The sequence below is a fragment of the Joostella sp. CR20 genome, assembly GCF_038433465.1.
Classification (GTDB): Bacteria; Bacteroidota; Bacteroidia; order Flavobacteriales; family Flavobacteriaceae; genus Galbibacter.
In genome coordinates this window covers 691,592-806,934 of record NZ_JAESVF010000001.1, presented here as the reverse complement: position 1 = coordinate 806,934, position 115,343 = coordinate 691,592, and the positions used below count along the sequence as shown (strand labels likewise).

General features: G+C 35.6%; 100 protein-coding genes and 2 tRNA genes (2 of these 102 running past the window's edge). 44 read left to right on the top strand and 58 right to left on the bottom strand.

Features of this window, described 5'->3' with window-relative positions; genetic code table 11:
* A protein-coding gene (locus JMA43_RS03555; protein ID WP_342154991.1) for a S41 family peptidase crosses the window boundary here: on the top strand, positions 1-1,379 show its 3' portion. Its footprint begins 238 nt before the window's first position; only the last 1,379 of its 1,617 coding nucleotides appear in the window; its start codon lies off the left edge, out of view; it ends in the stop codon at positions 1,377-1,379.
* Position 1,380: 1 nt separating this feature from the next.
* Here the strand turns inward: JMA43_RS03555 and JMA43_RS03550 are convergent, their stop codons facing one another.
* Positions 1,381-2,085, bottom strand: a complete 705-nt coding sequence (locus JMA43_RS03550; protein WP_342155099.1) for a hypothetical protein — start codon at positions 2,083-2,085, stop codon at positions 1,381-1,383.
* A 299-nt stretch (positions 2,086-2,384) separates the two neighbouring features.
* Here JMA43_RS03550 and JMA43_RS03545 point away from each other — a divergent pair, with 299 nt between their 5' ends.
* Entirely contained in the window at positions 2,385-2,762 is a 378-nt protein-coding gene (locus JMA43_RS03545; protein ID WP_342154990.1) for a hypothetical protein, read from the top strand.
* Here JMA43_RS03545 and JMA43_RS03540 read toward each other — a convergent pair.
* Positions 2,746-3,195 carry a GNAT family N-acetyltransferase gene (locus JMA43_RS03540; protein WP_342154989.1) on the bottom strand — a complete coding sequence of 150 codons (450 nt, stop codon included), beginning with the start codon at positions 3,193-3,195 and terminating at the stop codon, positions 2,746-2,748. The genes JMA43_RS03545 and JMA43_RS03540 overlap by 17 nt on opposite strands.
* Positions 3,196-3,379: 184 nt before the next feature.
* Here JMA43_RS03540 and JMA43_RS03535 point away from each other — a divergent pair, with 184 nt between their 5' ends.
* From JMA43_RS03535 to JMA43_RS03515, 5 genes are all read left to right on the top strand, one after another.
* A complete protein-coding gene (locus JMA43_RS03535; RefSeq protein WP_342154988.1) occupies positions 3,380-6,823 on the top strand; it encodes a leucine--tRNA ligase in 3,444 nt (1,147 codons plus the stop codon).
* Positions 6,824-6,944: 121 nt separating this feature from the next.
* Entirely contained in the window at positions 6,945-7,631 is a 687-nt protein-coding gene (locus tag JMA43_RS03530) for a zinc metallopeptidase (protein ID WP_342154987.1), read from the top strand.
* 360 nt (positions 7,632-7,991) lie between these two features.
* On the top strand, positions 7,992-8,240 hold the full coding sequence (locus JMA43_RS03525; protein ID WP_342154986.1) for a type II toxin-antitoxin system ParD family antitoxin: 249 nt from the start codon (positions 7,992-7,994) through the stop codon (positions 8,238-8,240).
* Positions 8,240-8,539, top strand: coding sequence for a type II toxin-antitoxin system RelE/ParE family toxin (locus tag JMA43_RS03520; protein WP_342154985.1), 300 nt, complete (start codon positions 8,240-8,242; stop codon positions 8,537-8,539). Before JMA43_RS03525 ends, JMA43_RS03520 begins: the two co-directional genes overlap by 1 nt.
* Before the next feature lie 55 nt (positions 8,540-8,594).
* Positions 8,595-9,566 (top strand): ABC transporter ATP-binding protein, encoded by a 972-nt coding sequence (locus JMA43_RS03515; protein ID WP_342154984.1) that lies wholly within the window; start codon positions 8,595-8,597, stop codon positions 9,564-9,566.
* A 367-nt stretch (positions 9,567-9,933) separates the two neighbouring features.
* On the opposite strand, the gene JMA43_RS03510 is transcribed toward JMA43_RS03515, so the two are convergent.
* From JMA43_RS03510 to pdxA, 9 genes are all read right to left on the bottom strand, one after another.
* Positions 9,934-10,464 (bottom strand): DUF5004 domain-containing protein, encoded by a 531-nt coding sequence (locus tag JMA43_RS03510; RefSeq protein ID WP_342154983.1) that lies wholly within the window; start codon positions 10,462-10,464, stop codon positions 9,934-9,936.
* A 109-nt stretch (positions 10,465-10,573) separates the two neighbouring features.
* On the bottom strand, positions 10,574-11,044 hold the full coding sequence (locus JMA43_RS03505; RefSeq protein WP_342154982.1) for a 3-oxoacyl-ACP synthase: 471 nt from the start codon (positions 11,042-11,044) through the stop codon (positions 10,574-10,576).
* A gap of 12 nt (positions 11,045-11,056) precedes the next feature.
* Positions 11,057-11,740 carry a monofunctional biosynthetic peptidoglycan transglycosylase gene (gene mtgA / locus JMA43_RS03500; protein ID WP_342154981.1) on the bottom strand — a complete coding sequence of 228 codons (684 nt, stop codon included), beginning with the start codon at positions 11,738-11,740 and terminating at the stop codon, positions 11,057-11,059.
* A gap of 75 nt (positions 11,741-11,815) precedes the next feature.
* Positions 11,816-13,168, bottom strand: coding sequence for an acetyl-CoA carboxylase biotin carboxylase subunit (accC, locus tag JMA43_RS03495; RefSeq protein ID WP_342154980.1), 1,353 nt, complete (start codon positions 13,166-13,168; stop codon positions 11,816-11,818).
* Between the two features lie 91 nt (positions 13,169-13,259).
* Positions 13,260-13,757, bottom strand: a complete 498-nt coding sequence (gene accB, locus JMA43_RS03490) for an acetyl-CoA carboxylase biotin carboxyl carrier protein (protein WP_342154979.1) — start codon at positions 13,755-13,757, stop codon at positions 13,260-13,262.
* A gap of 26 nt (positions 13,758-13,783) precedes the next feature.
* Positions 13,784-14,785: a beta-ketoacyl-ACP synthase III gene (locus JMA43_RS03485; RefSeq protein WP_342154978.1), complete on the bottom strand. Its 1,002-nt coding sequence runs from the start codon at positions 14,783-14,785 to the stop codon at positions 13,784-13,786.
* A 172-nt stretch (positions 14,786-14,957) separates the two neighbouring features.
* Positions 14,958-15,155 (bottom strand): 50S ribosomal protein L32, encoded by a 198-nt coding sequence (gene rpmF, locus JMA43_RS03480; protein WP_277900021.1) that lies wholly within the window; start codon positions 15,153-15,155, stop codon positions 14,958-14,960.
* Between the two features lie 9 nt (positions 15,156-15,164).
* Positions 15,165-15,701 (bottom strand): YceD family protein, encoded by a 537-nt coding sequence (locus JMA43_RS03475; RefSeq protein WP_342154977.1) that lies wholly within the window; start codon positions 15,699-15,701, stop codon positions 15,165-15,167.
* Between the two features lie 276 nt (positions 15,702-15,977).
* Positions 15,978-17,036, bottom strand: a complete 1,059-nt coding sequence (gene pdxA, locus JMA43_RS03470; protein ID WP_342154976.1) for a 4-hydroxythreonine-4-phosphate dehydrogenase PdxA — start codon at positions 17,034-17,036, stop codon at positions 15,978-15,980.
* Positions 17,037-17,194: 158 nt separating this feature from the next.
* On the opposite strand from pdxA, the gene JMA43_RS03465 reads away from it, so the two are divergent.
* Complete coding sequence (locus tag JMA43_RS03465; protein WP_342154975.1) at positions 17,195-17,782, top strand: riboflavin synthase; 588 nt, start codon at positions 17,195-17,197, stop codon at positions 17,780-17,782.
* 62 nt (positions 17,783-17,844) lie between these two features.
* Positions 17,845-19,011 (top strand): hypothetical protein, encoded by a 1,167-nt coding sequence (locus JMA43_RS03460; RefSeq protein WP_342154974.1) that lies wholly within the window; start codon positions 17,845-17,847, stop codon positions 19,009-19,011.
* Between the two features lie 186 nt (positions 19,012-19,197).
* Here JMA43_RS03460 and hemB read toward each other — a convergent pair whose 3' ends face one another.
* From hemB to JMA43_RS03440, 4 genes are all read right to left on the bottom strand, one after another.
* Complete coding sequence (gene hemB / locus JMA43_RS03455; protein ID WP_342155098.1) at positions 19,198-20,190, bottom strand: porphobilinogen synthase; 993 nt, start codon at positions 20,188-20,190, stop codon at positions 19,198-19,200.
* A gap of 76 nt (positions 20,191-20,266) precedes the next feature.
* Positions 20,267-20,938: a 16S rRNA (cytidine(1402)-2'-O)-methyltransferase gene (gene rsmI / locus JMA43_RS03450; protein WP_342154972.1), complete on the bottom strand. Its 672-nt coding sequence runs from the start codon at positions 20,936-20,938 to the stop codon at positions 20,267-20,269.
* Positions 20,939-20,985: 47 nt separating this feature from the next.
* Positions 20,986-21,357, bottom strand: coding sequence for a DoxX family protein (locus JMA43_RS03445; protein ID WP_342154970.1), 372 nt, complete (start codon positions 21,355-21,357; stop codon positions 20,986-20,988).
* A 24-nt stretch (positions 21,358-21,381) separates the two neighbouring features.
* Complete coding sequence (locus JMA43_RS03440; RefSeq protein ID WP_342154968.1) at positions 21,382-22,080, bottom strand: hypothetical protein; 699 nt, start codon at positions 22,078-22,080, stop codon at positions 21,382-21,384.
* A 577-nt stretch (positions 22,081-22,657) separates the two neighbouring features.
* On the opposite strand from JMA43_RS03440, the gene JMA43_RS03435 reads away from it, so the two are divergent.
* From JMA43_RS03435 to JMA43_RS03415, 5 genes are all read left to right on the top strand, one after another.
* Positions 22,658-23,341: a thymidine kinase gene (locus tag JMA43_RS03435; protein ID WP_342154967.1), complete on the top strand. Its 684-nt coding sequence runs from the start codon at positions 22,658-22,660 to the stop codon at positions 23,339-23,341.
* A complete protein-coding gene (gene alr / locus JMA43_RS03430; RefSeq protein WP_342154965.1) occupies positions 23,307-24,410 on the top strand; it encodes an alanine racemase in 1,104 nt (367 codons plus the stop codon). Before JMA43_RS03435 ends, alr begins: the two co-directional genes overlap by 35 nt.
* Before the next feature lie 169 nt (positions 24,411-24,579).
* Positions 24,580-25,002: a large-conductance mechanosensitive channel protein MscL gene (mscL, locus tag JMA43_RS03425; protein ID WP_342154963.1), complete on the top strand. Its 423-nt coding sequence runs from the start codon at positions 24,580-24,582 to the stop codon at positions 25,000-25,002.
* Between the two features lie 339 nt (positions 25,003-25,341).
* Positions 25,342-26,331 (top strand): aspartate-semialdehyde dehydrogenase, encoded by a 990-nt coding sequence (locus tag JMA43_RS03420; protein WP_342154961.1) that lies wholly within the window; start codon positions 25,342-25,344, stop codon positions 26,329-26,331.
* Between the two features lie 147 nt (positions 26,332-26,478).
* Positions 26,479-28,638 carry a prolyl oligopeptidase family serine peptidase gene (locus JMA43_RS03415; protein WP_342154960.1) on the top strand — a complete coding sequence of 720 codons (2,160 nt, stop codon included), beginning with the start codon at positions 26,479-26,481 and terminating at the stop codon, positions 28,636-28,638.
* A gap of 92 nt (positions 28,639-28,730) precedes the next feature.
* Here the strand turns inward: JMA43_RS03415 and JMA43_RS03410 are convergent, their stop codons facing one another.
* Complete coding sequence (locus JMA43_RS03410) at positions 28,731-29,405, bottom strand: SCO family protein (protein WP_342154959.1); 675 nt, start codon at positions 29,403-29,405, stop codon at positions 28,731-28,733.
* Between the two features lie 157 nt (positions 29,406-29,562).
* Between JMA43_RS03410 and rseP the strand changes: the two genes are divergently transcribed.
* The 5 genes from rseP to JMA43_RS03385 all read left to right on the top strand — a co-directional run bounded on the left by rseP (position 29,563) and on the right by JMA43_RS03385 (position 34,357).
* A complete protein-coding gene (gene rseP / locus JMA43_RS03405) occupies positions 29,563-30,888 on the top strand; it encodes an RIP metalloprotease RseP (protein ID WP_342154957.1) in 1,326 nt (441 codons plus the stop codon).
* Between the two features lie 124 nt (positions 30,889-31,012).
* Positions 31,013-31,086: transfer RNA gene (locus tag JMA43_RS03400), tRNA-Asn, on the top strand.
* A gap of 330 nt (positions 31,087-31,416) precedes the next feature.
* Positions 31,417-32,250 carry a 5-dehydro-4-deoxy-D-glucuronate isomerase gene (gene kduI / locus JMA43_RS03395; protein WP_342154955.1) on the top strand — a complete coding sequence of 278 codons (834 nt, stop codon included), beginning with the start codon at positions 31,417-31,419 and terminating at the stop codon, positions 32,248-32,250.
* Position 32,251: 1 nt separating this feature from the next.
* Entirely contained in the window at positions 32,252-33,046 is a 795-nt protein-coding gene (locus tag JMA43_RS03390; RefSeq protein ID WP_342154953.1) for a gluconate 5-dehydrogenase, read from the top strand.
* A gap of 150 nt (positions 33,047-33,196) precedes the next feature.
* Positions 33,197-34,357 carry a DUF4861 domain-containing protein gene (locus tag JMA43_RS03385; RefSeq protein WP_342154951.1) on the top strand — a complete coding sequence of 387 codons (1,161 nt, stop codon included), beginning with the start codon at positions 33,197-33,199 and terminating at the stop codon, positions 34,355-34,357.
* A 728-nt stretch (positions 34,358-35,085) separates the two neighbouring features.
* Here the strand turns inward: JMA43_RS03385 and JMA43_RS03380 are convergent.
* Together JMA43_RS03380 and JMA43_RS03375 are read right to left on the bottom strand one after the other, a co-directional pair.
* A complete protein-coding gene (locus tag JMA43_RS03380; protein WP_342154949.1) occupies positions 35,086-35,316 on the bottom strand; it encodes a ferredoxin in 231 nt (76 codons plus the stop codon).
* Positions 35,316-36,557 (bottom strand): peptidase U32 family protein, encoded by a 1,242-nt coding sequence (locus JMA43_RS03375; RefSeq protein WP_342154947.1) that lies wholly within the window; start codon positions 36,555-36,557, stop codon positions 35,316-35,318. Before JMA43_RS03375 ends, JMA43_RS03380 begins: the two co-directional genes overlap by 1 nt.
* Positions 36,558-37,346: 789 nt before the next feature.
* Between JMA43_RS03375 and recA the strand changes: the two genes are divergently transcribed.
* From recA to JMA43_RS03355, 4 genes are all read left to right on the top strand, one after another.
* Positions 37,347-38,354, top strand: coding sequence for a recombinase RecA (gene recA, locus JMA43_RS03370; protein WP_342154945.1), 1,008 nt, complete (start codon positions 37,347-37,349; stop codon positions 38,352-38,354).
* Positions 38,355-38,487: 133 nt separating this feature from the next.
* Positions 38,488-38,925, top strand: a complete 438-nt coding sequence (locus tag JMA43_RS03365; RefSeq protein WP_342154943.1) for a hypothetical protein — start codon at positions 38,488-38,490, stop codon at positions 38,923-38,925.
* Positions 38,926-38,948: 23 nt separating this feature from the next.
* Positions 38,949-39,494, top strand: coding sequence for an RNA polymerase sigma factor (locus JMA43_RS03360; protein WP_342154941.1), 546 nt, complete (start codon positions 38,949-38,951; stop codon positions 39,492-39,494).
* 38 nt (positions 39,495-39,532) lie between these two features.
* Positions 39,533-40,918, top strand: a complete 1,386-nt coding sequence (locus tag JMA43_RS03355; RefSeq protein ID WP_342154939.1) for an outer membrane beta-barrel protein — start codon at positions 39,533-39,535, stop codon at positions 40,916-40,918.
* A 16-nt stretch (positions 40,919-40,934) separates the two neighbouring features.
* Here the strand turns inward: JMA43_RS03355 and JMA43_RS03350 are convergent, their stop codons facing one another.
* Positions 40,935-41,870 carry a LysR substrate-binding domain-containing protein gene (locus JMA43_RS03350; RefSeq protein ID WP_342154937.1) on the bottom strand — a complete coding sequence of 312 codons (936 nt, stop codon included), beginning with the start codon at positions 41,868-41,870 and terminating at the stop codon, positions 40,935-40,937.
* Between the two features lie 107 nt (positions 41,871-41,977).
* On the opposite strand from JMA43_RS03350, the gene katG reads away from it, so the two are divergent.
* Complete coding sequence (gene katG, locus JMA43_RS03345; protein WP_342154935.1) at positions 41,978-44,257, top strand: catalase/peroxidase HPI; 2,280 nt, start codon at positions 41,978-41,980, stop codon at positions 44,255-44,257.
* Positions 44,258-44,336: 79 nt separating this feature from the next.
* Here the strand turns inward: katG and JMA43_RS03340 are convergent, their stop codons facing one another.
* On the bottom strand, positions 44,337-45,071 hold the full coding sequence (locus tag JMA43_RS03340) for a lysophospholipid acyltransferase family protein (protein ID WP_342154933.1): 735 nt from the start codon (positions 45,069-45,071) through the stop codon (positions 44,337-44,339).
* Positions 45,072-45,156: 85 nt separating this feature from the next.
* Between JMA43_RS03340 and trpS the strand changes: the two genes are divergently transcribed.
* Complete coding sequence (trpS, locus tag JMA43_RS03335) at positions 45,157-46,125, top strand: tryptophan--tRNA ligase (RefSeq protein WP_342154931.1); 969 nt, start codon at positions 45,157-45,159, stop codon at positions 46,123-46,125.
* A 3-nt stretch (positions 46,126-46,128) separates the two neighbouring features.
* On the opposite strand, the gene dprA is transcribed toward trpS, so the two are convergent.
* Entirely contained in the window at positions 46,129-47,244 is a 1,116-nt protein-coding gene (gene dprA / locus JMA43_RS03330; protein ID WP_342154929.1) for a DNA-processing protein DprA, read from the bottom strand.
* Positions 47,245-47,349: 105 nt separating this feature from the next.
* Here dprA and JMA43_RS03325 point away from each other — a divergent pair, with 105 nt between their 5' ends.
* The 3 genes from JMA43_RS03325 (at position 47,350) to JMA43_RS03315 (ending at position 50,048) form a co-directional block, all read left to right on the top strand.
* Positions 47,350-48,288, top strand: a complete 939-nt coding sequence (locus tag JMA43_RS03325; protein ID WP_342154927.1) for an HU domain-containing protein — start codon at positions 47,350-47,352, stop codon at positions 48,286-48,288.
* 109 nt (positions 48,289-48,397) lie between these two features.
* Positions 48,398-49,435: an alpha/beta hydrolase gene (locus JMA43_RS03320; protein ID WP_342154925.1), complete on the top strand. Its 1,038-nt coding sequence runs from the start codon at positions 48,398-48,400 to the stop codon at positions 49,433-49,435.
* 100 nt (positions 49,436-49,535) lie between these two features.
* Complete coding sequence (locus JMA43_RS03315) at positions 49,536-50,048, top strand: acyl-CoA thioesterase (RefSeq protein ID WP_342154923.1); 513 nt, start codon at positions 49,536-49,538, stop codon at positions 50,046-50,048.
* Between the two features lie 372 nt (positions 50,049-50,420).
* On the opposite strand, the gene JMA43_RS03310 is transcribed toward JMA43_RS03315, so the two are convergent.
* From JMA43_RS03310 to JMA43_RS03170, 29 genes are all read right to left on the bottom strand, one after another.
* Positions 50,421-51,668, bottom strand: a complete 1,248-nt coding sequence (locus JMA43_RS03310) for a murein hydrolase activator EnvC family protein (RefSeq protein ID WP_342154921.1) — start codon at positions 51,666-51,668, stop codon at positions 50,421-50,423.
* A gap of 1 nt (position 51,669) precedes the next feature.
* On the bottom strand, positions 51,670-52,449 hold the full coding sequence (locus JMA43_RS03305) for a DUF4292 domain-containing protein (RefSeq protein WP_342154919.1): 780 nt from the start codon (positions 52,447-52,449) through the stop codon (positions 51,670-51,672).
* An 11-nt stretch (positions 52,450-52,460) separates the two neighbouring features.
* Positions 52,461-53,402 (bottom strand): tetratricopeptide repeat protein, encoded by a 942-nt coding sequence (locus JMA43_RS03300; RefSeq protein ID WP_342154917.1) that lies wholly within the window; start codon positions 53,400-53,402, stop codon positions 52,461-52,463.
* A 6-nt stretch (positions 53,403-53,408) separates the two neighbouring features.
* Positions 53,409-54,419, bottom strand: a complete 1,011-nt coding sequence (locus JMA43_RS03295) for a sugar phosphate nucleotidyltransferase (RefSeq protein ID WP_342154915.1) — start codon at positions 54,417-54,419, stop codon at positions 53,409-53,411.
* Between the two features lie 117 nt (positions 54,420-54,536).
* Positions 54,537-54,971 carry a dUTP diphosphatase gene (gene dut / locus JMA43_RS03290; protein WP_342154913.1) on the bottom strand — a complete coding sequence of 145 codons (435 nt, stop codon included), beginning with the start codon at positions 54,969-54,971 and terminating at the stop codon, positions 54,537-54,539.
* Positions 54,971-56,446, bottom strand: coding sequence for an oligosaccharide flippase family protein (locus JMA43_RS03285; protein ID WP_342154912.1), 1,476 nt, complete (start codon positions 56,444-56,446; stop codon positions 54,971-54,973). The genes dut and JMA43_RS03285 overlap by 1 nt, the downstream gene beginning before the upstream one ends.
* A 57-nt stretch (positions 56,447-56,503) precedes the next feature.
* Positions 56,504-57,022 (bottom strand): hypothetical protein, encoded by a 519-nt coding sequence (locus JMA43_RS03280; RefSeq protein ID WP_342154909.1) that lies wholly within the window; start codon positions 57,020-57,022, stop codon positions 56,504-56,506.
* Positions 57,023-57,419: 397 nt separating this feature from the next.
* Positions 57,420-58,283: an ATP synthase F1 subunit gamma gene (atpG, locus tag JMA43_RS03275; protein WP_342154907.1), complete on the bottom strand. Its 864-nt coding sequence runs from the start codon at positions 58,281-58,283 to the stop codon at positions 57,420-57,422.
* A gap of 105 nt (positions 58,284-58,388) precedes the next feature.
* A complete protein-coding gene (gene atpA, locus JMA43_RS03270; RefSeq protein ID WP_342154905.1) occupies positions 58,389-59,966 on the bottom strand; it encodes a F0F1 ATP synthase subunit alpha in 1,578 nt (525 codons plus the stop codon).
* 62 nt (positions 59,967-60,028) lie between these two features.
* Positions 60,029-60,577, bottom strand: coding sequence for an ATP synthase F1 subunit delta (atpH, locus tag JMA43_RS03265; protein ID WP_342154903.1), 549 nt, complete (start codon positions 60,575-60,577; stop codon positions 60,029-60,031).
* Between the two features lie 20 nt (positions 60,578-60,597).
* Entirely contained in the window at positions 60,598-61,089 is a 492-nt protein-coding gene (locus JMA43_RS03260) for a F0F1 ATP synthase subunit B (RefSeq protein WP_342154901.1), read from the bottom strand.
* 131 nt (positions 61,090-61,220) lie between these two features.
* On the bottom strand, positions 61,221-61,421 hold the full coding sequence (atpE, locus tag JMA43_RS03255; RefSeq protein ID WP_342154899.1) for an ATP synthase F0 subunit C: 201 nt from the start codon (positions 61,419-61,421) through the stop codon (positions 61,221-61,223).
* 41 nt (positions 61,422-61,462) lie between these two features.
* The gene (gene atpB / locus JMA43_RS03250; RefSeq protein WP_342154897.1) at positions 61,463-62,554 is read right to left on the bottom strand and encodes a F0F1 ATP synthase subunit A; all 1,092 of its coding nucleotides are present in this window, start codon (positions 62,552-62,554) and stop codon (positions 61,463-61,465) included.
* 130 nt (positions 62,555-62,684) lie between these two features.
* Positions 62,685-63,065 (bottom strand): hypothetical protein, encoded by a 381-nt coding sequence (locus JMA43_RS03245; protein ID WP_342154895.1) that lies wholly within the window; start codon positions 63,063-63,065, stop codon positions 62,685-62,687.
* Positions 63,066-63,107: 42 nt separating this feature from the next.
* Complete coding sequence (locus JMA43_RS03240; protein WP_342154893.1) at positions 63,108-63,356, bottom strand: AtpZ/AtpI family protein; 249 nt, start codon at positions 63,354-63,356, stop codon at positions 63,108-63,110.
* On the bottom strand, positions 63,316-63,735 hold the full coding sequence (locus JMA43_RS03235; protein WP_342154891.1) for a bactofilin family protein: 420 nt from the start codon (positions 63,733-63,735) through the stop codon (positions 63,316-63,318). The genes JMA43_RS03240 and JMA43_RS03235 overlap by 41 nt, the downstream gene beginning before the upstream one ends.
* Before the next feature lie 8 nt (positions 63,736-63,743).
* Positions 63,744-66,293, bottom strand: a complete 2,550-nt coding sequence (gene porW / locus JMA43_RS03230) for a type IX secretion system periplasmic lipoprotein PorW/SprE (protein ID WP_446719396.1) — start codon at positions 66,291-66,293, stop codon at positions 63,744-63,746.
* 218 nt (positions 66,294-66,511) lie between these two features.
* Positions 66,512-67,372 (bottom strand): carboxypeptidase-like regulatory domain-containing protein, encoded by an 861-nt coding sequence (locus JMA43_RS03225; RefSeq protein WP_342154887.1) that lies wholly within the window; start codon positions 67,370-67,372, stop codon positions 66,512-66,514.
* A 22-nt stretch (positions 67,373-67,394) separates the two neighbouring features.
* Positions 67,395-67,958 (bottom strand): TMEM175 family protein, encoded by a 564-nt coding sequence (locus tag JMA43_RS03220; protein WP_342154885.1) that lies wholly within the window; start codon positions 67,956-67,958, stop codon positions 67,395-67,397.
* A 67-nt stretch (positions 67,959-68,025) separates the two neighbouring features.
* The gene (locus JMA43_RS03215) at positions 68,026-68,967 is read right to left on the bottom strand and encodes an alpha/beta hydrolase (protein ID WP_342154883.1); all 942 of its coding nucleotides are present in this window, start codon (positions 68,965-68,967) and stop codon (positions 68,026-68,028) included.
* Positions 68,968-69,077: 110 nt separating this feature from the next.
* Positions 69,078-69,953, bottom strand: coding sequence for a helix-turn-helix domain-containing protein (locus tag JMA43_RS03210; protein WP_342154881.1), 876 nt, complete (start codon positions 69,951-69,953; stop codon positions 69,078-69,080).
* A 135-nt stretch (positions 69,954-70,088) separates the two neighbouring features.
* Positions 70,089-70,676, bottom strand: coding sequence for a hypothetical protein (locus tag JMA43_RS03205; protein WP_342154879.1), 588 nt, complete (start codon positions 70,674-70,676; stop codon positions 70,089-70,091).
* A gap of 16 nt (positions 70,677-70,692) precedes the next feature.
* The gene (locus tag JMA43_RS03200; protein ID WP_342154877.1) at positions 70,693-71,385 is read right to left on the bottom strand and encodes a hypothetical protein; all 693 of its coding nucleotides are present in this window, start codon (positions 71,383-71,385) and stop codon (positions 70,693-70,695) included.
* Positions 71,386-71,420: 35 nt separating this feature from the next.
* Positions 71,421-72,149 (bottom strand): ABC transporter ATP-binding protein, encoded by a 729-nt coding sequence (locus JMA43_RS03195; RefSeq protein ID WP_342154875.1) that lies wholly within the window; start codon positions 72,147-72,149, stop codon positions 71,421-71,423.
* Positions 72,150-72,153: 4 nt separating this feature from the next.
* Positions 72,154-73,626 carry a DUF5687 family protein gene (locus JMA43_RS03190; protein WP_342154873.1) on the bottom strand — a complete coding sequence of 491 codons (1,473 nt, stop codon included), beginning with the start codon at positions 73,624-73,626 and terminating at the stop codon, positions 72,154-72,156.
* Between the two features lie 89 nt (positions 73,627-73,715).
* Complete coding sequence (locus JMA43_RS03185) at positions 73,716-74,414, bottom strand: hypothetical protein (RefSeq protein ID WP_342154871.1); 699 nt, start codon at positions 74,412-74,414, stop codon at positions 73,716-73,718.
* A gap of 3 nt (positions 74,415-74,417) precedes the next feature.
* Positions 74,418-75,062, bottom strand: a complete 645-nt coding sequence (locus JMA43_RS03180; RefSeq protein WP_342154869.1) for a hypothetical protein — start codon at positions 75,060-75,062, stop codon at positions 74,418-74,420.
* Positions 75,059-75,727, bottom strand: a complete 669-nt coding sequence (locus tag JMA43_RS03175; RefSeq protein ID WP_342154868.1) for a hypothetical protein — start codon at positions 75,725-75,727, stop codon at positions 75,059-75,061. The genes JMA43_RS03180 and JMA43_RS03175 overlap by 4 nt, the downstream gene beginning before the upstream one ends.
* A gap of 13 nt (positions 75,728-75,740) precedes the next feature.
* On the bottom strand, positions 75,741-76,079 hold the full coding sequence (locus tag JMA43_RS03170; protein WP_342154866.1) for a PadR family transcriptional regulator: 339 nt from the start codon (positions 76,077-76,079) through the stop codon (positions 75,741-75,743).
* A gap of 124 nt (positions 76,080-76,203) precedes the next feature.
* Here JMA43_RS03170 and JMA43_RS03165 point away from each other — a divergent pair, with 124 nt between their 5' ends.
* From JMA43_RS03165 to JMA43_RS03145, 5 genes are all read left to right on the top strand, one after another.
* Positions 76,204-77,253, top strand: a complete 1,050-nt coding sequence (locus JMA43_RS03165) for a ferredoxin--NADP reductase (protein ID WP_342154864.1) — start codon at positions 76,204-76,206, stop codon at positions 77,251-77,253.
* Between the two features lie 79 nt (positions 77,254-77,332).
* Positions 77,333-77,689 carry a dihydroneopterin aldolase gene (folB, locus tag JMA43_RS03160; RefSeq protein ID WP_342154862.1) on the top strand — a complete coding sequence of 119 codons (357 nt, stop codon included), beginning with the start codon at positions 77,333-77,335 and terminating at the stop codon, positions 77,687-77,689.
* Between the two features lie 72 nt (positions 77,690-77,761).
* Positions 77,762-77,832 (top strand) — tRNA-Cys (locus JMA43_RS03155).
* A 216-nt stretch (positions 77,833-78,048) separates the two neighbouring features.
* Entirely contained in the window at positions 78,049-78,603 is a 555-nt protein-coding gene (locus JMA43_RS03150; RefSeq protein ID WP_342154860.1) for a gluconate 2-dehydrogenase subunit 3 family protein, read from the top strand.
* Positions 78,596-80,314 carry a GMC family oxidoreductase gene (locus JMA43_RS03145; RefSeq protein ID WP_342154858.1) on the top strand — a complete coding sequence of 573 codons (1,719 nt, stop codon included), beginning with the start codon at positions 78,596-78,598 and terminating at the stop codon, positions 80,312-80,314. The genes JMA43_RS03150 and JMA43_RS03145 overlap by 8 nt, the downstream gene beginning before the upstream one ends.
* Here JMA43_RS03145 and JMA43_RS03140 read toward each other — a convergent pair whose 3' ends face one another.
* Positions 80,315-81,463: a DNA polymerase III subunit gene (locus tag JMA43_RS03140; RefSeq protein ID WP_342154856.1), complete on the bottom strand. Its 1,149-nt coding sequence runs from the start codon at positions 81,461-81,463 to the stop codon at positions 80,315-80,317. It abuts the gene before it with no gap.
* A gap of 203 nt (positions 81,464-81,666) precedes the next feature.
* Here JMA43_RS03140 and JMA43_RS03135 point away from each other — a divergent pair, with 203 nt between their 5' ends.
* The 3 genes from JMA43_RS03135 (at position 81,667) to JMA43_RS03125 (ending at position 85,652) form a co-directional block, all read left to right on the top strand.
* A complete protein-coding gene (locus JMA43_RS03135) occupies positions 81,667-82,857 on the top strand; it encodes a phosphoglycerate kinase (RefSeq protein ID WP_342154854.1) in 1,191 nt (396 codons plus the stop codon).
* Positions 82,858-83,004: 147 nt separating this feature from the next.
* Positions 83,005-84,585 carry a lytic transglycosylase domain-containing protein gene (locus JMA43_RS03130; protein ID WP_342154852.1) on the top strand — a complete coding sequence of 527 codons (1,581 nt, stop codon included), beginning with the start codon at positions 83,005-83,007 and terminating at the stop codon, positions 84,583-84,585.
* Positions 84,586-84,641: 56 nt separating this feature from the next.
* Complete coding sequence (locus JMA43_RS03125) at positions 84,642-85,652, top strand: DUF4837 family protein (RefSeq protein WP_342154850.1); 1,011 nt, start codon at positions 84,642-84,644, stop codon at positions 85,650-85,652.
* Between the two features lie 144 nt (positions 85,653-85,796).
* Here the strand turns inward: JMA43_RS03125 and tatA are convergent, their stop codons facing one another.
* Positions 85,797-85,994: a twin-arginine translocase TatA/TatE family subunit gene (gene tatA / locus JMA43_RS03120; RefSeq protein WP_342154848.1), complete on the bottom strand. Its 198-nt coding sequence runs from the start codon at positions 85,992-85,994 to the stop codon at positions 85,797-85,799.
* A gap of 180 nt (positions 85,995-86,174) precedes the next feature.
* On the opposite strand from tatA, the gene JMA43_RS03115 reads away from it, so the two are divergent.
* The 4 genes from JMA43_RS03115 (at position 86,175) to JMA43_RS03100 (ending at position 91,444) form a co-directional block, all read left to right on the top strand.
* On the top strand, positions 86,175-87,044 hold the full coding sequence (locus tag JMA43_RS03115; protein ID WP_342154846.1) for a M23 family metallopeptidase: 870 nt from the start codon (positions 86,175-86,177) through the stop codon (positions 87,042-87,044).
* Positions 87,045-87,050: 6 nt separating this feature from the next.
* Positions 87,051-88,550 (top strand): GH3 auxin-responsive promoter family protein, encoded by a 1,500-nt coding sequence (locus JMA43_RS03110; RefSeq protein WP_342154844.1) that lies wholly within the window; start codon positions 87,051-87,053, stop codon positions 88,548-88,550.
* A 129-nt stretch (positions 88,551-88,679) separates the two neighbouring features.
* Positions 88,680-90,371 carry a DUF6909 family protein gene (locus JMA43_RS03105; RefSeq protein WP_342154842.1) on the top strand — a complete coding sequence of 564 codons (1,692 nt, stop codon included), beginning with the start codon at positions 88,680-88,682 and terminating at the stop codon, positions 90,369-90,371.
* A gap of 5 nt (positions 90,372-90,376) precedes the next feature.
* On the top strand, positions 90,377-91,444 hold the full coding sequence (locus JMA43_RS03100; RefSeq protein ID WP_342154840.1) for a hypothetical protein: 1,068 nt from the start codon (positions 90,377-90,379) through the stop codon (positions 91,442-91,444).
* 72 nt (positions 91,445-91,516) lie between these two features.
* On the opposite strand, the gene JMA43_RS03095 is transcribed toward JMA43_RS03100, so the two are convergent.
* Positions 91,517-91,726: a DUF6341 family protein gene (locus tag JMA43_RS03095; protein ID WP_342154838.1), complete on the bottom strand. Its 210-nt coding sequence runs from the start codon at positions 91,724-91,726 to the stop codon at positions 91,517-91,519.
* A 48-nt stretch (positions 91,727-91,774) separates the two neighbouring features.
* Here JMA43_RS03095 and JMA43_RS03090 point away from each other — a divergent pair, with 48 nt between their 5' ends.
* Positions 91,775-92,698 (top strand): DUF6427 family protein, encoded by a 924-nt coding sequence (locus tag JMA43_RS03090; RefSeq protein WP_342154836.1) that lies wholly within the window; start codon positions 91,775-91,777, stop codon positions 92,696-92,698.
* Here JMA43_RS03090 and upp read toward each other — a convergent pair.
* Positions 92,687-93,343, bottom strand: coding sequence for a uracil phosphoribosyltransferase (gene upp, locus JMA43_RS03085; RefSeq protein ID WP_342154835.1), 657 nt, complete (start codon positions 93,341-93,343; stop codon positions 92,687-92,689). The genes JMA43_RS03090 and upp overlap by 12 nt on opposite strands.
* A gap of 95 nt (positions 93,344-93,438) precedes the next feature.
* Here upp and JMA43_RS03080 point away from each other — a divergent pair, with 95 nt between their 5' ends.
* From JMA43_RS03080 to JMA43_RS03070, 3 genes are read left to right on the top strand one after another with little or no spacing between them, the layout of a single operon-like run.
* The gene (locus JMA43_RS03080; protein WP_342154833.1) at positions 93,439-94,038 is read left to right on the top strand and encodes a DUF4254 domain-containing protein; all 600 of its coding nucleotides are present in this window, start codon (positions 93,439-93,441) and stop codon (positions 94,036-94,038) included.
* 8 nt (positions 94,039-94,046) lie between these two features.
* On the top strand, positions 94,047-94,781 hold the full coding sequence (locus JMA43_RS03075) for a glycosyltransferase (RefSeq protein ID WP_342154831.1): 735 nt from the start codon (positions 94,047-94,049) through the stop codon (positions 94,779-94,781).
* Between the two features lie 56 nt (positions 94,782-94,837).
* On the top strand, positions 94,838-95,869 hold the full coding sequence (locus JMA43_RS03070; RefSeq protein WP_342154829.1) for a glycosyltransferase family 9 protein: 1,032 nt from the start codon (positions 94,838-94,840) through the stop codon (positions 95,867-95,869).
* A 24-nt stretch (positions 95,870-95,893) separates the two neighbouring features.
* On the opposite strand, the gene JMA43_RS03065 is transcribed toward JMA43_RS03070, so the two are convergent.
* The 4 genes from JMA43_RS03065 to JMA43_RS03050 all read right to left on the bottom strand — a co-directional run.
* Positions 95,894-96,859, bottom strand: coding sequence for a PorP/SprF family type IX secretion system membrane protein (locus JMA43_RS03065; protein WP_342154827.1), 966 nt, complete (start codon positions 96,857-96,859; stop codon positions 95,894-95,896).
* A 10-nt stretch (positions 96,860-96,869) separates the two neighbouring features.
* The gene (locus JMA43_RS03060; RefSeq protein WP_342154826.1) at positions 96,870-111,158 is read right to left on the bottom strand and encodes a T9SS type B sorting domain-containing protein; all 14,289 of its coding nucleotides are present in this window, start codon (positions 111,156-111,158) and stop codon (positions 96,870-96,872) included.
* 62 nt (positions 111,159-111,220) lie between these two features.
* Positions 111,221-113,371, bottom strand: a complete 2,151-nt coding sequence (locus JMA43_RS03055) for a PorP/SprF family type IX secretion system membrane protein (RefSeq protein WP_342154824.1) — start codon at positions 113,369-113,371, stop codon at positions 111,221-111,223.
* Positions 113,372-113,373: 2 nt separating this feature from the next.
* Positions 113,374-115,343, bottom strand: partial view of a T9SS type B sorting domain-containing protein gene (locus tag JMA43_RS03050; protein ID WP_342154822.1) — the 3' portion only. It continues 220 nt past the right edge of the window; only the last 1,970 of its 2,190 coding nucleotides appear in the window; its start codon lies off the right edge, out of view; the stop codon is at positions 113,374-113,376.

Genomic DNA, 115,343 nt, shown 5'->3' with positions numbered 1-115,343 from the left:
AAGGGTTTAAAATTAGCAATGCGGGCGAATATTCTGGAATTGGAGCTGTTGTGAAAAGCTCCAACGATAAACTTTTAATTATCGAGCCCTACCAAGGATATCCCGCCGATAAAGCAGGCCTAAAAGCAGGTGATGAAATAATCAAAATTGGAGATATAAACGTAGCCGATTTTAAAGAAGACGCTACCGAACTCCTCAAAGGAGCTTCAAAAAGCGATGTTACAATCACATACAAAAGACAAGGAAAAACACTTACAACTTCTGTTTCTAGAGATGAAATAGAGATCGATGCTGTTCCTTATTTTAATATGATTGATGCTGAAACAGGCTACATTGTACTATCAAAATTTAACAGTAAAGCTTCGAAACAAACCGAAGAAGCGCTTGAAGATTTAAAAGGAAAAGGCGCTAAAAAAATCATTTTGGATTTACGCGGAAATCCTGGCGGACTCTTAACCGAAGCTATCGACGTTTGTAATTTATTTGTTCCGAAGAAAGAATTGATAGTGAGCACAAAATCTAAGGTAAAAAAATTCAATCAAGAATATTACACGCGTAAAAACCCTGTAGATACGGAAATTCCGCTCGTTGTTCTTATCAACGGCCGAAGTGCATCTGCCAGCGAAATTGTAAGCGGAGCGCTTCAAGACCTCGACAGGGCGGTAGTTGTAGGCGCTCGTAGTTTTGGAAAAGGACTCGTACAACGTCCTATAAAACTTAATTACGGAACGCAACTTAAAGTAACCATTTCTCGCTATTACACGCCTAGCGGACGTTGTATTCAGTCGATGGATTATTGGAATCGCGATGAAGAGGGCAAGGCGGTAGTCAACAAAAATTTTAACGAATTTAAAACTCGTAACGGACGAAAAGTGTACGATGGTGGCGGAGTTTTACCAGACCTCGAAGTAAAACGCTTAAAAGATAATAGCATTACCACTGCACTTTTACAAAACAATGTGGTGTTTGATTATGCAACCGATTATTATTACAAGCATCCTGTAGCCAATTTAAATGAGTTTTCTTTTACTGAAAGTGATTATCAAAACTTTAAAAATTACGTTCAGGAAAGCGGATTTACTTACGAAACAAAAACCGAAAAAGCACTAAAAAAAGTAATGGAAAGCGAAGAGATTGACGAATTTGGAACGTCTGTAAAAAGTGATTATCAGAAGCTTTTAAACGACATCAATCAAAGTAAATTGGCTTCGCTAGACGAATACCAACAAAGCATAACAAAAAATATAGAAGACGAACTCATTGTGCGCTATTTTTACCGTGAAGGTTTGTATGAATACTATTTAAAAAACGACGAAGCTATCCAAAATGCTGTAGCAGTTTTAAAAGACGAAGCAAAGTATAAGAGTATTTTGAAGTAAATCAATACTTTTCTTCCGCAGGATCTTTTATAAAATCTAAATATCCAATTCTTAGTAATTGCTCTACACGTCCGCGTTTTGGAGTACGATGAATAGCTTTGTATTTTTCAGAAATAAAATAGCAAAAGAGTCCAAATTGATCTCTAGGCACATCCAAATCGTTCAAAATATAATCTTTGTAATTGTCTTCCAAAAAGCCTACAATAATGTTTTTAGTTTCTGCTTTGAGTCGTTTTTTTAATTTTTTGGTGCGTCCACTTATCGCATTTATCAATGGGTCCAAACTCATCGACATCCCACTATTTTGGTATCGGTATTTTGTAGCAGTTGCTAAGCGTCTTTCTGCTGGTGTGTATGTTTTAGGAGTGTGGTCGGTAAACTTTCCGTAGTTTAATTTATAGTCGGTTAACACAACTTCATCCAACTCAATGATGCCATCTTTTATGTACACTTCAATGCGCTTTTTGTTCAAATCGTTTACAGTTACAAGTCTGTGAAAATTATCAAATTCTTCCGAAGCAACCAAAAGCACATCTCCTTCAGAAACCAAGATACTATGAAATCCGTTTTCGTATTTCCCTTCGGTTTTTGTGCTCAAATTGGCAATTCCAAAACTCGTTACGGCCTTTCCGTCTTTGTACACAAATAAATTTAGTGCTGTTTCTTCTTGAGCAAACAGCATCAACGATTGCATACAAAGGAGCATCAATAAAAATAATTTTAAGAGTAGTTGTATCACATGCAATTAGGATTAGTGGCGCCAATATATTTTAATTATAAATTGGCAGTAGTTGCTTTAACAGAAGTTTCACTACAATTTGTGATACTTTTTGTAGTTTCTTTTAAAAATTAAGAAATTTTAAGATGAAGGTGTAATTTTAGTTGAGTTTGAATAAGTTTTTTCAGCTGAATTTAACCTGAATTCTTTCAGTATAAAAAATTCAATTAACAATATTTAACTAGCTGATAATTTGATAATTACATTTTATTTTGTATACTACAGTTATGATAAGTACAGACAAAGCAAATTATACAGAGTTTTTAAGCAGATCGGTAAATTATTTAGAAAACCGTGGGTTCGATAATATTAAAGCCGACTTAGAAGGATACGAAACCCCAAAGTCGTTTGTGAGAAAGGGGAGCGATATTACCATTACTCCAGATATTGTGGCCGATAAAAAAGGAATAAAACACTTTTTTGAAATTAGTGTAAAATCGGAAAAACCACATTTATTAAAATCAAAATGGATGTTTTTGGATGTTTTAAGTAAGATGAAATCGTACCGCTTTAAAATTATAAGCACCAAAGGACATTATAAATTTACCAACACCATGCTTAGCGATTTAAACATGGAAAAAACTATGATTAAGATTGACTCTTAATCATTCGGATGTGCGGAATTCCGTCTTCTAAATATTCTTCTCCAATTTGAGAAAACCCATGCGAGTTGTAAAATTTTTTCAAATAGCATTGGGCTGAAATTTCTATGTCTTGTTTTCCAAAATTACTGTAAATAGCTTCAATTGAAGCTTCTAAAATTTGATGTCCGTAGCCGTATTTTCGTTCGTCTTGTGCAACAACAACACGTCCAATACTTGGATTGTCAAAATATTTACCACTATCAAAAATACGTGTATAGGCAACAATCTCACCATCTTTTTTCCCTAAAACATGCAACGCATAGGAGTCTTTATTATCAACATCTTGGTACACACAATCCTGCTCCACAACAAAAACTTCGCTTCTTAATCTAAGAGAAGCATAGAGTTCGTTTAAAGTGAGTTCAGAAAACAATTTTATTTCCGTAGTAAACATGAATATTTTTTAAAGTGTAAAGGTAGGAAGTCTCTATTTGATATTAAATCGATTTTCAACAAAAATCGCACGACGCAAAGCTTGAGGTTCAATGTGTGCCGTCATATTGTAAAATAACTTTCCATATTCATTGAATAACTGTATTTTTGCGGTTCTTATAAGATTGAGCATAAAAAAGATAGCAATGAAGTACAATTTCAATGAAATTGAAGCCAAATGGCAAAAATATTGGGCAGAGAAACAAACTTTCAAAGCCAGTAACAATTCTGAAAAACCAAAATATTATGTGTTAGACATGTTTCCTTATCCATCGGGAGCAGGACTACACGTTGGGCATCCGCTAGGATATATTGCCAGCGATATTTACGCGCGTTACAAACGCCATAAAGGTTTTAATGTACTTCACCCAATGGGGTACGATAGTTTTGGACTTCCTGCGGAACAATATGCTATTCAAACTGGACAACATCCGGATAAAACTACCAAAGAAAACATTGCGCGCTACCGTGAGCAACTGGATAAAATTGGGTTTTCATTCGATTGGAGTCGCGAAGTACGCACTTCCAACGCCGATTATTACAAATGGACACAGTGGATTTTTATTCAATTATTCAACTCTTGGTACAATAAAGATACCGATAAAGCTGAGAATGTCTCAACGCTTGTCGAAAAGTTTGAAACTGAAGGAAATGCTAATGTAAATGCGGTTTCCGATGAAAATATCGCACAATTTTCAGCTTCAGAATGGAAAGCTTTTTCTTCTGAAGAACAACAAAAAATACTTTTACAATACCGACTTACCTATTTAGCAGAAACCGAAGTGAATTGGTGTCCTGCTCTTGGAACAGTTTTAGCAAACGACGAAATTGTAAACGGAGTTTCAGAACGTGGTGGTCATCCTGTAGTACGTAAAAAAATGAAGCAATGGAGCATGCGTATTTCTGCCTATGCAGAGCGTTTACTTCAAGGCTTAAACGGTTTAGATTGGCCAGAACCACTAAAGGAAATTCAACGAAATTGGATTGGAAAATCGGTAGGAGCTTCGGTTAGTTTCCCCATCCTATCCTTCCCCAAAGGGGAAGAGAAGAGTGAGCCTGGCTATATGACTGGCGGAAACAATGCTCATTTATTAATTGAAAAAGCAAAAGAAAACAGAAAAAATCCAACAGAGGCTGAACGAATTTTATGGGAACAACTAAGGAATAAAAATCTTGGACATAAATTTAGACAGCAACACCTAATTGATGATTTTATAGTTGATTTTGTTTGTTTGAGGAAAAAACTAGTAGTTGAAGTTGATGGCGGTATTCATAATGCAACGAAAGAATATGATGAAGAACGAACTAAAATTCTAAATGAAAAAGGATTTAAAGTTATACGTTTTAAAAACGAAGAAGTAATTGGAAATATAGAAACTGTTCTTCAAAAAATTACTGATACTTTAGCCAAACAAGAGACCATTGTTCCCCCTTCGGGGGTTAGGGGGATCGAAGTATTCACCACACGCCCCGACACCATTTTTGGAGTTTCGTTTATGACACTTGCTCCAGAGCATGAATTGGTTAGCAAAATTACAACTCCAGCTCAAAAAGAAGCTGTAGAAGCATACATCGAAGCTACTTCAAAACGTAGCGAACGCGAACGTATGGCCGATGTAAAAACCATAAGCGGAGTGTTTACAGGTGCGTATGCCGAGCATCCGTTCACCAAAAAACCTGTGCCAATTTGGATAGGCGATTATGTGTTGGCTGGCTACGGAACAGGTGCTGTAATGGCAGTTCCGTGTGGCGATCAACGTGATTACGATTTTGCGAAGCATTTTGATATTGAAATCCCTAATATTTTTGAAGGCGTAGACATTAGCGAAGAAGCTTTTGCCGATAAAGAAAAAACGGTTATTGCTAATAGCGACTTTTTAAACGGATTAAGCTATAAAGAAGCGACTAAAAAAGCGATTGAAGCTTTAGAAGAAATTGGACACGGCGAAGGTAAAACAAATTACCGTTTACGCGATGCTGTATTTTCACGTCAACGCTACTGGGGAGAGCCGTTCCCTGTGTATTATGTAAACGGACTTCCGCAAATGATTGCTCCAGAACACTTGCCAATTAATTTGCCAGAAGTAGAAAAATATTTACCTACCGAAACTGGCGAGCCTCCGTTAGGAAATGCTACAGAATGGGCTTGGGATACTACACAAAACAAAGTGGTAAGCAACGACCAAATAAACAATACAAGTATTTTTCCGCTAGAACTTAATACAATGCCAGGATGGGCTGGAAGTTCGTGGTATTTTAATCGTTATATGGACGCTGATAATACTGCCGAATTTGCCTCAAAAGAAGCATTGAACTACTGGCAGGATGTAGATTTATACATTGGAGGAAGCGAGCATGCCACTGGGCATTTGTTGTACGCTCGTTTTTGGCAGAAGTTTTTGTTCGATCAAGGGTTACTTCCTATAGATGAATTTGCAAAAAAACTCATCAATCAAGGAATGATTTTGGGAACGAGTGCTTTTGTATATAGAGCAGATATAGTTGCTGACATACAAGGTCTTGATTGGGAAATGAAGAAATCTATTTACAACGGATTATTTAAAAATAGAATTTTCTTTTCTTACAATATTATCAAATCATTTCTAAAAGAAGACAAAGACTCAACTCCTATTTATTTAGACGAAGTTAACAGTTCACTAAATAAAGAAATTCTTGAAGTTCTTAAAACTCATTTTAGTGAAGAATTTAAAGCAAAAATAAATGATGATAAGTTTGAACTAAGATTTTATATTCAACCATCATTTATTCAAAAATTACACGCAGATGTTTCTTTTGTAAACGCTTCAAACGAATTGGATATTGAAGCCTTTAAAAACTGGCGAGAAGATTTTAAAGATGCTGAATTCATTTTAGAAGACGGGAAATACATTGTTGGAAATGAAGTCGAAAAAATGTCGAAATCAAAATACAATGTTGTAAATCCAGATGAAATTTGCGAAAACTATGGTGCTGATACGCTTCGTATGTACGAAATGTTTTTAGGACCATTAGAGCAAGCAAAACCTTGGAATACTGCTGGAATTACAGGAGTACACGGATTCTTAAAAAAACTTTGGAAATTGTATTTTGACGATAACGGACTTAAAGTTTCTGACGCAGAGCCATCAAAAGACAGTTTAAAAACATTACATAAAACCATCAAAAAAGTAGAAGAAGATATCGAGAATTTCTCTTTCAATACTTCAGTTTCTACATTTATGATTTGTGTGAATGAGCTTACAGCACAAAAGTGTACAAGCAAAGCCATTTTAGAGCCTTTGGCGGTTTTAATTTCGCCTTACGCGCCTCATATTGCTGAAGAATTATGGGACGCTTTAGGAAATACAACATCTATCGCTACTGCAGATTTCCCTGTTTTTGATGGAAAACATTTGGTAGAAAGTAGTAAAACTTACCCTATTTCGTTCAACGGAAAAATGCGTTTTACACTCGAACTTCCTGCCGACATGAGTAAAGAGGACATCGAAAAAGAAGTGATGGCACACGAGAAAACTCAAGCACAACTCGACGGTAGAACTCCGAAGAAAGTTATTATTGTACCAGGAAAAATTGTAAATATTGTAGGGTAACAGATTTTTTCTGAATGCAATATCTAAAATAAAATGTCATAAAGACAGTAAAAAAACCTCGCTGAATTTGGCGAGGTTTTTGCTTTTATATTGTAAATTTAGATGATAAAATAAAAATACTATGGGATATTATATTCTTATTGGTTTAATCGGACTTGTAAGTATGCTAGTGAGTTCGAAGTTAAAAAGCAAGTTTAAGCACTACTCCAAAGTTCATTTACAAAACGGAATGAGCGGTGCAGAAATAGCACGCAAAATGCTACACGATCACGGTATTACCGATGTAGAAGTTATTTCTACACCAGGAATGTTAACCGACCATTATAATCCTGCAAAGAAAACAGTTAATTTAAGCGAAGGTGTTTACAGTCAGCGTAACGCTGCTGCTGCTGCCGTTGCAGCTCACGAATGTGGCCATGCTGTACAACACGCCAAAGGTTACGAGTGGTTGCAAATGCGATCAAAATTAGTACCTGTGGTAAGCGTTGCTTCCAATATGTCTGTTTGGGTTATTTTTGGAGGAATTGTATTGGGTGCAAGTACGCAATTTGGATTTACAGTAGCAGTTATCGGATTGATTATGTTTGCCATGGGAACATTGTTTAGCTTTGTTACACTACCTGTAGAATACGATGCCAGTAACAGAGCTTTGGCATGGTTAAAAAACAGAAATATTGTAACCCCAGAAGAATACAATGGCGCTAAAGATTCATTAAAATGGGCAGCGCGCACCTATGTGGTTGCTGCTGTTGGATCGTTGGCTACATTACTCTATTTTGCTCTTAAAGTTTTTGGAGGAAGAGATTAAATTTAAATAGTATAAAAATAAAATAATTGTCCGAAATCTGTCATAATGCACTGTTCCCTCGAGCGTAGTCGAGAGGTTATTTAGCTCAACAAACTTTAAATAGGGTCTCGACTACGCTCGACCTGACATTTTATTCTTGTTATAATACATTACGGATATTCAAAAAAACAAATAAAACCCTTTTGACGAGCTATAGTCAAAAGGGTTTTTACATACTAGCAATTTTTTTAATGTGCTATCATTTTTTTTTAGTCGGTAAGCATACTTCTATGTTAGCTACAACCAACCGAAGCGAAATCTCAAAACATCATTTTGATTTTATACCAATAGTTGGTATATTTAGAAAAATATTTTGGAATTATGGCTAAAAACACATCTATTTTACTTGGAGACTATTTTGACAATTTCATCAGTCGACAAATCAAAACTGGGAAATATTCTTCGGCAAGTGAAGTTGTAAGGGCTGCTTTGAGAATGTTTGAGAACGAAGAATCTAAAAAAACTGAACTTATCAAGGAACTTAAAAAGGGGGAGAAATCGGGTTTTGTGGAAAACTTTGACCGAAAAGAGCTTTTAAACAACCTCCATAAAAAGCATCTGACTAAATAATGGTCTACAAAATTAGTCAAGAGGCAAATCTAGACATTGAGAACATTTGGCTTTACACTTATAAAAGCTGGTCGCTCGAACAAGCGGACAGATACTTAAATCTGATAATGGACGAAGTTGAATATTTGGCTGAAAACCCCGAATCAGGAAAAGATTATGGACACCTTAGAAAAGTTTATTTCCGTTCTCGAGTAAAATCACATTTAATTTTCTACAAAATCAACCATAAAAAAGAAGAAATTGAAATAATAAGGATTCTGCATCAAAGAATGGATCTCGAATCTCTACTGGACGAATAAAAAATGGCTGTAGCTAACATTTTTAACTTCTTATATTTGCCAAAACCAAACCCGTATGCTCAACGTAAAAAATGTATCTTTTCAGTATAACGAAACTCCTATTTTAAAAAACATTAGTTTTTCACTTCAGAAGGGAGATCACTTATCGATTATTGGAGAGAGTGGTTCTGGAAAAAGTACCTTATTAAAAATTATCTACGGACTTTACCACCTTGAAAAAGGCAAACTTTTTTGGGATGAAAAACCTATGCTTGGCCCAAATTATAATATTGTACCAGGAGAACCTTTTATAAAATACGTAGCGCAAGATTACGATTTGATGCCTTTTATTACGGTGGAAGAAAACATCGGGAAGTTTCTGTCTAATTTCTATCCGAGGAAAAAGAAAAAACGTATTGCTGAGTTACTTGAATTGGTAGGAATGGAGACTTATGCAAAGGTTAAACCAACCGATTTAAGCGGCGGACAACAACAACGTGTAGCGTTGGCAAAGGCTTTGGCAAGAGAACCTGAATTGTTGTTGCTTGACGAACCTTTTAGCAACATCGATAATTTTAAAAAGAATAAACTCCGCAGAGATATTTTCACATATTTAAAACAAGAAAACATTGCCTGTATTACCGCCACGCATGATAATACTGACAGTCTTTCATATGCCGATTTTACAATGGTTCTAAAAGCAGGAAAAACGGTAGCATTTGAAACTCCAGAGACATTGTTCAATCAGCCTAAAAGTAAATACGTCGCTTCGTTGTTTGGAGAAGTTAATGAAGTGCCTTCAAACTTGTTATTTGCTGATAATTTTTCAACTAAAAAAGTTTTGCTTTATCCTCACGAACTCGAAATTGTTCCTTCTTCAGCAATAAAAGTAATTGTGAAAAATAGCTACTTCCAAGGAACACATTATTTAATCGAAGCTTTCAGAAAAAATAAAGCGTTTTTGTTTACACATCCAACCAATTTAGCAAAAAATACGGAAGTGTGCATTGCGCCACAAAAGGAAGTTTTAGCAGAAAGAGCGCAATAGTTTAAGATGTATATTGTGAATTCAATTATTTGATAATTCTTTCATTTTTGTCTTGACACAAAAACGAAACAAAAAAGTCAAGACTGATTTAAAAAGCATAAGAAAATCTACGGAACCCTCCTCCATAGATAAAAAGAACTCGCTACGCTCAAACAGCTTTTTATCTATCAGCCATACTGCTTCCTTGATTTTTAAAGCTTTTTAAAATAGGTCAGCTTAATTAAGTATTCAAAAATTTTCTGAGATAAAATGCAATAAAAAAGCCAACAGTTTTTAACTATAACTGTCGGCTTCTTACCTAAAACATAAATGTATTTTAACTCACAAAATGAGATTTATACGCATTTTGAATACCTGCTGAGTTGATTTACTCGGCTGGTTCAATATCTTCAGTAGCTTTTGTAAAAGTGTAGGTTACTGTAAATTGCTGACCGTTTAATTCTGCTAAACTATCAAAAGAATACGCAGTAAGATCGTCGTTAAACTCTACCGTACGCGTACTTTCAAAACACGAATTAAAAGTTATCGTCGACCCTGTTAACTTCCAAGTTCCGTCTAATCCATCGGTATACGAGCAGTTTAAACCTTCACTTTGTCCAATTTCGTACGAGAAAGTTCTGTCGGTATTGAAAATGTAAACAATATCGTTTTCACATTCGGTTTGTTGCATAAAAATATCGGTGCTTGGATTGTTTTCATTGTCATCGGTTAAATCGATTTCAATACTCGAAGTAAGCGCTGAAAGCTCCCAAGTTCCTGCCAAAAAGGCTTCGTTTTCCGTAAGTTCTCCCGTATAAGCTGGTGTACATGTAACACTGTTGTCGTCGTCCGAACAACCTACAAACAAAGCTGATAAAGCTAAAAATAGTGTTGTGGCAATTAATTTTCTTTTCTTCATTTAAAATGTAAACTTTTGTGTTTTCTATTTAATAGAAGCAAAAGCAAAGAAAAGGTTGCGTATAGAGGTGTTAATTTTTTTTCAGAAGAAAATAAAAAAGTGTAGCCGTTTAATAGATTTCTAAAATTTGTATGTTTTTTTGCTGAAAACTAAACTCACTTTGTGTTGATTTTCCGAGTAATAATTTCCCGATAGGAGCTTGTGCCGAGACGCAATACACCGTTGTGTTATCCATAGTAACAACGCCCAATGAAGTAGCAATAAAATAAATTCCGTTGGTAGTTTTAACTAAATTACCAATTTTTACAATTTCATTTTTCTCTTCGGAAGAAGGAGCGTCAAACCGTATTTTATGAAACGTATACAACATTGTTTCGGCATCTTTTAAACGTTCGCCAGCCTTTTCTCTTTCCAATTGCAACATAGCTCGCCCTGTTTCATGTTTATCGCCAGCGCTACTTTTAGTCTCCGATGCAAATGCTTCTTCAATCGATTTTATTGCCACTTGCGCAACTTGAAGACGCTTTTCTAAAAGTTCGTTACAATGCAAAATAAGCTGTTGTTTAATAGCGTTCATCATGTGTGTTTGGTTTTACTTCTTCTGAAGATTTAAACTTCCGTAGTTATTCATTTGACGCATAATCCATTGTTTTCGCGAAGCAATATAAGAAGTCTGCGGATTGGCTTTGTACTTTAATGGGTTTGGCAAAATTGCAGCAATGGCTGCGGCTTCTTGTTTGGAGAGTTTGGCAGCGCTTTTATGAAACCAATAATTTGAAGCAGCTTCGGCACCGTAAATTCCATTTCCCATTTCGATGCTATTTAAATACACCTCCAAGATACGCTCTTTACTCCAAAAAGTTTCAATTAAAAAAGTAAAGTACACCTCAAACCCTTTACGAATCCAACTGCGGCCAGGCCATAAAAAAACATTTTTTGCTGTTTGCTGACTAATGGTACTTGCGCCTCTTATTTTTTTCTTTTTAGATGAATTTTCTATCACCTTCTCAATAGCTTCGATATCAAAACCGCGATGAGCTTCAAACTTTTGGTCTTCACTACAAATTACTGCCAGTTGAAGATTAGAACTTATTTTATCGATACTCACCCATTGATGTTCCCATATAATAGGCTGGTCATTTTTTTGCTGCTGATAAGTGCGAATTACCATTAACGGCGTTACGGGCACAGGCACCCATTTGTAAAACAATACCCAAAAAATAGATATGGCTACAAACCAACAACAAACTTTTAAAAGAAATTTTATTATCCGCATAGTGTACAAAGCAAAAAAAGCCCGTATCAAATGTATAAAATTGATACGGGCTTTTAACTTATAAAGAAAGAAGTTTTAAGCTTCTTCTTGAGGTTTCATTTTAAAAGTTTCCATAAACTTAGTAGTGTAGTTACCAGCAATATAATCTGGCTCATCCATTAATTGTCTATGGAAGGGAATTGTAGTTTTAATTCCTTCAATTACGAACTCATCTAGCGCACGCTTCATTTTATTGATAGCTTCTTCTCTAGTTTGTGCCGTTGTAATAAGCTTCGCAATCATAGAGTCGTAGTTTGGCGGAATTATATAGCCGCTGTACACATGCGTATCTAAACGTACTCCGTGTCCTCCTGGAGCGTGTAATGTAGTAATTCTACCTGGTGAAGGTCTAAAGTCGTTGTAAGGATCTTCAGCATTAATTCTACATTCTATAGAGTGTAATTTTGGCGTATAGTTTTTACCAGAAATTGGCACTCCTGCCGCAACCAAAATTTGCTCACGTATTAAATCATAATCAATTACTTGTTCTGTAATTGGGTGTTCTACTTGGATACGAGTATTCATTTCCATGAAGTAGAAATTACGGTGTTTGTCTACCAAAAACTCAACAGTTCCTGCACCTTCATATTTAATATATTCTGATGCTTTTACTGCTGCTTTCCCCATTTTATCACGAAGTTCATCTGTCATAAATGGTGAAGGCGTTTCTTCTGTAAGTTTTTGATGGCGTCTTTGTACCGAGCAATCTCTTTCTGAAAGGTGACAAGCTTTTCCGAATTGATCTCCCACCACTTGAATTTCGATGTGACGAGGCTCTTCAATAAGCTTCTCCATATACATACCATCGTTTCCAAATGAAGCAGCTGCTTCTTGCTTGGCACTTTCGTATGCTTTTTGTAAATCTTCTTCTTTCCAAACGGCACGCATTCCTTTACCACCACCACCAGCAGTTGCTTTCAGCATAACAGGATACCCCATTTCTTTAGCCAACTTTTTGGTTTGCTCTAACGATTCTAAAAGTCCGTCAGAACCAGGTACAGTAGGTACTTTTGCAGCTTTCATGGTAGCTTTAGCACTTGCTTTGTCTCCCATTTTCTCAATCATCTCTGGGCTAGCACCAATAAATTTAATGCCATGCTCTTTACAGATTCTTGAAAAATTAGCATTTTCCGAAAGGAAACCATATCCTGGGTGAATAGCATCTGCATTGGTAATCTCTGCAGCAGCTATAATACTTGATATTTTAAGATACGAGTCTTTACTAGGTGCTGGACCGATACATACAGCCTCATCTGCAAAACGAACGTGTAAACTTTCTTCGTCTGCTTTTGAGTATACAGCAACCGTTTTAATACCCATCTCTTTGCAGGTTCTAATAACACGTAGTGCTATTTCTCCTCTGTTTGCGATCAATATTTTTTTAAACATCTGTGAAATTTTAAATTTTAAATTCTGATTTTTTGAATCCCTACAGAAGGTAGGCAGCTTGCCTTCTTCTGTAATTTATCATTCAAAATTTCTATGATGGATCTACTAAGAATAAAGGTTGATCGAACTCTACTGGAGAAGATTCGTCTACCAATACTTTTACGACTTTACCAGAAACTTCCGATTCTATCTCGTTGAAAAGTTTCATCGCTTCAATAATACACAATACATCTCCTTTACCGATAGTGTCTCCAACTTCAACAAAGTTTGGTTTGTCTGGTGAAGGTTTTCTGTAGAAAGTACCAATAATTGGCGATTTTACAGTGATGTATTTGCTGTCGTCTTCTGTAGCTGCTGGTGTTTTTACTTCTGCTTCTACTGGAGTTGCTGCAGGTTGAGGGGCAGCAATACCTTGTTGAGGCATTGGTTGATTCATCGGGATTTGCTGAACATAAGTAGTAGTCTCACCATTTTTGTCCTCAGATACTGTTTTAATAGTAATCTTTACATCCTCCATTTCAAGCTTTACTTCGCTTGCACCAGATTTTGCCACGAATTTGATTAAATTTTGAATCTCTTTTAAATCCATGATTGAGTTTTGTTAGTTTTTGAATTCTATTGTTTTCCGTTATATGCCCATTTTAAATAAATGGAACCCCAGGTAAATCCGCCTCCAAATGCAGCAAATATTAAATTGTCTCCTTTTTTAAGTTGCCCTTCGTAATCGTTAAGCAATAAAGGTAATGTTGCTGAAGTGGTATTACCGTATTTCTGTATATTAACCATTACTTTAGACGGATCGAGGTCCACACGGTTGGCAGTGGCATCAATAATACGCTTGTTAGCTTGATGCGGTACTAACCATTGGATATCGTCTTTGGTAAGGTTATTACGTGTCATTATTTTTTCTGCTACATCTGCCATATTAGATACGGCAAATTTAAATACTGTTTTACCATCTTGAAAAACATAGTGTTGTTTGTTTTTCACTGTTTCTTCAGATGCTGGTAATACAGATCCTCCGGCTTCGATTTTTAAATAATCTCTACCGATACCATCACTTCTTAAATATTCGTCTTGCAATCCAAGGCCTTCTTCATTTGGCTCAAAAAGTGCGGCTCCTGCGCCATCTCCAAATATAATACAAGTAGTTCTGTCGGTATAATCTATTATAGACGACATTTTATCGGCACCAATAAGGAGTATTTTTTTGTAACGACCAGCTTCTATGTAGCTAGCAGCGGTAGACATTCCGAATAAAAAGCTGGAACATGCTGCTTGTAAGTCGTATGAGAAAGCGTTGGTTGCTCCAATGCTTGAAGCTACGTATGCAGCAGTTGCTGCTACGGGTAGGTCGGGGGTTGCTGTGGCCACAATTACCATATCGATTTCTTGCGGGTTTGCGCCACTTTTTTGAAGGAGGTCTTCTGCTGCTTTAATAGCCATATATGAAGTTCCTTTTCCTTCTTCTTTTAATATATGCCTTTGTTTGATTCCAGTACGAGTGGTTATCCATTCGTCATTTGTATCAACCATAGTTTCCAACATCTTGTTGGTTAATACATGTTCAGGCACATATGCTCCTACAGCTGTAATAGCTGCTTTAAGTCTATTCATAATTCGCTTAGTTTTTATCAAAAACGGGCAAAATTCGATGAAAATTAATTCAAATTACTAATTTTTATTCGAATAGCGGTGCAAAATAGGGCGTTTTTGACTTATAGAAAAATTTTGAATAAAAAAACTCTCACTTCATGTGAGAGTTTTAACTTTTTGTAAAAGTTTTACCTTATGCTACTTCTTCAGTTGTGTTATCAATAAGAACTTGACCTCTGTAGTAAAGTTTACCTTCATGCCAGTGAGCTCTGTGATACACATGTTGCTCGCCCGTTGTTGGGTCTGTAGCTATTTGAGGAGCAGTAGCTTTGTAATGCGTTCTTCTCTTATCTCTTCTAGTGCTAGACTGTCTTCTTTTAGGATGTGCCATTTTTAAATCTTATTTATCCGTTAATAGTTTTTTCAATTGATCCCATCTTGGATCTGTTTCTCCGTCTTTACTTTCTTTTTTTTCTTTTGGTTGAAATGCTTCCAGTTTCTCTAAAATTTCTGTTGATAAAGTTCCGTCTTTTACACCGGGGTGTATTCTTTTGTTCGGAACCGATAAGACAATCATCTCATAAATATATTGTGCTACATTTATTTGATATTCGCCATGCGGAATGATGAGTACTTCTTCGTTTTCATCATTGTATTCCTCACCAAACTTTACCAACAAATGAAGTTTCCCCTTTATTTTTTGGTCGAAAGGCTCATTGGAAATATCGCAATAAACATTTACAAACCCTTTACTAGTAAAGGTTAACTCCAACATGTTGCTTTTTTTGTCTAAAACTAAATCTACATGCACATTGGCATCGTTAAATTCGTCAAACTCAAAAGCGTCAAAGAACTCTTGTTTTATTTCAAAGTTGAACTGGTGTTTTCCTTGTTTTAATCCTACAAAAGGAATGTCAAACTCCTTGAACTTCTTCATTTTAAACATCAGTTTTAAAAGCCTATACCTCAAGTATAAGGCGGGTGCAAAGATATAAATTTTTATTTATGATAATAATGTTATTAACTTTTTTTTGTTTATAACTATCAATTGGCGCATCGCTGTAGTTTGTTCAATACGAGAACACTAGAAAACACTAGTGTTTTAAAGCATTAAGCCGAGCAATGTAAAGGTCTAAATTTTATACCTAAGTTAAGGAATTTTATTACACAAATACGATTTCGGTTTAAAAAATAATATTATAGTAATGTAAATTTAGTTTCTTTCGGGTGTTTTTTTACTCAGCTTTTTTAATTGGTTTTTGGTGAGCTCTTGGTGCTCTTCACGGTTTTTAAATATTTGAATGGCCGCAAAAACAGCTTCTTCAAACGATTTGTGGTTAGCCTCTCCTTTCCCAGCTATTTCAAAAGCAGTTCCGTGGTCTGGAGAAGTGCGCACTTTGTTGAGTCCAGCAGTATAGTTTACTCCTTTTCCGAAGGAAAGTGTTTTAAAAGGTATAAGTCCTTGATCGTGATACGATGCCAAAATAGCGTCAAAATTATGATGCGCTCCTGCACCAAAAAAACTATCGGCAGCATATGGGCCGTACACCAATTTTCCACTATCGTTAATTTTTTGAATTGTTGGGCGCAACACCTCATCGTCTTCTTTTCCTATAACGCCATTATCGCCTGTATGCGGATTGATACCTAAGACTGCAATTTTTGGTTTTCTGATTTTAAAATCTTCAACAAGCGAATTGTAAATTTTATTCACCTTAGTTTCTACCAATTTTGCGGTTATTTTCTTGCTGATGTCTTTTACAGGAACATGATCGGTAAGCAAACCAACTTTTAAATCTTCGGTAACCATAAACATCAAAGCTTCACCGCCCAATTCTTTTGCCAAATAATCGGTATGTCCTGGAAACTTAAACTCGTCCGATTGTATGTTGTGCTTATTAATAGGCGCAGTTACCAATACATCTACTTCGTCGTTTTTGAGTGCCGCAACGGCCGCTTTCAACGATAAAAGTGCATATTTTCCTCCTTCAGAAGTTTCTTTACCAGGCTCAATATTTGGAGCTTCTTTCCAAACATTTACTACATTTAGCTTCCCTTCTACTGCTTTGTTAGCGCTATCGATACCGTTATACGCAATTTCCATTTTCAGCATTTTTCGTTGGTAATTAATCACCTTAGTCGATGCGAAAATTACAGGGGTACAAAACTCTAACATTCTAGGGTCTTCAAATGTTTTTAGAATTACTTCGCAACCTATTCCGTTTAAATCTCCTATAGAAATCCCTACTCTTATGCTATTATCTGTTCTCATACTGTTTGCTTTGTACGTGTAATCTTTTTTCTGCTGAAAATCCTTCTTTTTCGGATTCTGTAAAACTCCTATTGCAGATTGTTACGATCTTTAGTAGGTTTGTTTTACGGTATTCGACTAATGCCGAACACATGCAAATTTAATTAATAAATATAGAAATGTTTACGGGAATTATAGAAGAGTTGGCATTGGTTACCAAAATTACGAAAGAAGCTGATAATTTACACCTTACAGTAAAGAGCTCGATAACCAACGAATTGAAAATCGACCAAAGTGTAGCGCATAACGGAGTGTGCTTAACTGTAGTCGCTATTAATGGAGATGAATATACCGTAACGGCAATTAAAGAAACGCTCGATAAAACTGCCTTAGGAAAACTAAAAGTTGGCGACGAAATTAACCTTGAGCGTGCCATGAAAATGGGGACACGCCTTGACGGACACATCGTACAAGGCCATGTAGACCAAACCGCAATTTGCGATAAAATTGTTGAAGAAAACGGAAGCTGGCGCTTTACATTTGTGTACGATGCTTCTAAAAATAACGTAACTATCGAAAAAGGATCTATTACAATAGATGGCACCAGCTTAACTGTGGTAGATTCTAAAATCAACGAATTTAGCGTCGCTATTATTCCATATACTTTTGAGCATACCCGCTTTAAAAACTATAAAGTTGGCGACGAAGTAAACTTAGAATTCGATGTAATTGGAAAATATGTTGCGCGATTAATGCAACTTCAATAAGCTTTATTACTAAATCTTAAATTTGGTGTAGTTTAGGCATAATTGTTGTTAATAAAAAACACATGCGACTACCACTACTTTTATTTTTTTGCGTACAGTTCACCATGGCGCAAAACCAATTGCGATCGAAGCTTTTAGACAGTGCTACCAATGCGCCAATTGAGTTTGCCGATGTGTACAACTACAATAATTACACCACCACAAATGCCGACGGTTCTTTTTTATTTACTTCGGAAAAAGACTCTGTTTTTATAAAGTACCTAGGTTACAAACCTATTAGGTCGACTTTTACCGCTTTAAATAAGCAAGACATTATTTATATGGTTGAAGAAACTTACGAACTCGAACCTGTAATAGTTTCTACCAAAAAAAGCATTTATAAAAACATTGTCGATCAAATAGAAAGTAACTATGCTTTATTTCCATACGAAGAACGATTTACGTTACGTGCTTTTTTAAAGAAAAACGATACTGTTTTAAAACTACAAGACCTTACCGGAAAGTTAAGACGAAAACAATTATTTGGCACCGAAGAGCAACCCATGCCTAGAAAAAACTACGAAGTCGAACTTTTAAATATGCGAAAAGCTGGTTTAAAAGAAGAAGATGTAGAGTTTATGTTGGGCGATTTTCCAAAAATTTTAGACTGGTTTATCTTACATGCAAAACTAAAAGAAGATAAATATGACATTAAAACAGGCGCAATAAATGACACTGTAAATCTTGTAGAATTTACCGTAAAAGACTCTATTGTAAATGCAACTTTCAGTAACAACAAAGGGTATTTAAAGGTAAACTCTAAAAACAATGCAATGTTAGAAAACTACTTAATTTTAGAAAGAAACACTGCCAAATACGAAAAAACATGGATATATAAATACAGAACCACATTTATGAAAATGCATGCTTTTTACGAGAAGGCAAGCAATAAAAAGTACTTTTTAAAAAATGCAAAAGTAGAAGCAAACGTAGAAGTTATAAATACTGAAACTAATAAAACAGACATTTACAACTGTAGTTACATTATTACCACTCAAGACAACTTTAAGGAATTAAATACTAAAAGAAACGTATCAATTAATCGAGATATTTTTAAACTGAAATATCCGTACAATCCTGCTTTTTGGGATGGACAAAACGAATTGCTTTTAACAGAAGAAATGCTCGAATTTTTAAAAACAGTAAATGCTGATGAAAATGAATATCGTGCTGTTTCAAACTTGAAATAGCATGAGGGATTGAGCGGCTTGTTTGAGCTCTCCAAACGGTAGTTTGGAAGCGAGTAGCGAAAGCCCGACCCGCAAGGGGCATGCCAAAAAAATTAAGCTGCCTTAAAAATTATTGCTTGAATTTAATAACCCTTAAGACAGCTTAATTAGTTATAAAGTGAAGTTTTTACTGAAAACCCTATCGAGTTAACCTTGAAGTAGTTTTACAACGTCTTTTGCGAAATAAGTTGCAATGATATCGGCGCCAGCTCTTTTAATAGCAAGGGTTTGCTCGATAACAACAGCATCGTGGTCGAGCCATCCTTTTTCAGCAGCAGCTTTTATCATGGCGTATTCGCCGCTCACTTGGTAAACAGCAACTGGAACTTCAAAGTTGTTTTTTATATCTCGAACAATGTCTAGGTAGCACAGGCCTGGTTTTACCATTACAATATCTGCACCTTCATCGATATCCATTTGCGTTTCCCTTAAAGCTTCGGTGCGATTGGCAGCATCCATTTGATATGTTTTTTTGTCTTTCGGAATGTCTTTTGCATCTACAGGAGCAGAGTCTAGTGCATCGCGAAATGGACCATAAAATGCAGAGGCATATTTGGCGCTGTAACTCATGATACCCGTGTTTGTGAAGCCCTCGTTCTCGAGGGTTTCGCGCATTTTTAAAATTCTACCATCCATCATATCGCTAGGCGCTACAAAATCGGCACCTGCTTGCGCATGAGAAAGCGCCATTTTAGACAACACTTCCGAAGAAGCATCATTTAAAATTTGTCCGTTTTCAACAATCCCATCGTGACCGTAGGCAGAATACGGATCGAGCGCAACATCGGTCATCACCAACATTTCTGGCACTGCATTTTTAACCGTTTTTACTGCACGTTGCATGAGTCCGTTTGGATTAAGAGCTTCTGTACCTTTGTTATCTTTTAAGTTTTCGGGAACTTTTACAAAAAGTAAAACCGATTTCAACCCTAAGCTCCATAATTCTTTCACTTCTTTTTCGAGCAGGTCCAAACTATACCTAAAATAATTTGGCATCGATGCAATTTCTTCTTTTATATTTTTCCCTTCAACTACAAAAAGTGGCACCAAAAAATCGTTTGGCGTAATGATAGTTTCTTGAACTAAACTACGAATTGCAGGGTTTGTGCGTAGACGTCTATTTCTTCTTAACGGATACATATTTTTATATTTATTTTCACTCACAAAGTGAGGTTTATAGTATTTCGACGCAAGCGTCGAAATGTTATTAAGCAATTTATTTTTTTCCAGCTACAACGAGTACAAATTCACCTCTTGGAGCAGTGTTTTCAAAATGTGTAATTAACTCTTTTGCTGTTCCTCTCAGGGTTTCTTCATGAAGTTTGCTTAGCTCTCTTGAAACTGAAACTTGCCTGTCTTCTTCAAAATATGTAGCAAAATCATTTAAGGTTTTTAAAAGTTTGTGTGGCGATTCGTAAAAAACCATGGTACGTGTTTCTTCAGCTAAAAATTTTAACCGTGTTTGCCTTCCTTTTTTTACAGGAAGAAATCCTTCAAAAACAAACTTATCATTCGGAAGTCCACTATTTACAAGTGCAGGCACAAAAGCCGTTGCGCCTGGAAGGCATTCTACCAGAATACCATTTTCAATACACGAACGCGTGAGCAAAAATCCAGGATCGGAAATTGCAGGTGTTCCAGCATCGCTAATTAAAGCTACCGTTGTACCGCTTAAAATTTTTTGACATATTCCTTCAACCATTTTATGCTCGTTGTGCATATGGTGACTTTGCATCGGAGTTTGTACTTCGAGGTGTTTTAATAATTTTCCACTGGTACGTGTATCTTCAGCAAGAATTAAATCGACTTCTTTTAGAATTCGAATGGCACGTAAAGTAATGTCTTCTAAGTTGCCAATGGGCGTAGGTACAATATATAATTTTGACATACGAAAGTTTGTAGCAAAGGTAAAAAAGAAATTTCTCTAAATTGCTTTTACGCTTTTATAATCCACGGACGAACTTGTTTTCCTAAAAAATAAGAAAGCGCCCATAATACCAACGCAATAATTGCACCTCCTTGTTCGCCGTCGCCAATAGTATAGTGCGCAAAAAATGCGAGTACAAAATTAAAAAACATCCCTGCGTAAGCCCATTCTTTTAGCACTCCTTTTATTGGGGCTAACAAAGCAATAATTGCTAATACTTTCCCGATAATAAGTACATAAATAAGGTGTGCTGGGTAATTATACGATGCCAACATTTCTTGCACCATTGTAAACTTTGAGAGGTAATTAAAAACTGCAAAGCTTAAAAATGCAGCTAAAAGACCTGTGGCTATCCAATAAAGAATTTTTTTAATTTTCATCTATAGTCTAGTTTGTAGTTTGCATTACGAAAATTTCTTTTCAATAAGTTCGTAAAAACGAGTCTCGTAAATTTCTTTTCCTTCCCAATTGTTGTAGTCGGGTTTTATCATTCCGTTTACAAATTGTTTTACTTCTTCGGAAGAATTCATTGTGTTTATTTGCGAAATCACACGGATATAATCTTCGTTACTTCCTTGGAACAAATGCTTTACAAACGCCAATTTATCGTTCAATCCAATTGCTAAACCTGGGTTTAGTTGATCGTTTAGAGAGCGTTGCTTTTTCTCGGTAATTACGGTATTTGTATTCGTGAATTTTGGTGTTACCGTATCCATGTCTCTTTTTACAAAAGTTGGATCGGGGGTAATTCCAGCTAAAAGGTCGTCGAGTGTTTCTCCGCCTGGCATTTCTTGCACCAAGTCTTTAATACTATCCATAACAGGCGTCATTATAGCTTCTTCCTCTGCATTGGGGTTGGTTTCTGGCACATCGGAGTTTCCTTTGAGCACCGCATTTGCCAATTCTTCAAACTTATCGGCAATTTCATTTCTTCCAGTTGTAGGCTGTAAAATTCCGAAGTGATCTTCAATATATTTAAGCAACGTTAGTTTTTCATACAATTTTTGAGATTCTTTTTGCAAGGCATTTAAATCTTCCTTTCCGCTCAATTTTAAAATTCTATGTGCGATACTAACAAGTTCTGCTTCTAATTTCTTTCTCATGATGCTATGGCTATAAACGGTTCTAAAATTACTAAATATTTAGATGAATTTAATCGTAAAACTACGCTTAAAAGATACTCATTTTTTATCATTTTAGCTTTATAAACTGGTATTAAAACTTTCTAAAACAACCTCAGTTTGATATAAATGTCAATATATAGGAGTCTTAGCTATATGAATTTCAGATATTTAATTAAACTTTCATTTTTAACTCACAAAAAACATTTTTTATTGGTGTTCGTTGATGTGCTTCGCAGTTGTCCTGACACAAAAACGAAACAAACCTGCCTACGGAAGGCAGGAAAGTCAATACTACTTTAATTACATTTTCAGTATGTTTACACTAAATTAAAATACTATTCGGATGAATTTCATCTGTATAGCTTTTATAATTTTGAGAAGAAAACACTCATTTTTTTCATCTAAAAAGAAGATATAAAACAGATTAACTAGTAGTCGCTATTTTTTGTTGATATTATTTCGGCATTCTTAAATTCAACTTTAAATATTTGCTTAAGTTTGTTTAGTTTTTCTAGACAAAGAAGTTTCTATTCTTTTCAGTACAGAAAATTACAACATGTTTCTCGAAAATACAGTAAATCATAAAGAGCAATTTGGCTGGATAGAGGTCATCTGCGGGTCGATGTTTTCCGGTAAAACGGAAGAACTTATCCGTAGGCTCAAACGCGCCCAATTTGCAAAACAAAAAGTTGAGATTTTTAAACCTGCCGTAGATGTTCGATACGACGACGAAATGGTGGTTTCGCACGACGCCAACGAAATTCGGTCGACTCCCGTTCCTGCTGCTGCCAATATTAGGCTTTTGGCCGACGGTTGCGATGTAGTTGGAATTGATGAAGCTCAGTTTTTTGATGATGAAATTGTATCGGTTTGTAACGATTTAGCAAACAAAGGCATTCGCGTTGTTGTTGCTGGTTTGGATATGGATTTTAAAGGCAATCCTTTTGGTCCCATGCCTGCACTTATGGCAACAGCCGAATATGTTACCAAAGTACACGCTATTTGTACACGCACTGGAAATCTTGCAAATTATAGCTTTAGAAAATCAACCAACGATAAATTGGTGCTTTTAGGAGAAACTGAAGAATACGAACCGCTAAGTCGCGCTGCATTTTTTAAAGCAATGCTTAGAGAAAAGGTGCAAAAAATAGAAGTAAACGACCCTGAAGAAATACTTCCTAAAGAAAGTGAAAAACAACATGACGATGACGAAAATTCAGGAAACCACGCTCGAAATTAGCCTCGGAGCATTACAAAATAACATCACCTTTTTACGTTCTAAAATACGCCCAACAACCAAATTTATGGCTGTTGTAAAAGCTTATGCCTACGGAAGTGACGCCCAACAAGTGGCGCTGTTTTTAGAAAAACAGCAAGTAGATTATTTTGCTGTTGCCTATACCGACGAAGGAATTGCACTGCGAAATGCCGGAGTTACCAAACCTATTTTGGTATTGCACCCGCTACCAGTACATTTTCATGAAATTATTGCTTACAAACTAGAGCCCAGCCTCTATAACAAATATGTTTTTGATGCTTTTTTAGAGGCTTCAAAAAACGAAACAAACTATCCTGTTCATTTAAAATTTAATACCGGACTTAACCGTTTAGGATTTACTGCGGAAGAAATTCCTGAGCTACTTTCTGCATTAGAAAAACATTCAAATCTTCAGGTGGCTTCTGTATTTTCACATTTGGGAGCGTCGGAAGATTTAAATGAAAAGACTTTTACACTTCAGCAAATAAAAGATTTTAAAGAAGTTTCAGCGCAATTAAACTCAAAACTTTCTTATAAACCTTTGTTTCATATCTTAAACACCTCTGGAATTTTAAACTATGCCGAAGAAGCGCAGTTTGACATGGTACGTAGCGGTATTGGGTTGTATGGTTTTGGCAACGACCCTCAGTACAATCATCATTTTAAAAATGTAGTTTCTTTAAAAAGTGTAATTTCTCAAATTCACCACATTCAGCCCAACCAAAGTATTGGTTACAACAAAGGACATATTGCCAAAACGGCTATGAAAACAGCTACAATTCCACTTGGACACGCCGACGGCATAAGCAGACAGTACGGCAAAGGGAAAGCATTTTTAACGGTTAATGGCAAGCAGTGCCCAATTGTTGGTAATGTTTGTATGGATATGTTAATGATAGATATAACTGGTGTTGATTGCCACGAAGGCGACGAAGTGCTTATTTTTGGAACGCAACCAACAGCTAGTGCGTTTGCCTCAACCGCAGGAACAATTTCTTACGAATTGCTCACTGCAATTTCCCAACGTGTACGAAGAAAAGTAGTTTCGTAGGTTTTATTCTGAAAACAATTAGTGTTTTTTCTGCGGTTATTTTACGTAAAACACTACACAACAACAACTTAATATTTATTTTTTTCTGCTGAAGTATTTGATTGTTTAGAAAATCGTCAGTCAAAAAAAATTTATATATTTATTGACACTAATCAAGTACATATTCAACATGGGATTTTTTAAAGATTTTAAGTCTTTCTTACTCAAGGGAGACATTGTAAACTTAGCCACAGCAGTAATTGTTGGTGGGGCATTTGGTAAAATTGTAACTTCTTTTACGAAAGATATTTTAATGCCTCCTATCGGGATGCTTTTGGGTGGTGTAAAATTTGAAGAATTAAAGTATGTTTTAAAAGACGCCGTTGTAGAAGGCGACAAAGTTGTTACGGAAGCAGTGAGCATTAATTACGGTTTATTTATCCAAACTATTATGGATTTTGTAATTATTGGTTTCTGTATTTTCATGATTTTAAAAGCATACGAAAACTCTAAAAAGAAAGAAGAGGAAGCTCCAGCAGCACCTGCAGGACCTACTACAGAAGAACTTCTTGCTGAAATTAGAGACGAATTAAAAAAGCAAAACACAAAATAGTACAATCCCTTTGTGGGAAACCGCTACACTTGTTTAATTTAAACCATCCGGTATTGGATGGTTTTTTTTATGGAAATACAAAAACAGTAATTTTTATAACAATTTGTTATATTTTTTTGAATTTTAATTATTTAGGTTGTACACCAGTGAATATTAATTACTTTTGTCATTCAAAATTTAAAAATGAAAACAGGAGACTGTATAAAATTTTAATTTTCGTCAAACTGAGCTTGACTCAGTTTCTCATCTAGTTAAAAACTAATATGATGAGATTCTGAAATAAATTCAGAATGACACTATTAGAACTTTTTACACAGCCTTTTTTAAACACGATAAAAAATGAAAATAGCCGTTGTAGGAGCCACCGGAATGGTTGGAGAAGTTATGCTAAAAGTACTAGAGGAACGCAATTTCCCTATTACTGAATTATTATTGGTTGCATCAGAGCGTTCTGTTGGAAAAGAACTTTCTTATAAAGGAAACACCTATAAAGTAATTGGATTAAGCGATGCAGTTGCTGCCAAACCAGAAATTGCTATTTTTTCTGCTGGAGGAAGTACTTCGTTGGAGTGGGCTCCAAAATTTGCTGAAGTTGGCACAACGGTAATCGATAATTCTTCGGCTTGGCGAATGGACCAAACCAAAAAATTGGTAGTTCCAGAAATCAATGCAAAAGAACTTACCAAAGACGATAAAATTATTGCAAATCCAAACTGTTCTACCATCCAGTTGGTAATGGCTTTGGCTCCACTACACAAGCAATATAAAATGAAACGTGTTGTTGTTTCTACTTACCAATCTATTTCTGGAACTGGAGTAAAAGCAGTACAACAGCTCGAAAACGAATTGGCAGGTGTTGAAGGCGAAATGGCGTACCCTTACCCTATCAACAGAAATGCATTACCACATTGCGATGTTTTCGAAGAGAATGGATACACTAAAGAAGAAATGAAATTGGCGCGTGAGCCTCAAAAAATATTAAACGACAAAACCTTTGCTGTTTCTGCTACGGCTGTTAGAATCCCTACTTCTGGTGGACATTCAGAGTCGGTTAACGTACAGTTTGAAAACGATTTCACTTTGGCAGATATCCGTCGCATTTTAAACGACACTCCAGGAGTTGTGGTGCAAGATAATCCAGACACCAATACGTATCCGATGCCAATTTATGCACACGATAAAGACGATGTTTTTGTGGGAAGAATTCGTAGAGACGAGTCGCAACCAAATACATTAAACATGTGGATTGTAGCTGATAATCTTCGAAAAGGTGCCGCAACCAACGCAGTACAAATTGCAGAATATTTAGTAGAAAACAATTTGGTTTAAGAATTACAGACTAAAAAATGTTAAAAAAGCTTCAAATAATCTTCTATTTGAAGCTTTTTTGGTTAAATTCCCTTCGCTAATTACAAACCCAAGGAAAAGTGCAACCAATCGGTTCCAGCTGTCCTTCAAAATTCAACAAAATAAAAAATGAAAAAACTAATCACTTGTGTAGTGGTGGCAGGAATTTTAGGTTCTTGCGATACTACAGAAACTAAAAAAGACCTTACATTGAAGTATCCTGCAACTAAAAAAGTAGACACTGTAAACACTTATTTTGGCGAGGAAGTAAAAGACCCTTATCGATGGTTGGAAGACGACCGCTCTGAAGAAACTGCTACTTGGGTTAAAAACGAAAACGAAGTTACCTTTGGTTATTTAGAGAAAATACCTTTTCGCGAACAACTTAAAGAGCGCTTAGAACAATTGTGGAATTACGAAAAAATTGGCGCTCCATTTAAAGAAGGAGATTACACCTATTTTTATAAAAATAACGGGTTGCAAAATCAATATGTGGTATATCGTAAAAAAGGAGACGATGGTGCCGAAGAAGTATTTTTAGACCCGAATACGTTTTCTGAAGACGGAACAACATCCTTAGGCGGATTGAGTTTTTCAAAAAGCGGAAAAATTGCTGCGTATTCTATTTCTGAAGGTGGAAGCGATTGGCGTAAAGTAATTATTAAAGATGCTGAAACTAAAGAAATTATTGAAGACACTTTGGTGGATGTAAAGTTTAGCGGACTTTCTTGGAAAGGCGACGAAGGATTCTTCTATTCGAGTTACGACAAACCAAAAGGAAGCGAGCTTTCAGCAAAAACAGATCAGCATAAATTGTACTACCACAAACTCGGCACTGCACAAAAAGACGATCAACTTATCTTTGGAGGAACAGCAGCTGAAAAACACCGTTATGTTGGTGGAAATGTTACAGAAGACGATCGTTATTTATTAATCAGCGCCTCGGTTTCGACTTCTGGAAACAAACTATTCATTAAAGATTTAACGCAAGAGAACGCTCCTTTAGTTCCTATTATTGAAACTACGGAAAGCGACACTTATGTTATCGAAAACGAAGGTTCTAAATTGTATTTGGTAACCAACTTAAATGCACCAAACAAAAAAATTGTAACGGCAGATGCTTCAAATCCTTCACCAGAAAATTGGGTAGATTTTATTGCTGAAACAGAAAACGTGTTAAGTCCGAGTACAGGAAGCGGATATTTCTTTGCTGAATATATGGTTGACGCAGTTTCGCAAGTAAAACAATATGATTATAACGGAAAACTTGTCCGTGAAGTAAAACTACCAGGCATCGGAAGCGTTGGCGGTTTTGGAGGTAAAAAAGAGGCAGATGTGCTTTACTATTCATTTACCAATTATAGCACTCCAGGAAGTACTTACGCATACAATCCAGAAACAGGAACTTCAGATGTATATTGGACTCCAGAAATCAATTTTAACAGCAACGATTTTGAGTCGAAGCAAGTATTTTACACTTCAAAAGACGGCACAAAAGTACCTATGATAATTACCTATAAAAAAGGTTTAGAACTTAACGGTAAAAACCCAACTATTTTATACGGTTACGGTGGATTCAACATCAGTTTAACACCTTCATTTAGCACGGCTATGGCTGTTTGGTTAGAGCAAGGTGGTGTGTATGCAGTACCAAATTTAAGAGGTGGTGGTGAATACGGTAAAAAATGGCACGATGCAGGAACAAAACTTCAAAAGCAAAATGTATTTGACGACTTTATCGCTGCTGGAGAATACCTTATCAAAGAAAATTATACTTCTTCAGATTACTTAGCAATCCGCGGAGGTTCTAACGGAGGGTTATTAGTTGGTGCAACCATGACGCAACGCCCAGATTTAATGAAAGTTGCATTACCTGCTGTGGGTGTACTCGATATGTTACGTTACCACACTTTTACTGCTGGAGCAGGATGGGCATACGACTATGGAACTGCCGAAGACAATAAAGAAATGTTTGAGTATTTAAAAGCATATTCACCTGTTCACAACGTAAAAGAAGGTGTAAAATACCCTGCAACAATGGTTACTACTGGAGATCATGATGATCGTGTAGTGCCTGCGCACAGTTTTAAATTTGCTGCTGAATTACAAGAAAAACAAACAGGAAACAACCCAGTACTTATTAGAATTGAAACTAATGCTGGACACGGAGCTGGAACTCCTGTAAGTAAAACTATCGATCAGTATGCTGATATTTTCGGATTTACGCTTTACAATATGGGCTATGAAGAATTGCCTAACAAAGCTGTTTTAAAAGAATTTAAAAAGTAATTTTTTACTGAAGTAAATTATCTCGGAGCATTTAAATATCGAGTAAATTAAGAAATGAAAAAATCCAAGGTTTTGAAAACCTTGGATTTTTTTTATCTATTATTTTCGTTTTTAAGAATTTCAATATCATGAAGAATCTGCTCGATATCTTCAGGTTTTGTACCATCGTAAAATCCACGGATACGCTTTTTAGTATCTACTAGCACAAAATTTTCAGTGTGAATCATATCAAAAGGTCCGCCATCACCAACAGTTTTAACTGCCAAATAACTTTTTCGAGCTAGATTGTAAATCTGTTTTTTATCGCCCGTAAGCATATTCCATTTAGAGTCGATTACCCCTTTTTCGAGAGCGTAAGTTTTGAGTCGGGGTACAGAATCGATTTGCGGAGTTACCGAAAAAGACAAGAGTTTAACTTCGTTATCGTTTTTTAATTGATCTTGAAGAATCACCATATTATCAGTCATCATCGGGCAAATGGTAAGGCAAGTGGTAAAAAAGAAATCGGCTACATAAATTTTTCCTTCGTAATCAGCTTCAGTAATGGTATCTCCGTTTTGATTAACAAGTTTAAAAGGTGCAATTTTATGATCTTTTCGGATGTATTGAACATCCGAAGCAACCAACTCTGGATTCACCATAGAAGGTTCGTAAATTGGTAATCGCTCCTTTGGTTTTAAAGCCCAATAAATAAGACTTATAATAACTACCGAAAGCAGAAAAAGCGTGATGAAAAAATATTTGTATTTGCTAAAAAGTTGCAACATAACCCTTTGGTTTTCGATTACAAAAATACAACAATGGCAAGGAAAAACGAGTGTTTTATCATAAATCGGTCTTAAAACCTAAGCTTCATTTGTTTTTGATTGTGGTAAGTAGATGGAAAACATTACTTTTGTGCGATTTGAAAATGAAAACAATTTTATGAGTCCAATTTTAGTTAAGGCTATTCAACTTTTTTTAAGTTTATCTATACTTATTATTTTACACGAATTAGGTCATTTTATCCCAGCCAAAATTTTTAAAACTCGTGTTGAGAAATTCTTTTTATTCTTTGATGTAAAATTTTCTTTGTTCAAGAAGAAAATCGGCGAAACCGAGTACGGTATCGGATGGTTGCCTTTGGGAGGATATGTAAAAATATCAGGAATGATAGATGAAAGCATGGACAAAGAGCAAATGGCACAACCACCTCAGCCGTGGGAGTTCCGTTCAAAACCAGCTTGGCAACGCCTTATTATAATGTTGGGTGGTGTAACCGTAAATTTATTGCTTGGATTTTTTATCTATGCCATGGTTTTGTATGCTTGGGGAAGCAATGAAGTTTCGCAAGATGCACTTCCAAACGGTTTTTCAGTAGTAAAACAATTGGAGCAATACGGTTTTAAAAACGGTGATAAAATTTTAAAAATAGACGGAGAAAAACCGGACAACATTTTAGATGTAAGCCGTTTGATGGTGGTTAGAGGTGTTTCTCAAATGGAAGTAAAACATGCTAACGGAAAGACAGAAGTTTTAAACTTACCTGATTCTCTTGGAACCTATCTTTACAAAGAAGGTGTTATTCATCCGCTTACGCCACGTATTGAACCAGTACTCGACAGCATTGTTGCAGACACCCCTGCCGGACTTGCAGGACTTCAGCAAAACGATAGAATTGTTTCAGTAGACGGACAAGCAATTAACTTTTGGGATGAATTTACTACGAAAGTAAAATACAACGAAGTTAAACCACTTAGTTTAGTTATTGAAAGAAACAAAACAACCGACACGTTAACTATTACACCTTCGGAAGACCATACCATTGGAGTGTATCCTAAATCGCCATTAAACAACATTAAGGTCACAAAAAAGAGCTACTCGTTGGCAGAAGCAATACCTGCAGGAATTAACTACGGATATTGGACATTAAGAGATTATATAAGCTCTATGAAGTTTTTATTTACCAAAAAAGGAGCTACTGAAGTTGGAGGTTTTGGTACCATTGCAAAATTGTTTCCAGACACTTGGGACTGGCAAGGATTTTGGCTTTCTACGGCCTTTATATCTATTATTCTGGCGTTTATGAACATTCTACCTATTCCAGCTTTAGATGGTGGGCATGTAATGTTCTTATTATACGAAATGATTACTGGACGGAAGCCAAGTGAAAAATTCTTAGAATATGCACAAATGATTGGTTTCTTTATATTAATTGCATTACTTTTGTACGCCAACGGAAACGACCTTTACAAGGCGATTTTCAAATAAAACAAAAAAAATAATTTTTTGTTTGGTGTAAAGAAAAAAACATATATATTTGCATCCGCAAAACAGGAATAAAAGTTTGCAAAGCGCCACACAGTAAGGCATGCGAGCAACACAAAACATAAATTCCTCCTTAGCTCAGTTGGTTAGAGCATCTGACTGTTAATCAGAGGGTCCTTGGTTCGAGCCCAAGAGGGGGAGCAAATTCAAATCCAGTCTACAAAATAGACTGGATTTTTTGCTTTGTATAGGTCTTTCAAGTGATTACTAAATAGCTCTAAAAGGCAAAACCCTTATTCTTCTTTTAAAAAAAGGTTACAAATTAGGCAACATGACTGATTCAATTAAAGACACCTCTAGAACTTCAGCTATTCTATATAATATATACAAAACAACATTCTTCAAAAGAAGCACTACTTTGTACGTACATACATTTTTCAGCATCAGAAAACTAAACAATTATCTTGTAATCGATTACATTAATTTTTACATTTGTGTAATTTGCAGTATAAAATCCAATAAAAACTAATTATGATTTACAACAAAAGATATGCTTCTAGTCCAAATGAGGTAAAACAAATGGATACCGAAGCGTTAAGAAAAACCTTTTTGATAGACGACCTCATGAAGGAAGACGAAATAAGTCTTACCTATTCGCATTACGACAGATATATCGCTGGTTCGGCAGTTCCGAAAAAGGATTTGAAATTAGAAACCGTCGATTTACTTAAGGCTGAATATTTCTTGGAACGTAGAGAACTCGGAATTATAAATGTTGGAGCCAAAGGAAGTGTTTCTGTCGATGGCGAAGTGTATACACTCGAACACAAAGAAGCGCTATACATTGGTCGTGGAAACAAAGAAGTTATTTTTAAAAGCGACAATAGTAGCAATCCTGCAAAATTTTATTTTAACTCTGCTCCTGCTCACAAAGAACTGCCAACAAAGAAAGTGGGAATGCAAGAGGCTAATAAACTTGAATTAGGTTCGTTGGAAACTGCCAATCACCGTACCGTAAACCAATTAATTATTGGTGGTATTGTAGAGACGTGTCAGCTTCAAATGGGACTAACCGAACTTAAAACAGGTAGCGTATGGAACACCATGCCTGCGCATGTTCACGACAGAAGAATGGAAATTTATTTCTACCTCGATATTCCAAAAGATCAAGCTGTTTGCCATTTTATGGGGCAACCGCAAGAAACTCGCCACGTTTGGATGCACAACCACCAAGCAATTATTTCGCCACCATGGTCTATCCACTCGGGTTCTGGAACTTCAAACTATAGCTTTATTTGGGGTATGGCTGGAGAAAACTTAGACTATGGCGATATGGACGTTGCACCAATTACAGAATTAAGATAATATGAGCTTATCACTATTTAACATCGAAGGAAAAGTAGCGCTTGTTACTGGAGCTACACACGGACTCGGAATGGCAATGGCAATGCAACTGGGAAAAGCTGGAGCAACCATTGTTGTAAACGGAAATTCGTCGCAACAAAAAATTGACGATGCGCTCGAAGTGTATAAAAAAGAAAACGTAAAAGCGTTTGGATACAAATTCAATGTCACCGTAGAAGCTGAAGTTGAAGCCGCTATTGCTGCCATCGAAAAAGAAGTTGGCGCAATCGATATTTTGGTAAACAACGCTGGGATTATTAAAAGAATTCCATTAGAAACAATGGAAGTCGAAGATTTTAGAGAGGTTATCGACGTTGATTTGGTCGCTCCTTTTATCGTTTCAAAACACGTGGTAAAAGGGATGGTTGCTCGTAAAAATGGGAAAATTATCAATATCTGTTCGATGATGTCGGAGCTTGGTAGAAACACTGTTGGCGCATATGCTGCTGCCAAAGGAGGTTTAAAAATGCTTACGCAAAACATGGCTACGGAATGGGCAAAACACAACATCCAAGTAAACGGAATTGGCCCTGGATATTTTGCTACTTCGCAAACGGCACCAATTCGTGTAGACGGGCATCCGTTTAACGAATTTATCATCAATCGTACACCTGCTGCCAAATGGGGAGACCCAGAAGATTTAGGCGGAGCAGCCATTTTCTTGGCTTCCAAAGCTAGTAATTTTGTAAACGGACATATTTTATATGTAGACGGCGGAATTTTAGCTACTATCGGAAAACCTGCCAACGAAGATTAGTTTTATTGCTGAAAAAAATAGAGGTAAACGGAATTGAAACAATGACGTTTCCTCACAGAAAACGATAAGAAATCTTATGAAAATTTCATTTTAAATGAGGTTTCTTTCGTTCTCAATCTATTCTGAAAAAAATCTTTACACAAACCAACCATGAAAATAAAAGTATTCTCACTCGTTTTAGTCGCTATAACAGCATTATCTTGTGCTGAAGAAGGAAAAACAATTATTGTAAAAAACGAATTGAATCTCGACAGAGCCTTCGAAACCGTTGAGATAAATTTAGATGAAATCACTTCGGATGAAACGCAAAAAAATTGGGGAATTCGAAATGCAAGTGATAAATCTGAGGTGACTTCTCAACTTATCGACACTAACAAAGATGGTGCTTGGGATATACTTTTGTTTCAGCCAAAAATTAAAGCTTCTTCTGAAGCAAAGTTCGAACTCTTTCCGAAGAAAAATAACACTACAGACTCTACAATTTGCTACTCGCGTTTTGTGCCTGAAAGAACCGACGATTACGCTTGGGAAAACAACAAAGTCGCTTTTAGAACTTATGGGCCTGTTGCACAACAAATGATTGAAGACAGCATTCCTGGAGGTACACTTTCCAGCGGAATTGATGCTTGGTTAAAGCGTGTGGAGTACCCAATTATTAACAAATGGTATGCAGCCAACGATAAAGATCCAGGATACTATCATAAGGATCATGGCGAAGGACTCGACAATTTCCATGTAGGAAGCAGCAGAGGAATTGGAGGAATTGCCAAAAAAGTTGACTCGATTTACTACTTTTCTAAGAATTTCATCAGTTGGAAAACTATTACCAACGGACCAATACGAACTAGTTTTGAACTGACGTATAAAGATTGGGACGCAAACGGGAAAAGTATCACAGAAAAGAAACACATCTCGCTTGATTACGGACAAAATTTATCGAAAATCACCCTACATATTAAAGGTGTACAAACCATTTCGGCAGGGATTACATTACACCAACAAAAAGGAATTACAAATACAAATTTACAAGAAGGTTGGATGAGTTATTGGGAGCCTCACGGAGATTCTGAACTTGGAATGGGAATTGTTGCGTCTCCCGAAAACATTGAAAATTTCGACAAATACATCACAAACAAAGTTGATGAAAGTAATCTTTTTGCGAAACTAAAACTGAATAACGAAAAGGTAAGCTACTACGCAGGATTCGGTTGGAAAAAAGCAGGCGAATTTACTACACAGAATGAATGGGAAAGCTACCTTTCGGACTTTGCAACAAAACTAAATTCCCCACTTAAAGTAACGATTGAATAATTATTCGGTTGATAGCTAATAAGTAAAAAAGGAAAAGAGTTAAAGGTTCAATCAAAGCATTCAGTCGAGCCTGCCTTTGTCGGCAGACAGGCGAAGTCGAGACATCTCATACTGTTAAACTGTTGAATCGGTTAATTGTTGAATTGAGAGTTTATAAAGTGAGTTCGATATAAAAATGATGAATGTATAATAAAATTGACCTATTTAAAAAGTATTGAAAATCAAGGAAGCAGTGAGGGACGATAGATAAAAAGCTGTTTGAGCGTAGCGAGTTCTTTTTATCTGTGGTGGATGTTTCCGTAGACTTTCTGATGCTTTTTAAATCAGTCTTGACTTTTTTGTTTCGTTTTTGTGTCAAGACAAAAATGAAAGTATTGTTAAATAATTGAAAAACAAATGTTTAAAATTTATTTTTTTCGACATTTATATCTAACCGAGATTTAATGAGTAAACAAGCAAAAGACTTAAGGTTTGTCCTAGATTAAACTTTGTCTCTCTGTCACTTTGAATCTTTGTAACTTTAATATGAATTCATATCGAGCCTGCCTTTGTCGGCAGACAGGCGAAGTCGAGACATCTCATACTGTTTAACTGTGGAATCGGGTAATTGTTGAATTGATACTTAATGCGTAAAAAAGCAAAAGAGTTAAGGTTTATTTTAGATTATACTTTGTCTCTCTGAACCTTTGTCCCTCTGAACCTTTGTCCCTCTGAACCTGCAAAAAAACCTACACCTGCTTGGTATCAATTATTTTTACAGGGCAAGCTTGCTGTGCTTGCTTACAACTTTCAAAAATACTATCGTCAAATGATTTTATCGTGAAAAACCCTTTCTTTTCTGCGGAACCCAATAAAACCGATTTTCCGTCTTTTTTCGACATCTGAAACTGTTGTGGCGCTAATTCTACACAGTAATTACACCCAATGCATTTATTCCTTTGAAGCGTAACAACAACCATTAAGAAGCAACTATTTTATATAATTTATCCGATAATCGAACTCTAAATTTCGTCGGAATTGTACACGAATCACCTTTGGTAGCAACTTCCAACTTTTGGTCGTTTACCATCATTTCTTCCAATGTAAATTCTTCAACTCCTGTAGTTGGTCCAGTAATTAAAAGCTTATCTCCTACTTTAATATCGTAGGCTTCAATTTTAAATTCAGCAATATTACTTTTCGGAAAAAAGTGCATTCCTTTTCCAACATACACTTTCTTTTGCGTTGCTTGCGATCCAGGTCCGTCACTCCACTCCCCTAGTTTTTGTCCTAAATAATAACCGCTCCAAAATCCGCGATTATAAACTTTCTCGAGTTCTTTCATCCATGTAGCAACCTTTTCATCATTGTAGGTTCCGTTATTATACGCGTCGATAGCTTCACGATATGTTTTAATTACCGTAGCTACATATTCTGGAGCTCTCCCACGACCTTCAATCTTTAAAACTTTTGAACCCGCATCTATCACTTGGTCTAAAAAATCGAGAGTACACAAGTCTTTTGGAGACATCATGTATTCATTATCGATTTCAATTTCAAAACCACTTTCTTGATCGATTACTGTATATTTTTTTCGGCAATTTTGCTTGCAGGCACCTCTGTTTGCCGACGAGTTATGCGAATGTAAACTCAAATAACACTTTCCAGAAACTGCCATACAAAGCGCTCCATGACCAAAAATTTCAATCTCTACTAAATTCCCCGAAGGTCCTTTAATTTGTTCTCTTTCTATCTGCTCACAAATTTTCTTTACTTGACGCAAGCTCAACTCTCTACTCAATACCATAGTATCAGCAAAAAGCGAATAAAACTTTACGGTTTCTATATTGGTAATATTAATTTGTGTTGAAATATGCACCTCCATTTGTATTTGGCGCGCATACGCAATAACCGCTTGATCCATTGCAATTACCGCCGTAATATTGGCAGCTTTGGCAGCATCGAGCACAGTTTTAATTATAGATAAATCGTGATCGTAAATAATTGTGTTGAGTGTAAGATACGTTCGGACTCCTTTTTGGGTGCAGCGCTTTGCAATTTCTGGCAAATCGTCGATAGTAAAATTAATACTTGCTCGCGCACGCATATTTAACTGTTCTACTCCAAAATAAATCGAATCTGCCCCATTGACAAGTGCCGCTTGCAACGACTCAAAGTTTCCCGCTGGCGCCATTAATTCTATGTGTCCGTCTCTTTTCATTACCTCAAAAATTTAACCGTGCAAAGATACGTATAAATTCAAAATAGAAATGCTAAAGAAAAGTAAAACACTTACTTAAAAGCTATAAAACGTAGGTAATAGACTGTAAGTGATTGGATGTTTATTTTTAAAAGAGTGGGTGAAGTTACAGAGTCACAAAGAGGTAAAAGAAATAGATGGTCGTTAGTAGTTACTCGTTGTTTGTTTTTTTAAATAGAACTTTTCATTGTTTATCTGTGAATGTAACACCTACAAGGTTTTTGAAATCTTGCAGGAAAGCTTTAAAACAACCTTTACTCTTTTACTTCTTCACTTTTTTACTTTTTCAACATTCAAACTTTCAACATAATTTCGCATTAGGGATTAAGCGGTTTGTTTGAGCTCTCCAAACCACGGAGTGTTTGGAAGTGAGTAGCGAAAGCCCGACCACGATTTTCTCGTGGGAATGCCAAAAAAAAAGAGTTTCAATAATTACTGAAACTCTTTAATAAGCTAATTCGTTGTTATTAAATATTTAAAATATTCATCATTGCAATAACAACGAAGCTAGCCACCATCTAACCTACCATTGCAAAGAATTACTTTGGCAGAACCATTCGATTTCCATATGTAGACATTGCGATTTTCCATTAAAAAATTGAAAATTACTTTCTGCGAAGTACAAATAATGCTACGGTTTCTTTGACTTCGGGTTTTATTTAGATACGAAAAAACCAAAAAGGTTGCGTGGCAAATTGTATCCTGAAAAAAGAAATAGTATTTTAGCACGAAACAAAAGAATACAGAGAAATGAGTTCGGAAAAAGATGCGAAGTTAAAAGCACTAAAGCTCACTTTAGACAAGTTGGATAAAACTTATGGAAAAGGAGCGGTGATGAAAATGGGAGATAGTGTTGTAGAAGATGTAGATGCTATTCCAACAGGTTCTATCGGACTAGATATTGCGCTTGGTGTTGGCGGATATCCAAGAGGTAGAATTATAGAAATATACGGACCAGAATCGTCTGGTAAAACAACACTTACTTTACATGCTATTGCTGAAGCTCAAAAAGCTGGTGGTATCGCTGCATTTATTGATGCAGAGCATGCTTTTGACCGTTTTTACGCTCAAAAATTGGGGGTTGATATCGATAATTTAATTATTTCTCAGCCAGATCATGGAGAGCAAGCGTTGGAAATTGCCGATAATTTAATCCGTTCGGGAGCCATCGATATCGTAATTATCGACTCGGTAGCTGCCTTAACGCCAAAAAGTGAGATTGAAGGTGAAATGGGAGACTCTAAAATGGGACTTCACGCGCGTTTAATGTCGCAAGCACTTCGTAAACTTACAGCGAGTATCAGCAAAACAAAATGTACAGTTATTTTCATTAACCAATTACGTGAAAAAATTGGGGTGATGTTTGGTAACCCAGAAACTACAACGGGTGGTAACGCATTGAAGTTTTATGCTTCTGTTCGATTAGACATTCGTCGTTCTACACAAATTAAAGATAGCGATGGAGATGCTTCTGGTAACAAAACCAGAGTAAAAGTGGTTAAAAACAAAGTTGCTCCTCCGTTTAAAGCTACCGAATTCGACATTATGTATGGCGAAGGAATATCGAGAGTTGGTGAAATTCTAGATTTAGGAGTTGAGTTTGAAATTATTAAAAAGAGTGGATCTTGGTTTAGCTATGGTGATACCAAACTTGGACAAGGTCGCGATGCTGTGAAAAACTTACTTTTAGACAACCCTGAATTACTAGACGAACTAGAAGGAAAAATTAAAGAAGGTATTAAAGCGATGAAAGAGTAATTTTTTTCATCTTCTAAATATTTTTTCAGAAGAAATACTAAAAAATCCCGAGCAACTATTTTCTCGGGATTTTTTTATGTCCTCGGCGCAACCATTTGTTGTAAACCACATCTACTAAGAAAATTAATAGAAAATGAAGAAGCTTTTTGCTGTAATGCTAGGTCTTTTTGCTATGCTTAGTTTTAGCGCCTGCGATTTGTCGGACGATGATGCAACAAATTTTTATTACGAAACGATGGAAATTACCAGCGCTACATTTCCTGAATATTTTGAATTCGGAAAAGTATATCCCATTGAATTCACCTACAAAAGACCAACCGATTGCCATGTGTACAGCGGTTTTGAATACAACCATACAGGAGAAACAGAACGTACCATTTTTGCTGTGGCAACAGTTTTAGACCGAAATGATTGCATCGAATTAACAGATACCGAAGGCACCGACAGTTTCGATTTTCAAGTTAGATACACTAACACCTACACATTTAAATTTTATGTAGGAGAAGACGAATCGGGCGAAAAACAGTATCTTACCTACGAAGTTCCTGTACAAGAAACAGCAACCGAATAAAACTAAAAATAAGCTAACCACGAGTGAGTCTAGACCAACTCATAGAACTTTGCAAACAACAGAATAGAAAAGGACAAGAAGAATTGTATAAGCTATTTAGCCGAAAATTATACAGTGTTTGCCTTAAATATTCGAGAAACCAAGCGGAGGCAGAAGACAATCTGCACGATAGCTTTATGCTTATTTTTGACAAAATTGGCACCTACAATTTTAAAGGTTCTTTTGAAGGTTGGCTAAAACGTGTTACCATAAATACGGTATTACAAAAGTATCGTGAAAAAGGCACTTTTGATGTGCTTCCCAACCATTTAGAAAATGATATTGAAGTTGAAATCGAACAGCCCGATATTTCGCTAGATTACCTACTAAAATGTATTCAAGAATTACCCGACCGATACCGCCTATCGTTTAATTTATATGTTTTAGACGGCTATTCGCATAAAGAAATTTCAACAATGCTCGGCATAAGCGAAGGCACCTCAAAATCTAATTTAGCACGCGCTAAAATGGCATTGAGAAATAAAATTGAAGAAGACACCCTAAACAAAAAAGCAAATTCGGTTTCGTAGCGAATTTGAGATTAAAATATTAATACCAAACGGTATTTATGATGAATGAAAAAAAGAACATAGAACGCTTATTTCAAGAAAAGTTTAAAGACTTTGAAGAAACTCCGCCAGCACAAGTTTGGGATTCTATCAATGCTTCTTTAGACAAAAAAGCTTCAAACAAGAAAAAAGTTATTCCAATTTGGTGGAAATTGGGAGGTGTTGCTGCTGCCCTAGTTTTACTATTTGTAGCAGGAAGTGTTTATTTAAATTCTACACAAACAAATATTCCAACGAGCACCCCGATAACAGATACTGAACAAACCAAAACAGAAAGTTCAGCAGAAAAAGAAATAATTGTAAACAATAAAGAGGTAGTTAAAACTATTACTTCTGAAAAAGAAGCAAACTCACAAACTGTTGAAGGTACTCAAAAAGATCAAGTAGCTTCAACAAATTCAAGCGTAGCAAAAAATACAATTTCGAATGATGTTTATGCATCAAAAGATAAAACAACCAACAAAATACTTTCTGAAAATACTTCAGCAGTAACACAAAATAATACACCAGAATTTTCAGAAAAAGTTGACAATAACAACGCAATAGTTGCTACGGAAAAAGAAATTCCTTCAGAAGAAAACAACAGCAATAAAAAATCGATTTTAGATGTTGTTGAAGAAATGAATGCTGAAGAAACGGTGGCGTTTACTGAAAAAACAAAGGTAAACCGCTGGAGTATTAGTCCGAATGTAGCCCCTGTTTATTACAATTCACTGAGCAAAGGATCGCCAATTAGCAATGATTTTGCTTCGAATTCAAAAGAAGGAAAAGTAAATATGAGCTACGGAATTAATCTTGCTTATAATGTGAGTAACCGCTTAAGCATTCGTTCGGGAGTGAGTAACGTAAATATGAGTTACAACACAAACAGCGTGAGTTATAGTCCAGCAATTTTTGGTGTTTCCAATAGAATTTCGACTATCGATTTTAACAAAACTGCCACTTCACTTAATGTAGCAAGTACGGAAAGTAGCCCGACTATGAGTGCGAATAACGATTTTCAAGCAAAAGCAGAAGAAACCTCAACAGCCAGCATGCAACAAGAATTGGGTTATATCGAAGTCCCAATGGAACTAAAATACCGATTGGTAGATAAACGTTTTGGGGTAAATATTATTGGTGGATTTAGCTCTCTGTTTTTAACAAACAATGTGGTTTCTCTACAGTCAGATGAGCTCGCAACCGATTTAGGAGAGGCAAATAATATCAACGACGTTAATTTTAGCACCAATATTGGTTTGGGAGTAGATTACCAAGTGTCAAACAAACTTCTCTTCAATTTAGAGCCGATGTTTAAATATCAGTTAAATACATTTTCTAGAGAAGACGGTGGCTTTTCTCCATATTTATTAGGTGTTTATACTGGTTTGAGTTTCAGATTTTAGACTTATCGGTATAAAACTAAACAGGATCAACAATTTGAATGGTTCCAGTTGAGGGAAGCAAATCGGAAACGGAATCCAAAATACTTTTTTGCAGTGCTGTCATCAATTGTTTCTTTACAAAAAACTTATTGGTTAAAAGCCCTATGGAACGCACTGGCACAGGCTCTTTAAATGCAACCAAACGCTGTTTACTTTCAGGAGGTAAATCTAAAGAAGCCAAATAAGGTATAATTGTTTTTCCTTTATTTGCTTTTGTGAACCGCAACAAACTATCCATTGAGCCAGATTCAAACTCAAAGTTGAGATCTGTACCAGATGAACTATTTGAACGATTACATATTTGATAAATTTGCGTGCGCAAACAATGCCCTTCTTGCAACAACCAAAGTTTAGAATAATCTAAATCGTTAGCAGACACTAAATCGGTTTCAAAATCATCTCGGCAATCATAAAGTAAAAAGGGCTCGGTATATAATTTATGTTCCTCCAACTCATTATCTCCAAGTGGAATTGCCAAAATGCCTACATCCAAGCTTCTGTTTTTTAATTCTTCATGGATTTGATCTGTTGTCATCTCTTTAACAATTGTCTTTACCTTAGGAAACTGTTGTACAAAATTGGGCAAAAAACGAGGTAAAATATAAGGCGCTACGGTGGCTATAATTCCAATTCGTAGCTCTCCCACCATTTCACCTTTCAGCTCCTGAACCAAATTCCCTAATTGATCTATCTCGTTTAATACAATCCTCAAACGTGTAATAATGGCGTTTCCTTCCGAAGTAACAGAAACTGGTTTGGTTTTTCGGTTGAAAATTTTTATCCCAATCTCATCTTCAAACTTCCCTATCATAGTGCTTAAAGTAGATTGTGTAACAAAACATTTTTCAGCAGCTAACTCAAAATTTTTTGAATCTACCACTGCAAGTACATACTGAAATTGTTGAATATTCATTTTGCAAAAATAGAATTTTATTGACAATATCAATATTAACATTCAAAATATAGTTTTTACAAATGTTTATGAGATGATAGTTTTGCTTCAAAATAAAGAATACATACATGAAAAAACTAATCTTAAGCTTAACTTCTGTACTCGCAATGGTATCATGCCATAATAGCGAACAAACTTCTGAAAACTCGGAAGGTGGAGGATGTCCTTTTGGATTTGACAAAGGGCATAAAAAAGAACAAATAAAAACTGCAAAGTCTAATGATGATTGGTGGCCAAACCGATTAAACTTAGACGTTTTAGCGCAAAATAGCGAGTTGACCAACCCAATGGGAGCAACGTTTAACTATGAAGAAGAATTTAATTCATTGGATTATGCACAACTTAAAAAAGACATTGAAGAAGTATTAACAACTTCGCAGGATTGGTGGCCTGCCGATTACGGACATTACGGACCATTATTTATAAGAATGGCATGGCACAGTGCTGGAACATACAGAACTGGAGATGGACGTGGAGGTACACGCATGGGAATTCAGCGTTTTGCGCCACAAAACAGTTGGCCAGACAATGCCAGTTTAGACAAAGCAAGAAGATTACTTTGGCCAATTAAACAAAAATATGGGCAAAAAATATCGTGGGCAGATTTAATGATTTTAACTGGAAATGTTGCTTTAGAATCGATGGGCTTCAATACTATTGGGTTTGCTGGTGGTAGAGCCGATGTTTGGGAACCACAAGAAGATATCTACTGGGGTTCTGAAGCAGGATGGTTAGAAACAAGAAGACTTAATGAAGACGGAGAGATGGACTTGGAAAAAGAAAATCCACTTGCTGCTGTACAAATGGGATTGATTTATGTAAACCCTGAAGGGCCAAACGGAAACCCTGATCCACTTGCTTCAGCAAAAAATATTCGAATCTCTTTTAGAAGAATGGGAATGAATGATGAAGAAACTGTAGCACTTATTGCTGGTGGGCATACATTTGGAAAAACGCATGGTGCTGGCTCTGCCGATCATGTTGGTCCGTCACCAGAAGCCGCTCCAATTGAAGAGCAAGGTCTTGGTTGGAAAAGTTCATACAAATCTGGAAAAGGAGCTGATGCTATTACTTCTGGGCTAGAAGTTGTTTGGACAGCAACCCCTACCAGATACAGCCATGCTTTTTTAAATACTTTATATAGCTTTGAGTGGGAGTTAACAAAAAGTCCTGCAGGAGCACATCAATGGCAAGCAAAAGATGTAGGAGAAATTTTCCCAGATCCTTTTGACGAGAATAAAAAAAGAAAACCTACTATGCTTACGTCGGATTTGGCTTTAAGGTTTGACCCCGCCTACAATGAAGTTTGTAAAAAGTTTATTGAAAACCCAGAGTCATTCGACAAAGCTTTTGCAAATGCTTGGTTTAAACTTACCCATAGAGACATGGGACCAAAAACTACTTATATAGGTTCTGAAATACCAGAAGAAAGTTTTATTTGGCAAGACCCTGTTCCTGTTAGAGATTACGAGCTAATCAACAACAATGATATTAAAGCGCTAAAAACAAGTATCCAAAACGCTAACCTTACATCACAAGAACTTATTGAAACTGCATGGGCTTCTGCTTCAACGTTTAGAGGTTCCGACAGACGAGGTGGTGCAAATGGAGCTCGTATTCGCCTAGAACCACAAATTAATTGGGAATGCAATAACCCACAACAACTTAAAAAGGTTCTAAAAGTTTACGAAGAAATTCAACAAAACTTCAACAGCAAATCATCAAATAAAAAAGTATCAATTGCAGATTTAATTGTACTAGGTGGAAATGTGGCTATTGAAAATGCGATTAAAGAGACAGGTTACTCGATTGAAGTACCTTTTCTTCCTGGAAGAACCGATGCTACGCAAGAGCAAACAGACGTAAATTCATTTGCGGTTTTAGAACCGATGGCAGACGGATTTAGAAATTATCAGAAGAAAAAATATACGTTAACTACAGAAGAACTTCTTGTTGATAAAGCACAGTTACTTACACTAACTATTCCAGAAATGACAGTTTTAGTGGGTGGTATGCGCGCATTGAATGCAAATTATGATGATTCAAACTTAGGAATACTTACAAATACTCCTGGAAAATTATCAAACGACTTCTTTGTGAACTTACTTGACATGAAGTATTATTGGACGCCTGCCAACGACGACAACCTATTGTTTATTGGAAAAGAAAGAGACACTGATAAAAAAGTATGGGAAGCGAGTAGAGCAGATTTAATTTTCGGATCTAACTCTGAACTTAGAGCTATTGCTGAAGTATACGCAAGTAGCGATGCTAAAGAAAAGTTTGTAAAAGACTTTGTGTCTGCTTGGACAAAAGTGATGAATTTAGACCGTTTTGATGTAAAATAAGTCACTATACATCATTAAAAAAGCAATATTGGTCTTATTGTTTTGAGTAGCGATTTGGATGAATTTCTGAATCGCTACTTTATTTTAATTCCTTCAAAATTAAACTTCTCGACTGTTCTTTCAGGCTAGCAACATCTTTTGCAGTAAGCCCTTCCGTAGCAATAAAAGGTAAAACTCTCGCACGCGCAACCCCTGGTGAACCGCTAAAAAACTCATATGAAAATCGCTTTTTATTGTCTAAGAAAGCAATCGGAACAATCGGGATTTGATGTTCAATAGCCAATTTAAAAGCACCATCTTTAAAAGTATCGAGCACAACAGACAAGTCGTCTGGCACGCCTCCTTCAGGATAAATACAAATACTTAAGCCTTGTTTGAGTCGGCGTTGCGCACTTTTATATACCGCCGATCTGCTTTTCATCGAACTTCGGTCAACCAAAATACAAACACGCTTATAGAAAAATCCGAAAATCGGAATTTTAGAAAGCTCCTTTTTCCCAACAAATACAAACGGATTTTTAGATACGCGTAGCATCATTAAAATATCGACCATCGAGGTATGGTTGGCAATAAGCATATAGTTTTTGCCTTTCTCAATTTCTTGCTCTTTTTTAATCCGTGGAATAAAAAACATACCGTACAGTACAAAATTTGCCCAAATGTTTCTAGCAATCCAAAAAAACTGCGGATATGTCTTTTCAGAAATAGTTAATAACAGTAGTATTGGGAAGAATATAACAATTGGTATTGCCATTAAAAGGTAAAACCATATTCTGTACAAAAGCTGTAAAAAGGAAATAAATATTTTCTTCATGAAATCAAAAGTAAACATTTACCGCAAACTGGTTTCTATTTTTACAAAACATCCTACCTTTGTACTACAGTTTTAAAATATAAAAATGGCAAGAATACTTACCGGAATACAAAGTACAGGAACTCCACATTTGGGGAATATTTTAGGAGCAATTGTTCCTGCAATTCAAATGTCGGAACAACCAGAAAACGATTCTTTTTTATTTATTGCTGATATGCATTCATTGACGCAAATAAAAGATGGGGAAACACTTAAAAACAACACTTATAATGTTGCTGCCACTTGGCTTGCTTTTGGACTAGACATTAATAAAGTTGTTTTTTACAGACAAAGTGATATTCCGCAAACTACAGAGTTGAGTTGGTACTTAAGTTGTTATTTTCCGTTTCAACGCCTTACGCTTGCACATTCTTTTAAAGATAAAGCAGATCGATTGGACGATGTAAATGCCGGACTATTTACATATCCAATGCTTATGGCTGCCGATATTTTATTGTACGATGCAGAAATTGTTCCGGTAGGAAAAGACCAAATGCAACACATCGAAATTACACGAGATGTTGCCTCTAGAATGCATACGCAAATTGGAGAAACTTTTGTGCTTCCTGAAGGTAAAGTGCAAGAGCAAACTATGTACATCCCTGGTACAGACGGACACAAAATGAGTAAGTCGAGAAATAATTTTATCAATATTTTTCTTCCTGAAAAACAATTGCGCAAGCAAGTAATGAGCATCGAAACAGATAGCACTCCGCTTGAAGAACCAAAAGACCCAGATACTTGTAATGTGTACGGTTTGTACAAATTATTGGCTTCGCCAGAACAAATTGCTGAAATGCGCAACAATTACGAACAAGGTGGTTATGGTTACGGACATGCAAAACAAGCTTTGTACGAATTGATTTTAGAAAAATTTGCTACGGAAAGAGAACGCTTCAATTATTACATGAATAACCTAAATGAAATTGATGAAATTCTAGCTGTAGGTGCAGAAAAAGCAAGAAAAGTAGCCAATGAAGTACTGGGAAGAGTTCGCAGTAAAATAGGATATTAAGCTTTAAACAGCTTCAAATAATTTGCCTGGTAACGGGCGTATAAGTCCTTTCATTTCCATGGTAAGTAGCGTAGCACTTATTTGATGAATGGGCAACTTACAATCCAAAGCAATTACATCGAGTAATTGCTTTCCTTGTTTTTGGAGGTAGCTATAAATAGCTTGTTCAGTCTCATTCATATCCACAAAAAGCTGCTTTTGTACCGAAGTCGACTTTTTTTCTTCTTCCTCAAGATTCCAACCTAAAACATACACCAAATCTGCAGCAGAAGTAAGCATATGCGCTTGCTGTGTTTTTATCAGGTTATTGCAACCCTCACTAAACTTATCGGTTGCTCTTCCGGGTACCGCAAATACCTCTCTGTTGTACGAAGCAGCAATATCAGCAGTAACCAAACTACCACCTTTACTCGCCGATTCTATCACAATTGTAGCGTCGGCCATACCAGCAATAATCCGATTTCGTTTTAAAAAATTATTTCGTTCCGGACCTTCATCACTCCAAAAATCAGAAATAAAGCCTCCGTTTTCTTCCATCGCACTACAATATTTTGCATGTGTTTTAGGATACATTTGGTTCAGTCCGTGTGCTAAAACACCAATAGTTTGCAAACCATTTTTCATCGCCGCCTTGTGCGCACAAATGTCTACTCCGTAGGCAAATCCACTTAAAATAATCGGTTTAAAATAAGAAATATCTTCTATGAATTTTTCGCAAGCAGCAATACCATAAGAGGTAATCTGGCGAGTTCCTACAACACTTAATATTTTTTGCTGCGGATGATTGAAGTTAATATTACCTCGGCTAAACATCAAAATAGGGCCGTCTACACAATGTCTTAAATTTCGAGGGTATTCTTCTTCGTAATACGATACAACTTGATAATTATTATCCCGAAGAAACTGAAGCTCCTGCTCTGCTTCCATAAAGTTGTTTTTTTGATGAAGCATATCTACAATATATTCGCCAATACCATCAATCTTTAATAAATTACGCTTCTTTTCTTTGAACACTTCTTCAGCGCAACCACAATGTTGTAAGAGTTTTTTTGCAGTAATATCTCCTACTTTGGGTGCTCTATGCATTGTTAATAAAAAAAGAAGCTCTTTATCGGTCATCTAAAGATATGATTATCAATTATAAAAGTAGAGAAAAAAAACTACTGTTAATAAAAACTGAAAAAGTATTTTCAAATGAACTCTATTTTTTTACATCTTTGTCTTATGCGAATAGAAAATTACATAAGCGATTTATTATACAGATACGAATGTGTTACCGTACCTGGGTTTGGTTCATTCATCACACAATACCAGTCGGCAAAGGTACATAATAATACAAACGCTTTCTATCCGCCATCAAAATCTATTGCTTTTAACGAGCAATTAAAGTCGAACGACGGACTTTTAACAAAGCATATTGCTGAAGTGCAAAATGTGAGTTACGAAGAAGCGCAAAAACACATTGAAGCAAGTATTGCACAATGGAACAAAACGCTTTTTGCTAACGAAAAAATCACTTTAAAAAATATTGGAGAACTTTGGTTGAATGAAAATGATAAAATTTTATTTCAGCCATCATACCACATCAATTATTTAACTGCATCTTTTGGGTTATCTTCCTTTGTATCTCCAGCGGTTACAAGAGAAGAAATTAAGAAAGAGGTTGAAAAAATTGAAGAAAAAACGCCTATTGCTTTTACTCCAGAACGCAGAAAAGACCGTTCTTACTTAAAGTATGCGGCTATATTTTTGTTAGCACTTTCTGCAGGAACTATTGGATACAGATTGGTTGATATTCAAAAAGAAACTCAAATAGAAGTTGCGCAGCAAGAAGCACAAAAGCAAATTGAAAGCGACATTCAACAAGCTACTTTTTTTGATACTACTCCGTTAGAAATTCCTTCAATCACTTTAAAAGTTGAAAAGCAACCTTTAAAATATCACATCATTGCAGGAGCTTTTAGAGTTGAAGAAAATGCCGATAAAAAAGTTCAGCAATTAAGAGAAAAAGGATTTGAAGCAGAACGCATTGGGAAAAACAAATACGGCTTACACCAAGTTACCTATGCTAGTTTTGCTGATGTTCCAGAGGCTTTAAACTTTCTTCGTGAAGTAAAAAGCAACGAGTCTGCTGAGGCTTGGTTACTTGTTAACGAGCTTTAAAACAAAACTCTTCTACATACATTTTTAAACTGAAGTACAAATTTACAATTGTGCTCAACAGATTATTTAGTACATTTAGCATACAATAAACCACACAAGAATGTACCAAATGAAACATATAATCTTGGCAACTGTATTATTCGCATCAGCAGTAATAGCATCAGCACAAAATAATACTACGCATCAATATTCCGAAGCAAAAGACGTATTGTGGGCAAGTCCAAAAGGATACGACCTTACAATGGACATCTATACGCCGCAAACAAATAAAAGTTCGTACCCTGTTTTAATTATTTACCACGGTGGCGGATGGCTTATAAACAACAAATCCATTATGGATGAAATGTCGCAATATATAGCTTCGCACAGCGAGTATGTTGTTTGTAATGTAAACTACAGACTCCTCACCGCCAACGATAACACAACCCATATGAATGAGATTATTGAAGATGCAATGGGCGCTGTTTTATGGACAAAAGAACATATTTCGAAATACAAAGGAAACCCAAATGAAGTGGCTGTAACTGGCGATAGCGCTGGCGGACATTTGGCTGCAATGGTGGTAAATGCAAAAGATAATATTTCTGAAAAAGGATTTTCTGAAGGCGTATTAAGCTTCACTCCTACCTATATTCCAACCAACAAAACTATTGCAGACATAAAAGCGGATAACAGTCTTGAGGTGCAAGCAGCAATTTTAAGCTATCCGGCAGTAGATATTTACACGGCAGCTGTTGGAGATGGCGTAAACGGATTTGAAAGCGATACCAATTTTTTCTGGCAAATGGGCGGAGCCAAAGCAAGAGGTATTTTTGGTGAAAACATTAATGCAAAAGACAACCCTGAGTACTACAAAACTTGCTCGCCAATTTATACAGTTTCACAAAATAGCGAACGTGCTTTTCCTCCACAATTCTGTCATGTAGGCTCTAAAGACGCTACTACAACACCAACGTCTATTCAAGCATATGTAGATAAATTAAATGAGAACAATCAGCCGGTAGAATTTTGGATTTATAAAGGACGAAATCACGCATACTTAGATTCAGGAAGTAATGAGTTTTTAGGAAATTCATTTGACAAAGATGCCATCGAGCCGATTCATAAAATCATCTCGTTTCTAGATGGTATTTTTTATACTGAATAAAGAAAAATTCTTGTTGAAATACACACTTCAGTTTACAACTTTTTATACGCGACATTTTATATTGTCGTAATTGCTAATATCTTTGCAGAAAATTTATACAATGCAAGCAAAAACACCTAGTGAATCTAGAACCGTAATGACCGACCTTGTTTTACCAAGTGAAACCAATCCTTTAAATAATTTATTTGGAGGCGAATTACTCGCTAGGATGGATCGTGCTGCAAGTATAGCCGCTAGAAGACATTCACGTAGAGTAACGGTAACAGCGTCTGTTAACCATGTTGCCTTTAACAGAGCAATTCCTTTAGGAAGTGTAGTTACTGTTGAGGCATGTGTTTCTAGAGCTTTTAATACTTCTATGGAAATATATTTAGATGTTTGGATAGAAGACCGCGAAAACGGACATAAAAGCAAAGCGAATGAGGCCATTTATACATTTGTTGCGGTAGATGACACCGGAAAACCTGTTGCAGTACCACCAATTGTTCCTGAAAGTAAACTTGAAAAAGAACGTTTTGATGCTGCCTTAAGAAGAAAACAACTTAGCTTGGTACTCGCCGGAAAATTAAAACCAAATGAAGCAACAGAGCTGAAAGCACTGTTTACAGAATAGCATAAACTAAAAAGGCTTTGATGTTACCATCAAAGCCTTTTTAACTAACAAATACTAACTAAATCCTATAGATTTAGCTACTTCAACATTTTTGTATCGAAGTACAAAAATTTTCGACTCCGGACACCGAAATTAGACTTATCATTGAGTACCCCCCCGAATTCTCAAAAAATGAGCTGCAAAACATTGCTCTAACTCAAATGCCACGAAGTCAAAAGCAATTCATAAAATCAACCTTTAAAAAGGTTATAAACTTTACAAAATTTAAATAACTATCGTTTCAATTAAATTTCTGCTAAAATAAAGGGGTTAAATTTCATAAAACATGATATTTATCATGTTTTGCGTTTTTAACATTTTAAATGTAGAAGCTTACATCCTGTAGATCCAATTCGCAGGGTTATCAGTATGGTTGTTATTGTAAATCATAAACTTCAATACCGTTTCGTTGTTGCTTGTACTTGTAAATACTTCGCCAATATCTTGTTTGGTTGCAACATTGTCGCCTTCTTTTACGTAAACTTTCCCAAGATTGTTGTACACCGAAATATAGTTACCATGCTGAATTAACACGGCTTTGTTTCCACCTTTTATCGCTTGTACGGCCAATACTTTTCCGCGGTAAATTGCACGTGCCTTAGCGCCACTTTCCGTAGCAATACGCACTCCGTTACTTTGTATGGTAACCGATTTTACTACTGGATGCGGTTGTTTTCCATAACGCATTTTTACTACGCCTTTTTCTACAGGCCACGGTAACTTTCCTTTGTTTGCTCTAAAATCGGTATCTACCAATTTTGCTTCTGCAGTAAGGGCAAAATTAGACGATTTGGTAGCGCTTTCGCGTGTTTCTTTTGAGGTTTCTTTATTGGCTGCATTTGCACGAGCAATGGCCTCACGAATCAATTTATCAATTTGCCTATCAATCTCATCTGCCTGCTGTTGCTTCTTTTTTATTTGAGAAGCATACTCGCTTTCCTTCGCTTTGATACTTGCAATTAAGCCTTTTTGAGTATCCAACTCACGTTCTAGTGCTTGTTGTTCTTTTTTATTTTCAGCAATTAACGTTTCTTTTTCTTTTCGTTGTACCACCAAACCATCGTTGAGCTTTTGTAATTCTAATGTTTTAGACTGAATTTCTTCAGCTTGCTCTTTTCGATAATTGGTATATTGCTTCATGTATTGAAGACGCTTATACGCCTGAAAAAAATCTTCCGAAGACAATAAAAACATGATTCTACTTTGCTGAGATTTGTTCTTGTACGACTTCCTAACCATTTCGGCATAGTCACTTTTTAATTCTTTTAAATCATCGCGAAGCTTCGAAATTTTATTGATGTTATTATTTATTTGCCGATTGATAAGGTTTGCTTGCTGGTTGGTAACCTTTATTAACTCTTTACGAATTCCAATTTTATGGTCGAGGTCCTCAACATCTTCCAAAACACTTGTTTTCTCTTTACGTTTTTGTGAGAGCAACGTATTGAACTGCTGAATTTCCTCTTGCAAACGCATTTTACGAGCCTCCAATTCTTTTTGCTCGTTACTTTGGGCATGTAGCGAGCCAAAAGATGTAAAAGCAATTAAAACCGCTAAAAACAAAACTATCTGCCGACTCATACTATTTAATTTCTACTTGTTTATACCCGTCTGGAATGCTGTACGGAAAATTAACTCCTTTGTTAAACTCAACGCTGTTGTATTCTATTTCTATACGGTTTTTGTGCGTTGCATCGACCGCATTAATTTCGATTTCGTTCGGAAGAATTTTCCCTTCAACAGTTTGATAATTTTTATAATTTATACTCAACAACCTGTTTTTTATAGGCTGAGAAATTTGCTGTAAAGACATTTTAAAATAGGTTGGCTCCAACAAAAATAAGGTTTTAAACAAAGCCGATTGCTTTTCGGGTTTTAATTGATAATTATTGGCTACCGATGCTGCGTAATAAGACTGAGAAGTTAAATCGAAAACCGCTTGCCCTAGTAATAAATTTTGAACCATTTTAAAATCTAAATCGGTGCCCAATAATGAATTTAAATACGAAAAGTCACCATCAAAATACGTATTGTCGAGTTTGTTATAAAAACTCACTCGTGTTGGGGTAATTAAAACTTTCACTACCGATAGCGGAGCACTCATCCAAATAGTTTCGTCTTTTTTAATACGAATACTAACCGTTGTTCCTTGGGTGTTTTCTCCGTCGGAATAATCTATTTTTATACGTCCAGACAAAGTCTCAAAATCTAACTCGTTTTGATAATGTTTAGCTATTATACTTTTTGCTGAAAGATCGCTTTTTAAAGCACCCGCATCCAACACATTTTTAGTGCCGCAAGACAAGAAAAAGAATAAACTTATAAATGTGAAGTACAGGGTTGCCTTTCTTAGTATTTTCATTGATAATCTCATTAATTGCTCGCGTCTATCTTCTGTTGGTATTGTTTTGCTTTGTCTAAATTATTAGCACCTTTATAAGCAAACACCAATTCTTTATAGATATTGTTTTCCAAAGTTGCATCGTCTAACAAATACCCTAAACCTTCTTCTAAAACTTCGGTTGCCAACTCAAAATTTTGAAGTTTGTTTAGCGCCACTCCTTTTAAATAATAAAACTCTGGCTGTGTTGGATAATTATCCAATGCTTCACTGCTAACAGCCAGCATCTCTTTATAATTTGTTTGACTTTGCTGCTTTAAAATTTGTTTTTTATAATCTTCAATTGGGTTGTTTGCCAACGATTTTTCTTCCGAAACTGGAGTTTCTTCAGCATACGTATTTGCCAAATTGGTAATATTATTCAGCATAACAGCTTTTGACTTTCGCTGTGCTACTTCCGCTTTATACAACCCTTTCGCCTCCAATTCATCTAAAACTTCGATTGCCTTTTTATAATTTCGCTCATCAAAATACAAATCGGCTACCACCAAGGCATACGACGTATTTTTTTGCGCTAATTGCGTAGCGACTTCAATTGCCTTTTCTGTTTGCTGCTGATTTTTATAACAACTCAACAGCGCATCCAAATACCATTTATTAATTGGCTCTTCGGTAATAGCTTTTTCTAAATAGGGCTGCGCCTCTACGTATTTATGCTGATACATATAGTTGAGTCCAATTTCGTAATCTACCAAAACATTATCGGGCTCCAACGATTTACATGTCAACAAAGCTGTGATGGCTTTATCGTAATTTTCGATGCCTTTTTGTTTTAGCGACTCGTAAAAACTCTCTTGAAAAGCGTCTTCATTCACCTCGTAAGAAACATCGGCATTTGTTTCTTGCGCATATGCAAACATCGTTACCGAGGCAAACCCCACACTCAACAATATTTGCATACACTTTTTCTTCATTTATTTTTATTCTAACACCGAATAATCGCCAATACTAACATCTGTAAAATTCCCATCGAACTTTGCAAAGTTTCCAATCATGGCATTATCTAAGGTAGCATTTTTTATTACAGCTTGTGTTTGAATCAAGCTATTTTTAATGGTTGAATTTTCGACAACCGTTCCGTCTCCAATAGACACATTTGGTCCTACCGTTGCATTTTTAAGCACTACATTTTCGCCGATATAGCAAGGCGGAATAATCGTAGCGTTTTCTTTTTTTACTGAAGAAGCAACTAAATTTTCGTTGTCTTGATGTAAAAACTGAAGCATTCGCCCATTGGTTTCGACCGTAACATTTTTGTTTCCGCAGTCCATCCATTCATCAACCTTCCCAGGAACAAACTTTTTCCCTTGTGCCATCATCGCTTTGATACCATCATTAATTTGGTATTCGCCTCCGTGGATAATATTGGCATCGAGTACTTTTTGCAATTCAGCTTTTAATTCGGCTCCTTCTTTAAAGTAATAAATCCCAATAACTGCCAAATCAGATACAAACTCCTGAGGTTTTTCAACAAGTCCTGAAATGTTTTTTTCAGCATTTAATTCTACCACACCATAAGCCTCTGGCTTGTCTACTTGTTTTACCCAAATAACACTGTCGGCTGATTCATCTAAATTAAAATCAGCTTTAAAAAGTGTATCCGCGTACGCAATTACACAAGGTCCAGAAAGCGACGCTTGCGCGCACATAATTGCATGGCCAGTACCTAAAGGTTTATCTTGGTAATAAATAGTGCCTTTTGCATTTAAACTAGCTGCGATTTCGTGAAGTTTAGTTTCAATTTCAGTCCCAAAATCGTCTTTAATAATAAAAGCGATTTCTTCGATTTCTTGCTCCAAAACCTTTGCAATATCTTCAACCAAACGCTGTACAATAGGCTTGCCTGCAATTGGAATTAAAGGTTTAGGTATTGTTAATGTATGTGGTCTAAGTCTGGAACCTCGTCCAGCCATTGGTACTATTATTTTCATAAGCCTCTCCCTAACCCTCTCCCAAGGAGAGGGGATTCTTTATTAATTAAATGCTGTTTTTAAATCATTATTACCTTGCAATTTTCTCCCCTTAGGGGAGATAAAGAGGGGAATTTATCACTTCACCCCTGTACTTCCAAAACCACCTTCACCGCGTTTTGTTTCCGAAAGTGTTGATACTTCTTCCCAAGCAATGTGTTCGTGTTTTGCAATAACTAACTGTGCAATACGCTCGCCGTTTTCAACAGTAAAATCTTCATTAGAAAGATTTACTAAGATAACGCCAATTTCTCCACGATAGTCTGCATCGACAGTTCCAGGAGCGTTTAAAACCGTAATTCCTTTTTTGGCTGCCAACCCACTTCTCGGGCGAACTTGTGCTTCTGCACCAACAGGAAGTTCGATAAACAAACCAGTTTTTACAATGGCACGTTCAAGTGGTTTTAAAACAATTGGAGCGTCTATATTGGCACGAATATCCATCCCTGCAGATGCAATGGTTTCATAACTTGGTAATTCGTGCTGCGATTTATTTATAATTTTTACAGTCATTATTTAAACTTTTTTGCAGAAATTGATTTCATCATTTTCTTGAGTTCTCTATTCTCTAATTTGTATATCAACGTCAAAAATACTAAAACAAAAACGGTTCCTATAATGAGGTTTCTATCAAAAACATAAAATGAAAGAAATACAAATAGAATCGAAACCCCTAAATAGCTTCCAATCTTTTTAAGATTATACGGAATAGGATGATGTTTTTGTCCGAAATAAAAAGAAAGTAGCATCATACTTCCGTAGGCAATTAAAGTGGCAATTGCCGAACCTTTATAAGTGATTATTGGAATCAAAACAAAATTGAGTACCAAAGTAACCAACGCTCCAAAAACCGAAATGTAGGCTCCAAAACGCGTTCTGTCGGTTATTTTATACCAAACAGATAGATTGTGATAAATGCCTATACACAAATTGGCCAGCAAAATAAAAGGCACAATCCATAAAGCTTCCCAATATGCAGAATTGCTAATGAGGATTGTTTTAAATATATCGATATACACCACTACAAAAAGAAAGATAAAAGCTCCAAAAATGGTAAAATACAGAGTCGTATCGGCATAAATTTCTTTTGAGTTTTTTTTATTCGCATTACTGAAAAAGAACGGTTCTACCCCCAACTTAAAAGCTGTAACAAACAAACTCATAAAAGCTCCCAATTTGTAACAAGCCGCATAAACCCCAACGGTTTCTTCGGCTATATTTTCTGGTAACAAATATTTCAGCATTAACTTATCAAATCCTTCATTTATTGAAAATGCAACGCCAGCAATAAGCACTGGAAATGCGTATCGAATCATTTTCTTCCACAGATAAAAATCGAATCTTAAACGAATCCTGATGTAAAGTGGTAGAATTAATAACAATCCGAAGAGACTTGCCAAAACATTCGAAATAAAAATATAATGCACCTTATTTTCGAAGACTAAAGCATTGAAAACGGATGAGGAATTATTATCTACCAGCAACGGTAAAACAAGGAAGAAAAACAAGTTAAGTCCTAAATTGACAACTACGGTTGCTATTTTGATAAACGAATATTTGAGTGGCATTTCTTGATTTCTGAGCCATGCAAATGGAATAACACACAAGGCATCGAAAAAGAGAATCAAAATTCCGTATAAAATAAATTCTAGCTCGAATTCTAAGAACGAGGCGATATTGTCTTTAAAAAGGTACGAAACAATTAAAAACAGTCCAGAAGTAATAAAAATAGATGTTAGCGCGGTCGATTGCACTTCCGACTTACGTTCGCTTTTATTCATGAACCTAAAAAATGCAGTTTCCATTCCGTAGGAAAGCAACACATTTCCAGAAATTAAATAAACGAAGAGCGAGGCGTAAATTCCGTAATCGTCGGTTGGGAGTTTATCGGTGTATAAACGCGTTAAAACAAGGCTCAATAAGCGTGGCAACACTGTTGCCAGCCCGTAAATAAATGTATGTTTGAAAAGTTTTTTTAACGCTCCCAAGGACTTATAAATTAACGTGCTAAAAGTACCGATTTATAAACAGCTAACAAAGAGGCTTTACTTATAAATTATAGGGTTTTGCTTGTAGTGTATCGCTACGACTTCTTTTAACTCTTTGATAAGGTAATAACCTTTTTTATCGTTGTACGTATAAGTTAATAAGGCTTGCCCTTCTGCAACATCAAACGGCGGTTTCACAACCGGTGTTGGAGGCATATTTCCAAACTCCTTTTTAGGGTCGGCATGCATTACAATATCTTTAACTTTGGTGTCTTGATCTAAAAACCGAGCCAAATAAATAGGAAAATTTCCTTTTCTGTAATGTTCTAAAGCCACAACTTGACCGTTGTAATACAAACTATCGAATGAAAAATTTTCTTTTAAACTCTCTGCTGAAAATCCTAAATAGATGTTTTTTCCAGTAATTTCATTAGCATCGCCAGCTGTCCAGGCTTCAATGGTAGATTCTCCCAAATAAAAAGGTGGATTATCTGTTAATGTAGCTTGTGAGCTTTTACACTGAGAAAACCCTAAAACAACTAAAGTTCCGAAAAGAATATTTGCAAATTTTATCATCTTCAATAATTTATTTTATAATTCTATAACTGAAAGAATTATTAGTTATTATAAATATACAATTTCAAAATTGATGCCAGAATGGTTTTCATTAAAAAACCCCTAAGATAAACTTAGGGGTTTTAAATATTTTGTTGTGTAGTTCTCTGATTAAGATACCTCGACTACGCTTCCTGTAAGTGGCTTAAATGCCAATTCAGAGCATTGTTTTAGCAACAAATGAGATACCTCGACTACGCTCGGTATGACATCAACGACATTAATTGTTCAATGCTTCCGATGGAAAAATTTACTCCTTTCAGTCGTTAATTGTTCAATGCTTCCGATGGAAAAATTTACTCCTTTCAGTCGTTAATTGTTCAATGCTTCCGATGGAAAAATTTACTCCTTTCAGTCGTTAATTGTTCAATGCTTCCGCACCACCAACAATTTCTAAAATTTCGTTAGTAATAGCAGCTTGACGTGCTTTGTTATATGTAAGTGTAAGTTCAGCTTTTAAAGCAGCAGCATTATCGGTTGCTTTATGCATCGCTGTCATACGTGCTCCGTGTTCAGAAGCAAATGAATCGCGAATTGCTTTATACAACTGTGTTTTTAATGACTTCGGGATTAATGTTTCGATAATTTCTTCTTTAGAAGGCTCGAAAATATAATCGGCTGAAGTATTAACATCTTCGGTTTCTAAAGGTTTTATCGGCAAGAAATCTTCAGTTAAAACAACTTGCGTAGCTGCATTTTTAAAGTGGTTATACACTAAAACAATCTTATCGTAAGTTCCTTCTTTGTACAGCGTCATTAAACGCTCTGCCAATTCAGCAACATTATCAAAAGTAAGATCGTCAAAAATTTCGTTATTATTATGGGTAACGTAATGGTTCTTTTTAAGAATATCGTTTCCTTTTTTTCCAACGGTTACAAAACTTACTTTTTTATCGGCAAATGTAGTTGCAACAATACGATTAGAAGTTTTAATAACATTGGTATTAAAAGCTCCACACAACCCTCTGTTAGAAGTTATTGCAACAACAAGTACATTTTTCACCTCACGTTGCTCTGCAAAAACACTACCGCTATCTCCATCCAAAGTAGCACTTAGTCCTTGTAAAAGCTCGGTAAGTTTATCGGAATAAGGACGCATTGCAGTAATTGCATCTTGCGCTTTTTTCAACTTAGCAGCCGATACCATTTTCATGGCACTGGTAATCTGCATGGTAGATCCTACCGATGAAATTCTATTACGTATTTCTTTTAAATTTGCCATTTTAGCCTCTCCTAAATCCTCTCCAAAGGAGAGGACTTAAACGTTTAAAAATTATTAATAACCTTTCAATCCTATCTTCTCCCCTTTGGGGAGACCGAGTGGGGCTTAATTATATTTTGCTGAAAGTTCTTTTGCTACTTGAGAAAGTACATCAATCACTTCGTCTGTAAGCTTACCAGCTTTTAAAGTATCTAATGTATCTCTGTGTTTCGCATTTAAGAATTCGATATAATCGCTTTCAAATTCTTTTACTTTCTCAACAGGAACATCTCTTAAAAGGTTTTTAGAACCTGCATAGATAATTGCAACCTGATCTTCAACAGTGTAAGGATCGTTTTGAGCTTGCTTTAATATCTCTACGTTTCTTTTTCCTTTTTCAATTACATTCATTGTAGCAGCATCAAGGTCTGAACCAAACTTAGCAAACGCCTCTAATTCGCGGAATTGTGCTTGATCTAGTTTTAAAGTACCTGATACTTTCTTCATTGATTTAATTTGAGCCGAACCTCCTACACGAGATACCGAAATACCTACGTTAATTGCAGGACGTACACCAGAGTTGAATAAATCTGACTCTAAGAAAATCTGTCCGTCTGTAATAGAAATTACGTTTGTTGGGATATATGCTGAAACGTCTCCTGCTTGTGTTTCAATAATTGGTAATGCAGTTAAAGAACCGCCACCTTTTACTACTGGTTTTAACGACTCAGGTAGATCGTTCATTCCTTTTGCGATTTCATCATCAGCAATAACTTTTGCTGCACGCTCTAATAATCTAGAGTGTAAGAAGAAAACGTCTCCAGGGTATGCTTCACGTCCTGGTGGACGACGAAGTAATAATGAAACCTCACGGTATGCTACCGCTTGTTTCGATAAATCATCATAAATAATTAAGGCTGGACGTCCAGTATCTCTAAAATACTCTCCGATAGCTGCTCCTGCAAATGGTGCATAAACTTGCATTGGCGCAGGGTCTGAAGCGTTTGCAGCAACAATAACTGTATAAGCTAAAGCACCTTTATCTTCTAAAGTTTTAGCGATAGATGCTACTGTAGAAGCTTTTTGTCCTACTGCAACATAGATACAGAATACAGGCTCTCCCGCATCGTAAAATTCTTTTTGGTTAATGATGGTGTCGATACAAACAGTAGTTTTACCAGTTTGACGGTCTCCAATAACCAACTCACGTTGACCTCTACCTACAGGAATCATCGCGTCGATAGACTTGATACCTGTTTGTAATGGCTCTGTTACTGGTTGACGGAAAACAACCCCAGGAGCTTTACGCTCTAAAGGCATTTCGTAAAGGTCTCCTCCAATAGGTCCTTTACCATCAATTGGGTTTCCTAAAGTATCTACAACACGACCTACCATTTCTTCACCTACTTTAATAGATGCGATACGCTGTGTACGCTTTACAGTATCTCCCTCTTTAATTTCTTTTGAAGGCCCTAAAAGTACAACCCCAACATTGTCTTCCTCAAGGTTAAGTACAATCCCTTCTAATCCAGATTCAAACTGAACTAACTCTCCGTATTGTGCATTTGCCAATCCGTAAACTCGGGCAATACCATCCCCTATTTGGAGTACAGTTCCCACTTCGTCTAATGAAGCTTTCGCCTCAAATCCTGATAGTTGCTTTTTTAATATTGCTGATACTTCAGCCGCTTTAACTTCAGCCATCTTATTTAGTATTTAGATTTTAGATGCTTTCAATAAAGCATCTTACCTTTTAGTTTAAATTATTAAGAAACGTATGTGTTATTATGTAAATCTCTTTTGAGATTGTTTAACTGGTTGGCAATACTTGCATTGTATTGAATATCTCCAACACGCAAAATAAACCCTCCAATAATACTTTCGTCTATTCTATTTTCTATAGTTGCACTATTTCCTGTAAGCTCTTTTACCTTAGCTAAAACTTTTTGTTCTAAAGCTTCAGATAATGGCACCGCAGTGGTAACAATAGCAAGTTCTTGTCCTCTTAATCTATCGTATAAAATGATATATTTTTCAGCAATAACTTTTAATAAATTAACACGGTTATTATCGATAAGCATATCAATTAAACCAGTTGATACTGCATGTATGCCAGAAAAAATTTCTTTAAGCACAGCACTCTTGTCTGATAATTTAATAACAGGGCTTTGAAGTACATCTTTCAACTCATCGCTCCCGTTTATCGTATTTAAGATATCTTTCATATCTGCGTTAACAGCTTCAAGAGCGTTTTGCTCTTTGGCAAAGTCTAACACAGCTTTAGCATATCTTTCTCCTGCTCTGGTACCTTTCATGGTGTTCCTTACTTACAAAATTAGTTTAAAGTAACTTCATTCAACATATCGTCTACCAACTTTAATTGTTTTTCATTAGACGATAATTCTGACTTCACTACTTTTTCTGCAATTTCTACTGATAAAGTTGCAACTTGGTTTTTCAACTCGGCAACAGCAGCTTGCTTTTCACTTTGAATTGTTTGCTGCGCTTGCTTAATTACTTTATCGGCTTGTGCTTCTGCTTGCTCTTTTGCTTCGGCAATCATTTTCTCTTTGATTTCACGAGCTTCTTTTAGCATAGCATCACGCTCACTACGCGCTTCTTGTAAAAGCTTTTCGTTGTCTGCTTGAAGATTTTGTAATTCTTTACGAGCTTCTTCTGCAGATGCTAACGCTTTATTAATAGATTCTTCTCTACTGTTAACAGCTCCTAAAATAGGTTTCCAAGCATATTTGCGTAATAGCACAAATAATATGATAAAAACTACTACCGACCAAAATATTAAACTTTCAGGATGTGTAATATTCATTATAAAAAATATTAAATACGTTCTATTTGTTTTTTCATTAACTGCCCTTGTTAAGAGCACATCACTCACCAAAGTGAGTAAAACAATGCTTTAACCAACCGTTAAAGCATTGTTTAGTTTTTTGTCAAAAATTATTTTGCGATTAACGCAACTACTACTGCGAAAAGTGCAACACCCTCAATAAGTGCAGCAGCAATAATCATAGCAGTTTGAATTTTTGAAGCCGCCTCTGGTTGACGTGCAATGGCATCCATTGCAGCCCCACCAATTTTACCGATACCTAATCCTGCAGCGATGGCAGCTAATCCAGCTCCTATTCCAGCTAAAACCATAATTAAAAATTTATATAATAGTTAATAAATAAAACTCAATTTTAATGATGTGCCTCTTCTACTGCTTGCCCAATAAACAAGGCAGAAAGTAAGGTAAACACATATGCTTGTAAAACTGCTACCAACAACTCTAACCCATACATAAACAATGAGAAAAGTATTGACACTGGTGATACAGCTGCCGATTCGAAAATAAAAATCAGCGATAATAAACTTAATATAATAATATGCCCTGCTGTAATGTTTGCAAATAAACGAATCATTAAAGCAAATGGCTTAGTAAACATTCCTAAAACCTCAACAGGAATCATAATTGGCAACAACCAAGTTGGAACCCCTGGTGTAGCAAAAATATGCTTCCAGTAGTTTTTATTACCACTAAACAAAGTGATTAAAAAGGTAAATGTTGCAAGAACCCCTGTAAATAGGATGTCGTTTGTTAACGTACCTTGGAATGGGAAAAATGGAATTAAACCAAAAAGGTTTCCAATCCAAATCAAGAAAAATACAGTTAACAAATACGGCATGTATTTTTTATATTTTGCCTCACCAATGTTTGGCTTAGCAATTTCATCGCGTACAAAAACAATTAAAGGCTCCATAAAACCAGCCAATCCTTTTGGTGCTTTTTGGTTTTTCTTATATGAATTTGCTACCGGAATAAAGATTAACAACATTAACAATGCAGTAATCATTAAAGTAAATACGTTTTTTGTAATTGAAAAGTTAAGTGGACGATCATTTGAAACATGATGCTCTTCATCAAAATTCAACCCACCATCAGCATAATATATTTCGTCGTGTACACGTGCAAATTTTTGTCCGTTTTTCTCAACGATTACTTCACCTGTTTCATCGTGGTGAAATTCAGAAGACATAAAAGTAACCAATCCATTATCAGTCCAAAGAATTACAGGAAGTGGCATAGAAATTGCATGCCCACCCCAATCGATTACATGAAATTCATGAGAATCGTTTATGTGGTGATCTATTAACTCTGTTGGATTAAAAGCCTCTTCCGCAGTAGCTTCCTCACTATGAGCGCCTTCGTGTTCTTGAGCATTCAGCCCTAAACAAATTACAAACAACGCTAAAAGAAAAAATCTCTCGATAGATTTCTGTGCTATCCTCATACCTCTTATTGATAAAATATATGGTCCTCAAAAATTTGGTGCAAAGGTACATTTTTTATTCACAATAGGAAGTTAACAACTATTTTTTTTCAACTACTTTGAAAAAAGTGATATTTTATTCAAAAACACCTCAATTTAAGAGTTTTACAACAAACACTACTTCTACCGCTAAATAGATAAAATATGGAATGAAAAAACTAAACACGGTTGGAATAGGATTTTCGATGGAAGACTGCAATAACGGAATTAAAAAAATAAGCGCTGCAAACATTTTTATACCCGTTAATGCCAAGTACCCTAAGCCTGTTTTTTCGGGCAAGGTAAACTGTACATAAACAACTGCTAGAAAAGTCACCAATGCCAAAACAAAATGAAACGTATAGATACTCCATAAAGAATAAAAAAACGTTGCTTCGGGAAACGCATTGGTTTGGATAAAATAATGTGCCAACACCATTATTATAGTTATTGGCACAAGAATTTTTAAATATTTTAAAAAAGATTGTTTCATAAAATTTATATGAGTAGAAAAGGAAAAACTTGTAGCAACCTATTAATCGTGCGTATTTTCCTTTTTTTCTAACGCCTTTACTTGCCTGTACACATTGTACAAGGAAGCAAAAACAGCAAGCAATGAAAATATAATTGTGTAAGCTGAATATTGATTCGGAAACTTTTCGTCGAGCCAAACCCCAAAATAAGTACCTGCAGCTATTACAATAGCCATTTGTAGCCCTATATTGGTAAACTTAACCCAAGCACTAAGCTGATTTTTCGGTGGCTTTTTGTTGTTTTGCGTCATTTTCTTGAACCGATTTTAAAGAAGCACCTTTCATAGAACAAGCCGCATTAAAAGTGGCGCCTGGCTCTACCGCCAATTTCCCAACAACTACATCGCCTTCTATGGCTGCAGTGCCTTTAAGCGTTAAAATATTTTCCACCAAAAGATCGCCTTCAAATTTACCTTCGATATCGGCATTCATACATTGGATTTTTCCGGTTACTTTTCCGGCTCTTCCAATTACAACTTTTCCTTTGGCAGTGATACTTCCTTCTAAATCTCCGTCGATACGAATATCAGCTTCAGAAATTAAATCACCTTTAATAATTGTGTTTTCAACAATTCTGTTCGTTTGCCCTGTAAGTGGCTCTATTCTGTTTTTCTTAGATTCTGCAAACATGATTTCTACTAATTAAGATTGGGGTTGTTTGGGTTATTGTTATTATATTCAACTAAATAAACATCCAAATTTTTATGAATTTGAACCTTTTTATAGTTAGCAGACGAAATTACAAATTTGTCATTATCAACCAAATAATCTTTGTTAATGTTTAACAGTTCTGCATAGCCCTCTGCGTGTTCTTTGCTATTAAATCCGTGCACCACCAAAAACATAGTATTTGGGTCGTATCCATCTTCGGAATGCGTTAGGTGCGCATATTTTAAATCTTTAAGCGACTTATCAATTGTTTTGGTAAGCTTTTCTACTCCAGCCATATTCCCTTTTTTAAACGGATAAATAACTTTCCATTTGGTCGATGCCATCGCATCCATATTAAAAGTAGTATCGGCAACTAGTGGTAATGTATTTTTTATGATGCTTTCGGCTTCCATTCCTTCTTCGGAATTTGGATAGTTCAAAGCAATCTCATTAAGTGCTTTTTCATAGGCTTTATACCCGTACAATCTCGCTACGGCTGATGCTTTTAGCATTTCAAATTTCAGCATTACATCGTCGCCATTGTATTTCGAAATATTTGCATCGGCTTCTGCAATTACCTTTTCATACTTTTCGTCTTCAAAATCTTTATACAACGATGCGTACACAGCACTACCACTCGAAGCTTCATCGGTTAAAATAGCTTCTGGATTTTTAAGAATTTCTGCATAACGCGAATCGGAATGGTTGGCAATAATATCTTCTTTATACTGAGACGCTAAAGGCGAACCTAACTGTTCGTAAATTTTATACAAATTGTATTTTGAAGGTAATATTAAACGCTCCTCCGGATTATTTTTCAATAAAGTTTCTAGCTTATCGGCAGCCAATTCGTACTCTTGAAACTTCTCTTTATAAATAAGTCCTAATTGATAATTTGCAAAGTTGTATTCTTGTTTTAAACTATCAATTTCTGAAGGTGTCGACGGCAATTTATCTGTATAAAAATCTACTTGATAAAAAGGCAAGTCGTCTGGATTAAGTGTATTTGCAATAGCAGATTCTTCTTGCGTAATCCCAATGTTTTTACTGAGTTTCCAATTGTCTTCTAAGCTTCGATTTCCCCAAATACGTCTAAACTCCTGCTTTCCGTATTCCACACTTGTTTGGTTATAAAAATAAAAATCGGATGCGTTGCTCTTCGAACTTTTTAAACTCCCGAGGGCGCCATAATTATTTTGAAGCTCCGCTATTTCAGCCTTCTCTCTTTCGATGGCAGCAATTTCTTTTAACAAATCGATATGCTTTTGAAAGTATGCAACACGATCGGTTTCTGGCATCGCTATTACGGTTAAAATACTATCGTTTCGATGCGCTATTTCTTCGTATTTAATAACACTTTCTAAGTTTTCGCGTTTGCGAGTAATGGTTCTAAACTTCTTAGTGTTTTCACTTAAATTGGTCAATGTGCTATCGTAATAAGCACCCGCTTCTTTGTAATATGCATTGTCAAAATGCATGGTTGCCAAGTCTTCGTAATTTAACGCCAACAAGTTTGGGTCTTCAACTGTATATTTTATCGATTCGTTTAAGTAAAACTGCGCCCAATCGTATTGTTCTCTTTTTAAGTAATACGCTGCATTTAATCGGTATAACTTCCCTAAATACGGACGATTCTCTCGGTTTTTTTGCAACTTATCGAGTTCTGCCAACAGTGTAGAATCTTCCACTCCTTGCTCATAGAGATTTTTAATTTTCTCCACATAAGCATTCATCATATAAATACGCGGCGATTTTCTGTTGAGTTCAATCACTTTATCAAAAGCGATATTGGCACTGTCTAACTCGCCTTTTTCATCGTATAACTGACCAATAATGTAATTGTAACGCCCTTGTTCTTCGTAACTTTTGGTAGTGTTTGTAGCCAATTTTAAACGAAAAATAGCACTGTCTTTTTGTTGTAAATTGATATAAGCCTGCGCCAACATTGCCGAAGCATCGGCATATTCTTGCTCTGTAATATCTTGCTGAAGTACTTTCTTTAAATTCGTAATTGCCACCTCTTCATTTTCCATTCGGATATTGGTTTTTTCTCTCCAAATGGCCGCTTGATGGATAATATCGCTTGCTGTATACTTTCTAAGGATGTAATTAAAAGCCTCTAATGCAGGCACAAAACGTTGGTCGTAATAACGCGCTTTTCCGAGTAGTAAATACGCCTCATCTATTTGCGGATTTCGCTCTTGCCCGCCAATATTCATTCCGTGTTTTTGAATGGCTTTGGTCGCTTTTTCTTCGGCACGTTGAAAATGCGGATTTAACTGTGCGGTATCGATAATTATTTCGTCGCGAATTTCCATTCGTTCCACCGGAAGAATTTCCCAATAATTATCTACATATTTCTCGATGAGCTCTTGTTGTCCTTCTGCTAAAGCTTCTTTTCCGTTAAACAACACATTGTATTTGGTGTTTAACGCATGAAAATTTCTGTTTAAAAAAGCATCTCTCTTGGTAGAACACGCCATTGTAACGAGCACCAAAAGCAGTAAAAACGCACTTATTTTTAGGTATTTATTCAAAGTCGATTTCCATTTAAATACCATCTTCAAAATTTTAAATATCACTTAATGAGTAACTTTGAAGTTTGATATTTATTGCTGATATGAGGTAAAAATACATTATTTTTTTGTTCGTACCATTTTCTGCGCCGAGAAACCTTAATTAGAGCTTTAAAATAGCCTGAAGAATTGCAAAAAGGAAAATTTTGAAAATACTTTTTCCGACAGTAAGAATCACATCATTTATAATAAAAAACATCTAAGAAAATTGAAAACGGAGGAAGCTCGTTTTTTATCCAATTCGACAAACTCGAGTTGCGCAAATACGATTGGTTTTTACCTTTGGCTTGCGCATAAAACAACTGATTGTCGTTTTTAACATCATACCAAAGCCGCACAGGCTCTATACTTACCATTATATCTTCATCAATATTCAATGGTATTTTAGAAACATCTGCACTTACCAAATGTTCTCCTTTATACGTTTTTACAAAAAGCTGTTCGGGTAAAATTGAATTTGTCGGTTCTCCATCAGAAGTGAGTTTGTAGATATTTATTCGAAACAAAACACTGTCGATGGTGTTTTCGCTTAGCGAGAAATTTATCTTTTCAATTTTATATTCAACCCCCGGACTTTCAATTTTGAGTCCGTACTCCTTTCCTTGGCCATAACTATCTGTATTGGCTTCGCCAGTATTAAACCATGTTTTTTTATACCCGCCCAATTTTTTATCGATACGTTTTTGCTTTTTGAATTCCGACAAAACAACCTCATCGAGCATTAAGATATTCGGAGTTAAAGTAACTTCAGGATTTTTCTTTAAAGCTGAAATAGCAACTGTTTTCTTTTCAAAACCTACACATGAAAAAGTAATAGAAGCACCCTGCAATTTGTTGGTTAATTGTATACGGAAAGAACCATCATCTTTAGAAATTGTGCCAATATTTTTGCCTTCAACTCCAATGTTTACGTACGGTATAACTTCGGAAGAATTTGCGTCGAGTACTTTTCCAACTATTTCATTTTGAGAAAATACTTTGCTACCAAAACAGCAACTTAAAATTACAAGCAAGCAACATCGAAAAACTTTAAAACTCATATTGTTGTTAATTTGTCATTTATTAGTTGGCTATATTTTTATTCAGAAATTTTCTAGGTAACAAAAAATAAGCAGTTGGAACCAAAACAAAAATTGCAGACGACATATAAACGTTTACATAACTTAAAGGAATAGCCAAAGCAAATAAAACAATTGCAATAATATTCATTTTTCTAGTATCTGCGGTACGTGTATCTCCAGATAATTTTAAAGACCTTTCATCTAGCAAAAAGTAAAATAAGGTTGCAGAACCAAATACTAAAGCAAATATAATGTGACTTTTATTATCGTAAAATAACTCATCAATGGTTCTTGTGGCTAAAGGAATCAAAGAAGTTGAAAACAATAACAAGAAGTTAAGCCATAAAGTTGTATGGTCAACAATTTTCACGTATTTAAAAATATTGTGATGGTTAATCCAAAGAATAGCAATAAAGGCATAGCTTATAATATAAATTATGATTTGCACCAAAAAATCGTTTACCCCTACTTCACTTAGATTTGGCAGTTCAATCTCTAATGCCATAATAGTGATGATAATTGCCATAACGGCATCTGTAATGGCTTCAAAACGTTCTTTTTTCATCTGTATAGTTTTCTGAAAATTTAATAAAAAAGCCGAAGTAAAACTTCGGCCTCAAATACTATTGAAATTAAGCTTCAACAAGTTTCGCTACACCTAAATGTTCTTTGAAGAACGGTGCTAATTGTGCAACTGCTTCATCTAAATATTTTGGAATATCGTACAGTTTCATATGATTTGCACCTTCAACGATATATAGTTGCTTATTGTCCGTTCCTGCTCTTTCCATAAGGTCATCGCTCATCCATTTACTTTCTGCAACACTACCTGCTACTACAAACAATGGTTGTGTTAAATAGATTTCCGCCATATTATAGGCATCATAAGTAACCAATTGGGTAAGGCTTCTTGCCGTTCCATATCCTGGTGATGTGGAACATTGCGCTCTATCGGTATGATAATATTCCCAAGCTTCTTTTAGATCGGTGTAAGGTGTATCCTCTTTTTTCATTGGCGCCATTGGCATTTGGACTACATCGCTTCCATTAGCTTCTTGAGTTCTTGCCGAAGCACCAAATTCTAATGAAGCAATGGCATCTTTCATATCTTGGTCGCCTAGCCAACCTTTGCTAATCATATGCCCAATATTAACCGCACTAACTGTTCCAACGGCTTTAATACGTTTGTCATTAATAGCTGCGTTTACGGTGTAACCTCCACCTGCACATATTCCCCAAGCGCCAATGCGTTCATTATCTACATAAGGTAATGTTGTTAAATAATCGATAGCAGAACTTATATCTTCCGTTCTGATATAAGGGTTCTCTAACTGACGAGGTCCGCCACCACTTTCACCTTGATAAGACGCGTCTGTTACGATGGTTATAAAACCGTGTTCAGAAAATTTTCTTCCATAAATACCTGCAGTTTGTTCTTTTACACCACCACCTGGATGCGTAATTACCAAAGCAGGATAGGTTTTGTTTTTATCAAAATCATTCGGGAGGTCTAAATAAGCAGACATCATTAGTCCGTTATTAGTGTTCTTATAAGAAATTTTTTGTTGTGACATAATATTATTTTTTTATGATTATTAAAAAACTATATCACAAAATTACCTGATAATAAACACTTTACAGTGAACGATTTACTTATAAAAAGGAAACTTTTTACTGATGTTTCCTACTTTTTGGTATTTTTTTCCTTCCTAAATTGATTTGGTGTGAGTTGTGTTTGCTTTTTAAAAAACTTGGAAAAATAGTTAGGATAGTCAAATCCTAACTCAAAAGCTATTTCGGTACTTGTAAGATTGCTTTCAAGAAGTAATTTTTTTGCCCTGTTGGTAATATGTTCGTGAATAGTTTCTATAGCAGATTTATGAGTATAGGCTTTGAGAACATCTCCAAGGTAATTGGGAGTGAGCTTCATTTTATCAGCAAAATAATGTACCGTAGGCACACCTTCAATTCTGCTAGTATAATAGTCTCGAAGTAATTGCTGAAATTCGCTTACAATGTGATTGTACTTTTTTGTTTCGGTGGCAAATTGCCTTTTATAAAAAGATTCAACTAAATTCAAGATTAAATTTACATAGGCCAATAAAACATTCTGACCCGTACTTTTATCACTGCATTTCTGAATAAGATTTTCGTAAAGCAGTACAATTTCTTGTTCTTCTTGCTTAGTTAAAAACAAAGCTTCGTGATAACCATATTCTAAAAATTTTTGAAACAGATAACGGTTCTTTTCAATAACCTCCTTTGATAGTTGCAGATAATAGCCTTCAAAATTATCGGTCAGTTCCCATTCGTATATTTTTCCCGGACTGTTAAAAAATACGGCTGTAATTGGTTTTGGGCTCTTTGGGTCGTAATCTGGTAATTCGGGATTGATGTAATTGGTTTTAAAAGAAATTCGGTAAAAATCAATATAAATACCTTGCGATTTCAGCAAAGTGTTTTCAGGGTATTTCCCAATATCTATATTACTACCGATTGGTGCTTGAACCCCAATAAAACTATTGAATGCTTTAAAATTTGTAAATGTGTTAATTTCCATTTTCAAATCAATATTGTTTTTAAAGTAAAAATACACGTGTACTACCGCACACTTTGCATTGCGTGCTGACTTTCTACAATGAAATAGAACAACAACTTAAAATTACAAGCAAGCAACATCGAAAAACTTTAAAACTCATATTGTTGTTAATTTTTCTTCTACTTGTTGAATGTTTTTATTGAGCTTTTTATTCAGCATAAAAAACCTGATTACAAATAGTAGAATGTATAAAACTACAGGGATTTTAACATAACTCCAATACACATTGACTTCTTGATTTATAGTTTGAAAAACGCCTGCTAGCAAAAGAAACAATGTCAAAGCAAACCACACAGGAGCACTTTTTATTTGGTTGTTTTGTTTACGAATAAAGCTTGCCAAATCGATATTTAAAGTATCGAGCGCAGTAAAATCTTTACTACCGGATATTTTTTTGGAGTGATTAAGTAATTTCAACTCAAAAATATCATTTGGAATTCGCATTAAAAACATTGGCAAAAAAACAACCATTAGTCCCATTTTATGCCATTGAAAAACCTTAAGGCCTAGAGGCTCAAAAAAGATACTGGCAAAAATAAATCCTATAAAAAGAATAGATAAAACAACATTCATTGTAATTAACCACTTCAAATTTTGAATTTGGCGGTCAATTCCTTTTTTACGTTCTCCATAATTTGATTTTATAGAAATTGCAATATTTATCCTTTCTTCTATTTTAGTCATATTGCTATGTTGTTGTTTAATTTCGTCTAAACTTCTTTGAAGACCTGATTAAATATTGGCTTCTCCTTTTAAAAATAAAATAATTATATATGTCATACAAATACCAAATTATAACAATAATTGTAATATTTTTTAATATGAATTGTAATGTGTCATAATCAACTACTTTTATACAAACTTTAGCAATCCCATAAAAAGCAACATCAACTATAGCTCTTTTCCCACCAGTAGGTTTAAAAGGAATTTCATTTTCAATGTTATAGACATGGTCAGAAATATTAAATAAAGACATTAAAATTAAAGCAAGAATAATTCCTTTAGAAGTTAATTGGTCATATTTTCTTGCTACCTTGTTTGGTCGTATTATCTTATTAGTTCCTTCTAAATATAAATCAAAATTAAATTCTGTGGCTAAACTCACTATATAGTTCAGTGCTTGGATTGATTTTTTTTCTTCCTCTTTACTAAAACCAATAATCAAATCAATACATGCAACTTTATCTCCAAAATTATTAATGAGAGGGCCATCTCCCCAAACAGTATCACTACTTTCAGAAAGACATGGATACTTATAGGTTAATCTGTCGTGAAAATCCTGAAACTCATTTGATAGTTGCTTTTTATCTTTTTGAAAATAGTAAGAAACTGTTTCCCACACATTAATTTCAGTTCTTGGAATATTTATTTCTCTTAATATATAAATCAACATTTATTATCAAAAATGACTTTATATAATTTTTAAAACTATACATAAGAATTATTCGTCTCACTCAAAATTTCTTCAGCAAAAAAAGTTTCTAATTCTTTTAATGTTGCCGAAGATGTTTGAATATCTTTTACTGTTTTTCCTTTTTCTAAAACTACAATGCGCTCGCAGACTTCGGTTACATGTAGCAAATCGTGACTAGAAACTAAAACCGTAACATCAGCATTGTCTTTGAATTTGGTGATTAACTTTTTTAAACGGATTTGAGTTGTAGGGTCGAGGTTCGCAAAAGGTTCGTCTAAAATAATCACTTTTGGACTTCCGATAAACGCAGCTACAATTCCTACTTTTTTCTGATTTCCTTTAGATAAATCTCTCAAATATTTATTTCCGCCTAGTATTTCTCCGTGGAAAAAATCTTCAAAATCTACCAAAAACTTGTCGATATCCTCTTTGTTTTGTCCGCGTAACTCTCCAATAAAATAAAAATATTCTTCAGGAGTTAAATAGCCAATTAAAAAAGTTTCATCGATAAAAGCAGCGGTTAGCGGTTTCCAATCTTCGCTTTCGTTTACTTGGATACTGTTGTTTTTTATATGCCCAGTAGTTGGCTGAATTAAATCGAGTAACAAACTGAAAAGTGTGGTTTTCCCAGCTCCGTTATTTCCTACGAGTCCGAAAATTTGTCCGCTTGGAATTTGCAAATCTTCGATGGCTAAAACTGTATTTCCGTTATATGTTTTTGAAAGGTTATGTGTACTTATCATGGTGTTAATTTTTTTGTTTGTATGCGGCTAATGTTTTGTATTTCTCTGTTTTATAAATTCGCTCAATAATATTGAACACTTTTTCTTTAAAGGCAAACCCTAATATTCCGGCAAGTATTACCAATAAATAGCCTAAAAATGGCCCTACGGTATAATGCCCTATAGCATACAAAACCACAGGAAGAATCATTTTAGGGATGGTTAACAAAAGTGTTTTTGCATTGAAGGCTTGCGAGTCGCCAAAGGCTTTTTTATTACTCGTTAAATCGATTGGGGTTTTAATATACGCACCTCCCCAAAGTACCATATGGGCATTAACTCCAATGTTGTAAATAGCACCTGTTATAACTGCTAGGTAAATTTCCCATCCGAAGTACAAATAAAATGATGCTAAAATGGTAGTCACAACAGTTACCATAACCATAAGCCACCATTTAGAATCGAGGTAATCGCGATAACGAATATTTTGACTCATCATTAACGGATAGTATGAACTATCCCAACTCGGTACAAATTGTCCGAAGCTGAATAAAAATCCGCCCGTAACAAAAATTGAAGCAAAGATGCGCCATGGCGCTCCTTGATACACTTCGAGAGAATTCGTAAAAAATAGTAATCCGTAAAAAATAAACAACACACTCATAAAGGCAGCCGTTTTAGAGCGTTTGTTTCTTTTAATAAGTTTGATGTCGTTTTTAAGAAATACCGAAATACTTCCGAAGCGATTTAACCAATCTAAATCTTCCACCTTAGCTTCTTGGTGTTTGCTTGCCAAACCAGCATCGAGATATAAATTCTTTTTAAAATATGTAAATGCTACAAAATACAAGGCTAGCATTAAAAGAATAGGAATAATAGCCAAAAACGAATTGTGATAGAACGACTCAAAAATTGGCCCTGTAAATAGCGTAATATCAAAAATACCGTAGTATTGACACACACCCAAAGCAGCAACGATAATAAATACCGCTATTAAAACCGAATTAACTCCGTTTAAAAAGATATTGATAAAATTGTTGCAGTAAAAAAGTGCGAAAACAGCAATTGCCCAAATAATTACTTGTAATGGCGGATAGCCTTTCATTATTAAAACAACAGAAAATGGAACAAAGAAAAACAGGTGAATGATATTAAAAAATGAAATGACTGTTTTCCATAAACTGAAGTGAACAATTTTATTTTTGCTGAAAGGAAGGTACAAAAGCGGTTTGATGTTAACCACTGGCATTTTTTGAAGCATGTACCTAAATACCAAGTCGCACACTAAATAGTAAATTAGCAATCGGTTGATGGTTACAAAAGCGTCCATTTGAAGCTCTTCTTCGATAATGTAATACGAAGCGCCTCCCATAACGGCAAAACTTCCCATAAAGTACAGCGCCAAAAACCCCATAAATATTTTCATTCCGAGGTTTGTTGCAAATGAAGCCGACCTAAAAAAAGATTTCCATTGTAGCGAAAGAAAGTGTTTAATCATTTGTTTTGGTTGATGGTTTTAAATGAGTTCAATATTTTTATAGTTCTTACCTATTGGTAGCAGTTTCTATTAATTTGTTACAGAACATTTTACACCATTGCATATTCTGGATACATTTCTAACAGATATTGCTCGGCTTTATTTGGTATTTTATACAACACGATGTGCAACAGAAAAACATACATGGTAAGCACGCAACTAACAAGTAAAACGGTAAGTGTTGACCACGAAAAAAGTTCAAAAAATCGAAACTGAAGCATCATATTAAAAGGCATAATTAATGCACTTACAAAACCGCCAATATTAAATATTTGTTGCTCGAGCAGCCACTTTTTATTGTTTTCTTGTTTTCGTTTTTTAAAATGTCTTTGCAGTACAAAAAGTCGGAATAACGACCACAAAAAAACGCACCCTAAAACTACTAGCATTGTTGTAGCTTTTTGCTCTACCCAATACAATGCAAAAAAGAACACACTAAAAACCGATAAAAATTTAACGACTTCTGGCCAAGAAAAATAACTTTTAAACTGATTTTTAATAAACCCTAAATACTTTTTATTGAGTGCTTTTTCACGCTCTTCGACCACCTCCATAAAACCAAAAACACCAAATTTTTTAAATTCGGTTTGCAAGGCTTCCTCAAAAGTAACAGTAGGATTTTCTTGCCATTGCTGTTCGATTCCGTTAGCCAAATGGTCTACCAACTCGGTTTGCAAATCGTACCCCTCTACATAATGTTGCCGTGTAAAGGCATAAAGTTGCGCTGTTTGTTCAGGAGTGAGTTTCATATTTTAGCCTATAAATTGTTCTTCATAATATTTTTTGTACGCAATACCTGTTCGTAACATAATACCGTAAACCGCTAGTAAAATAGAGTTAAAAACAACTAGCACATAAAACATATTCCCGTCGAGTTCTTGTAGAGAATTAATTGAGAATAAATATTTACCAAGACTTGTTCCTAACTGAAATAAAATGACAAACATTAGTCCAAGTCGTTGAATTGCAGAGAAATTAAATTCCTTCTTCCTGTAGAAAATTACAAAGTAAAGAATCCCTCCTACTATTGAGATCGTTATTGAAATAGCATTTATCATTTTAACCGAATTCAGATTTAAAACTAAAAAACTCATCAGCAAATAACTCAACAGAAAAATCAATATAAATTCTAAACTCAAAACTTTTAAAAAGAACGCTTTTAATAAATTCAAATCAACTCCTCTCAAAAATTGTTTGTTGTAACGCAATAGCTCTTTTTTATGAATTATCATGTAACTTTTAAATGCTTCATAAAAAGAAACTTGGCTTTCAACTATTTCAAACTCTACCCCAGAAGCAACATGGTCGACCATTTCCGCTCTAACATCTAAATAGTCAACACCTTCATTCAGCAAATAATTATCGATAAACTTTATTTCTTCTTTGGTTAAAATCATGCTGTAGTTAATATGTTTTTACGCGATTCAAAATGTTTTTTAAACATTCTATATCCATAAATTGGATAAAGTATCATTAAAACCTGAATAAAAATATTAATTAAATCAAAATCTTGACTTTTAACAACATAGAACTCAAAACCAACATTAAAAAGTACATAATACAAAGCGAAAGGTATGGCATTTACATTAAATACAAAGCTGTAACTTGTTTTGTAATTTGAACGTTTTATGATTAAAAATAAAACTAAAAGTGCAGTTCCAATAGCATATTGTAAAACACCAATTACAATTAACAAACTATCGGAAAATTCTAAAGGATACACTTTCAGTATTAAAAATATAAGAAGCGAAATCAAAACACCATAACCAATAAGTTTATATGTTAAATCTTTAACGATAGACACACAACTATCTATTACAATTTTAGGTGCTGAGTGCACAATTCCCAACCAAAAACTACTCGATGTTTTTAATGTGCCTTTCCATTTTTCAAAAGCAATATTACATGCTTCTTCAAAAGAAATTGTAGCATCATCAGTCATTAATTGTTCTACTTCAGTAGCAATATGGTCTAGTAACTCATATTTTAAATCAATATAATCTACACCTCTTTTTCCTAGGGCATATTCAATAGTCTGTATTTGTTCTTTTGTTAACTTCATTACAAAATCATTTTTAATCAATACTCCATTTAGGATTTACCAAATGCTCCATATTTCTAATAAAACTCTCAAGTTCCGACAATCTATTAGCGGTTTCAGTGGTTCCTTTTTGGGTTAATTTGTAATATTTACGCATTCGGTTATCCACTTTTACAACCTCAACATCAAGCAAACCTTCGGCTTCCAATTTGTGCAAAGCTGGGTAAAGTGCGCCTTCGGTAATTTCGAGTTCGCCTTTGGTAAGCGCTTTTACCTTTTGCGTAATTTCGTAACCATACATTTTTGTATTTTCTTCTAAAAGCTTTAAAATGATGGTGTTTAAACTTCCTTTATATAGTTTTGAGTTACTCATTTGTAATTGATATTCATTCAAATATAGAAAATTTATTAATACCTAAGAATTTTATGTATAAATTTTTCTTAATCGCATTTCAAAAAGTAAATGCAATCGTTATTTTTGCAAAAATTATTTATTGATGACTCATTTTCATTCGCTTAAAGTTATAGCGACACATAAAACCACACCAAAAGCAATTGTAATTACTTTTGAAATTCCTGAAAACCTAAAAGATACTTTTCAATTTACACCAGGACAATACATTACCATTAAAAAAGAAATCGAAGGGAAAGAAGTTCGCCGTTCGTATTCCATCTGTTCGAGTACAGATGAAACCAATATTTCTGTAGGTATTAAAGAAATGCCAAACGGAACATTTTCGAAATTCGCACAGCACATTCAAGTTGGCGACACCTTTGAAGTACACGCGCCAGAAGGTCGTTTTACTTTCAACAACAACACATTTATAGGGCAAAACGTTGTCGCTTTTGTTGCGGGTAGTGGTATTACGCCAATTATGAGTATTATCAAGGATGTATTGCAAAACACCGATAAACATTTTATGTTGGTTTACGGAAATAAATCGTTGGCAGAAACCATGTTTCACCAAGAATTAACTTCCTTACTGAAGGAATTTCCAGAACGTTTAAGCGCACAATTTGTATACAGCCAAACCGAAGAAGAAGGTGCTTTATTTGGACGTATTGAACGCTCAACGATTAATTTTATACTGAAAAACAAGCACAAAGAAACACCTTTCGATGCTTTTTACATTTGTGGTCCAGAAGCTATGATTGAAGCCACTTCGGAAACTTTAAAAGAAAATGGTGTTTCAGATGAAAAAATACACATCGAACACTTTACATCTTCAGACGAAACTTCAGAAGCTCCAACTACGGTAGACGATGGTAAAACCAAAGTTAAAGTATTGCTAGACGATGAAGAGTCGGAATTTGTTATGGATCGTAAAAAACGTGTGCTAGATGCCGTTTTAGAAGAAGACCTCGATGCGCCATATTCGTGTCAAGGTGGAATTTGTAGCAGTTGTGTGGCTCGCTTAACGGAAGGAAAAGTAACCATGATTAAAAATCAAATTCTAACTGATGGAGAAATAGCCGAAGGTTTAATTCTTACCTGTCAAGCGCATCCAACTACAGAAACTATCGCTTTAGATTTTGATGATGTTTAGTATTAAAAAAGCTTTAGGCTTTAGGCTGTAAGCTCTAGGTTTTAGGTTTTAGGTAATTAACAACTATAAATTTACAATTGTGGGAATTATAAAAGTAACCAACATACAAGTTTACGCCTACCATGGGTGCTTGGTAGAAGAAGGAAAAATAGGAAGCGACTACCGTGTGGATGTTGCTGTAAAAGCAAATTTACAACCTTCGGCGGCGAGCGACCAACTTAAAGATACAGTAGATTACGTGCAAATAAACCGAATTGTAAAAGAAGAAATGGCCATCCGCTCAAAACTTTTAGAGCATGTTGCCAAGCGTATTTTAGACCGAATTTTAGCCGAAATTGAAATTACAGACGAAGCTACTGTTGCTGTTTCTAAAATCAATCCGCCAATTGGAGGAAACGTAGAGCAAGTAACTATCGAAATGACATTGAGCAGATAATCCCAATTTTCGTTTTTAAAAATACTTTTGGTTAAAGAATAATATTTTTATTACATTTGCCAACCGAAAAAGGGCATCGTGGCCGAGTGGCTAGGCAGAGGTCTGCAAAACCTTGTACAGCGGTTCGAATCCGCTCGATGCCTCAACAAAAAATCCATCTTTACATAAAGGTGGATTTTTTTATGCAATCTATCCGAGAAAGCCAATTTACCATCACCCTTCCTGTTTCAGAAAATTAGCAGTTATATTTTCATTTTAATAAAAAACATATCATCTTTTTAGGTTTATGCAACTTAATATTTATATTTACTAACAATTCAACAGAATTAAAACCTAACTAACTACCTAAAGCAAATTAAATGAAAAGACGGAATGCCCTCAAAAGCTTGGGACTCATCACGGGTGGCTTAATGCTTGTACCTTCATGTAGTTTTCTAGACAAACGCACACCAATTGTTCTAAATAAACTTAAAATTTCTGAAGAAGAGGAAATTCTTTTAGAAGAAATTATCGACACCATGCTTCCAGAAACAGACACTCCAGGCGGAGTTTCTCTTAAAATTCAGAATTTTGTTTGGGTAATGCTAGACGACTGTTCTGATACTGAAACACAAAACACATACTTAGCTGGACTAAGAAGCTTCAATACTACAGTGAAAGAGAATTATGGGGATGATTTTACCGATTTGAATGCTGAAGAAAAACTAACAGTCCTAAAAGAAATGATGCAAAGCGAAAGTTTAAATCCCCAAGTTTTAAGCTTTTTGCATACTACAAAAAACACAGCTGTGTGGGGCTATAAAAACAGCGAATACTACATGACGAATTTGATGCCGTATAAACTTATTCCTGGCGCCTTTTCATATAAATCTAAAACAATTAACCCAACCGATAAAATAAATATCAATGCCTAATTTTAATATAGACAGTACAAAAAACAACACATTTGATGCCATTGTAATTGGCTCTGGAATGAGTGGCGGTTGGGCTGCTAAAGAATTTACCGAAAAAGGATTGAAAACCTTAGTATTAGAACGCGGTAGAGATGTTACACATATTAAAGACTATCCTACTACCAACAAAATGCCGTGGGAATTAAAACATGCCAATAAAACTACTTTTGATGCTCAAAAGGAAAATCCGATTGCAGCTAGATGTTATAATTTCATGGAAGATTCGCAACACTTTTTCACAAAAGATAAAGAGCAACCTTACATTCAAGAAAAGCCTTTCGATTGGATTCGCGGATATCAAACAGGAGGGAAATCTTTGCTTTGGGCACGCCAAACACAACGTATAAGCGATTATGATTTTGAAGGTCCAGCCCGCGATGGCTTTGCTGTAGACTGGCCAATTCGTTACAAAGACTTAGCGCCTTGGTACAGTTATGTTGAAAAGTTTGTAGGAATTTCGGGGGAGTACGACGGCTTGGATATACTGCCAGATGGAGAATTTTTAAAATCGATGGGGCTAAATCCAACCGAAGAATATTTCAAAAAAGTAGTTGCCAAAAAATACAACAACCAACGACATGTTATTTATGGGCGTTGCGCGCACATTACAGAAAACAAAGAAATCTTCATGAAACAAGGAAGAGCTATGTGCCAAACCCGCGATTTATGTCGTCGTGGATGCCCCTTTGGAGGTTACTTTAGCAGTAACGCTAGCACTATTCCTTGGGCTCAAAAAACAGGGAATTTAACAATGAAACACAATGCCGTAGTACATTCTATTATTTACGACGATAAACAAGAAAAGGCTACAGGCGTAGTAGTGATTGATGCTAACACAAAGGAAACTACCGAATATTTCGCTCCTGTGATATTCCTCAACGCGAGTGCTTTTAACTCGAATATGATTTTACTCAACTCTAAGTCGAATCGTTTTCCAAATGGATTGGGTAACGACAACGGACTTTTAGGAAAATACATTGCCTTTCATAATTATAGGGTGAGTATGAGTGCAGAATACGACGGAAATTTAGATATTACTACTGAAGGAAGAAGACCAACAAGTGGCTACATCCCTAGGTTTAGGAATGTAGAAAAACAAGAAACTAACTTTTTAAGAGGGTATGCTGCAGGTTTTGGTGCTTACCGTCAAGTTATTCAACATGCCGACGGATTAGGAGAAGAACTGAAACAAAGTTTGATAAGTCCGGAATACGGAAACTGGCGTGTAGGCTCTCATATGATGGGAGAAACTATTCCGAAAGAAGAAAGTACTTTGAGTTTAGACACTGAAAAAACAGACCAATACGGAATTCCGCTTTTACGTATCAATTTGGATTATGACGACAATGATGAAAAAATGATTACCGATTATGTTGAACAATTTACAGAAATGTTTGAAGCAGCCGGATTTACAAATATTAAAGCTCACGACGTACCAGACAAAGCGCCTGGGTTAGACATCCATGAAATGGGGGGTGTACGCATGGGGAAAGACCCAAAAACATCTTTATTAAACAAATGGAATCAATTACACGCATGTAAAAATGTATATGTTACCGATGGTGCTTGCATGACCTCTACTGCAACTCAAAACCCGTCGTTAACCTATATGGCGCTAACAGCAAGAGCTTGTGATCATGCAATTAAAGAATCGAAGAAAGGAGTTGCTTAATTACTCTTTCACATGCAATAATCTTGTCAACTTAATAGAAAGGTCGGTGAAGATTATTTTACCGTTTCCGTTACGTCCCACATGATAAATAGCATCTTCGAGTTCTTTTGTAATTTCGAGGATGTTATTTCCATGCACAAAGGGTGCAAATTTTTCTAACTGAAAATTATCCGCAGAAAAATCGATATATGTTAGCTCACTCGCTTGATAGTTAATAAGCAGGGCTTGCCTAAAAACATCCAAACAGAAAAGTAAAAATCGTTTTTGAGTTTCTCTGTTAGTAGTAGAAACTTCTTCACTCCAACTTATTAAATTATGAATAACAGCTTTGTTCCCACGGGCTCTAAAGGCGGCACGTACCCAGGTAACAAACCATTTTTCAAACACCAAATCTTCAGAGTTTTGATGAATTAAATCGAGTGCCTTATTAAAATTTCCATTAGCTTGATGCGCAATTTTCAATGCTTTATTGGCGTCGGTTCCATTGACTTCTAGAGCTTCCGCAATTACACTTTCTGCAAGTGGCGGAAAATGCAATACTTGACAACGCGAGCGAATGGTTTGTATAATTTGCCCTTCGTCTTCAGCAATTAAAATAAAAAAAGTCTTGTTTGGCGGCTCTTCTATCAGTTTTAATAATTTATTGGCGGCAGAATTGTGCATCCTATCGGCCATCCAAATAATCATTACTTTATAACCACCTTCGTAAGCTTTAAGCGAAAGTTTTTTTACAATGTCTTCAGCTTCATCAACACCAATTTGACCTTGCTTTTTTTCAATATCAAGCACTTTATACCAATCAAACAAGTTTCCGTAAGGCTGTTCTTTTACAAAAGTGCGCCATTCGGTTAAAAACTTGCTACTTACAGGATGGTTCTTTACGGTATCGGTAACAGCAACCGGAAAAGCAAAATGCAAATCGGGATGCGAAAGATTGTTGAATTTTAAATTACACGCTTCGCGTCCTGTGTTATTTTCTTCGTTGGTATTGCCACACAAAATATATTGCGCATAGGCAATTGCCATTGGTAAAATTCCGCTTCCCTCAGGACCAACAAAAAGTTGTGCATGTGGAATTCGGCCATTATCGGCACTATACGTTAAGTGTTTTTTTATGTGAGATTGCCCTAAAACTTCGCTAAAAAGCATGGTAATTTATTTAAGGTGTGAAAGTAACTTTTAAAGTTTGTTTCTACAAATGTAAGTTTCATAAAAGATAGTATCTTTCAATGCTGAAGAAAAGAAAACTGCTGTAAATAATTTAATACCGATTTAACTTTATATAACAAAAAGGTGTTTTCTCAGCTAACGATAAATAGTTAAATTTGCCACTTAATTAACCCTATTATAAGATGAAGACGATAGACGATTTTAATTTCGAAAATAAAAAAGCATTAATTCGTGTAGACTTTAACGTGCCTTTAGACGCTGAGTTTAACATTACAGATACCAACCGTATCGAAGCTGCAAAACCAACAATCATTAAAATTTTAGAAGATGGTGGGAGCGCAGTTTTAATGAGCCACTTAGGACGCCCAAAAGGTGAAGTTAGAGATGATATGTCTTTAACGCATCTAGCAAAAAAAGCTTCTGAAATTATTGGTGTACAAGTAAAATTTATCGACAAATGTGTTGGTAGAGTTGCTGAAGAGGCTGTTGCAGCTTTACAACCAGGTGAAGTGCTTTTATTGGAGAATTTACGTTTTCATGAAGAAGAAGAAAAAGGAGAAGAAACATTTGCTGAAGGACTTTCAAAACTTGGAGACATCTACGTAAACGATGCTTTTGGAACTGCTCACAGAGCGCACGCATCGACAACTGTTGTTGCAAAATACTTTGGTGAAAACAAATGTTTTGGGTACTTAATGGCAAAAGAAATCGAGTCGATTGCTAAAGTAATGGAAAGCGGAGAAAAACCTGTAACTGCAATTTTAGGAGGTTCTAAGGTTTCTTCAAAAATTACCATTATTGAAAATATTTTAGACAAAGTAGACCACCTTATTATTGGTGGTGGAATGACATATACGTTTGTAAAAGCTCAAGGCGGAAAAATTGGAGATTCTATTTGCGAAGACGACAAACAAGCGCTTGCTTTAGAGATTTTAAAAGAAGCTGAAGCAAAAGGTGTAAAAGTACATTTACCAGTAGATGTTGTTGCTGCCGACGATTTTAATAACGATGCAGAAACACAAGTTACTCCAGTAAACGAAATTCCAGACGGATGGCAAGGTTTAGACGCTGGGCCACAAACACTACAAAACTTTAAAGAAGTTATTTTACAATCAAAAACAATACTTTGGAATGGTCCAGTTGGTGTTTTTGAAATGGAAACCTTTTCTAAAGGAACCATCGCTATCGGAAGTTTTATTGAAGAAGCTACAAAAAACGGCGCTTTCTCTTTAGTAGGTGGAGGTGACTCTGTTGCTGCTGTAAAGCAATTCGGTTTTGAAGATAAAGTAAGTTATGTTTCTACAGGTGGAGGCGCAATGCTCGAAAGCCTAGAAGGAAAAACACTTCCTGGAATTGCTGCTATTTTAGCGTAATTTTCCAATCATACAACACAAAATCATACCATAAAGCCTTTCGGAACTTCGAAAGGCTTTATTTTTTTAACAAATTTGATATGTTTTTAATTGAAAAAAATACGATTTTTACAAATTGTATAAGAAAACAATAAACCTATTTGATTAATGAAGAACGTTTTCACAGTGCTATTAATCAGTACTTTTGGCTCCCTCGCCTTCGCCCAACAACCAAAAAGCAACCTTCAAAAAAATCTTGAAACTCTAGAAATTTCTAGCGACAGTTTAAATGTTGTAGACCAAGAAATTCTTCAAGAAAGCGATTCTGTTTTAGTCGACGGAACAAAATATGTAATTGCTAAAGAATTAAAAACCTATGGATATGCCGACCATCCGCAGGCAAAAAAAATAGACAGTATCTGGATGAGCGAATTTCTAAACGCTGGTCTGTACGATACAATTTACACAGATATTACCAATTTAACTTTCGAGCCTGTAAACGATGTTGACCTTCCTACCGACACACTAAAAGTTCGATTGGCGAAACTCAACCAAAAAACGCCTTTTAATGTAGAGTACAACCCATCGTTAGAAAGCGTTATTAAAATGTTCTTGAAAAACAAACGAGCATTTTTAACGCGCGTAATGGCGCGAAGTAAGTTTTACTTTCCGCTATTTGAACAAGCCCTCGACAACTACGACATCCCGTTAGAAATGAAATATTTGGCAGTGATAGAATCTGCCTTAAACCCAAAAGCAAAATCGAGAGTTGGTGCTACTGGAATTTGGCAATTTATGTATCCTACCGGAAAAATGTACGGCCTCGATGTAAGTAGTTATGTTGACGAACGTAGCGACCCTATCCGCTCTACCGAAGCAGCTTGTAAATACTTAGGAAAGCTGTACGAAATGTTTGGCGATTGGGATTTGGCACTTGCAGCCTACAACTCGGGTCCTGGAAACGTAAATAAAGCAATTAGAAGAAGCGGTGGCTCTAGTAATTATTGGAATTTAAGACCATATTTACCAAGAGAAACTGCTGGCTATGTTCCTGCATTTTTAGCAACCATGTATATTATGGAATACGCCAAAGAGCACGGTTTTGAAGATTATGGTGCTGAAGCAGCTTATTTTGAAACCGATACGGTACGCATTAAAAAACTCATCACTTTCGATCAAATTTCGGAGTATTTAGAAGTAGACCGTGAAGAAGTACAATTTTTCAATCCTTCTTATAAACTCGATATCATTCCGTTTATCGATAACAAAAATTACACCCTTCGCCTGCCGAGAAAAGCAATTGGCCGTTTTGTAGCCAACGAAGATTCTATTTATGCTCGTGTAGAGAAAGAGTTGCTTCAGAAAGAAAAACCACTTCCAGAATTGGTTGAAACAAGTGCTCAAATTCGTTATAAAGTTAAAAGTGGCGATGTTTTAGGGAAGATTGCTGAGAAATATGGTGTGCGTGTAAGCGAATTAAAACGTTGGAACGGATTAAGAAACAACAATATTCGTATTGGGCAACGCTTAATTATTTATCCTAAAAAACCTGTGGCGAGCAGCACTCAAAAATCGTCTAACACTAGCAGTAAAAGCGCTTCCAAAGAATATGTTGTTCGAAGTGGTGACTCTCTTTGGAGCATTGCAAAGAAATTTCCTGGAATTTCTGTTAAAAATATTCAAGAATGGAACGATATTAGCGGTAGTAAATTAACACCTGGTACCAAATTGGTACTTTGTAAGTGCTAGTTTTTTAAAAATTAGCACCTTTTTTTGAAGTTTAATTTACGCTAAAACCTAAAACCATGAGAAAAATTTTATTAGGAATTGCAGTCTTTTTACTGGTGCTATCTTGCAAAAAGTCTTCCGAAGAAAATGAAGAAAAGTTTCTTCCAGATTCCGTTGGAGCTATCAACACCCTTGCTGTTGTGATAGACAATGATATGTGGAATGGACGTGTTGGAGATTCCATCAGAAAATATTATGCAGCGAGTGTATTGGGACTTCCGCAAGAAGAGCCTTTGTTTAATATCCACCAAATTCCGATTGAAGTTTTTACTGGGTCTACAAGAAATAGCCGAAACATTTTATATGTTCAAAAAGACACTGCAGAAGTTGCAGCACTACGCACAAATATGTTTGCAAAACCCCAAAAAGTTGGTGTGGTAAAAGCTACTACTTCAGATAAAATTATAGAAGAAATTGCCAATACGGCTCCAGAAATTATCGATGCGTTTAAGGCAAACGACATTCGTGAGAGTCAGCATAGATTTACACGCTCTTTAAACAAAGAAACTGCATTATCGGAAGAGCTTGGAATTTCTTTAACCATGCCGTCTATTTATAAAATAGCAAAACAAGAAGGAAATTTCTTTTGGATTGAGCGTCAAATAAGAAAAGGAACCATGAATATTTTGGTGTACGAAATGCCACTAAACAGTATCCCTTCTGATTCTACGCGTGTTGATGCCATTATTAAAATGCGCGATTCTATTGGGCAAAAATATGTGCCTGGAAGAAGAGAAGGTATGTACATGATTACCGAGCAAGCTTATGCGCCTTATGTTTTTGATACTGAAATTGCCGGAAGAAAAGCTATAGAAACCAAAGGAATGTGGGAAGTTAAAAACTTTGCCATGGCAGGACCGTTTATCAATTACATTGTTGAAGACAAACCTAATAACAGACTTTTGGTTTTAGAAGGATTTACCTTTGCGCCATCTACCAATAAAAGAGACTATATGTTTGAGTTGGAAGCTGTTTTAAAAACACTAAAATTCAACGATGAAAACAAAGAAGATGTTGCTAATAAGTAGTAATTAATCGTTTTCACAAGACATAAAAAAAGTCCATTTATAAACAATTGTATTTATAAATGGACTTTTTTGGTTAGTGTAATTACAAAAGCGTAATGCATTTAACCTAAGCTCATAAAATCGTATGCAAAAGAACGTTAAAAATTAGTTGTTCTCTTTCTTCTGATTTGTTGTAGGTTCATCGTCTTCTCTAGAGGCATCTTTAAACTCTTTGATACCGCTTCCTAGACCACGCATTAACTCAGGAATTTTCTTCCCTCCAAACAATAATAATACTAAAATTACTACTACTGCTATTTGCCATGGACCTATCATTCCTAGAAAAATGTTTAATGATATCATTTTAAAATATTTTAGAAAAACAAATGTACTAAGAAATGTATAGACTAGGTTACATTTTTTCTTAAAATCGTCACTTTTACCGCATTAAACACACAATTAGTATTTACTTTCACGTTAAATAAAAACAAATATTTAGAAACAGAAAGCTACATACCATCCTAATATTTATATTTGCTGATGATGACTAAGAAGAAAAAAAAGAGAAAGCACATCCGGAAAAAGCTGTTGCACAAATACAGACTTGTTATTTTAAATGAAGATACCTTCGAAGAAAAACTTTCATTTAAACTTAACAGGCTTAATGTTTTTGTGCTAGGCACTTTATTTTCGGTATTCATCATTGCTTTCACTACTATTTTAATTGCATTTACGCCACTGCGCGAATACATTCCGGGGTATTCTTCAACAACTTTAAAGAGACGCGCTATGGATTTAACCTATAAAGCCGACTCCTTAACAGCGCAAATGCACGCAAACGATTTGTATTTCGATAAAATTCAAAAAGTTTTAAGAGGCGAAATCAATACGCAAGAAATTCATAAAGATTCGCTTTTAGAAGAATTCAGAAAAGATACCATCAAAATAAATCTAAGTCCAAGCAAGCAAGATTCGCTTTTACGCGAGCGCGTTGCTATTGAAGATAAATACAACATTTTTGAATCGGCTACACCGAGTACCGACTTTGTGTTATTTCCGCCAGTAAACGGAACTTTATCACAACAATACAATGCCAAAGAAAAGCATTATGCTATTGATATTTTGGCACCAAAAGACACTCCTATAAAAGCCGTTGCAGACGGAATGGTAATTTTTGCTGAATGGACTGCCGAAACTGGTTATGTTTGTATTATTGAACACGGCGGAGGCTTAATTTCTGTTTACAAGCACAATTCGTCATTGAGTGTAAGTCAAGGAAACCAAGTAAAAGCTGGTGAAGTAATTGCCATTATCGGAAACACTGGCGAACTCACAACAGGGCCTCACCTCCATTTCGAACTTTGGAGCGAAGGTTATCCTGTAGACCCAACCGATTACATTGATTTTGAATAAACCTATATGTCCTTAAAGTCGTTTGCAGCCAAAATATTTGCCAAATACGTCCATTACCAAAACCAACAATGGATAACAAACCCTATTGAAACACAACAAAAGGTTTTTAAAAACCTTATCGATACGGCCAAAAATACTAGCTTCGGAAGAGACCATCATTTCGAAAATATCGAAACTTTTGAAGACTTTGTAAATGAAGTCCCTGTTAGAGACTACGAAGCGCTAAAACCTTATGTTGAAAAAGTAGTTGCTGGTGAAAAAGACATTCTTTGGCCTGAAAAACCATTGTATTTTGCCAAAACTTCTGGAACTACTTCTGGAGCTAAATACATACCTATTACCAAAGAATCGATGCCTTCGCACATCGAATCTGCGAGAAATGCTATTTTAAATTACATACACGAAACTGGGAATGCTGATTTTGTAGATGGAAAAATGATTTTCTTGCAAGGAAGTCCGATTCTACAGGAGAAAAACGGAATTAAGCTCGGCCGACTTTCGGGTATTGTAGCGCATTATGTACCAGGATATCTTCAAAAAAACAGACTTCCAAGTTGGGAAACCAATTGTATTGACGACTGGGAAACCAAAGTAGACGCTATTGTTGAGGAAACGCTTCCTGAAAACATGACGGTAATTAGCGGAATTCCATCTTGGGTACAAATGTATTTTGAACGTATTCAGCAGAAAACAACAAAAAAAATAGGCGACGTTTTTAAAAATTTCAATCTGTTTATCTACGGAGGCGTAAATTTTGAACCCTACCGTGCCAAATTCGAATCATTAATCGGACGAAAAGTAGACAGTATAGAGCTCTTTCCCGCAAGTGAAGGTTTCTTTGCTTATCAAGACTCACAAACAGAAAAAGGCATGCTGTTATTACTAAACAGTGGCATTTTTTATGAGTTTATCAAAGCTGACGATTTTTATACTGAAAACCCTAAGAGAATCACATTAAAAGATGTTGAGCTTGGTGTAAATTACGTTTTGATTATCTCGACCAATGCAGGACTTTGGAGTTACAACGTAGGAGACACGGTGCAATTTACTTCGCTAAAACCGTATCGTGTAATTGTTTCTGGAAGGATAAAACACTTTATCTCGGCATTTGGAGAACATGTTATTGCCAAAGAAGTAGAACAAGCTATGAAAGAAGCAATCACTGCTTTTGACGCTTTTATCAACGAATTTACAGTAGCTCCACAAATAACTCCAAAAACGGACGAACTTCCATACCACGAGTGGTTTATTGAATTTGAAAAAGAACCATCAGATATGGAAGGCTTTTCAAAAAAAATAGATGAAGTCCTTCAGCAACAAAACAGTTATTACTTCGATTTAATTCAAGGAAAAGTCCTTCAGCAATTAAAAATAACCCGATTAGAAACTGGTGCTTTCCAAAGTTATATGAAATCGCAAGGAAAATTAGGCGGACAAAACAAAGTACAGCGCTTGGCAAACGACAGAAAAATTGCCGATGTGCTAGAAGGTTTTACAAAAAAATAAGGTTTCGACTTCAAATTGTGAGTCAATTTTCGATTTTTTATAGGTTTCTTCGGTTAAAAAATGAGCATCTCTGTATAAAAAACAAGTAAATTAAAAAAGAACTTGTATTTTTGTTCAGTAAAAGATCTTATGAGTAAAATAAAAGCCAGAACACGAGCTCAAGAATCTTCGGGAGCTATCGAGCGAATGTATATCGCTATGAGACACCTTTTTAACCGCGGTTTTTACAAACCCATGGGTGTTTCTGGAGAAACGTTGCGAGAATCTTTATTACAATTACGTCCAGAAATATACGGTTCGGTTGCAGAACCAAAAGTAGAACTCAACGGTTTGGTGTATATCTTGGACCGACTTCCTGTAGGAATAGAACAATGTCGATATATCAATTTAACTTCGGAAGAAGGATACAAAAACTCTAGTTTTGAGGTGATTGTTCCGCCAAAACGAAGAAGAAATTGTTACCGTATTGATGAAGACCAAATGAATATTGAAATTACCAGAGGACGGTCGGATATCTACGATATTTTAACGCATCTTACTTTTTTGTTTATTGAATCTCATAAAATTGCAGACAATGTTTTTATTGAAGAGTCTGGGCAAACAATTAGAGATTGGCAAAAATTAGAAGAAGCTGTTCTGAAAAGTAAACTTACAGCACACGAACGAGAAATTGCATTGAGTCATGCTGCTAGTATCTTAGGCAGAACTTTTGAAGAATGTTTGGCGGCACACAAAGTATTTACCTCCAAAGAAAATCCGGAGCGCTTTTTACAAATCGTGTACTGGATGGGTAAAATTGCTTTAGAAGAATTGATTGACGGCAATAAAAGAACCATTACGTTTAGTCCGGTTTTACGAGAGCGTTTGGGACACCACATCCATGGAGAGATTTGGGCCAACAACATCAAAAGTATTTTAAAGAAAAATAATCTTTTACACCGCCCAATACATATTATCAGTGCCAATATGCACAGCGTTATGAACTCAATTTTTGCATCTGCAGTCTTAAAGAAAGAATTCAGCAGTCAAAAAAACGAATACGATGTGTATGAAATGTTGAGTCAGCCAGAAAGTTCTTCCCTGCGTAGCAAAGTAAAAGCTTATGCCGAGAAAAACGGAATGATAAGTATTGACGATAGTTCGGGTACAAATATCGATGTGCAAATTTTTGATACTTCAAAGATTGATTTTGACAAAATAAATTTTAGTTTTGACACTTCGATTGGAAAGGACGAAATGCCAGTACTTTTTGTAATGGATTATGCCTTTGGAGAACAAGCGTATGAAACTATTGATGAGCTTTTAAAACCATACAAATCGAAGGGAGAAGAAAAAGAGTTTATGAATATCGACTCGATTTCTATCATGGGGAAAGCAGGAATTTTAGAAGGTGGAAAAGGTGATTTAATGATTCCGAATGCGCATATTTTTGAAGGAACAGCCGATAATTATCCGTTTAAAAACGAATTATCTGCGAGTGATTTTGAAGGAAACGGACTTCGTGTTTTTGAAGGTACGATGATAAGTGTATTAGGAACATCCTTGCAAAACAAAGACATTTTAAAGTTTTTTTACGATAGTACTTGGAACGTAATCGGACTAGAAATGGAAGGAGCTCATTATCAAAAAGCCATCCAGTCGGCATCAAAAATTAGAAAAAGCATTTCTGAAGATATTAAAGTTCGCTATGCTTATTACGCATCCGACAATCCTTTAGAAACAGGAAGCACTTTAGCTTCTGGAGGTTTAGGAATAACAGGGGTAAAACCCACCTATTTAATAACCAAGAAAATATTAGAACAAATCTTTAAAAACAATTAACAAATATGAGCGAGAATGTTCAACCAAACCAAAACAATGGTTCAGAAGAAATTGATTTAGGGCAATTGTTTAAACTTATTGGAGACGGATTTAGGAAGTTCTTCAAATTTATTGGAGATATCATAAAAGGTTTCTTTGGACTTATTATCGGTTTTATGCTTTTTATCCAAAAGCATATTATCAAATTTGTAATCGCTGGAATTATTGGGGTTGTAATTGGGGGTTATCTAGATTATTCGAAAGTACCAGTGTATTCATCAACTATGGTATTAGAACCAAACTTTCAAAGTGTACAACAGCTATACAACAATATTAATTTTTATGGTGAGTTAGCAGATGCGAAAGACTCTGTTGCCCTTGCTGAAGCATTTAGTATATCACCTTCAGAAGCAGGTAGTATTAAATCTATTGAAGTAGAATCGTATTCTGATGAAAATCAAAAAATCCAACTTTTTGACCAGTTTGTTAGAAGTTTAGATACTACAACTCAGAAAGCTATTGATATGGAGAAGTTTTTAAATAACTTCAATTCTTTCGATGCTCGTTTTCATACTGTTGTTGTAAAAGCTACCGATAATAAAGTTGCTAAGAAAATTCAAGGTCCGATTATTAAATCCATTTCGAATAACGATTATTTTAAGATTCAGAAAAATATTCGTCAATTAAACCTTACGCTACAAGACAGTATCTTAAAAAGACAGTTGGTAGAAATCGACTCACTTCAAGGACTCTACAAAAGAGTGATGGAAAAAGAAGCTAATAAACCAATGACTGGAACAAATATCAGCTTAGGTGAAAATGGCAATTCTGAGCAAAACAAAGAACTTGCTTTAATTAGACAAATCGATAAAATCAAACAAGACTTAGTTGACTTAAACCAAGAAAGAGCAAATAAATCTGAAATTATTAATGTTATTTCAGATTTTCCAAGAAGAGGGGTTGAGGTTAAAAATGTTTTCCAGAGATATATGTTCTTAGTGCCAGTAGCGTTGTTAGGGTTACTATTACTAGCATTATCGCTATTAGAATTAAATAAGTTTTTGAAAACTTATAACGCACAGCAAAAAAGCTAAAGTAAAATACAAGCAATAAAAAATCCTATCGAATTGATAGGATTTTTTTATATAGAAAAATATTTTAAACGCTTATTGAATTGGCTTGTAAGTGTCTTGTTCTTGCTCACTGAAAATCTTCATTTGTTTCATCCAATAACCAAAGGCAATAAAACCAATAATAATAAATACGCAGTTAATCGCATTAGATAACCACCAGCTGTCTAAAAAACGTAAAGCGTTTAATGGAATAAACAAAACGTTTTCAAATAAATCCTGAATAGCATAGAAAAAGTCACTCATCAGTAAAAGATATATTAAATTTACAGCGCAAAAATACAAAAACCCAGCATGATATCAAGCATTTTTGAAAGAACTAATCCGATAAATTTTATAATTCTTTGTATTTATACATCTTTATTCCTTGTTGGGAGCTATTTTTTCTATACAGACGAGCCGTTTTCGCAAACTGCAATTTTCAATTTATTTCAATCGTTAAGTATCACAATTGCTTCTTTATTTATCATCGACTTTATAAATCGGAAGAATTTTTTAACCAAAAGTAATTCGTTTACACTGCTCTTTTTTGTGTTGCTGAATTGTTTATTTCCAAAGCTTTTTGGCGAAACCAACATCATCATTGCCAACCTTTTTGTACTGCTTTCGTTTAGAAGACTTGTAAGTATTCGTTCTAACAAAGACGTAGAAATTAAAATATTTGATGCCTCCTTATGGATTTTTGTTGCAACCTTATTTTACAGTTGGTCGCTACTTTTTATACTCCTCGTTTTTGCCAGCATCATTTTATACAAAAAAAACGATTATAGAAACTCGCTCATACCTTTCGTGACTTTACTCATTGTTTTAATTATCGTTTTCACTACTTGTTACCTTACCGATAACCTTGAAAAGTTTTATAGCTTTTTTATTTTTTCTGCTGAATTTGATTTCGAAAAGTATACGCAAATGCGCTTTATCGTTCCAATAATATTTATGGTCATCATGGGAATTTGGAGTACGATTGCGTTTTTTCTGCGGAAGCAAAACAAATCGTTCGTAACAAGAGTTCCTGGAATTTTAATTATGATTATGCTTGTTATAGCAACACTTATCGCATTAATATCTGAAAACAACAACATGTCAGAACTCATATTTTTGCTCTTTCCTCTTTCGGTAATTTTGGCAAAATGTGTTGAAAACATTCAAAAAGTATGGCTTAAAGAAGCCTTTATTTGGGCATTTATCGTTGTGCCTTACGTAGTTTTATTTTTGTAGCTTTTCGCCATAAGCCAAATCGCCCGCATCGCCTAAACCAGGAACGATGTATCCTTTTTCATTGAGTTTCTCATCAATAGCGCCTATCCAAAGTTTTGTGCCTGAAGGAAGTTTGTCTTTTAAAAAATCGATTCCCGCTTGCGCTCCAATAACCGAAACCACATGCACTTCCTTTGGCAATCCGACTTTGGTTAGAGCTTCAAAAGTTGCTAAAAGCGACTGTCCCGTTGCCAACATGGGGTCGGCAAGTATCAATACCTTTTCATCTAAACTTTGCGATGCCAAATATTCTACGTTAATTTCAAATTCGTTTTCGGAAGTATGATAGCGATATGCCGAAATAAACGAAGAATCTGCCCAATCTAAATAATTCAATAATCCGTTGTGTAACGGAATTCCAGCACGCAAAATCGAACAAATAATGAGCTTTTCTTTTATCAATGAGGCTTCACTTTTTGCTAGAGGCGTCTGAATTTCTTCCGAAGAAAAAAATAACGTTTTACTCATTTCATACGCTAAAATCTCACCAATACGCTCAATATTTCTTCGAAAGCGCATCCTATCGGTTTGCGTATTTACATTTCGTAAATCGGCTAAAAAATGGTTTGCAACTGAGTTTGTTTGGCTTAAATTATAGATTTCCATAGGTGTGCTTCCTTAATTTCTTCTTTCAAATTTACACATTCTCTAAATTCATCCATCTTTAAATAAGTATATTTGTGGTTTAAAGTAAAAATCGAATGTTTAGCGAACTGGCTTTTAAAGTTTTTGAGGAAAGTATTCAAACCTATCATATAAAAGATACGGTGGAACAGCCTTTTGTAAATCCGTATCCGAAAGATGATATTGCGCATTTGTTGTATCGAAAAAATTGGATTGACACCGTGCAATGGCATTATGAGGACATTATTAGGGATCCTGAAATTAATGCGGAGGATGCTTTAGTTTTGAAGCGAAAAATAGATGCTTCCAATCAAGATCGTACCGATACGGTGGAATATATTGACAGTTATTTTCTTCAGAAATATAAAGATATAGCTATACAACCTGATGCTACTATCAATTCGGAAAGTCCAGCTTGGGCAATCGATCGCCTTTCGATTTTGGCTTTAAAAATATATCATATGAAAGAAGAAGCAACACGAACCGATGCTTCCGAAAGTCATAAAAAACTATGCCAAGAAAAATTGGATATTCTACTCGAGCAGAAAAAAGATTTATCGTTGGCAATTGATCAACTTTTACAAGATATTGAAACAGGGAAAAAATACATGAAAGTGTACAAGCAAATGAAAATGTACAACGACGAAAGCTTAAACCCTGTGCTTTATAAAAAATAACATTACAAATGAGTACTAAAAAAGACATTCATATATTTTGCATGAAGTGGGGAACGCTTTACGATTCCACTTATGTAAACCGCCTACACAGCATGGTGAAACGCAACTTAACGTTGCCTTTTACTATGGTTTGTTTTACTGATGACGAAACTGGAATTGATAAGGACATCAAGTGTTTTCCGATTCCGGAGGTAAAGATAAATTCCAATTTACCAGAGCGTATGTGGAAAAAATTAACCACGCTAAAAGAAGACCTCTACGGATTGCAAGGAACGGCACTCTTTTTAGATTTGGATGTGGTGATTGTAGATAATATTGATTGTTTTTTTGAAGACGATAATGCTTTTATGATCATCAAAGATTACAACAAACAATGGCGTATTACTGGAAACTCGTCGGTATACCGATTTGAAATTGGTAAACACGGTTATGTGTACGATTATTTTGTAGAAAATTTCGATACCATAAGAAAAGACCACCGAAACGAACAAGAATATCTTTCGTGGGCAGTTCATGAAAAAGGGTTGCTAAACTATTGGCCAACCGAGTGGTGCCCTAGCTATAAATACGATTGCGTGTCTCGCATTCCGTTTGCGTTTTGGAAAACTCCAGAAATCCCTGAAGGTTCGAAAATTATTATTTTCCACGGCGAAATCAATCCACATAAAGCTATAAAAGGTGGTCGTGGAAAGTGGTATCGCTATGTACGCCCTGCAAAATGGGTAGCCGATTATTGGAAATAATCTACATTGTGGACTTTATTAAAAAAGTATTAAATCCAAAATCGCAAATTAACTTTATGAAGCGCACAAAACACATCCTAGTTATTCGTTTTTCTGATATTGGCGATGCATCCATTGCTGTGCCTGTGCTTCGATGTGTGCTTCAGCAAAATAAAAATATCAAAATTACGGTTGCTACTAAATTGTTTCTGAAACCTGTTTTTGAAACTGTTGAAGGCGTAGAAGTTGTTACTGCGGATATCCGTGGCGAACATCAAGGTTTTAAAGGATTATTAAAGTTTTATACAGAAATAAAACACCTCAACTTCACTGCAATTGCCGATTTACATGGGTCGCTTCGAAGCAACGTGATAAAAACACTTTTTAAGCTGAAAGGTGTTTCTTCAAAAACAATTGACAAAGGAAGAAGTGAAAAAGCAAAACTGGTTTCAGGAAAAGAATTCAACCCTTTAAAAAGTACTTTAGAGCGTTATGCTGACGTTTTTAGGGCTTTGGGCTTGCAAGTAGACCTTTCGAGAGATAAAATTCCTGAGTGCCAAGATTTGAGTCCGAAAATTTATGACCTCCTTGGAAAAGACACCAAAAAATGGATTGGCATTGCGCCTTTTGCTTTTTTTGATACGAAAATGTATCCGATGGATTTGATGGAACAAGTTATTGAGTTCCTATCAAAAACTGAGGACTATAAAATTATTCTCTTTGGTGGGCCAAAAGATGAAAGCGAATTGGAAAGGCTCAGTAAAACCTACTCAAATACTATTTTCACTTTTAAAAAACTTTCTTTTGAAGAAGAACTGCAACTCATCGCGCATTTAGATTTAATGGTTTCGATGGATAGTGGAAACGGACATTTAGCTTCGATGTATGGTGTAAAAACTGTAACGCTCTGGGGTGTTACACATCCGTATGCTGGGTTTTATCCGTACAAACAACCATCGTCTTACGCACTGCTTGCTGATAAAGAGAAATATCCGTTGATTCCAACTTCTATCTACGGAAACAAAGCTCCCGAAAATTACAAAGATGTAATGCGTACGATAACACCTCAGCAGGTAATTGAAAAAATCGAATCGGTTTTAAAAGATTAAATCACAAGTTGTTTTTTTAATTGACTATCGCATGGTACAACGACAGTTGCTAAGTCCTTGAAAAATATCGAGCCCAATGGTAACCATATGCGTACCAGAGCTGTAAAGTTGAATATCGTTTAAAACAACTTGATAAGAATACGCAAAATAGAACGCCCCTTTTTTAAGTCCAACCATTGGTCCAACATTTAAAGGATCTAAAAACTGATCGTTTAAGAAGCGATAGGTTATTCCTGCCCAATAGTAATCTTCAAAATCCCAATAACGAACTTTCATATTGATATCGGTACTCGAACGACCATCACTTTCAAAATATTGAAAAAAGGCAGAAGGTTCCCACTCAAAGTTGGAGCGGATATTCTTTTTAAATCGGTACCCCGAATACACATAATAGTTTCGAAGTTTGTTAGGCTCATTAATTGCAAAAACATTTAATTCTTTATTCAGAATATTGGATGCATTTACACTTGCAAAAAAGCCTCCGCTTCGATATAAAATACCTACATCGAAGTTGTGATTGGTGGTAGAACGATCGTCGCCAATACTTGGATCTGCAGTGTCTGGAATTCCATCGCCATCGGTATCAAAATTTTCAACAGCAATTCTAAATTGATTGATGTTGTATGAAAGTCCGAAGGAAAGAAAACGATCTTCTGTCTCGTCTATCGTTAAATGGTGCGCAAACGAAAGACGTGCTCCTGTTTGGCGTGTATTTCCATTTTTATCATTGTAAATCAAAGCTCCTATCCCCGATTTTTGTCCGAGACGCACATCTCCAACAAGGGTTTGGGTATCTGGTGCATCATCGATACCCACCCATTGTGTAAGTGCATTTCCACGTATTTTTACATAATCTCCAATACCAGCATAGGTGGGAGAAATTACAAACTCGTTATCGGCTAAATATTGAGTAAACGTTGGTAGTGTTAACTCTTGCGCGTTAGCCGAAAATCCGATTGCAACTGCTATGCTTACTAAAAATTTTTTCATCTTTCTTTTATTATCTATAAAGTGTAAAATGCCCAACAAACTCTCTATCATCCGTTGAATCGTTGAGTTTTATTACGTACCAATAATCTCCTGTTGGAAGTTCAGCTCCATTATATTTTCCGTCCCATTCATCACCAAATCTCAATTCAGCTACTACTCTACCATATCTGTCAAATACTTGCGTAACCATATTTGGATACAATAAAGTGTTATTTGGCGACCAAGTATCGTTATTGGCATCTCCATCTGGAGTAAATACATTTGGAATTTCAATATCGATGAATGTCATTGAGATTTGCGCTACGACTTCGCATCCGTTGGCGTCAATAACTTTTACTTCGTAGTCGCCACTTTCTTTAATGATGTATTCTTGATTTCCACCTGTAGAAACTCCATTTACAAAGTATTGATACGGAGCAGCACCACCGCTTGGAGAAATTGTAAATTGATTGATATTACTCTCTCCAACCGACATATTTAACGGATCGATAGGATCTACTGTGAATTCAACTGTTTTCTCGCATCCGTAGTAAGAAACCGTTACTTTATGATCTCCAGGTGTTAAATTGGTAAACGTATTTTCAAATTGATCTGGGCCATCATCTAACTTATAGATAACCTCTTCTAAATCTGTTTGTGCCAATTCGATAACCACTTCGTTTACTGAACTGTTTTCAAAACAAATCTGATTCATTTCTACTCTTGGCGAAAGATCTACAGCTTTGTCTAGCGTTACAATAACATTGGTTGTACATCCGTTGGCATCTTTTACAAACACCACATACGTTTCTCCACCTTCAAGACCTTCAAACATAGTTCTGTTTTCAACAAACTTGTCTTCGTCTTGAGTGTTTAAAGCTGTATAATAAGGAGCTGTTCCACCAGCAATGTTAATTTCGAAACTTCCTGTTTTATCTCCTGCACAGAACTCTTTTTCTAGAATGTTTGCTTTTGCTACAACTGGACTTGGCGCTTTAATTTCTCTCTTATAAACAAACGGATTACATCCTTTTGAATCTTGAGCGATAATGGTATAAGTTCCTGGTTCTAAATCTTCAAAAACATTTTTGCTTTGGAACTGATCAAGGTTTGGAGAAATTGCAAATTGATAATCTCCTGTACCTCCTTGAAGTTCTAATTCGATTCTACCCAAATCATCAGAACACAACGGATTGAAAATAACTGGTTCTTTAGAGGTTAATTCTTGCCCTTCTTCTATTTGAATACGCTCTGTAGCAGAACAATCTTTACTATTAACTTCAACAAAATAAACCCCTGCTGGTAAATCGGTAAATGTATTTTGGGTTTGCTCTGGTCTCACCACAACACTACCAGACACATCGTAAAGTGTGTATAAATAGTTTCCTAATCCGCCTTGAGCATCTACTTTAATATACCCCGTAGCCTCATTGTAACAACTTACATCTGTTACCACAGTTGGTAAAATTTCTAGCTCCCTAACAGGGTTTATAGTAACCGTATTCGATACTTGAGAAATACACTCTTCGGCATCTCTAACAAAGTACTGATGTGTAACTGCTACTGTAAGCGGTCCTGGCACTTGAATTTGAACACTATTTCCAGACATTGGTGTCCAAGGTCCGTTTTCAGAAGTGCTATATTCATATCCATTTCCTGTACCTCCACTTGCCGAAAGCTCAAGAGTAGCACCCGTTGTACAAGTGTTATTTTTAAGGATTCGTAAAGAGGCAACTACCTCGCTAGGTTCTGTAATAAATACAGGATTTGTATCAGAATCACAACCGTAATTATCGGTAACAGTTACGCTGTAATTACCTGCACCCAAACTAGTAAATACATTTGATAATTGAGGCGTAGCGCTAGAAGTAACATTTCCAACTTCGTCCAATGTATTTAAAATGTACAAATAGCTTACAGATGAGTCAAAATCTGGTCTTCCTCCAGAAATTACAGAAACGGTTATACTTCCTGTTTTATCTCCTTCACATAAAATACTGCTAGAAATTGCTGTTGAATTTGCTACAATTGGAGATGGTTGTGTAATCGTTATTGTTTCAAACATTTCACATCCTCCAGCGTCTTTAACATACACATCATATGTTCCTGCTGAAATATTAGTGAAAGTACTACTTGAAGCATAATCTGAATTTGAAGGCACTTTTCCTTGTCCTACTAAGGCAAATTGATAACTACCCCATCCTCCATTAGCTGAAGCTTCAATTTCAGCAATATTAGAAACACAACTTAAATCCTCAGTAATTGTAACATTTATATCTAATGCTGTTATTGGCGATTTAATACTTACTGTGTTCGTTGTTGTTGGGCAGTAAGGAGTGTCTGTAGCTGTAATTTCAACATAATAATTACCAGCAGGGATACCGCTTACAATTGTACTTGTAGAGGCTACTCCAGAGCCTATTAATCCAATGGACGTTCCGTTGCTTTCAAAAACTTCATACGCATAGTTACCTACATAGTTTTTAACATCAACTGTAATTTCACCAGTATTTGAGCCTAAACAACTAATACTCGAACTTGCACTTGCAGTAGCTTCAATAGTATTGTATGGTTCCACTGTATATGGGTCTGTAATATAGAAACACCCTGTAACATTGTCTGTTACTTGGAAAACATAATCACCAGATGTAGGTAAATTAAAGTTTGCTGTTTGCCCTATTATACTTTGAGATGGTCCTGAAGGCAATATATCAATAGTAAAATCGCCAGAACCGCCAGTAACATTAACAGCAACTTCTTCTGGATTTGCACAAGTTATAGCAGTAACAAGTGAAACCATTGTTGAGGTAATTTTAGGAAGCGGACTTATTACAACTGGGTATGTATCGAAACAACCATTAGCATCTTTTACATACAGTGTGTAATTTTCGGTACTTCCAGTATCAACTACGTTAAATACATTGCTATTTTGATAATTTGTTCCATCAATACTATATAAATAAGGAGCTGTGCCTGTTGTTGCATCTACATTTACAGTTATTTCTCCAAGAGCAATAGTATTATCTGGGTTACAAGCAAACTCTGTAGTTACAGAAGCTGTAAAAGCTAATGCCATTGGCTCTGTAATAGTAACAATTTCTGAATCGTTACAACCTAAAGCAGAGTTTACTGTTACGGTATAGTTTCCTGCAGGAAGCCCAGTGAACAATCCGCTAGTATTTGTAGCTGTAACAGGTCCCGTTAACACATACGTATAAGGTGGATTTACAGCCGTAGTTGATGTTACAGATGCTTTAATTGTTCCATCACTAGCACCTTCACAAGAAACATTTGTTGTTTTAGAAATTACTAATTCTGGCACAACAGGCGCATCTAAATCTAATATTATTGGTTTAGAACATCCAACACCATCTGTAACGGTAAATGTATATGTCCCTACTTGATCTAACCCTGTAAACACTGGGTTACTACCATTATTAGCTATTGTACCATCAGGGTATTCAACCTCAAATAAATAGGTTCCATCTCCACCAGTAGCATCAATAGTAACTTGCCCTCCTACATTCGCATTTGTTGCATCACAAGAAATACTGTTATCTATGGAATAATTAAGTGCAATCTCTTCATATAAAGTAATTGATGTATGTAGAACTGTTGAACAATCCCATGTATCAGAAATTCTCACTTCATAAATTCCTGCTCCTAATCCAGTAAAGGTTGTTGTCATTCCAATTTGAGGAGTTCCAAAATCGGCACCATCTTTTATAAGTTGGAATTGATAGAGACCTCCTGAACCTCCTAAAACATTATCTACTGTAATTTCGCCACTCAATCCATCACAATTTTGAGTAGTAGCAGTTATACTTCCAGTTATAGGAGTAGGAACCGCAATAGTTTCGGAAGGTAATTGAAGTGGACAACCTTTTTGGTCGATTACCCAAATCTCGTATGTCCCTGTACCTAATCCTTCAAAACGAGGGTTATCGGAATAGTTTGTAACATCATTTTCATCTGGAATTGGTGTTGTACTTACATAGTATTTATAACCACCCCATCCGCCAGTAGTATTAATAACTTCGATTACTCCGTCGTTTAAAGCACAGGTTTGAGCATTTACAGTAGTGTCGGCTGTTAGTGCAACTGGCGGCGTTGTAATTGTAAATACCGTTGTTTGACTGCAATAAGGAGCATCATTTTGAATTACCTCAGCAAGGTAAGTACCTGTTTCAAATTGATCTAGTGTTATTATTGAATTTCCAACACCTGAAGCAGATTTAATAGCTGTACCATCATCCGATCTATCATTTGGCGTTCCATTGGTATTATATATATAAACAATAACACTTCCTGAATAAGTAGGATCTTGAAGTTCTACTGTTATTTCTCCTGTTTGAGAGCCAAAACACACTACACTCGAGGTAACATTTAAATCGATTTCGAAAGTATTTGGATCTGTTAATTCTTCTGTTCTATTTAACTCACAACCCGTATTATCATTAACAACTTTTACTTGGTAGTTTCCAACATCTAATCCTGTAAAAGTGTGAGAATCTACATTACCAGTAAAGGAATTTAATTGACTTCCTGAAGCATCATATAATGTGTAAATTAAAACATCCGTTCCAATACCCAACGATAACGTTACATCTACCTGAATACTTCCATCCCCACCATTACATGTTGGATTAATTGGTGTTGTCCCTATATTTTCCAATTTATTATATGGTAAAATATCTACATCATCAGAAATAGAACATCCGTTTTCATCATATACATTAACTACAACATTACCTCCAGCAATATTCGAAACGTTAAAAGTATCCTCAGCTCCTTTTTGGATTCTATCGTCGGAAGGATCTGAAGGAGTACTATTGTCATAGATAAATTCATAAGTATAACTTCCAGTTCCTCCAGTAACACCACTTGCCTTTACAACAGCTTCATTTAAAGCATTACCTACAGTACAAGCAAATTGCGTTGGAATAAGCATTAAATTCTCTAATTGAGCTGGTTGATAAATTGTTTCTGTAATTGTTGAAGAACACGTATTATCTGAATTTCCTGTTACTTTTATAGTATACGTATTACCAGATACTGTACCTGCTAATCCACTAAATGTAGCTTGGTATGCAGGAGCTGTATTATCTGGTTGAATACTGGTAATTGAACTTCCATTCAATTCTACAATTTCAAAAGTAAAAGGCCCTATTCCGTTATCTACTGCTGAAACTGTAATCGAACCATTATCAGCATTAAAACAATCTACATCTGTTTTAGAATTAATAACAGGTTTAGGAGTTATTTTATCTGGCACTACAACAGTTTTTATTACTGTACAGCCGCCATTTGCAGCATCTGTAACGGCTATTGTATAGGTGCCTGGAACATTTGCATCTGTAAAAATTGTTGGATTCGAAACCATAACCACATCTGTAGGCGAACTACTAAACCCGGTAGGCCCTGTAATTGTGTAGGTGATGTTAGAAAGCGCTGATGCAGAAGAACCTCCGCTCACTTCAAAAATAAGTTCAGCATTTTGATCTCCCGTTTGGCAATCTAAATTTTCATTTAGATCTGCTTTTACAATTAATGGATCATACACATTTACTTGTGAAGCTCCAGAAACAGTACATCCGTTAGTATCTTTTACTACAATATCGTAAGATCCTGTTGGAAGCTTAGTAAACTCATTGTCGTTTAACTGACCAAAAGTAAGTCCGTTATCAATAGAATAGTAATAATCTCCTGTTCCACCAGTTGCTGTAATTGTAATTGTTGATTTTCCATCACAATTATCGGTAACAACATTAGTAATAACTGGTGGTTGCGAAATAGTAAGAGCTACAGATCCTAAGTTATTTGTACATCCAAATTGATCTGTTACTGACACGTTTACTGTTATAGAACCAACTGTAGGATCTAACACATCATCAATAGAAACATCCATTGGGTTGTTGGTTGTTGTAATAAAATCAATTGCTGGGTCGTAAATACCGTCATTATCAATATCGAAATTACTGCTAGTTAGTGTAAAAGTATATGAACCTCCACCACCAGTAATATCTAGTACTTCTATAAGTCCTGGAGCATCACATGTAATATCTCTAGCATTAATCGGGTTTCCTGTAATTGGTTTTTGCTCTTCTATTAGGATATTTTCACTCGCACCAATACAGCTATTTGTTCCTCCATTATCTACTTGAATTACTTTAATATAGTATTCATTTGGAGCAAGTCCAGTAACTTTAATTTCTTGTGGGGATGCAAAAGGTTCAATCCCTACACTTGTTTTGATAACATTTCCATCAACATCGTATAACTCCCAAGTCATACTGTTTTCTACAGTACCATCGGTGTCTGTTACTGTAAATGTTATCTCAGCATCATTTGAACCAGCACATGCAGGTTCATATGTACTTGTTATTTCCATTGGTAAAGTAACCAATTCATTCACATTTTTACTACTTTGGCGTACACACCCTGCGTCATCTCTTACATAAAAAACATATGTTTTACCTGGAACCAAATCTTCAAAAACATGGTTAATTGGTGTTGGAGTTGTCCATGTAGCTGTTATAGGGTCGAAAGTAGATGGGTCCTCTGAATATGTGTATTCATATGGAGGATTACCCTGCGTTCCTTGAACATCTACTTGTAATTCATCACAATTAACTACAATAGCTGAAATTGTAATGTTCAAATCATCTAAAGGATAAGGAATAATATATCTAGGGAAGTCTGTTTGGCATATAGTACTTCCTGTTCCATCTACAGTTCTTATAGATGGATAAACAATATCACCCGACTGAAATCCGATTCCTGTAAACTGCGGAGAAGACTGCCAAGTTACTCCTCCATCTGCACTAAACTGAACAGTACCTATGGTATTTGGATAATTTTCAAATTCAAAACCATAATCATCAGGAACCGAACTCACACACGTAGCTGGTAAAATAGGATCAATATCTGCTGTCAACTCTTCTGGGTTTACAAGATTTGCTGTAGCTGTTGCAGGGCACCCATAATTATCGGTTACAGTAATGGTGTAATTTGCTGCAGGAAGTCTTACAAAAGACCTCGTTACTCCTGTAAAATCATCTACCGTTTTAACATCTGTAACTCCATCATTTAGTACAATTTTAAAAGGCCCAACACCTCCTGTTATTGTTACATCTATAGCTCCATTATCATTATAACACTTAGGTTGTGTTGCAGTTGCGGTTACACTTATTGCTGTAACTTCTTTAATTTCTACCGTCTCCATATAAGTACAATCACTCCCATCTTTAACATATACATCATAAGAGCCTGCACTTCCTGAGTTTACGGTATAAGTATTTGAAGTAACATAATCTGAAACTGTTGGCGTGCTACCAGAAGTCATATACGCATATTGGTAACTTCCGTCACCACCAGAAGTAGTAACTTCTATAGATCCTGGGTTGCAAGCAATATCCTTTGGAACTATAATAGCATTTAGTTTGGGCGTTATAACAATTCCCGTCTTTGTAAGATTACATCCATACCCGTCTTTAATGTCTATTTCGTAAGAACCTGGTGTAAGTCCAGAAATAGTATGGTGAGTATCATCTATATTAAAGTCTTTATAAACCCCACCATTCAAACTAATTTGATAGTTACCATTACCGGAAGTAACTTCTATTTCTATCGTTGCATTGTTATCTCCAGCATAGCATGAAGTTGGGGTTGCTGTAAAAGCTATTGTCTCTGGAGCTGCTACTGATATAGCTTCAGAAACTGCTTCACAGTTATTACTGTCTTTTGCACGAACTATATAATTCCCGATAGGTAAGTTGCTAAAAACTCTATTGGTAGTATTGGTAGCAAAATCATAACCAGTAATAATATTTCCTAACTCATCCTCTAACTGATAATTATATCCAGGCGTTCCTCCTTGTGCAGTGGTTGCGGTTATAGTTGCTGTTGTTACATTACATGTTATTTCTGAAGTTATTTGCGCAGTAACTACTACTGGATCTGGCTCTGTAATTGTAAATGGAAGTGGTGCACTACATGCTAATGGAGGTGTTGTACTTTGATTAGCTACATCTCGAACAGCTAACGTATAAGAACCTTCTCCAAGTCCTAAAGAAATTGTTTCTGTTGTATTTGTAGAACTTCCCAGTATGGTAGCAAAATCATCTAAACTATATTCGTATCCGCTAGCTCCAAAATTTACTACCGATATGGTAAGCTCACTATCGCTATTAGTATTACAAGAAACATTAGTTTGTCCGATAATTTCAGCACCAAAGGCGTTTCCATCTTCAATTGTTACTTGAATTTCCTTAGTAAAAGGACATTGTTTTGGAACCTGATATGCATAAATATCATCAATAGCAATATCATTTCCATTTGTAGCGATATTATTTGTTCTTATAACAATATCAAGCTCTGTATTATTTTTTGGATCGATTGCAACTTCAATTTTATTCCAATCTGAAGTACTTGTATGTTTAGCTATATTTCCTGAAACATAGTTATTAATTACATTACCCGATTTATCCACAAGTTGAACTTCAATATTTGGATCTTGCCCAGAAGTTCCTTGTCTCATTAAATTATAAGCATATAATTCAACTATAATATTTTGATTTGGAATTACATCTTGAACAGTTTTTTGATAAATTATACCACCTTGACCTGCTACACTACCAACATTAATTGCCAAGAATCTCCCATCGCTAGCACCTGTAGTATGATCTACTGGAGAATCCCATGTTCCAAACGGACTTACAATTTTAGAGGTAACCGCATACTCTCCATCGTTAATATTAATATTGTTGGATGCTTCAGGCATACAATCAATATTAACGTTGCTCACTTGTGGTTCATAACAATAAACCGAACTTATGTTTGGACTTGTAGTAGTTTGTCCAACACCATAGTTCTCATTTAAAAGGTCTGAATATGTTGTTGGTGTCGTATCTTCATAAGAGACAGAAATTGTATGTGTCCCTACAGGTAAACCTGTAAAAACATTTGAATCTGCAGGCGTATTTAAACTGCCCCCTAAGCTATATGTATAATCATATGTACTTATAGATGGATTTACAACTACATTTCCTGTCCCATCACAATTATAGGTTAACACAAATGGCAATTCTGGAGCCGAAGGTGGATTATCAACTGTGACATCCATTCCATAAATACATCCTTTAGAATCTCTAACAAATACTGTATAATCTCCAGCTGGTAATTTCCCTACAGCGCTAGAAGTATAGGTAGAACCTCCATCAAAGCTATATTCATATGGAGGAGTTCCCCCTTGAGGATTTGTTATTCTTACCTCAGCACCATTTGAATCACAACCAACTAAAGCAGAAACTCCAGCTGATGCATTTAATGGGTCTGGCTCTTCTAAAATATAAGTAAGACTTTCTGTGCAATCATTACTATCTATTACGCTAATAACATAAGCTCCAGGAGCAAGATTATTAAAAACATTACTATCTTGATAAGTTCCTCCATTAATACTATATCTATATGGAGGTTTTCCATTATTAGCTGTAACTGTAAGAGACGCATTACCATTTCCGTTACATAAAATTTCTGTATTAGTAGCAGAAATTGTAATCGAATCTTCTTTTGTAATAGAGACGCTATACTTTGCTTCACAATAAGCTGTAGCTCCATTTTTATCTCTAACATATATATCGTAAGTCCCTGCAGCGCCTACAACTATTGGGTTTGTTGATGAAAACGTACCTGGAGAATCCCCTGAAGGAACTAAAGAATATACATAATTACCATCTCCACCGCTAGCTGTAATGGTAACATTTGTGGCAGAAGCACAAGACGAAATAGGTTGAGCTGAAGCTGTTACTTTTAACTCAGGATTGATGGTGATAGATTTTGTATCTGTACAATTTTTACCATCTGTTACTGTAATAGTATGTGTTCCTGGCTGCAGCTTATCAAAAATACCCACAGTATTTGTTCTTTCTCCATTTAATGTATAACTCAAAACTCCAGAACCTCCAGAAGTAACAGTAGCCGTTAATGTTAATCCTGATGTTGTATTATAACAAACATCATTAGCAGAAATACTTAGTGTAGGCGGTATAGCAGCATCAATATTAAAACTACTTGTTTCTGTATTACATCCGTTAGCGTCTTCAACTTGAATAGTATAACTTCCTGAAGGTAGATTTGTAAATGAGCCTGAAGTATTACTAGCTATAGAGGTGTTTGTATTATCTAATAGTTTATACGTGTAACTTCCCCACCCTCCAGATGCAGAAATAGTAACAGCTCCTAAAACTGTTCCTGAAGAAGAACAACTTTCGTGTGTTACATCTGGCGTACCTATTACCAATGGAGACGTAGGTTCTTCTACAATAACAGTATCGGTGTCTGTACATGCTGTTTCTGAATCGGTTACCGTAATTGTATACGTACCTGCTTCGAGTCCTGTAATATTTATTGTTGAAGTAGTTTGCGCCACCAATGAACTTTCTACAGTTGTATTTGAAGCATCTACAACTGTATAATTATAATTAGTGATGAATCCGCTTACAGTATATCTTATCTCTCCATCTTTTCCGTCAACACAACTTACATTACTAATTCGTTGACCTACCACTCCAATAGGAGTTGATAACGGAATGGTTAAATTCTCGTCATACGTACAACCTTTTGAATCTGTAACTCGGAAGGTATAAGTATTCCCTGCCTTTAAGCCGTTAAAAACATTGTTATTACCATTGTCTGTAACTGCAACTGTAGGTGCAATAATTGTATAGTTTATCGCTCCTGCCCCTCCAACAACAGAAAGCGTAACATCTGATGTTTGCAAAGGACACTGTGGTGTGGTTGTGGTAAAGTTTATATCTGTTGGCTTTGTTAATGGGTCAATTACAATTTGACCTGCTTCTTGAACACACGAAATGCTATTTTTATCTCTATAACTAGGTGTATAAGCTCCTGCTGTTAGTCCTCCAAAAACTGGATTATCTTGCCAGTTTACACCATCAATAGAATATTCAAAAGTTCCTGAGCCGCCAGTAGCATTAGAAAATGTAATTTCACCATCTGTTAAACAAGAATAATCACTAGATAAACTAGCTGTTGCTGAAATTTGAACTCCAGGGTTGATGGTTACATCTTTAGAAAAATCACATGTTATATTTCCTTTGACTCCTCTTACAGTAACTGTGTATGTATCTGGAGCTAAGTTGTTAAACTGTGATGAACTTCCAAAAGTAACACCATCAATACTATATGAAACATTATATCCATTTGCATTAGATAAGTTTATTGATATCGAACCATCATTTGAATTCAAACAAGTCTCTTCAGTAGGGTTTACAGTAAATTCAATATCAGGATCTACATCTATCGTTACTTTATTAGAAATTGCATAGCAATTGTTTCTATCAACAACAATAAATTCGTAAGATCCTTGTTCTCCTAAATATATATCAAAAATATTTCGTGTTTGAAATGCATCAGCAGGAATGTCTTTAACATCCGAATATAAAGGTCCTCCTGTTCCATTTACATCTACATAACTCCAAATTGCATAATTATAAGGCGTTTTACCTCCTGTTGCATTTAACAAAATATTACCTTCTCTACAACTAACATTTTGTGAAACAACTGCTGTTAAATTTAATTTTGGTGGCGCGGTAAGAGTTACTTCTTCTTCAGCTAAACAAAAATCTTTTGTGGTTACTCTTAATTTGTACGTTCCAGCGGTAACATCTAAAAATTGGTGGTTGTTATCGTCGGTTTGTCTTTCTTCAGCAACAACATCGTCATTACTATCAATTAAGGTATAAGTGTACCACGCACGCGCATTGTTTACCGAAACATTAATCGAACCTGTATCTCCAAAGCAATACGGATCGGTAATAGAGGTATTAACATCAAAATTTTCGTTAGAAATGGCAATGTTTTCAAACTTAAACAAACAAGGTTGTCTGTCGCCACTTTCTAGTTCGATACCCGCTTGTCTGATGTAAACACTGTAAGTTCCTGCATTACTAATTTCGAAAGATGGAATATCTTGCCAAGTAGCATTGTTTGGATCGAAATTTACAGAAGAAAGTGCTACGGCAAACTCATAATCGGTTGAAACTCCAGAAATATCGATACTTCCCAAAGTCTCACAAATAATGTTTTCTGAAGTAATTGTTGGATCTACGGAGTTTTCGTAGGCTTTGAAAGGATATCTTGTAAAACACCCTCCGTCGTAAGTAACAACCAATCTATATTCTCCTGGCCCAGTTAACGTATAATTTTGACTTGTACTCATGGTTGTCCATCCACAAGAGTTGCTTCTTGTAGGGCAATCGTCTTCAATACTTTCTTCTGAACAACCATCATTTAAACGTTGCCATTCAAAAGAAATAGCTCCGTTAAAGTTATCTGCTGAAAGTAATCTGTCGTCGTTTGTTCCGCATAAGAAAAACTTCGGAAGCAAAGAACCATCATTGGTACAAGTTACAACTTCGTCGGCATCATCTTGAAAAGGATTAGCAGGGTTGTTTGTTCTCGGTTCAACCGTAAAAAACTCATCAAAAGCAGAACATGGAGCAGGAATAGTTTTTACCACCTTATACGTCCCGAAAGTACTAGTTGAGTACGATTGGTTAGTTGCCCCTGGAATAATAACATAATTTCCAGAAGCATCTTGTCGATACCACTGGTACGTATCAAAACCATTACCTGCAACAAGCTCGGTAGTGGCACCACATAACGGAATTTTTGTATCTACGATACACTCTCCGATATCGGCTAAGAAATTTGTAGATCCTGGGATTGCAATATCACAAGCATCATAATCTGCCACACTCGGATCGTCTGTTATAACCGCTTTATTAACATCTCCAGTATAAGATGCATATGCTAAGTTTTCTATAATATTGGAGCAGGCATCTCTTAACTCGTAACAGTTGTTTACAACTTGAACTTTAATACGTATTTCATACTCTGGATCATCAATCTCTACAAAATTATCTGGAATATTAAAGTACACTGAGTGTGTAGCAGGATCATACGTATAAGTTACACTTTGACCATTTATAGAAGCTGGTAATTGAATATCGGATTCTAAAATGTTAACATTTGCAGGTAAAGCATCTCTAATAACAAGATCTTCAGCATGGTCGTTTCCTACATTCTGAAATTTTATAGCATAATACATTTCCTGTCCGAGGTCTACTTCTGCTCCTGTTATATCATTCCCATCAATATCTTCAGCAACTTTGGTAAGCTTAACATCTGGTTCAATAATATCAATAGAAATGGTATTTAAAAAAACTCCATAACCATCTCCAGAAGTTGAAACTTTTATAGAAACTCCAGTTTCTCCATTATCAATTACATTATTAGAAGGATTATTTAAGTTGAAAATATCAGCATCAAAACCTAGAGTATTACTACTTTTTGTATTTCTGGTAGTAACATTATATCCATCAACAGTAATATTACTATTAAAGAAGTTATCTATTGGATTACCATCGTTGGACAAATCTGTAAAATTAGACTTTCCATCTGCTTTGATAGACATTCTATCTCCAGATAACCTTCTATCCCCTTCTAATGCTCCAACTCCTAATCTTGCCCTAACTGGTCCTGTAGGAATCGTTTGGAATCCTCTATAACTAAACTCTTGAGAAACAGTACCAGTAACCGCTACATAACCATCGAACGTAGAAATATATTTTCCAGGCATGTTTGGGTCTTCATAAACAATTAATAAAACCCATCCTCCTCCAGATCCACCATTTTTTCTTCCTTGCGTGGCACGTACATTTCCAACAAAGTAGCTTCCATTTGGATTTTCTAAAGGCGTAATTAAATCTGTAACATCTGCATAGCACACATAACTTGTTTCCCAAAATTTGTTAGTTGGTGCTCCGTAATAAATCTCTTCATCCGCAGGAACATCTACATAACCTGCACCTGGAACTGCTAGTTTTACTGTTTTGTATTCTAAAATGTCTGTACCCGAAGTAGCATTTCCATCGCTTCCTCTATCAAAAGGATAAATTGCCGACCAATACAAACCTGCATATCTAATTTTAGCACACTCCTGTAGCGATAAATCGGAACTAGTAGAACTAAAAGTTGAAGTATCATTATCAATATCAATATATTCAACATTAACATCATTATTATTGCTACCTCCTGTATAATCTTCATTGGCAGAAATAGAGCTGTCATCTTTACTAACTACATTGTTAGCAAGCATAACCAATTCACCACGAATGTTTGTAGTATAGCGTTGTTGAAATTCTTTACCAACCTGAGCAGATAAAGCAGAAATACATGCAAAGAATATGCATGCAAATACAGTGTACGACTGTAGCGTAAAGTAGTTTTTTTTCATAGTGTTAAGCTTTGGGGACTTGTTACTATTGTTAAATTTTATGTATGTTTTTTATGTGTTGCCTAAGTATTTTTCATAGGCATTATCCATATATCATTCTTATAATTAATACTCTTTTTATACCATTGGAGCGCGGTGTTCCAATCGGTTGACTTATTTAAATACACATAGTTATAGTTGTTCTTCGGATTAATAAAAATATCCGCATCTATACCTTCTGCTTTTAATTGATCTACATATTTAGTTGCATTTTTTTCTTCTGAAAAAACATTGGCAATTACATAGTATCCTTTTTCTTCTGACGGAACATCCTTCGATTCTTGCTCATCGTTTACTAACACTTCATTTGAATATCCTAACTCATCTGAATGAAATATCCTTGTAACATACCTATCGGTACATTCACTTAATCCGTTAATGTATTGTATTTCTGAAATTACGCCAGCAGTAGTCTCGTTCTCAGTAGGAATAGCAACTTGCTTTGAGTTTGATGTACTTCCCGATGGTTTTTCATTTTCATCATTTGAAGCGACTGCTGTTGTTGTTTGTGTAGCATCATCAGAAGTAGTGCTTTCAACATTCATCACCCAAACCTCATCTGTATACGTACCGTTGAATTGCGACTTTTGTGCATTGGTAGCTTCAGCAACAGTATTGTATTTTTTGATATACACATATTTTAAACGTCCTTTTGTAAAATAATCAGCATCGATTCCTTTACTTTCAAGGTCATCTATAAAAGTATGCATATACTTTTCGTTTTGATAAACATTAGCAATAACGTAAGCTCCACTTGCTACATTGGCTAGGTTAGTTGTCGTTGTAGGCGTTGTTAAACTGTTTCCAGAGCTTACGCTTGAATTGCTAACTGGCTTAGGGGATGCCTTTGTTTTATTAACTGAAACAGTTTTTGAATTTGCAGTTCGATTTGCACTTCCTAGATTATTATACTCATTGTTATATTTTGTTTGAGCAGTTGCGTATGCATCTTCATCAATAGCTTTCATCATAGCTACAGCACGCTCTTTAACCTCAGCTTCATTGCCTTTACCTTTGTTGTCGTTTACATATTTTATGATGTATGCAAAGCGCTTATTGATATCGTTTTTGCGAGCTTCTTCCATGGAGTCTTGCTTAAACATCATTTCATCAATAATCATATTGTTTTCAGCAACAAGCTTACGCAATCTGGCAATTTCAGCATCTTTATCGGTTATGGTGTCTTGTGGAGATTCGGTTTCGACCAACAATAAGTTTTCGTCTTCTTCTAAATCTTCATACACTCTATTCTCACTTAGCGTAGGTTGAAATGCGTATGCAAAGTTTATTTCATGTGTAACTCCAAAGTTTGAAGTTTCATTGCTAAGTCCTTTTTCAATAGTGTAACCCAACGAAAGTCGCTTTGTAATATTAAATCCTAAACCGGCAGCAATTCCGTAGTAATCATCATAACCAGCTTGTACCCAACCTAATTTTGGCATGTCTAAAATTAAACTTCCTGAAAGATTAACATCTTCATCTCCAACACGTCTAGCACGTGTTAAAGCAGTAAGCTTGGCGTCTTGCATCATGCCGACACCATTTTTAAACCGATTGGTATACATTAAATGTCCTGTAAAAGTTTTATCCTGAAAATCGGTTACAGGCTCATTGGTTTTAAAATTATAATCGAATGCATTTTCAGCATAAATACCAACATCAAAACTTCCGATAGAAAGATTGATACCTGGCTGAAATGAAATTAAAGAACCGTCTTGTAAATCGGCAATAGTTGGATCGTCTGGTTGTGACGGATTGATATTGCTTCTATCAACTCCACTGTTGTAGTATGAAAGGTTAAAACCGAAAGTTAAATTACTCTTTTCTGACAGACGAATACCGTAGGCGTAATTCGACATAACACCGAAGTTCGAAATGGTTCCGAAACGTTGGTGATACACACTTAAGCCTAAGCCCGAACGGTCGCTTATTCTCCCTGAATAACTCCCTAAATAGGTTTGAAAATTATCGTCGAAACTCACCCATTGATTTCTGTGATAAAAATTGAAATACGAATAGTCTTCGTTTACGGTAGAAAAAGTAGGGTTAATTAAAAATCTATTGAACTTTAATAAGTTTTGAGCAGGGATATCGATAGAGGCCACAGGCACATCTTCCTGCGCAAATAGGCAGGTTGTACATAAAAGTAAGATGTAAAGTAACCTCAGTTTCATTGTTATTTAATAACAGTTATTGTTCCTTGTTTTAGGGTTTCTTTCCCTTTGGTTATTTTGTAATAATAAATTGGCGGTCTACTTCCGCTATACGTAATACTCGACGATTCTGGCCAATTGTTTTGGTAATCGTTTGTTGAATACACTGTAACTCCAGATTGCTCGTAAATATTTATCGTTATGTCTTTTTGGTATGCATACGAGTTTGGAATAATCCATAAATCGTTAAATCCGTCACCGTTTGGCGTAATTACATTCGGAACAACAAAACTCAATACATGCGTAACTTTTACCTCTTTTACCACTTGGCAATCGCCTACCGAAGCCAAAAGTGTGTACACTCCTTCTTCCGATAAATTTACCGATGGCGCATTGCTTATCAATTCATTTTCACTATCAAACCATTGGTAAAATTCACCACCAGAAGCTGTTACCAACTTACTATCTCCTTCAGGAATTGCAATGGTTTCAGGCGCATCAATCGTAACTACCGAATCGTCAAATTCGTTAATTACAAATGCTTCTGAACGCACAGAACAACCGTAAGCCGAAACCTCCAATTCGTAGGTTCCCGATAAATTGGTTGCAAAAGTAGCAGAAGTTTCTGTTAAAGCAACATTATTGCGGTACCATGTGTATTGGTATTCGCTATTTTTTACTGAAGAAGTAATCTCGATCATGTTTCCATTATCACAAGTTACATTTCCAGATGCAGTTAACACAGGCATTTCTGAAAGTCCTAATTTTACTTCGAAAGCGTTTGAAGAAACTTCCTTTCCTCCTTCCAAAGAAATTTTTAAAAGGTAATTTCCGTTCAGCGAAGCCTTTGCTATTGTTAGTGTTTCTGCTGTTTCGCCAGCAAGCTCTTTTTGATTATATACCCATTGGTATTTTGCGTTTTCTAAAGCTTCATCAGTTAGCACATACGGACTTCCATCTGCGTTTGTGGTTGCAACTTCAGTTAATTCTAAGGTTACAGAACTCGCATCGCATGCGGTATAATTTGGTGCTGTAATGGTAGCTGTATACGCAGAAGGCTCCGTAACCGAAATAGCTTTTGAAGTTTTGCTAGCCGTACATCCATCATCTTGCGTAACTTTTACATAATAATCTCCAATTACAGAAACTTCAAGAGTTTTCGATGCTTCTCCTGCTAGTAAAGTTCCGTTTCTGTACCATTCAAAAGTTGGAGTCACAGCGGTAGTGTTCGCCTCAAGTAAAACCGACTGTTGTGGTAAAACTAAAGTACCGTTGGTAGCAACTAAATCTAAATCAAAACCGCCAGCTTCAATTTGTACGGTTGAAGTCTTTTCTTTACATCCTCCAGGACGCTCAATTTCAACATAATAATCGCCTGCAAAACCAGGGTCGCTTCCTTTAACTTCAAGCGTATTGCTATTATTTTTTTCAATTAAAACATCGTCTTTATACCAAGCATATGTCACGGTTTCATCAACAAGGTCGGTAGTTAACGTATATGTTTGGTCTTCACAAAGCGATACTTTTTTTGCTCCAATCAATTCAACTCCTAAAGAGTTTTCAATATAAACTTCCACCAAATTTGAAGCTGTAGAAGTGGAACAATAACTACCGTAATCTATTTCAGCAAAATAAATTCCAGGCTCGGCAACCTCAATCGAAGGGCCGTGTTCTCCAGGAATTAATGCCATGTCTTTATACCAATTATAAGCAGTTTCGTTTGGATAATTATCAACTTCGAGGTATACGGTTGTTGCTTCACAAACCGATGCTTCTTCAAAATTATTCACTACCAAAGGCTCTTGCACAGTAAGGTAATATGCTCCGAACGGATCGCTACTAGGGCTCGTTTTAGCTGGACTAGTACTACGCACGCGTACTTTATAGTTTTCGCCTCGAACTTCTTCGGGCATTTTAAAATTGAAGGTAAAATCGAAAACTGTGTTCTTGTCTGAAAGTGTTGTAAGTGTTGTTGGGGAAGAGAAATTGCCTT

What these genes read in the sequence shown, in the direction of transcription:
- JMA43_RS03550 (WP_342155099.1), bottom strand. Translation starts at nt 2,085, where the DNA reads ATGCTCCTTTGTATGCAATCGTTGATGCTGTTTGCTCAAGAAGAAACA.
- JMA43_RS03545 (WP_342154990.1), top strand. Translation starts at nt 2,385, where the DNA reads ATGATAAGTACAGACAAAGCAAATTATACAGAGTTTTTAAGCAGATCG.
- JMA43_RS03540 (WP_342154989.1), bottom strand. Translation starts at nt 3,195, where the DNA reads ATGTTTACTACGGAAATAAAATTGTTTTCTGAACTCACTTTAAACGAA.
- JMA43_RS03535 (WP_342154988.1), top strand. Translation starts at nt 3,380, where the DNA reads ATGAAGTACAATTTCAATGAAATTGAAGCCAAATGGCAAAAATATTGG.
- JMA43_RS03530 (WP_342154987.1), top strand. Translation starts at nt 6,945, where the DNA reads ATGGGATATTATATTCTTATTGGTTTAATCGGACTTGTAAGTATGCTA.
- JMA43_RS03525 (WP_342154986.1), top strand. Translation starts at nt 7,992, where the DNA reads ATGGCTAAAAACACATCTATTTTACTTGGAGACTATTTTGACAATTTC.
- JMA43_RS03520 (WP_342154985.1), top strand. Translation starts at nt 8,240, where the DNA reads ATGGTCTACAAAATTAGTCAAGAGGCAAATCTAGACATTGAGAACATT.
- JMA43_RS03515 (WP_342154984.1), top strand. Translation starts at nt 8,595, where the DNA reads ATGCTCAACGTAAAAAATGTATCTTTTCAGTATAACGAAACTCCTATT.
- JMA43_RS03510 (WP_342154983.1), bottom strand. Translation starts at nt 10,464, where the DNA reads ATGAAGAAAAGAAAATTAATTGCCACAACACTATTTTTAGCTTTATCA.
- JMA43_RS03505 (WP_342154982.1), bottom strand. Translation starts at nt 11,044, where the DNA reads ATGATGAACGCTATTAAACAACAGCTTATTTTGCATTGTAACGAACTT.
- mtgA (WP_342154981.1), bottom strand. Translation starts at nt 11,740, where the DNA reads ATGCGGATAATAAAATTTCTTTTAAAAGTTTGTTGTTGGTTTGTAGCC.
- accC (WP_342154980.1), bottom strand. Translation starts at nt 13,168, where the DNA reads ATGTTTAAAAAAATATTGATCGCAAACAGAGGAGAAATAGCACTACGT.
- accB (WP_342154979.1), bottom strand. Translation starts at nt 13,757, where the DNA reads ATGGATTTAAAAGAGATTCAAAATTTAATCAAATTCGTGGCAAAATCT.
- JMA43_RS03485 (WP_342154978.1), bottom strand. Translation starts at nt 14,785, where the DNA reads ATGAATAGACTTAAAGCAGCTATTACAGCTGTAGGAGCATATGTGCCT.
- rpmF (WP_277900021.1), bottom strand. Translation starts at nt 15,155, where the DNA reads ATGGCACATCCTAAAAGAAGACAGTCTAGCACTAGAAGAGATAAGAGA.
- JMA43_RS03475 (WP_342154977.1), bottom strand. Translation starts at nt 15,701, where the DNA reads ATGAAGAAGTTCAAGGAGTTTGACATTCCTTTTGTAGGATTAAAACAA.
- pdxA (WP_342154976.1), bottom strand. Translation starts at nt 17,036, where the DNA reads ATGAGAACAGATAATAGCATAAGAGTAGGGATTTCTATAGGAGATTTA.
- JMA43_RS03465 (WP_342154975.1), top strand. Translation starts at nt 17,195, where the DNA reads ATGTTTACGGGAATTATAGAAGAGTTGGCATTGGTTACCAAAATTACG.
- JMA43_RS03460 (WP_342154974.1), top strand. Translation starts at nt 17,845, where the DNA reads ATGCGACTACCACTACTTTTATTTTTTTGCGTACAGTTCACCATGGCG.
- hemB (WP_342155098.1), bottom strand. Translation starts at nt 20,190, where the DNA reads ATGTATCCGTTAAGAAGAAATAGACGTCTACGCACAAACCCTGCAATT.
- rsmI (WP_342154972.1), bottom strand. Translation starts at nt 20,938, where the DNA reads ATGTCAAAATTATATATTGTACCTACGCCCATTGGCAACTTAGAAGAC.
- JMA43_RS03445 (WP_342154970.1), bottom strand. Translation starts at nt 21,357, where the DNA reads ATGAAAATTAAAAAAATTCTTTATTGGATAGCCACAGGTCTTTTAGCT.
- JMA43_RS03440 (WP_342154968.1), bottom strand. Translation starts at nt 22,080, where the DNA reads ATGAGAAAGAAATTAGAAGCAGAACTTGTTAGTATCGCACATAGAATT.
- JMA43_RS03435 (WP_342154967.1), top strand. Translation starts at nt 22,658, where the DNA reads ATGTTTCTCGAAAATACAGTAAATCATAAAGAGCAATTTGGCTGGATA.
- alr (WP_342154965.1), top strand. Translation starts at nt 23,307, where the DNA reads ATGACGAAAATTCAGGAAACCACGCTCGAAATTAGCCTCGGAGCATTA.
- mscL (WP_342154963.1), top strand. Translation starts at nt 24,580, where the DNA reads ATGGGATTTTTTAAAGATTTTAAGTCTTTCTTACTCAAGGGAGACATT.
- JMA43_RS03420 (WP_342154961.1), top strand. Translation starts at nt 25,342, where the DNA reads ATGAAAATAGCCGTTGTAGGAGCCACCGGAATGGTTGGAGAAGTTATG.
- JMA43_RS03415 (WP_342154960.1), top strand. Translation starts at nt 26,479, where the DNA reads ATGAAAAAACTAATCACTTGTGTAGTGGTGGCAGGAATTTTAGGTTCT.
- JMA43_RS03410 (WP_342154959.1), bottom strand. Translation starts at nt 29,405, where the DNA reads ATGTTGCAACTTTTTAGCAAATACAAATATTTTTTCATCACGCTTTTT.
- rseP (WP_342154957.1), top strand. Translation starts at nt 29,563, where the DNA reads ATGAGTCCAATTTTAGTTAAGGCTATTCAACTTTTTTTAAGTTTATCT.
- kduI (WP_342154955.1), top strand. Translation starts at nt 31,417, where the DNA reads ATGATTTACAACAAAAGATATGCTTCTAGTCCAAATGAGGTAAAACAA.
- JMA43_RS03390 (WP_342154953.1), top strand. Translation starts at nt 32,252, where the DNA reads ATGAGCTTATCACTATTTAACATCGAAGGAAAAGTAGCGCTTGTTACT.
- JMA43_RS03385 (WP_342154951.1), top strand. Translation starts at nt 33,197, where the DNA reads ATGAAAATAAAAGTATTCTCACTCGTTTTAGTCGCTATAACAGCATTA.
- JMA43_RS03380 (WP_342154949.1), bottom strand. Translation starts at nt 35,316, where the DNA reads ATGGTTGTTGTTACGCTTCAAAGGAATAAATGCATTGGGTGTAATTAC.
- JMA43_RS03375 (WP_342154947.1), bottom strand. Translation starts at nt 36,557, where the DNA reads ATGAAAAGAGACGGACACATAGAATTAATGGCGCCAGCGGGAAACTTT.
- recA (WP_342154945.1), top strand. Translation starts at nt 37,347, where the DNA reads ATGAGTTCGGAAAAAGATGCGAAGTTAAAAGCACTAAAGCTCACTTTA.
- JMA43_RS03365 (WP_342154943.1), top strand. Translation starts at nt 38,488, where the DNA reads ATGAAGAAGCTTTTTGCTGTAATGCTAGGTCTTTTTGCTATGCTTAGT.
- JMA43_RS03355 (WP_342154939.1), top strand. Translation starts at nt 39,533, where the DNA reads ATGATGAATGAAAAAAAGAACATAGAACGCTTATTTCAAGAAAAGTTT.
- JMA43_RS03350 (WP_342154937.1), bottom strand. Translation starts at nt 41,870, where the DNA reads ATGAATATTCAACAATTTCAGTATGTACTTGCAGTGGTAGATTCAAAA.
- katG (WP_342154935.1), top strand. Translation starts at nt 41,978, where the DNA reads ATGAAAAAACTAATCTTAAGCTTAACTTCTGTACTCGCAATGGTATCA.
- JMA43_RS03340 (WP_342154933.1), bottom strand. Translation starts at nt 45,071, where the DNA reads ATGAAGAAAATATTTATTTCCTTTTTACAGCTTTTGTACAGAATATGG.
- trpS (WP_342154931.1), top strand. Translation starts at nt 45,157, where the DNA reads ATGGCAAGAATACTTACCGGAATACAAAGTACAGGAACTCCACATTTG.
- dprA (WP_342154929.1), bottom strand. Translation starts at nt 47,244, where the DNA reads ATGACCGATAAAGAGCTTCTTTTTTTATTAACAATGCATAGAGCACCC.
- JMA43_RS03325 (WP_342154927.1), top strand. Translation starts at nt 47,350, where the DNA reads ATGCGAATAGAAAATTACATAAGCGATTTATTATACAGATACGAATGT.
- JMA43_RS03320 (WP_342154925.1), top strand. Translation starts at nt 48,398, where the DNA reads ATGAAACATATAATCTTGGCAACTGTATTATTCGCATCAGCAGTAATA.
- JMA43_RS03315 (WP_342154923.1), top strand. Translation starts at nt 49,536, where the DNA reads ATGCAAGCAAAAACACCTAGTGAATCTAGAACCGTAATGACCGACCTT.
- JMA43_RS03310 (WP_342154921.1), bottom strand. Translation starts at nt 51,668, where the DNA reads ATGAGTCGGCAGATAGTTTTGTTTTTAGCGGTTTTAATTGCTTTTACA.
- JMA43_RS03305 (WP_342154919.1), bottom strand. Translation starts at nt 52,449, where the DNA reads ATGAAAATACTAAGAAAGGCAACCCTGTACTTCACATTTATAAGTTTA.
- JMA43_RS03300 (WP_342154917.1), bottom strand. Translation starts at nt 53,402, where the DNA reads ATGAAGAAAAAGTGTATGCAAATATTGTTGAGTGTGGGGTTTGCCTCG.
- JMA43_RS03295 (WP_342154915.1), bottom strand. Translation starts at nt 54,419, where the DNA reads ATGAAAATAATAGTACCAATGGCTGGACGAGGTTCCAGACTTAGACCA.
- dut (WP_342154913.1), bottom strand. Translation starts at nt 54,971, where the DNA reads ATGACTGTAAAAATTATAAATAAATCGCAGCACGAATTACCAAGTTAT.
- JMA43_RS03280 (WP_342154909.1), bottom strand. Translation starts at nt 57,022, where the DNA reads ATGATAAAATTTGCAAATATTCTTTTCGGAACTTTAGTTGTTTTAGGG.
- atpG (WP_342154907.1), bottom strand. Translation starts at nt 58,283, where the DNA reads ATGGCAAATTTAAAAGAAATACGTAATAGAATTTCATCGGTAGGATCT.
- atpA (WP_342154905.1), bottom strand. Translation starts at nt 59,966, where the DNA reads ATGGCTGAAGTTAAAGCGGCTGAAGTATCAGCAATATTAAAAAAGCAA.
- atpH (WP_342154903.1), bottom strand. Translation starts at nt 60,577, where the DNA reads ATGAAAGGTACCAGAGCAGGAGAAAGATATGCTAAAGCTGTGTTAGAC.
- JMA43_RS03260 (WP_342154901.1), bottom strand. Translation starts at nt 61,089, where the DNA reads ATGAATATTACACATCCTGAAAGTTTAATATTTTGGTCGGTAGTAGTT.
- atpE (WP_342154899.1), bottom strand. Translation starts at nt 61,421, where the DNA reads ATGGTTTTAGCTGGAATAGGAGCTGGATTAGCTGCCATCGCTGCAGGA.
- atpB (WP_342154897.1), bottom strand. Translation starts at nt 62,554, where the DNA reads ATGAGGATAGCACAGAAATCTATCGAGAGATTTTTTCTTTTAGCGTTG.
- JMA43_RS03245 (WP_342154895.1), bottom strand. Translation starts at nt 63,065, where the DNA reads ATGAAACAATCTTTTTTAAAATATTTAAAAATTCTTGTGCCAATAACT.
- JMA43_RS03240 (WP_342154893.1), bottom strand. Translation starts at nt 63,356, where the DNA reads ATGACGCAAAACAACAAAAAGCCACCGAAAAATCAGCTTAGTGCTTGG.
- JMA43_RS03235 (WP_342154891.1), bottom strand. Translation starts at nt 63,735, where the DNA reads ATGTTTGCAGAATCTAAGAAAAACAGAATAGAGCCACTTACAGGGCAA.
- JMA43_RS03225 (WP_342154887.1), bottom strand. Translation starts at nt 67,372, where the DNA reads ATGAGTTTTAAAGTTTTTCGATGTTGCTTGCTTGTAATTTTAAGTTGC.
- JMA43_RS03220 (WP_342154885.1), bottom strand. Translation starts at nt 67,958, where the DNA reads ATGAAAAAAGAACGTTTTGAAGCCATTACAGATGCCGTTATGGCAATT.
- JMA43_RS03215 (WP_342154883.1), bottom strand. Translation starts at nt 68,967, where the DNA reads ATGTCACAACAAAAAATTTCTTATAAGAACACTAATAACGGACTAATG.
- JMA43_RS03210 (WP_342154881.1), bottom strand. Translation starts at nt 69,953, where the DNA reads ATGGAAATTAACACATTTACAAATTTTAAAGCATTCAATAGTTTTATT.
- JMA43_RS03205 (WP_342154879.1), bottom strand. Translation starts at nt 70,676, where the DNA reads ATGACTAAAATAGAAGAAAGGATAAATATTGCAATTTCTATAAAATCA.
- JMA43_RS03200 (WP_342154877.1), bottom strand. Translation starts at nt 71,385, where the DNA reads ATGTTGATTTATATATTAAGAGAAATAAATATTCCAAGAACTGAAATT.
- JMA43_RS03195 (WP_342154875.1), bottom strand. Translation starts at nt 72,149, where the DNA reads ATGATAAGTACACATAACCTTTCAAAAACATATAACGGAAATACAGTT.
- JMA43_RS03190 (WP_342154873.1), bottom strand. Translation starts at nt 73,626, where the DNA reads ATGATTAAACACTTTCTTTCGCTACAATGGAAATCTTTTTTTAGGTCG.
- JMA43_RS03185 (WP_342154871.1), bottom strand. Translation starts at nt 74,414, where the DNA reads ATGAAACTCACTCCTGAACAAACAGCGCAACTTTATGCCTTTACACGG.
- JMA43_RS03180 (WP_342154869.1), bottom strand. Translation starts at nt 75,062, where the DNA reads ATGATTTTAACCAAAGAAGAAATAAAGTTTATCGATAATTATTTGCTG.
- JMA43_RS03175 (WP_342154868.1), bottom strand. Translation starts at nt 75,727, where the DNA reads ATGAAGTTAACAAAAGAACAAATACAGACTATTGAATATGCCCTAGGA.
- JMA43_RS03170 (WP_342154866.1), bottom strand. Translation starts at nt 76,079, where the DNA reads ATGAGTAACTCAAAACTATATAAAGGAAGTTTAAACACCATCATTTTA.
- JMA43_RS03165 (WP_342154864.1), top strand. Translation starts at nt 76,204, where the DNA reads ATGACTCATTTTCATTCGCTTAAAGTTATAGCGACACATAAAACCACA.
- JMA43_RS03150 (WP_342154860.1), top strand. Translation starts at nt 78,049, where the DNA reads ATGAAAAGACGGAATGCCCTCAAAAGCTTGGGACTCATCACGGGTGGC.
- JMA43_RS03145 (WP_342154858.1), top strand. Translation starts at nt 78,596, where the DNA reads ATGCCTAATTTTAATATAGACAGTACAAAAAACAACACATTTGATGCC.
- JMA43_RS03140 (WP_342154856.1), bottom strand. Translation starts at nt 81,463, where the DNA reads ATGCTTTTTAGCGAAGTTTTAGGGCAATCTCACATAAAAAAACACTTA.
- JMA43_RS03135 (WP_342154854.1), top strand. Translation starts at nt 81,667, where the DNA reads ATGAAGACGATAGACGATTTTAATTTCGAAAATAAAAAAGCATTAATT.
- JMA43_RS03130 (WP_342154852.1), top strand. Translation starts at nt 83,005, where the DNA reads ATGAAGAACGTTTTCACAGTGCTATTAATCAGTACTTTTGGCTCCCTC.
- JMA43_RS03125 (WP_342154850.1), top strand. Translation starts at nt 84,642, where the DNA reads ATGAGAAAAATTTTATTAGGAATTGCAGTCTTTTTACTGGTGCTATCT.
- tatA (WP_342154848.1), bottom strand. Translation starts at nt 85,994, where the DNA reads ATGATATCATTAAACATTTTTCTAGGAATGATAGGTCCATGGCAAATA.
- JMA43_RS03115 (WP_342154846.1), top strand. Translation starts at nt 86,175, where the DNA reads ATGACTAAGAAGAAAAAAAAGAGAAAGCACATCCGGAAAAAGCTGTTG.
- JMA43_RS03110 (WP_342154844.1), top strand. Translation starts at nt 87,051, where the DNA reads ATGTCCTTAAAGTCGTTTGCAGCCAAAATATTTGCCAAATACGTCCAT.
- JMA43_RS03105 (WP_342154842.1), top strand. Translation starts at nt 88,680, where the DNA reads ATGAGTAAAATAAAAGCCAGAACACGAGCTCAAGAATCTTCGGGAGCT.
- JMA43_RS03100 (WP_342154840.1), top strand. Translation starts at nt 90,377, where the DNA reads ATGAGCGAGAATGTTCAACCAAACCAAAACAATGGTTCAGAAGAAATT.
- JMA43_RS03095 (WP_342154838.1), bottom strand. Translation starts at nt 91,726, where the DNA reads ATGAGTGACTTTTTCTATGCTATTCAGGATTTATTTGAAAACGTTTTG.
- JMA43_RS03090 (WP_342154836.1), top strand. Translation starts at nt 91,775, where the DNA reads ATGATATCAAGCATTTTTGAAAGAACTAATCCGATAAATTTTATAATT.
- upp (WP_342154835.1), bottom strand. Translation starts at nt 93,343, where the DNA reads ATGGAAATCTATAATTTAAGCCAAACAAACTCAGTTGCAAACCATTTT.
- JMA43_RS03080 (WP_342154833.1), top strand. Translation starts at nt 93,439, where the DNA reads ATGTTTAGCGAACTGGCTTTTAAAGTTTTTGAGGAAAGTATTCAAACC.
- JMA43_RS03075 (WP_342154831.1), top strand. Translation starts at nt 94,047, where the DNA reads ATGAGTACTAAAAAAGACATTCATATATTTTGCATGAAGTGGGGAACG.
- JMA43_RS03070 (WP_342154829.1), top strand. Translation starts at nt 94,838, where the DNA reads ATGAAGCGCACAAAACACATCCTAGTTATTCGTTTTTCTGATATTGGC.
- JMA43_RS03065 (WP_342154827.1), bottom strand. Translation starts at nt 96,859, where the DNA reads ATGAAAAAATTTTTAGTAAGCATAGCAGTTGCAATCGGATTTTCGGCT.
- JMA43_RS03060 (WP_342154826.1), bottom strand. Translation starts at nt 111,158, where the DNA reads ATGAAAAAAAACTACTTTACGCTACAGTCGTACACTGTATTTGCATGC.
- JMA43_RS03055 (WP_342154824.1), bottom strand. Translation starts at nt 113,371, where the DNA reads ATGAAACTGAGGTTACTTTACATCTTACTTTTATGTACAACCTGCCTA.